Source organism: Bradyrhizobium sp. UFLA05-125, from assembly GCF_059803515.1.
On sequence record NZ_JBANBJ010000008.1, the window covers coordinates 1 to 115343 of the forward strand.

Genomic DNA, 115343 nt, shown 5'->3' on the forward strand with positions numbered 1-115343 from the left:
GACTTCACCAGCGAGGACCTGTTCGCCTCACGGATGATGTCCATGCAGAGCTCGACGCACTCGTCGCAGATGAAGACCGTTGGACCCGCGATCAGTTTGCTGACTTCGTGCTGGCTCTTGCCGCAGAACGAGCAATACAGCGTGCCATTTGAGAGTGACTGAACTGTCATGGCGACCTCAGTGAGGCTTGCCGAGCACGAAAGTGAAGGGGACGACAAAGAGCTCATCACCCTGGTCGTCGCTGACGTGCAAGATCCAGTCACGCCAGTCTTCGAGGCTGCCCTCATTGGTAAATGATTGCACGACGCGGGTCGCATGATCGCGCGCCTCGGCCAGATCGTCCACCATGGCGCCTCGGCGATCGACGAAAACCTTCTTCGTGTTGGAGCAGTGGAAATAGACCTGGGTCATGTTCAGTCTCCCTTGAATGGGCCGCAGCAGACGGGCGTCGCCCGAGTCGGCGAGGACACGGCGCGAGGATGAGAGGGGTGACGCTGCCAAGATCTGAAACCACATCCAGGTAGCCATCAGAGGAAACAGGATCATTTGAGTACCGCGCAGATCATATTTCTCCCGAGAACAGTGAGGCTCAACCGCCGCACTTCGTCGCCAGCAAGTCATTGAACGCGTCGATCACTGAATCGATTGCAGCCAACACCCGCGCGCCGTCGATGCGGTTGGCAGCGGCATGTCGCAACATCACCGACTCATAAAATGAGGTGGCGTAAGCGCGACACCGCTTTTCCTTGTCAGCGGAGTTGTCGACTTGGCTTTGTACCGTCGCCAAGCCAGCGCAAGAGGCGCCGATGTTGTTGTTTGAGGCGCAACCCGCCGCGACCGCAGGTATCGTAGATGCGTTCATCGCGGCAGAAACAATGAGAATAGCGATTCTCCTCATCAGCGACTCCATAATGCGAGTTGTTGCGAGGAGCGTTACATTCTTCAGGTCTATGTTCTATTGCACGCGAGTCGTTTCGAGTACGGCTGTGGTTGCCCCACATAAACTTTGGCTTAAAAGAGCGGATTTCGGACGCGGCAGAGGTGCCGCCTTTCTTAGCGAGCGAGGCAGAACCACACTCAGTGGAGAGCTGACACGGGCACATGCGCTGCAATAGCCGCTTTCTACGACTACTGAGACGAAGGGCCCGGAATGCAGCCCGGCCGCGCCAAAGCTTCGCCGATCAATCCGAAGAAGCTCGTCTCGAGTTCGGCGCGAATTCTTTGCAAGGGCGTCTCGTTTCCGCCGTCCAGGCCGTCCCGGATCGTGACGGTTGCAGTCAAACCCGACACCAAAGGTACACCGGCCGGCACGTGATCGATCGCGATCCGGACCGGCACTCGCTGCGCCAGCCGTACCCAGGTGTAAACCGGATCGACGTTGGGCAGCCCCTGTGTCGCAGCCGCTGCATTGGACACGCTGACGCCCCGGGTCACCGTTGCGATGTGACCCACGATGGGCTCGGAGTAGCCCATCAGCTTGGCCTCGACACGATCACCCACGCACAACCGGGCCAGCTTTGTTTCCTCGAAATAGCCGTCGATCCAATAGCTGTCCCTATCGATGATCGAAATATTGGTAGCGCCTTGATGCGCGTAATCTCCCTCTCGAAGCATGAGGTTCGTGACAATTCCGTTCACCGGGCTACGCACCTCGGTACGCTGCAGATTGATCTCCGCCTGTCGCACCTGCTCCTGAGCCGACTCGACGGCGGCATTTGCCTGCAGCGCATTTCCCTCATAGACCTGCTTCTCTTCGGTGCTGCTCGCCAGATCCGACAACCGTCGTCGACGTTCGGACTGCAAATCCTTCACGTTGCGGTCCGCCATCCTTTGCTGCAAGACCGCCTTGTTGGTGCGCAGCGCAACGTCGAAATCGAAGGGATCGATGACGTATAAAAGGTCGCCCTTGTGAACGAACTGATTGTCGACGATTCGCAGCTCCTTGATTCTTCCGGAGATCTCCGGCGCGACACTCGCGACCTGCACCCGCACGCGCCCGTCGCGCGTCCAGGGTCCGGCATTGTACTGGTCCCAGGTCACGAGAGCGGCGGTCGCTGCGACGGCAGCGATCCCGACCGTCGCCAGCTTGCGCAACAGATTCCGCATGGCTCGCGAGCCATGACTTCGCCGCGGTGGCTTTGATTTAGGTGGAGGCGCGGCCACCTGTTCGTTGTCCGGGCGACCTTCCGATACCCTTAGGGCGATCTTGTCGAATTCGCGCGCTTGTCTAACCGGTGCCTCGGCTTCAATCGACGACGAGCGCGCGAGGCCCGCCTGCATCGCGGTTTCCCGAACGGTTTCATCATGAACGACAGCATCCATGGCGCCCTCCTCTAGAACAACAGAATCAATAGGCCGAGAACCGTCACGTACAGGCTCAGCTCCGCAACTGCGGCGTGACTGAACATCTTCGCAAAGCCGACGAAATGCAGAAGCGGTCGGAGCGCGAGGACGATGACAAGGGTTACCGCCAGGTAGGTTACAAACGGCGCCATCAAGACGCCTCCGACCACCAGTTCTGCAAAGGTGTGCGCCATCAGGTTGTCTCCGGAAAATCGAGATTTTGGCTGCGATCGAAGATGTTGCTTGTCAGGGAAAGGCTCGCCGCAACTTCTGCCTGGATCGTGTCGTTGCGCGCTGTCTGTTCGCGGAGGCTGTGTGCAATAGCGCGCAGGCAGGCGGCATCGCGCTTGACGATCGCCGCGCGTACTTCATCTGCAAGTGGCCCATCGGCGGATTCCATCAGCTTCGCATCGCAAAGCCGGAGTATTGCCGATCGATCGAAGCAGGAGAGCATTTCTGCGAGGCCGCGACTGTCCTGCCCTCCCCCAGCGGCAAGAAATTGTCCTATCCGCGAAGCGTCCCGGAACGTCGCTTCTTCGAGCGCCTTTCCATTCCGACGGAACGGCTCCTGCAGCTCGCTGCGAGCCTCCGCCAGAAGCTGCTTCCTGCGTCTGTCATCGGATACAGGAGGAATCAGTGTTTGCGTTGCGAATAGGAACGCGGCTGCCGCGATAATGAACACCGAGGTGAAGAGGAAGGCCTGCGGACTATAGGTCTGTGGATTACTCGGCGCCAGGATGAGCATGGTGAAAGGTAGAATGGCGCGACCAAGTGACGACCACAGAAGAGCTTTGGAGGTGATGAGGAGTGCTGCGCCGACCACAAGGGGAGCAAGACTGATGGCCAGTAGAGGGAAGGCGTCGGCACCATTGAGGATGATGAACTCGAGTATGCCGGTCAGGACAATTGCGATCGGCGCAGCAACAAGCGCGACCGCGGTGAAGCCGCGCGGGTTCGGCGTTGTGGCCCCCAATCCGACCATCAGCGCCACGAAAGACAGAGAAACGCTCGCCGCAGGCCACCCGGCCCAAACGTAGAAGGCCGAAGCGATTGCAAGCCACAGGGAGGCGCGGAGAGCGCTTTCGGCGGCAATTCGATAGGAGCGATACAAGGGTGCCCGCCACGATCGCAACGGCCACTTGACTGATCTCAGAGCGAGCAGTTCTTGTCGAACCTCTTCGTCCCGTCGAACAAACTCGTTTCGTGCCGAGACTTCGGTTCGAGCATCACCGTCGGGGGCGCAACCGCTGCTCAAGGTCCGCGCAGCCTGTAGTTCGGTGATTAGCGAGACCGCGGTACTGCGCCCGGCAGCGCTCCTGACCGAGCCGCTGCTCGATTCCGGAGCTAGGCTTGCGATCTCCGGCCGGAGCGCCACAATTTCTCGCAATAGCGTCAGGAATGTCATCGAGCTGCCTGGCTCGCCGCGGAAGGCAGCGCTTGCATACGCGCGGACACGGCGATGCATCGCCGCCAGCTGCGAAACCAGCCGCGGTTGACCGTTTGGAGCAAGCATGAACGTGTTCACGACGGCGATCGAAAGAATGCCGACCGCGATCGCGGCGCCACGCGCCATGCCGGATTCAAACACGTGCTGCGGATTATCGATCTGCTGCGTCGCAATGAATGCGACCGTATAGCCGCACAGCACCGCCGCATAAGCTCGATAGCCGTCCAAGAGCTTTGCCGCAAATACGCAAATGCCAAGCCACACCGCAAACGCCACCAGGATCAGATCCCTCGCCTGCGAGAAGAGGCCGGTGATTGCGATTGATGCTGTTACGCCCACTACGGTGGCGAGCAATCGAAAACCTGCCTTGTCCAGCGCCTGACCGCGGGTTGGTTCGGCGAGAACTGCAACCGTAAGCGCGGCTGTCGTCGGCGATTCGAGCTGCAGCCAAAAGCTCACGAACAAGGCGAGGATGGTCGCCAGCCAAACGCGGATGGCGAAACTCCAGGAGCTGACCGGAATATTGGCTACAGTGTACCGCTGCTCTGACGTTATCGCGACCACGGTCGTGCCCCTGCGGATGCTTCGCCACTCGCGCTCAGTTATCACGCCCCGATACATCGACCGGGGCGACGAAAGAGTAGCCACGCCCAGGGACGTTGACGATGAACCGATGCCCGTCACGGCCGTCACGGAGCGCGCGACGCAGCGCGGAGATATGGACCGTGAGGTTCGCGGGCTCGACAAAGACATTGGGCCAGACCCGAGCCATCAGGTCCTGCTTACTGACCAGCTCACCGCGGCGTTCGAGAAGAGCAATCAGTATCTCAAGAGCACGACTTCCGAGACCCACGGGCTTTCCTTCTTCCAGCAGAAGAAATTGCGTCGGAAGCAGGCGAAAGGGTCCGAAGGAAACGTCGGCTAGGGTGGTGCCGGCCGATCCGCTTCGTTTCTGGGAGAGTGGTGTAGCCGCCTCGAAAGGCTGTGCGGTGCGTCCGGCATCCAGCTCCGGTTCAGGATGAAATTGCTCCAAGCGTCCGAAGGCTGCAGTCGAAGCTGATGCGCGCATTATGACCTCGCGTGCTTTGGCAGGCTAATCCCGCAAAGATGCCACTGACCGCAATCTGACGATTTTGTGCACCGCGAGCTATTCCACGCGGGTGGCGCGCGATGACAGATTTGGTTGCGTTGCCTAAACCTAGATTTACAAGCCGAGTGGAGGAGTTCGGGCCGCGCATTCATGCGGATCGCCATCTGCACGGCAATCCGGACTTGGTTGTGCTCAGGCATGCATAGAATCGCGTCGGAACCGGACCTGCGAGCCAGCAGTTGCAAGAGGCGGCCGCCGGCGTAGCGCCCGTCGGCCTTTTCTCTCTTCCGCAGCAAGATCGCGGGCAATGGAGGGATCCGCCGAAATGCGCGAGAGCCCTTCCCGAGCTGCGAGCTGCTTCGTCAACCCAATTTCCGAAAGCGCGGCGCGCTGACTCGTGGCGAACGGCCTTATCTATCTTGGGACGTGTGCCGATAGACGCGCTGGCCTGATGCGGCGAGGCCGCATCCGCTTTGCTTCGTTAGCGACCAAATTGGCGCGACGGCGCAATATCTCGAAGGATCACCAGCGGACATCGTCTCGTAGTTCGTCTTACGTCCCGACCTGCTTCAACCGGTGGATGATCGGCTTGCCGTCCATGAATTCGGCCATCGCTCCCATAAGCGTCTTGAAATATTCCGTGCTGCGATGGGCATCGACCGCTGCCTGATCGGCATAGCGCTCCATGAACACATAAGTATTCGGTACTTCCCCATGGTAAAGCTGATACAGCAGACAGCCCTTCTCGTTTTCGTTGACCTTCTTGACGAGCTCAGTCGCGACATTCTCGAATTCCGCGCTTTTTCCTTCCTTGATCCTGGTCGTTGCGACAGTTCCGAACATTCGCGTCTCCATCGGATTTGAGTGCGTCGCTCTATTGCACGGCGTATTGGGCTACTTTACCGGCACGCGAAGGCGCCGGGAGTAAAGCTCGGCAAATCGCGCCAAATTGCTGCTAGATCACGACCGAGCAGGGATCGAAGATTGGGGCGAGCAATACGTGGCTTTTAAGGTTGCAGTCGTCGGCGAATAGCAACTGTTGTCTGAGCGCGCGAATAGCGCGCCACGCAAGGGGACAGCTCAGGAACGTTGCGGCCTATCAGGCACGAGCTTGAGCTTGTCAGCCATTCGGCCGAGTTCGGGAAGCGAACCCGCCTGCATCTTCTGCATCGCTCTGCTGCGATGCACCTTCACAGTAGCTTCGGCGATGCCGATATCGTGGGCAATCTGTTTACTCAAACGGCCGCGGGCGACCTGAATCATGATCTCGCGCTCCCTGGGGCTCAGCGACCCGAAACGCTCCCTGAGAGCGATTAAGTCCTTCTCATCTTCCCGCCGTGCACGATCACGAGAGAGACCGAGCTCAATGGCGTCGAGGAGATCCTGGTCGCGGAACGGCTTAGTCAGGAACTCGATGGCGCCCCTTTTCATCGCCTGCACGGACATCGGTATGTCGCCGTGTCCTGTGACGAAGATAATCGGGATTTCCCTATTTGCCGTAACGAGCTCGCGCTGAAGATCGAGGCCGCTTTGACCGGGCATTCTGATGTCAAGCACCAGACAGGAGGGGCTATCCGGGAGATCAGACTTGAGGAACTCGGAAATGGACGCAAATAGCTGAACGTTGATGCCGAGCGATCGCAGCAGCCGCCCCACCGACGCGCGGAGGTCCGGATCGTCGTCGACGACCAACACGGTGGAGGTGGCCTCAGGCATCGCTGCTGCTCGACAGGACCGCGAAAATGAGCCGGTGTCCTGGCCTTCGGCCAGACAGCGCATTTCTAGTCCTATTCCCGGAACCTGAACAGCCCCATTGTTTCCAAAGCATGCGCGCGGGTACACCAAAGTCTACGACCTGACACAGCTCGCCCGTCCGACGCGCTGACCGACTTCAGGATCTATGGCTCGCCCGATCGTAGCCGAGCAACGCCCATCACCTCAAGCAAGCCACTCGCCTTCAGCACTGACAGCCGATCGAGCGAGTGCCTTGGCCGCATCATCGCGGGAAGCCTTCTCAGCTCGCCGTTCATAATCGCCGGCAAGAGCCCTTAGCTGACCCGCAATCGCCAGGTCAGTCATGGTTTTGGCGGTGCGGAGCAAAGTCTGCGCAGTCTTCAGATATTGCTTGCCCCGTGGTGAGATCTGAAGCGTCATGACGCCCTCGCGCGGTGTTCGGGCGACTGGTCGAATGGCATTTGGAGCCAGCCCAACCAATTACGGTCACTTTGGCGGCGAACTGTGAAGCGATCGACGCACTGCCTGGAGCAAAACGGAGTTCGCCACGAATAGTGCCGGACGAGACCGAACTTGCCATCACAGATTGCGCATCGAGTGACCCTGTCAGACCCGTGAGTTTCCAAGCGGTAAGCCATCGTTCTCTCCTTTTGTCTCCTGCGCATTTCGGACGCTTGCAGACTAGGAGCATCCTCACCAGAACCTCAATTGAGCGCAGGTCGAAAGCGGGCATCCAAAAGAGACGGATGGCGATACGAAGGCTTACAACGCCCCGGACGTGGGTCCTGAGGTCGCCGGGTATGATCCTGGCGATCACTTCGCCCGGCGGGGAGTTCTCCGTCCCAAGCGATTGCTGGCAGGCCTCCCAATCGTCGCCGGAATAAGCCAAAGTTTAGGGGCATCGGCATTGCATCGGTGGCATTCTTGACGCAAGTCAAGCCATCCCAAGCGGATCTACGGCACTGTTGGCTGCCTGCACGATGGGTCCACGAATGGTTATAGGCGGCATGATGCAAAAGGTACTGGTTTCGGTCGTCGATGACGATCGCTTCTTTCGCGAGTCCATGTGCAGGCTCATGAGATCCCTGGGCCATACGGTCGACGTTTTCTCGTCAGCAACCGAATTTCTCGCCTCCCCGCGTCTCGCCGAAACAGCGTGCCTGATCACCGACATTCATATGCCCGCCATGACCGGGCTCGAACTCTGCCGGCGCCTTATCGATGCGGGCCACGCAATTCCGACAATCCTCGTGACGGCATTTCCTAATGACGTCGACCGGGCTCGCGCCCTAAGCGACGGCGTCTTGTGTTACCTGCGTAAGCCGGTGGATGAGGACCAACTCATACGATGTGTCAGCGCGGCTTTTAAGTCCGGTGGATCGCGTTAAAAGCAGTCGTTAGCTTTTTTTCGGTATCGGGCAACGTGAACTGAAATGCAGCGCCGCGAGGCTCGTTCGCTTCCGCCCACAGCTTGCCTCCATGAGCTTGGATGATGGAGCGGCAAATCGACAGCCCCATGCCTGTTCCACTGGACTTCGTGGTGTAGAAGGCATCGAAGATCCTATCGAGATGCACAGGATCAATGCCCGGCCCTGAATCGCGCACGGCCACGAGAACGCCTGCCTGGTCCTGATCGGTACTGATCAGCAGCCCTCTTGCTCCCTCTTCAACGGAGCTCATTGCTTCTGCCGCGTTCAGGATGAGATTCAGCAGCACTTGCTGCAGCTGGACGCGGTCCCCAAGAACCGGAAATAATCCGTCCGCAAGCCGGGTTTGGACCGAGACGCCATTCCTGACAGTCACGCTTTGCGCCAAAACGATCACTTCGAGGATTGCCTCGTTGAGATCAAAGCGCTCTTTTCGTGGCGGCGCCTTCTTGATTTGCTCTCGGATACGATCGATGATGTCTCCGGATCGATCCGCATCCGCAACGACACAGGCGAGAGCCTCCCTGATCTCGGCCAGATCCGGCGGCTGCATCTTCAGGAAATTTTGGGCCGCCCGGGCGTTGTTGCGAGCGCTCGCGATCGGTTGCGCGATCTCGTGAGAGAGAGACGCGGCCAGTTCTCCCATGACGCTCACGCGGTTTATGTGAGCGAAATCCGACTGCATCTGTTGCAATCGCGCCAGCGCCTGCGTGCGATCCTCGATATCCGTCAGTAGCGCGTACCAGCGAGAAATGCGGTCGGAGGTGTCGCGGACCGGAATGCCGCGGATGTCAAACCATCGATATTCGCCGTCAAAGCGCCGTATGCGCGCTTCGGTCTGGTATGGCACACCGGCGGCAATCGACTTTGTGAAGACTTCAGCGAGAAGAGGAAGGTCTTCATGATGAATCGTTCCATTTGTGCCCCACCTCTTCATTTCTTCGAGTGACGCGCCACAATACTCCAGGATTTGGCGGTTGACGGCTTCCACGTCGCCATTCGGGGCGAGGATCGCAACGAGACCGGGTATCCCGTCAATTGCCGAGCGCAAATTTCGCTCGCTTTCGCGTAGCGCCTCCTCTACGCGCTTGCGCTCAGTCAAATCGAGCACGAACGCGAGGCCCTCATCACCACCTTCCTTGAACGCCGCCGCGCCGATAAGCACAGGCACACGACTACCGTCTTTTCGGAAATATTCCTTCTCGAACGGCGGAAGAAGTCCTGTTGACTGCAGTTGTTGTCGCGTGAGCAGATCGCGCTCGCGCCACTCCGGCGGGCTCAGTTCGGTCCAGCGAATGCGGCCCAACACCATGTCCACACGATCATATCCCAGCATACGGAGGAACGCGTCATTAGCCTCAAAAATCCGACCGTCGCGATCGGCAATGAATATCCCGATGATGTTGGCGTCGACCAGACGCCGAATCTTCGCTTCGCGATCCGCGAGGTCCTGATAGAGCCGCGAAACTTCGAGCGAGATTGCCGCCTGCGACGCCAGCACCTTCAACACCGTAACACGGCCGGGTGTGAACGCCTTCGGCGTCAAATTGTTCTCGAGGTAGAGATTCGCCGTGAGCTTTCCCTGATTGATCAACGGCAAACTGAGAACAGAGCGGACCCGGCTCTGGAGAATATAAGGATCGCCGGAAAATGCATGATGAGATGAGGCGTCATCGAGAATCACAGCCTCACGGGTGCGCATCGCGTACCGGATTAACGACTCCGGCAACAATGCTGCGCTGTCGGCGCTGTCGGCTCTGTCCCGCACATGCACGATTACATCTTCTCCACTGGCGATCGCTTCTGCACGTATTTGCAGATCTTCACCTCGCGAAACAATCAAGAGACCTCGTTCAGCGCCGGCGTGCTCGAGGGCTGCGCGCATGAGCTTGTCGATGAGCTTTTCAAGCATCATCTCGCCGGAGAGCGCTTGCGAGACGTCGATCATTGTCGCGAGATCGAGATTTTCGACCGGCGCTTCGATCGTACCCGCTGGACCTGGCGCACGCCCGTCCTGCTGGAGCCGCGGATGGAGACGGTCGAGTTGCCGCACCTTTCCATCCGCTCCCCATCGCACGTAGCTGTGTCGTGCGTTTCGCAAGTAAATGTGTGTAATGTCTTCGAAGCCGTGCGCCGCGTAAAAGCGAGCAGCCAATTCGTAGGCGAGCGCCTCGTCATGCACAAAGCCATTTGCGCGTGCCGCCCCGATGGCGCGCTCGTAGAGGTTCATGGCATCGAACGGACGTCCCTCGACACGGGCAATCTCCGCGCCGATCAGCACGGCGCGGTGCGCGAAATTGTCAGGGCAGCCCTCCGCAAGGATTTGGAATTGACGGTGGCCGGCGGCCATCGCCTCAAGGTGCCATTCGCGGTTAGCTTGGTCATCGTGATCGCAATAAGCGGCGTGAGAAAGCGCCGCGAAAAAGCCGTGCTCCGACCTCGCGAATTCCGTAGGCTGAGCCCAGAGCAACTTCTCCGCGTTGGCCGCGGCCTCGATCGCCACTGTATAGTCGCCCGCGAAGAAGCGCGCCTGCAACTTTCGAATCCACCACCAGCAAGCAGCAATACCTTGACCTGCGCTACTCGGGAGTTTGCCCTCGAACTCGCTTTCGTCGAAATCCCCGTAATCGAATCGGCCGAACGCGCGCGTAAGACCACGGAGCGTCCGGATGAGGCCGAGATGCGCCCTCGACGTGTCGACCATGAACCCGAAACGGGCATGCTGCGCAAATTCGCAGTTGAGCTCGGCTTCGCGCTCAACCTCCGCCAGCGGATCCCCCGCGCTGAGGAGATTGGAGACAAGGATGCTCGAGCTGTACACAGCGTAACCGAGATCGCCGATTTCATTGGCAACCGAGAACGTCCGGCGCAACATATCCCTGCAGGATCGAAAGTGTTCCGCCCAGGTCTGGACACATCCCCCAAACCAACAGTAGGTGGCGGGCTGCAAACGCTTGAGACCGCGCCGGTCCACCAGCTCACATCCTAACCGTCCCAAGCGGATTGCGGCTCTATAGTCGCCGAAGTCGCGTCCCGCGATGGTCGCGACCAAGACGTATGCGCCGCACGAGCTGTCGCTATTGCCCTTCTCGAGACTCAGATTGATTGCCTTGCACGAGGCGAGCGCATGGAGGTTCTTGTCCGTAAATTGCGCCGCCGGCCCGAGCCTGGTGAGGACCTCGACCATCGCAAGGGATTCGGGATCGGTCATCGGCGGCAGATCGACGAGCTCCTCGATCGTGCGGGGGCCAAGCAGTGACCAGATCCGATCGTATTCGCGCCGCACTTCGACGCCCGTCGGGTGTGGAGACCAGTCGATGCCGCGATGGCGGAGATAATCGAGAGCCACTTGAACCGCGCGATCGCTGCGGGCGAGTGCTGCATAAAGATCGATTCCCAGATAGGCGACGCGGGCTTGCTCGATCGCGCTGGAGCTGAGCGCAGACATGCGCTTCAGGCGCTCCTCCGCCGCGCGAAAATCGCCGGTTAGAAATTCGCATTCGGCGCGGTTCAGCTCGAGGTCGAATGCAAGCTCATGGCACTGTTGCCAGCGATCGTCCGCCAGCAGCTCCCAGCCTATAGTCAGATAAGTAAGCGCCACCGAGTACGCTGCGGACGCCTTGGCGCGCTTTCCGGCGACTAAATTCAGCCCGGCCAATTGTTCGCGCTCCTCCAGCGAAGTGATAAGAACCGCGCCACGGTTGAGCTGGTTGACGATGTCGAAGATGCCCTCCTCGCGCTTCTCGGCGACAGTGTGCAGCAGAAGCAGCTTCCCGATTCGAAGATGCTCTTCGGGACGCGGTTCTTTCGAGATCAGCGAATACGTGGCTTCTTGGATTCGGTCGTGAATGAATTTGTACGAGCCCTCGAGTCGCTCGATGAAGTCCTGCCGCACCGCCTCCCAGAGATCGCGGTGGACCTGCTCCTCCGACGTGCCCTGAACGAGCGAGAGCGTGGCTGTTGATGCCATGTTTCCAAGGCAAGCGAGCCGCGTCAGCGCTGTCTGGGTTTCAACCGGCAGACGGCCCAACTTGCGAACCATAAGGTCCACGACGTTGTCGGTATAACCCTTCGCGTGAATGCGCGCGAGGTCCCACGACCAGCTCCCCCTGCCGTGATCGAACGCGATCAGTTTCTCTTCTGCGAGGGTAGAGAGGAATTGGATAGCGAAGAACGGATTGCCGCCCGTCTTGTCGTGGACCAACTGGGCGAGCTCCGCAACCGAGCCCGGATGGCTGCGAATCGCATCTGCTATCAAACTTCTCAGCTCTTCGTGCGCAAGCGGCGACAGGACAAACTCGTGCACCGGCGCTCCTGCTTTGCGGATCGCGTGCAGCTTGCGCGTCAAGGGATGGGTTGGGTCGACTTCGTTGTCCCGATAGGCGCCAATCAGCAAGAGGTATTGCACGTCGAGCTGCGTCACCAGATCCTCGATCAAATCGAGGGTAGCCGCGTCGAGCCACTGCAAGTCGTCGAGAAAGAGCGCCAACGGGTGCTCGGGCCGAGCAAAGACGCCGATAAAGCGGCGGAACACCAGCTGGAAGCGTTTTTGCGCACGTTGCGGCGGAAGTTCTGGGAGCGGCGGTTGCTCGCCGATGATGACCTGCAGTTCCGGGACGAGATCGATGATGAGCTGTCCGTTGGGCCCCAGCGCCTCGAGTAATACCTCACGCCACTCGCGCAGTTCGGCTTCGCTCTTTCCGAGAAGTTGCCGGATCAGGCTCTGAAAGGCCTGCGCTACTGTCGCATAGGGAATAGCTCGTTTGTACTGATCGAACTTGCCGGAGGCGAAAAGCCCCCGCGGCAGTACCAACACCGGCTGCAGTTCGTTGACGACCGAGGACTTGCCGATGCCGGAATAGCCCGAGACCAGGACCAATTCCGGGGCCCCGCCGTCGACGACGCGGTCGAAGGCGGCGAGCAGGATCTCGACTTCGCGCTGCCGGCCGTAGAGCTTCTCGGGAATCAGTAGCCGGTCGGGCGTGTCGTGTTCGCCGAGTGGAAAGTCGTCGAGCCGCTGCTCCGCCTCCCATTCGGCCTGGCAGCGGCGAAGGTCGCTTTCGAGGCCGGCGGCGGTCTGATAGCGGTCTTCGGCTCTCTTCGCCAGCAGCTTCATCACGATCGCCGAGATGGCGCCGGGAATTTCCTTCAGCCGCTCGGCAGGCGGCACCGGCCTCCTGGCGAGATGGCAGTGCACCCATTCCATCGGCTCCGTGGCGGCAAACGGCAAAGCGCCGGCGACCATCTGATAGAAGGTGATGCCGAGTGCGTAGAGGTCGCTGCGGGAATCGACTGATCGGTTCATCCGTCCGGTCTGTTCCGGAGCCATGTAGGCGAGCGTGCCAGCGATCGTCTCCGGAGGGTGAGGTGACTGACGTTCGCGCTCGAAGCGCGAGGCGATGCCGAACCCGGTCAGCCGCACCTCGCCGGTCGTCTCGTTCAGCAGAATGTTGCCCGGCTTGATGTCCTTGTGAACGAGCCCGCGCTGGTGAAGCTTGCCCAGCGCCGTCGCGGCGGAAATGGCGAGACGCAAGAAGCGCCCCGCCTCGATGGGCGCGCCGAGCAAGCGGTCGAGCGGCTCGCCGCCCGCATCCTCGAGGATCAGCATGGTCCGCTCGCCATCGCGCACGAGCTCCAGCGGCCGTGCCGCCCACGTACCGTCGAGCTCATCCTTCAGTTCGTATTCGTGCGTGAGGCGCTCGAGACTCGAACGAGAGGGGTGGTCGGCGACGGGAGCAACGATCAACACCGCGCGCTGCTTGCCATCAGCGCCTAATCGCCAGCCACGCCGAAAGACGCGTTCGTCGTCCTGCCACACGATCTGAGAGCGACCACCCGAGAACGCGACATTCAGCGAATGCGGCACCATTTGTGAGCCTCCGGCATTCGGCCTTCCGATTGAGTTCGCCAAGCAACGCTTTGCGTCGTTCGCGCGGCCTCTCTCCGGCCTGGAGAAATCGTATCCGATCGGCAGAGAAATGCCAGCCGTCCATCTTCCGTGCTCGAAACGAGCGGAACTACGCCTTCTGGTTAGCAGCAATTTGTCGAGATTTGCCGCGCTTTATTAGCGACGGTAGCACGTGCGCGTTAAGCAGTGTCACCATCGCGCGAAAATGTCGTCAACATCTTGACTTGCAGCAAACGCAAGACGAGCCGTTTCTCCAACAGCGCGATGGTCGTGATCGGTCAGGGAGGAGTTGTTATGAAAATGCTTTGGCTTTGTATGACGATCGTGGCAAGCCTTGTCGCGTTTGCTTCCGCAGCACAAGCGCACTCGGCTTACGACGGATCATGGGATCTTATCTTTGTGACCCAACGAGGCACCTGCGATCCGACCTATAATTTTTCCGTCAATATCACCAACGGAGTTGTAACTCATCCAAATCTCGTAAGGTTCAGAGGCTACGTGGCGCAGTCTGGTGCGGTTCGCGCGTCGGTGACTGTTCAGGATAGGTATGCGTCGGGCTCGGGAAGGCTGTCGGGAGCTTCCGGCCGAGGCACCTGGAGTGGCCAATCGGCCGGCGCGCGCTGCTCCGGCTATTGGACTGCACAGCGAAACTAGCATCTGCACTTGGAAGCGACGCGACATAACCAGATCGCGTTTGCCGAGCTGCCGCCGCGCGGCTCCCGTCTTGCGGTACGCACGACGCATAGAACAAGGACATTGCGCCCATGGCGAGAGGGGAAAGAGACCCGGCGGGCCTTGCATGTCTGTTTTGTCGGCTCGATCGAGCCGCACTGCATGTTCAGGATTTCTCCTTTTAAGAACAATTCCAGCCCCCGCAGCGACGGTAGCGTCAATATCCCGCGCTCCTCGAAGAGCCTGCTTCGCAGGCCCGGACAATCAGCTCCGAACCTGCTATAATCACCCAAAATGCCCAAAGCCGCACGTGCATACGCGTCGGAGTAGAGGAACGTGGCGTATTGGGATAACGAATTTCAGCGAGTCCGGTCGCCGCCCCTGCGGTATGGGTTCGCGGTCGTTTCTGTGGGGATCGCGATTGCCGCTGCGCTCGCGATCCAACAATACCAGTTCCGTGATGTGGCGCTGCCGGTACTTGTACTCGTCATCGGCATTGTCACCTGGTACGCGGGGACCGGGCCTGCCGTCGTGGCCGTTCTGCTGGGCACGGCTGCCTTCAACTACTTGTTTGTAGAGCCAGTTCACACCTTCTACATTTCAGCGCAAGACCTCCCTTACTTTCTTGTTTTTGTTTTCTCGGCGATCATAGTTGCCTCCTTCAGCGCTGTTCGGCTTCGAATCGAGGAGAACCTTCGCCACGCCCGCGACCGGCTTCAGGCCGAGCTCGAACAAGGCCAGCGGCGCGAGGCTGCGATTAGCAAGCTCAATCAGGAGCTCAATCTGCGTGCGGCGGAGTTGGCAGCGGCTAACAAGGAACTCGAGGCGTTTGCCTATTCAGTATCGCACGACTTGCGGGCACCACTGCGTCATGTCGTCGGCTACTCCGAACTTCTGCAAAAACATACGCCGAATTCGCTGGACGACAAGAGTCAAAGATACATACAGACGATTCGCGAATCAGGAAAACGAATGGGCAACCTGATCGATGATTTGCTGGCGTTTTCTCGGATCGGCCGCACTGAAAGCAGGACAACGGCAGTGGACCTCCAGCAGCTGGTCAAGGAGGCAGTTTCCGAGATAGAGCCGCAAACGAAGGGACAGGACATCTCCTGGACGATTGATGCACTTCCGGTCTGTTATGGAGATCGTTCGCTACTAAAACTAGTTCTGATGAACCTGCTCTCCAATGCGGTCAAGTTCTCAGGCACACGGCGCCCTGCCAAAATCGAAATTGGCTCGGTGGTTGCCCATGGAGACAAGATCGAAATCTTCGTGAGAGACAACGGCGTCGGGTTCGACATGCAGTACGTCAATAAGCTGTTCGGGGTATTTCAACGGCTGCATCGGGCTGACGAGTTTGAAGGAACGGGGATCGGATTGGCAACCGTTCAGCGCATTGTTCATCGCCATGGCGGGATGGTGCGCGCCGAAGGCGCGGTCGATCAAGGCGCAACTTTTTATTTTTCACTGCCGAAAGCCGCACTTCCAGCGAAAAGGACAGCGAACGCGCCATGAGCGAACTGGGACGAATTCTGATTGTCGAGGACGATCCGAGGGATGTTGAGCTTACGCTCACAGCTCTTGATGAGCACAAACTCGCAAACGAGGTGATCATTACTCGCGACGGCAAAGAGGCTCTCGATTATCTGCATTGTCGAGAACAATTCGCATCGCGCGCCGATGAAAACCCCGCGGTTATTCTGTTGGACCTGAAGCTGCCGAGAGTGGATGGATTGGAGGTCTTGCAGCAGATCAGATCGGATCAAAAGCTGAAGATGATACCAGTGGTGGTACTGACATCGTCACACGAAGAAAAAGACATGCTGGCGACCTATCAGCTCGGGGTAAACGCTTACGTCGTGAAGCCCGTTGACTTTCACGAGTTTGTCAACGCCGTCAAAGAGCTGGGCATGTTCTGGGCGATCATAAATCAACCGCCCCCCGGAAGCGCAAAGAAGGTCTCATGAGTTCGCCAATCGGAATCCTCTTGCTGGAGGATGACCCCAATGACGCGGGCCTCATAGAAGTGCTCCTTGAAGCCGATCACTTAATCTGTCGTATCACCTGCGTGCAAAGTCGCACTGAGTTTCTTGAAGCTCTTGAACGTGCGGAATTTGACCTGATCCTCTCGGACTACAAACTTCCCTCGTTCGACGGACTCTCCGCGTTGAATTTGGCACTGAGTATCTGCCCCGATCTGCCTTTCATCTTCGTTTCTGGCACTCTTGGCGAAGAAGCAGCTATCGAGGCCCTCAAGATCGGGGCCACCGACTATGTTCTGAAGACCAGAATGTCGCGGCTCGTGCCCGCCGTGCGGCGCGCGTTGAGCGAGGCGGGCGATCGAGCTTCGCGCCGACGGGCCGAAGATACGCTGCGTCGGAGAGAAAAAGAGCTTCGGGATACCGTTGAGGCGATACCTGCGATAGCGTTTACGACGCAGGCCGACGGTAGCAGTGTTTGGACAAACCGACAGTGGGTGGATTTTTCCGGGTTGTCCGTAGAAGAGACGTCGGGATCGGGTTGGCAATCTGCGATTCATCCTGACGACCATAATCAACACGTCGCCAAGTGGCATCATTCGATGACAAGTGGTGAGCCATTCGAAAACGAGGCCCGGCATCGCAGTGCAAACGGGGAATACCGCTGGTTCCTGGTCCGGGCGGTGCCGCTACGTGATGAACAGGGCACGATTCTCAAATGGTACGGCATCCTGACGGACATCACCGAACGCAAGCGCGCCGAGGCGGAACTACGCGAATCGGAACAGAATTACCGCACGTTGTTCGAATCGATTGACGAAGGCTTTTGCACCATTGAAGTCTTGTTTGACCAGAACGAAAAGCCGGTCGATTATCGCTTTTTGCAAATCAGCCCATCTTTCGAACGGCAGACGGGAATCAAGAATGCCGCCGGCAGACGAATGCGCGAAATCGCGCCACAGCACGAAGAACACTGGTTCGAGATTTACGGCAGGATCGCCCTGACGGGCGAGCCGATGCGCTTTGAAAGCGAAGCCAAGCAACTCGGACGCTGGTATGACGTTTACGCATTCCGGGTCGAAGACCCCAGGCGCAAACGCGTCGGAATCCTTTTCAACGACATCACCGCACGCAAGCGAGCGGAAGCCGAAGCACGAGACAGCGAGCACCGCTATCGCGAAGTGCAGGCGGAGCTGACCCACGCAGGCCGGGTCGCGACGATGGGGCAGCTCATGGCCTCGATTGCCCATGAAATCAAACAACCCATCGCCGCGGTTGTTAACGGCGCACATGCCGGTTTGAACTGGCTCGATGCTCAACCGCCAGATCTGGAGGAGGTCCGGCAGACACTCAGTTTTATCGTGAGCGCCGGCAAGCATGCGGGCGACGTGATGGATCGTATCCGGGCCCTTATGAAGAAGGCGCCTCCGCGAAAGGAGGACCTGGATATCAACGAGGCGGCGCTTGAGGTCATAGCCCTGACCCGCGGCGAACTTTTGAAGCACGGCGTTTCGGTGCGGACGCAGCTCGCGGAGGGCCTACCAGTCATTCGAGCAGATCGGGTCCAACTGCAACAAGTGATTATCAACTTGATCATCAACGCTGTCGAAGCAATGCGCGATGTGGACGAAGACGATCGGGAGCTGCTCATCAGCACCCGTAGTGAACCCGATGGCGTTTGCGTCGAGGTGCGAGATTCAGGGCCGGGCTTCGCGCCTGCGGATCTTGAGCGCCTGTTCGACGCTTTCTATACTACGAAATCGGGCGGTTTGGGCCTTGGGCTGTCGATCTGCCGCTCGATCATTGAAGCGCATAACGGAAGACTGTGGGCGAGGCCTAACCTGCCATGTGGCGCTATCTTCGGGTTCATTGCACCTGCTGTTCCGGCTACCGCATCCTAGTCGTGCGCGGCCCCGGATCTACAAGCTGGCAGAGCCAAGACCGCAGGCTGCTGCCGAGGTGCAAGAAGCGCCTCATATTGGTGGCCACGCCGAGCAATCACGAGTGGCTCGATGCCCGCATATTGCAGAACACCTATCAGCCTCTGGCATTCGGCGCTCGCGTCATGTCCTTTTCGGCCCCGGGGAGAGTGAACTGAATTACGGCGCCGCGAGGCTCGCTCGCTCCCGCCCACAGATTGCCTCCATGCGCATGGATGATGGAGCGGCAGATCGAAAGCCCCATGCCCGTTCCACTTGACTTCGTCGTATAGAAAGCATCGAAGACCCGGTCGAGATGCACCGGATCAATCCCTGGCCCGGAATCGCGGACGGCCACGAGGACGCCCGTTTGATCCTGCGCGGTGCTGATCGACAGCTCTCTTGATCCCTCTTCAACCAAGCTCATTGCTTCAGCGGCATTTAGAATCAGGTTGAGCAAGACCTGTTGCAGCTGAATGCGATCTCCCAGAATCGGAAGCAATCCATCCGCAAGCCGCGTCTGGACGGAAACGCCATTCCTGTGGGTCACGCTTTGCACCAGTCCGATCACTTCGTGGATTGCCGCGTTGAGATCAAAACGCTCCTTTCGTGGCGGCGCTTTCTTGATTTGCTCTCGGATGCGATCGATAATTTCTCCTGATCGATCAGCATCCGCAATAACGCAGGCTAGTGCTTCCCTGACTTCGCCCAAGTCCGGCGGTGCAATGTTCAGAAAATTCTGGGCCGCCCGAGCGTTGTTGCGCGCGCTGGCGATCGGTTGCGCGATCTCGTGAGAGAGCGAGGCTGCCAGCTCTCCCATCACGCTAACGCGGTTCATGTGCGCGAAATCAGATTGCATCTGCTGCAATCGCGCCAGCGCTTGTGTGCGATCCTCGATGTCGGTCAGGAGAACGTACCAGCGCATAATACGCCCGGAATCGTCGCGAAGTGGAATGCCACGGTTGTCAAACCAGCGATATTCCCCGTCGAAGCGGCGCAGGCGCTGTTCGAGATGGTATGGGACGCCGGAGGCGATCGACTTTGTGAACGCCTCGGCAACGTGAGGAAGGTCGTCAGGATGTATAGTTCCGTTCGCCCCCCAATTCCTCAACTCCTCCAACGACTGGCCGCAATATTCAAGGATTTGGCGATTGACGGCTTCGACCTCACCATTCGGGGCCAGAACCCCAACAAAACCCGGTATCCCGTCGATCGCCGAGCGCAAACCGCGCTCGCTTTCGCGCAACGCCTCCTCTGCGCGCTTGCGCTCAGTCAAATCGAGGACGAACCCGACGCCTTTGTCTCGTTGTTCGTCGAATGCCGCCGAGCCGACCAGCACGGGCACGCGGCTGCCGTCCTTACGGAAGTACTCCTTCTCATAGGGGTGCGCCACGCCGGTCTTCGTCGATTCTTCTTGGCTTCGCACGGTGCGGTCGCGCCATTCCGGTGGAGTCAGTTCGGTCCAGCGCACGTTGCCCGAAACCAAGTCATCACGGTCATATCCCACGATAGATAGAAACGCGTCATTGGCCTCAAGAATCCGGCCTTCGCGGTCGGCGATGAAGATCCCAATGATGTTGGCGTCGACCAAGCGCCGAATCTTCCCCTCCCGATCCGCGAGGTCGTCATAAAGCCGCGAGTTTTCGATCGATATCGCCGCCTGCGAAGCAAGCACCTTCAATAAGGCGACGCGGTCAGGTGTGAAAACGGTCGGCGCCAGATTGTTCTCAAGATAGAGAATCGCGGTGAGCTTTCCCTGGTTGATCAATGGCAAGCAGAGAATGGAACGCACACGACCTTGAACAATATAGTGATCGGCAGAAAATGCATTCTGAGATGTAGCGTCGTCAAGTATCACCGTCTCATGGGTGCGCATTCCATAGCGAACCAACGACTCCGGCAACGCCGCTGTGCTGTATGACTCGGCCCGCAGATGCACGATTATATCCTCTCCACCAGCGATCGCTTCCGCCTCTATCTGTAGCTCATCGCCTCGCGGGACAATCAGCAGACCTCGTTCTGCACCGGCATGCTCGAGGGCTGCGCGCATGAGTTTGTCGATGAGTTTTTCCAGCATCATCTCGCCAGAAAGCGCTTGTGAGACCTCGATCATCGTCGCGAGATCGAGATCGCCGATCGGCGTTTCGATCGTGCCCGCTGGAGCCGGCGCACGCTCGTCCTGCCTCAGCCAGGGATAAAGCTGGTCGAGTTGCCGCACCTTTCCGTCGGCTCCCCATCGGAGATAACACCGCCGTGCGCTGTCCAGGTAAAGATGTGCAATTTTCTCGAAGTCGCGCGCCGCGTAAAAGCGAGCAGCCAACTCATGGGCGAGCGCTTCGTTGTGGACAAAGCTGTTTGCCTGGGCCGAGCGGATCGCCCGCTCGTAAAGTCGCTCGGCATCCAGCTCGCGACCTTCCAAGCGGGCGATCTCGGCACCGACAAGGGCGGCGCGGTTCTCGAAATTTTCGGGGCAATTCTCCGCCCAGATCCCGATCTGTTCGTGATGCGCGGCCAGAGCCTCCAAATGCTGTCGGCGCTGATCGGCCGAAGCGGAGTCATAGGATGAGGCGCGCGCGAGCGCGCTGTAAAAGTGATACTCCGCGACTTCGATGGCCGGAAGCGACGTCCAGAGCAGGGGTTGCGCTCTAAGCGACGCGTCGATGGCCGCAGAAAAGTCGCCGGCCAGGAAGCTCCCCTGCAGCTTGCGAATCCAATACCAGCACTCGGCAAATGCCAGGTTCCGGTTACCAGACAGACGACTTACGATACGGCCTTCATCGAATTCCTCATCATCGAAAGAGCCGAATCTGCGGGTCGACCCGCGCAACATTCGGACCAGCGCAAGCTGCGTCGCGATGACGTCGATGACGAGCCCGAATTGCATCTGCTGTGCCAACGCCAGTCCCTGCTCTACCTCGCGCTGAACTTCGTTGAGCGGATCGCCAACCATGAGCATGTTGGAATTCAGGTGGGCGCGGCTGTACACCGCATAAGTGAGATCGCCCGTCTTGTTCGCAACGTCGAATGCCCGATGCAGCAGATCGCGACCACTGGCGGCATGCCTCGTCCATGGCGTAACCTGGTTGCCGAAATTCATGAAAATCCGGGCCAGGAAGTGCTTCAAATCGCGCCGCTCGACCAGTTCGTAGCCGACTCGGCCAAACCGATATCCGGCCCTGTAGTCCCCGAAAAACGGGCCTGCAACCATTCCTACCCGAACATACGCATTGGACGAGCCATCGCTGTTGCCACGTTCGAGGCTGAGCCTGACCGCCCCACAGCTGACCAGAGCCAGCAGGTTCGCATCCGTGAACACCGCGGGTGGCCCGAGCTTGGTCAGAACATCGAGAAGGGCGAGTGATGCGGGATCGGTCATCAATGGCAGGTCAACCAGCTCCTCGATCGCGCGACCGCCGAGCTTGGACCAGATCAGCTGATATTCGCGGCGCACCTCCTCGTCCGCAGGATGCGCCGTCCATGCCACGCCGACATGCTGGAGACACTCGAGGCCGACGGCGACGGCTTCGCTCATCCGGCCGCGGGTTGTGCATACGTCGATTCTCAGGCATGCAACGGCCGCCCGTTCGACGATATTGGCGGCGCGGGCTGACAGCAGCGTCAGCCGATTCTCTGCGGCGGCGAGCTCGCCTGTGAAGAATTCGCATTCGGCCCGGTGCAGCTCCAGTTCGAACACCAGTTCGCGTCGGCGCTCCCACGAATCTTCCGGCAGCTCTGCCGCACCAGCAACCAGATACTTCAGCGCCGCGCCATGGGCCGTCGACGTCTTTGCGCGCTTGGCCGCAATCAGATTCAGTCGGGCCAGCTGCTCGCGCTCATCGGATGAGGAGATCAATGGCGCTCCGCGATTGAGCTGATTGACGATTTCGAAAATCGCCTGCTCGCGTTGCTCCGGCGCCGTGCTCATCAACAGCAGGCGACCGATCCGAAAGTGAGCTTCGGCGCGAGACGCTTCGGGAATCAGGGAATATGCGGCTTCCTGCACCCGATCATGGATGAACCGGTAGAAGTCTCCCCGGCGCTCGACCACTTCCTCGCAGAGCGCATCCCAGAAAGCCACGTGAACTTGATCTTGCGGGATCTTCAGAACGATCGCCAGCGTGGTTGTGTCGGCGACCGCGCCGAGACAGGCGAGCTGCTTCAGAGCCAGCTGTGTACTTTCCGGACGGCGAACCAACTTCCGAACTATGAGGTCCACCACATTGTCGGTGTACGCCTTCGCATGAAGGCGCTCGAGGTCCCAGGACCATCGCGCCCGCTCGTGATCGAAGGCTAGGAGACTCTCGTCGGCGAGCACATGTAGGAATTGGATCACGAAGAACGGGTTGCCGTCCGTCTTTGCGTGGACCAACGCCGCGAGCCGGTGAGCCTGCTCGGCATCGCAGCGAAGCGAGTCCGCAACAAGGTTTCCGAGGTCATTGATCGTCAGGGGCGCCAGCTTGATATCGTGCACCTTGCCGGTTGCACGCATCGCGTCCAGCTTGCGCGTGAGTGGATGCGCCGCGGTGACCTCGTTATCGCGGAAGGCGCCGATGAGCAGGAGATTGCGGAGATCGGACCTACTCAACAGGTCTTCCAAAAGGTCCAGCGTCGCCACATCGAGCCATTGCAAGTCATCGAAGAATAGAGCCAAGGGATGTTCCGCCCGAGCAAAGACGCCAATCATTTGCCGAAGCACCATCTGGAAGCGCCGTTTCGCGTCCCGCGGCGGAAGCTCTGGGACCGGCAGTGGCACTCCGACGAGGATCCTCAGCTCAGGAACGAGATCCACCATTAGTCCAGCGTTGGATCCCAGCGCTTCCTGCAAGGCGTCGCGCCATGGCGCAAGGTCGGCATCGCTCTTGCCGAGCAGCGGTCGGATCAGGCTCTGAAGCGCCTGTGCCAGCGTCGCGTACGGAATATCACGTTTGAGCCGATCGAATTTCCCGGAAGCGAACAGGCCGCGCGGTGCTACCAGCACCGGCTGTAGTTCGTTGACGACCGAGGACTTGCCGATGCCGGAATAGCCGGAGACCAGAACCAGTTCCGGGGCGCCACCGCTGACGACACGATTGAACGAGGCGAGCAGGATCCCGACTTCGCGCTGCCGGCCGTAGAGCTTCTCGGGAATCAGTAGCCGATCGGGTGTGTCGTGTTCGCCGAGCGGAAAGTCATCGATCCGCTGCCCTGCCTCCCATTCGGCCTGACAGCGGCGAAGGTCACCTTCGAGGCCGGCGGCGGTCTGATAGCGGTCTTCGGCTCTCTTCGCGAGCAGCTTCATGACGATCGCCGAGACCGCGCAGGGAATGTCTTTCAGCCGCTCGGCAGGCGCCACCGGCCGCCTGGCAAGATGGCAGTGCACCCACTCCATCGGCTCCATGGCGGTAAACGGCAAGACACCGGTGAGCATCTGATAGAAGGTTACGCCCAGTGCGTAGAGGTCGCTGCGGGAATCGATTGATCGGTTCATCCGTCCGGTCTGTTCCGGCGCCATGTAGGCGAGCGTTCCGGCGATCGTCTCTGGAGGACGAGGTGACTGACGTTCGCGCACGAAGCGCGAGGCGATGCCGAACCCGGTCAGCCGCACCTCGCCAGTCGCCTCATTCAGCAGAATGTTGCCCGGCTTGATGTCCTTGTGGACGAGCCCGCGCTGGTGAAGCTTGCCCAGAGCCGTCGCAACGGGAATGGCGAGACGCAAGAAGCGCCCCGCTTCGATGGGCGCGCCGAGCAAGCGGTCGAGTGGCTCGCTGTCCGCATCATCGAGGACCAGCATGGTTCGCTCGGCATCGCGGATGAGGTCCAACGGCTGCACCGCCCACGTCGCGTCGAGCTCATCCTTCAGTTCGTATTCGTGCGTAAGGCGCTCGAGGCTCGAACGTGATGGGTGGTCGGCTGCAGGAAGAGCGACCAGCACGGCGCGACGCTTACCGTCATCCTCTAATTGCCAGCCACGGTGAAAGACGCGTTCGCTGTCTCTCCACAAGACCTGAGAGCCACCGTCCAAGTAAGCAACGTTCAGCGAATGCGGCACCATCATCAGCCTCCGGCATCCGTAGCTCGAATTGAGATCGGCCAACCAGGCTCTTACGTGCGCAATGCGCCCGGCCCCTTTCCAGGGCCCGCACAAATCGTACCGCACCGTCTGAGAAATGCCAGCCGTCGGTTTGTCTTGTTCGATCCAAAGTGCCTGGTTCCGCCTCTGAACAAGTTGTTCAAGCTGAACGCGGCGACCGGCGAGAAGCTTTGGATGTACGATCCGGAGGTTCCGACGTCTTGGGTGCCAAACAGCTTGTCGCGGTGTGGCGTACTATGAGAATCCCAAGGCCACAGCCGGCCAGGCCTGCGCGGCACGCATCATCGAGGGAACGCTCGACATGCGCCTGATCGCCGTGGACGCCAGGACGGGTCAGCCATGCCAGGAGTTCGGTCCGTTCGGAATGCCCAGCTTCATTCCGCTCGAGATCGGCACGCCGAACAATGGCGGATCGGTCGTGACCGCAGGCGGGCCGATCTTCATCTCGGCGGTAACCGACGATCTGATCAAGGCGATCGACATCAAGACCGGCGAGATCGTCTGGAGTGACGTCCTGCCCGCGGGCGGCCAGGCCACGCCGATCGTCTATGAGCAGGATGGCAAGGAGTATGTGGTCATCATGGCGGAGGGCCATCACTTCATGATGACGCCCCCGGGCGACTCGCTGATCGCCTACGCCCTGCCGGACAAGAAGTAAGAATGCGATCTCGGCAACGCGCGGCATCACCCGATGCCGCGCGTTGTGCTGTCTGCAGAACACGACGCGCCACGCCGAGCAACTCACGAGCGCCTCACTTGCAGCAATTTGGCGCGATTTGCCGGCCTTTACTCGCGCAGATGGCACGCGTCGATCAAATAGAGGTCAGCCAAGTCAAGCGAGACAAGGCAACTGTAACACCGAAGGACATCTCATGACGGTACTTGAAGCATCCAAATCGAAGAACTCATCGGGCGTGACCCGCTCCGGCCGACTGTTCGTTCTCGAGTTGAGTGGGGACCGCATTCACGCGATGAATCCGGACGGTTCCGACCGCAAGATCATCGTCACGAATGGCCGTTTCCCCGACGGCATCGCCGTGGATGTGGAGGCGGGCCACATCTACTGGACCAACATGGGTGTTCCCCCTCTCAACGATGGCTCGATCGAACGCGTCGACCTCGATGGCGGAAACCGCAAGGTCATCATTCCGCGAGGCGTTACGTACACGCCGAAGCAGATGCACCTCGATAAGGCGGGAAAAAAGCTTTACTGGTGCGACCGTGAAGGCATGCGCGTGATGCGTGCCAACCTCGATGGCTCGCAGGTCGAAACGCTGGTCAAAACCGGCGACGGCGACAACGACCGGAAAGATCAAAACCGCTGGTGCGTCGGAATCACCGTCGATCCCAAACGGCGGCACATCTACTGGACGCAAAAGGGTCCCGACAATGGCGAGCAGGGTCGCATCTTCCGCGCCGGCATCGATATTCCGAAGGGCGAGACTCCGACGAACCGCTCCGACATCGAGGTGCTGTTCGATCGTCTGCCGGAGCCGATCGACCTCGAGCTCGATCTGACCAACCGCATCCTCTACTGGACCGACCGCGGCGATCCTCCGCGCGGCAACACCGTCAATCGCGCGCCGATCGACACAAAGGCCGACCCTGAAATCGTGGTCACGCATCTGATGGAGGGCATCGGCATCGCGCTCGATGTGCCCGGCAACCGCATGTTCGTCACCGACTTTGCCGGCTCAGTCTATTCCGCAGATCTCGATGGCAAGAACCAGCGCAACTTCCTCTACGCCCAGGGCAATCTCACCGGCATCGCCTACGCCGAAATCTGATCGGAGAACACGACATGACCAACACCAAACCCATTCACCGCATCGCCATCATCGGCACCGGCGTGATTGGCGCGAGCTGGGCCTCGCTGTTTCTCGCCAAGGGGTTGCAGGTTGTCGCGACCGACCCCGCGCCGAACGCGGAAGCCTCGCTCCGGAAGTTCGTGGAGACGGCCTGGCCGGCGCTCAAGCGACTCGGCCTGTCGGCGGGCGCGTCGCAGTCGAACCTCAAGTTCACGAAAGATCTCGCGCAGGCGGTCGCCGACGTCGACCTCGTCCAGGAAAACGGGCCCGAGCGGATCGATTTCAAGCAGAAGCTCTACGGGCAGCTCGACGAACTGCTGCCACCCGAGGTGATCATCGCCTCGAGCTCGTCGGGACTCACCATGAGCGAAATCCAGAAGGGCGCCAAGACCCATCCCGAGCGCTGTGTCATCGGCCATCCCTTCAATCCGCCACACCTGATCCCGCTGACCGAGATTGTCGGCGGAGCAAAGACCTCGGAAGCGACAATCCAGCGCGCGGCGGAATTCTACACGTCGATCGGGCAAAAGACGGTGCGCATCAACAAGGAGATGCCCGGTCACGTCGCCAACCGGCTGCAGGCCGCATTGGGGCGTGAGGTTTACTACCTCGTCGCCGAAGGGATCGTGAGCGCCGCCGACGTTGACACCGCCCTCTCCTGGGGGCCGGGCCTGCGCTGGGGAATCATGGGCAACATGATGCTCAACCACCTCGGCGGCGGTTCGGGCGGCATCGAGCACTTCTTCCAGCAGTTCGTTGGTCCAATGACGGCCTGGTGGAAGACCCTCGGCTCACCCGTGCTGACGCCTGAAGTGCAAAAGAAGCTCATCGACAGCGTCCACGCGGAGGTCGGATCGCGCTCCATCGCGGCGCTGGAGGCCGAACGCGACGAAGCCCTGCTTGGCCTGCTGGAGCTGCGCAACAAGGTCGCCAAGTCGAACCAGGCCAAATCGATCGAGCCGGTCGCATAAGCCAAGGCGCAACCACGGAGATCGGGCACGCAACTGACGCGCCCTCATTTCTTCCGACCTTCAGGCCACAGCAACAGGAGACCCAGAATGCTTACCAAAACCCCGAAGCAGCTTCCGACTCCGAACAGCGATTTCTATCACCTCGCGGATACCTTGAACGCAGACGAACGAGCGATTCTGCAGAAGGTACGCACGTTCATGGAGTCCAAAGTCCAGCCCATCATCAACAAGTACTGGGTCGACGACGCTTTTCCTTTCGAGCTGCTGCCTGCATTCAAGGAGCTCAACCTCGCCGGAGTCGGCATCCAGGGATACGGTTGCGCCGGCGGGAATCAATTGCTGGTAGGCCTTGTTGCGATGGAAATGGCGCGGGTCGATTCCTCGTTCGCAACCTTCTTCGGCGTCCACAGCGGCCTAGCGATGGGTTCAATCGCGATCGCTGGAACGGAGGAGCAAAAGCAAAAGTGGCTGCCGCCGATGGCGCGTATGGAGAAGATCGGCTGCTTCGGCCTGACCGAGCCGCTGGTCGGCTCCGGCGCGGGTGGCGGCCTGACCACGACGGCAAAACGCGAGGGCGACACCTGGGTCCTTAACGGCCAGAAGCGGTGGATCGGCAACGCGCCATGGTGCGACATCTCGATCATCTGGGCACGCGACGTCGACGACAACCAGGTCAAGGGCTTCATCGTCGAAAACAAGACCACGCCCGGCTTCAGCGTCGCGAAGATGCAGAACAAGATCGCACTCAAGGTGGTCCAGAACGGACAGATCACGATGAAAGACTGCCGAGTGCCGGAAGCAAATCATCTCGGAGCGGGCACCCAGTCCTTCCGCGACACCGCGCGCGTGCTGCGTGGGACGCGGTTCCTTGTGGGATGGGAAACGACCGGATGCCAGATGGGTGCATACGAGAACGCGCTCAAATACGCACAGGAACGATTGCAGTTCGGAAAGCCAATCGGCTCGTTCCAGATCATTCAGGACCTCCTTGCGAAGATGCTCGGCAACATCACTGCTTGCCAATGCATGGTTGCTCGCACGGCCCAGCTCGCGGACGAAGGCAAGCTTACAGACCAGCAATCGGCGCTTGCGAAGGCGTTCACGACGTCCAAGACGCGCGAGACGGTCACCTGGGCGCGGGAGTTGCTCGGCGGCAACGGCATCCTCGTCGACTACAACGTCGCGCGCTTCTTTGCCGATGCCGAGGCGCTCTATTCCTACGAGGGCACGTACCAGATGCAGCACCTGATCGTCGGCAAGGAAATCACCGGCTTCAGCGCCTTCATCTGAGATCGCAACCGAGCCGGCGCTTCGCGGCGGCTCGTGAACTGGAAAGAGAGACAACATGTCATCGACAACACCGACACTCGCAAACGTCCTCTACGAAAAGCGCGGCGCGACCGCCTATCTGACCATCAACCGGCCCAAGGTGCTCAACGCCCTGAACACAGCGACATGGAAGGACCTGCGAACTGCATTCGAGGATGCACGGAACAACGCGGCCGTGCGCGGCGTCATTCTCACCGGCGCGGGCGACAAGGCATTCGTCGCCGGCGCCGACATCAGCGAGCTCGCGCATGCGAGTCCGATCGACGCCGAACGGTCCAGCCGCTACGGGCAGGAGGTGCTGGATCTCGTCGAAAATCTCGGCAAGCCGGTGATCGCGGCCATCAACGGCTTTGCACTCGGCGGCGGTTGCGAGACGGCCATGGCATGCACCATACGCATCGCCGTCGAGCATGCGAAATTCGGCCAGCCCGAGGTCAAGCTTGGATTGCTTCCCGGCGGCGGCGGCACGCAGCGACTGCCGCGCCTGGTCGGAAAGGGCCGCGCGCTCCAGCTCATTCTGTCCGGAGAGACCATCAGCGCGCAGGAAGCCTATCGCATCGGGCTCGTCAACGAGGTCGTTCCAGCGGCCGATCTCATCCCGCGTGCGGAAGCCATCCTGAAGATGATCGCCTCGAACGCGCCAATAGCAGTCAGGCAGTCGCTCGAAGCGGTCAACAAGGGATTGGACACGAGCCAAAGCGAGGGCTTCGCGCTGGAAGCCTCCTACTTCGGACTGTGCGCCGGGACGGAGGACAAGAAAGAAGGCACGTCCGCCTTCCTCGAAAAGCGCGCCCCGCAGTTCCTGGGCCGGTGAAGCAAGCACGACGATTTAGGAGAGACCCAATGGCAAGCGACAACATTTTTTCTGGACTCAAGGTGGTTGACTTCTCGAGCTTCGTCGCGGCACCCAGCGCCGCCGTCATCCTGTCGGATTTCGGCGCCGACGTCATCAAAGTCGAACCGCCGAGCGGTGATCCCTGGAGACATGGGCACAAGATCGCGCCGCAGCCGGAGGCGGACGAACCCTATCAGTTCCATCTCGCCAACCGCAACAAGCGCAGCATCACGCTCGACCTGAAGTCGCCCAGCGCCCATCAGGTCCTCCAGCAGCTTGTCACGTGGGCCGACGTATTCATCGTCAATACGCCACATCCCGCGCGCAAAAAATTGAATCTCGAATACGACGATGTGGTGCGCTGGAATCCGCGCCTGATCTACGCAGACCTCACCGGCTTCGGCGAAAAGGGACCGGATGCCAATCTGCCGGGCTTCGACATCACATCATACTGGGCGCGCAGCGGCCTGCTGTCGATGACGCGCGACGCGGGCGCGCCGCCGACCTGGCCGGTGGGAGGAAGCGGCGATAACGCGACGGCCGTCGGAATCTATTCGGCGGTCGTCACGGCGCTCTACCGCCGCGAGCGCACCGGCAGGGGGGCGTATGTCACGACCTCGCTGCTTGCCGAGGGTGTCTGGTCGGCAAGCGTTTCGATCCAGGCCGCGCTGGTCGGTGCAAAGTTCTTTGGGCTGCATGATCGCAAGCATCCGGCCAGCGCGGCGCTCAACGTGTACCGCGCCTCCGACGGCACTTGGTTCGTCCTCATCGTCACGCCCGACAAGTTGGCCGCCGTGGCGAAAGCGATCGGCCGGCCGGGACTCCTGAGCGATCCGCGATTTTCTGATCCGGCGAAGCTGACGGCGAATATGCCGCAGCTCGCGGCCATCCTTGACGAAGTCTTCGCCGCGCAGCCGATGGCGCACTGGCACGAGGTTTTCAGTGGCGTACACGTCACGTTCGGCGCCGTGCGCGGACCGCAAGAGGTCATCGAGGATCCGCAGTTGCGGGCAAACGATATCATCGTTCCGCTCGAAGGCGCGGGCGGCAAGCTGACTTCGACGATCAGTAGTCCGATCCAGCTGCACGGGGTCGTTAAGGTGCCGGCGCGGCGCGCGCCGGATCTCGGTGAGCACACTGAAGAGATCCTCCGTGATCTGGGATTTGACGCAAAGGGCATCGAGGACCTGCGCGCGAGCGGCGCGGTGCCGAAAGTCAGGGAACACGCCTAAAACGCGGCGGCGAAGAGTACCGAACAAAGGAGCAAACAATGAGCGACATCATCACCGAGCGTACCGGCGCGATCCTGCGGGTCCAGCTTAATCGCCCGGCCCAGAAGAACGCGATGACGTCGGGCATGTACACGAGCCTGGCCGATATCCTCAACGAAGCCGACAAGGACGACGCGGTCCGTGTCGTGCTGTGGCACAGCGCCGGAAACGCGTTCTGCGCCGGCAACGACGTCGTGGATTTCCTCAAGAATCCGCCCAAACCGGGCCACTTTCCGCAGGGCGACTTGATGGACGCATTCGTCAGAATCGAAAAGCCGATCGTCGTGGCCGTGCAAGGCGCGGCGATCGGTGGCGGAACCACGATGCTGACCCACTGCGATTTCGTCTACGCGGGCGAGAGCGCCAAATTCCAGCTGCCGTTCATCAACCTGGCGCTGGTGCCGGAATTCGGATCGAGCTTTTCGATACCGGCGCGCGTAGGCCATCTCCGGGCGGCGGAATTGTACTTGCTGGGAGAGCCCTTCACTGCCCCGCGAGCGGTGGAGCTGGGCCTGGCAACTCGCGTGGTGCCCGACAGCGATCTGCTCGCGACTGCCACCGCAACGGCGGAGAAGCTTGCGGCAAAACCGAGCGGCGCGTTGCTGGCGAGCAAGCGACTCCTCAAGCAGGCTTCGATTGGCCAGCTCAAAGAGGCTATCAAGAGTGAAAGCCGGGAGTTTATGGAGCGGGTAAGCGGGCCAGACGCCAAGGAAGCGCTCTCGGCCTTCCTCGAGAAGCGTCCACCCAATTTTACAAAGAGCCCGACGCACGTGGCCGCCGAGTAGCCCGCGCTCGTGGAATTGATGGGCGTCGCGCCGAGCTTGGTGCGGCGCAAGCTGGAAATTGAGGGGCGCCAGCGCGGCCCCAAGCGGAAATGCGTGGAGCCGATATGAAACACGTCTTGAGCACGGTCACGTTCGCCCTGGGAGCCCTGGGCTTCGTGGTGTTCCTGAGCATGTTGAAGCCAGAACCGCTCAGTGCAGTCACGGCGCTCAGCAAGTCCGCGCATTGCAAAATGGCGGCCTCTCGCTCGCCGGGATGCCTCAGCGACCCCGGATGGCTGGGGCGTTGAGAGCATTCCGACAGACGCTCTCTGACACCGAACACAAACCGAGGTGAACCAATGTGTGCGATGCTTGCTGAGACCCGGCCCGACGAAGCAACCGCTGTTGTCGAGGCTCCCCATCAAGAGCGCAAGCGGGTCATCGTCATCGGGGGCGGCTTTGCCGGGATCGCCGCGACACGGGCGCTGCGGCGCGCTGATGTCGATATGGTACTGATCGACCGCCGCAACCACCACATCTTTCAGCCGCTGCTCTACCAGGTGGCGACGGCGGTGCTCTCACCCGCGGAGATCGCAGCGCCGATCCGTCAGCTCGAGGTCAAACAGCAAAACCTCAGCGTGCTTCTGGCGGAGGTCACCGGCGTCGATGTTGCGTCCCGCACCATCGAGGCGTCCTCCCCTGGCGTGGGCGTCCGCAAGATCGCCTACGACTATCTGGTGGTCGCGACCGGCATGCGCCCGAGCTACTTCGGGCACGATGAGTTCGCGCGATTTGCCCCGGCGCTCAAGAGCCTCAACGACGCAGAGACGATCCGAGCCAAGATCCTGAGCGCGTTCGAAGTTGCCGCAACGACCGAGGACGCAAGCGAACGCGCGCGCCAGATGACATTCGTGCTGGTCGGCGCAGGCCCCACCGGGGTGGAACTCGCGGCATCCCTCGCGCAAATGGTGAAAGTCACGCTGCGCGGAAACTTTCGCCACATCGATCCGGCGCAGGCCAGCATCATTCTTCTCGACGCAGGGCAGCGGGTTCTGCCGACCTTTGCTGAACCACTGTCACGCAGGGTGACCCGACGACTCGCGAAGCTCGGCGTGAAGGTCTTGACCGGAGTGAAGGTCGAGACCGTCGACGCGGAGGGCGTGGTTGCCGGCGGAAGCCGAATCCCCAGCGCTACTGTGCTGTGGACCGCTGGGGTTGCTGCCTCACCCATTCCAAAGATGCTCGGCACCAAGACCGACCGCGCGGGGCGCGCACTCGTTGATCCCTTCCTCAAGGTCGTAGACGCGCCCGGAGTGTTCGTCGTGGGCGATGCGGCGTCGATCATGCAACATGAACACCCTGTGCCCGGCGTGGCGCAAGCCGCGATCCAGGAAGGACGCTACGTCGGGCGGCTCATCGCGAAGGAGCTGAAGGGCCAAAAAGAGAAACGACCGTTCCACTATTTCGACAAAGGCAATATGGCGGTCGTTGGCAAGAATTACGCCGTGCTGGAGCGAGGCTGGTTGCGGACAAGCGGGTCCCTGACCTGGCTGATCTGGGCGTGCGTTCACATCCTCGCTCTGCCGCAGCTACAGAATCGCCTGCGCGTGCAGCGGCAGTGGCTCTGGTCGTATTTCACCGGCCAGCGCAGCTCGCGCCTGATCCCCGAGCCCGCGCGGGTCGCTACTCCCGGGTCCGATCATTGAGGGGCCGCTTGCGCCATGAACACGGTCTACCTCCCTGCATTGGCAGCGTTGGCGGGGTCGACGATCGGCGGCCTTACGTCGCTCGCGTCAGCCTGGCTCACGCTGCACCATCAGGATCGCGCAAAGCGGCTGTCGGGGGAAAAGACCAGACGGCAAAAGCTGTACAAGCAATTCATCGATGAGGCCTCGAAGCTCTACGCCGACGCGCTCGTTCACGATCGGGCGGAAGTCTCGGCACTGGTCAGCGTCTACGCGCTGATCAACCGGATGCGTGTCGTATCAAGCACCGCCGTGATCGAGAAGGCAGACGCGGTCATTCATTTGATCATCGACACATATTTCATGCCCAACAAGACCCTTTCTGAGGTTCGCGAGCTGATGAACGGCCACGTCGTCAACCCGCTGCAGGCCTTCAGCGAGGAATGCCGGGCCGAATTGCATGCGCTCAATCATCGCTGACGCCTCGCAAAGCACCTGGCGCCAGAGCGGCTCAAATTTGATCTCGACGAAAGAGCACCGCGTGATGGCTGGCCGCCATCAGCGCAGTCGGCCTGCTGATCGCCGGGCTCCGGCGCTGTTTCCTCCTCCCAAGCCGCAGCAGTGCTCGCAATCGTTAGGAACAATTTGCCGGAATTTTGCAGTCTTCACTCACGCTCTTGGAGCCCATCAGTTTAGCTTTTGGGAAAGCCGCGAGACCCGGCGATTTGGCGATCGCGGATTCACAAAACAACTTTCTGCTTGAGGAACCCACCATGAGCATCGCGATTTCGGTATCGCGCCTTCGGCTGGCTTCACGATCCGGCTGGGTGGAGCGACTGCCCCATTTCATCAGTTTGGCCAAGCCGCGCGTTATGGGACTCGCGGTGTTCACCGCGCTTGTCGGATTGATGATCGCACCTACTCACATCGATCCGCTGTCTGGTTTCGCGGTAGTTCTCGCAATCGCAGCCGGCGCCGGCGCCGCCGGCGCACTGAATATGTGGTACGACGCCGATATCGACGCCGTCATGACCCGCACGGCCATGCGGCCGATTCCCCGCGGCAAGGTTTCCAGGACCGAGGCGCTGATCTTTGGACTCGTGCTTGGCGCCATCGCGGTCGCGCTTCTCGCGATCACGGCAAACCTTACGGCAGCGATGTTGTTGGCCGGCACGATCCTCTTTTATGCCGTCGTATACACAGCCTGGCTGAAGCGGGCCACGCGACAGAATATCGTCATTGGGGGCGCAGCCGGCGCCCTGCCGCCCGTGATCGGATGGGCGGCAGCTACAGGCGAGATCGGGGTCGAGCCGCTTACGCTGTTTCTCATTATCTTTCTTTGGACACCGCCGCACTTCTGGGCGCTCGCGCTCAATCGTGCGGACGATTACGCGCGTGCCGGAGTACCAATGCTGCCTGTGGTCGCGGGAAAGGCTGCAACGACACGGCAGATCCTGATCTATAGCAGCATGCTGGCTCTGACGTCGGAGCTGCCCTGGGCGCTCGGGTTTGCAGGCATGCTGTACGGCGTAACCGTCGCGATTAGCGGAGCGATTTTCACCCTGCTCGCATTCAAGCTGAACATGAGTGTCGAGACGGATCGCCGCGCGGCTCACCGGCTGTTCGTCTTCTCCATCTCCTATCTTTTCCTGCTGTTTGCAGCCCTTCTGGTTGATCACAGCGGCGGCTCGCTTACGCCGGCGCAACTGTCGCGCGATGACCGGGCAAGCGCGTTTCCGACCGCCGCCCGACAGCCAGGCGCGGCCCGCAACGCGTGCAGCTTCAAGATCCGGGAGGCCTGATATGCGATACGGTTCACTTACCGCGGTCCTGCTGCTCGCCGCGATGCTCGGTGGCTGCGACGGCGTGCTCGATCCGAAGGGACCGATTGCCCTCGCCGAGCGGCAAATTCTCTTCAACTCGACCGGCATCATGCTGGCGATCGTGATCCCGGTGGTTATCGCCACGCTTGGCGTTGCGTTCTGGTTCCGGGCATCGAATGAGCGTGCGCGCTACCGGCCGGACTTCGTCTATTCCGGCCGCATCGAGATGCTGGTCTGGTCGATCCCGCTGATGACCGTGCTCCTCACCGGGACTGTGGCCTGGATCGGTGCTTACGACCTCGATCCGCCCAGGCCGATTGCCTCCTCCACCAGGCCCATCAAGGTTCAGGCCGTCTCGCTCGACTGGAAATGGCTGTTCATCTATCCGGAGCAAGGCATCGCGAGCGTCAATCATCTCACGATTCCGGTCGGCACGCCGGTGAGCTTCGAGCTGACCTCCTCTGGGGTCATGAACAGCTTCTTCGTGCCGCAGCTTGCTGGCCAGATCTACACCATGGCCGGAATGGTGACGCGCCTGAACTTCCGGGCCGACCATGCCGGAACATATCGCGGGATGTCGGCGAATTTCAGCGGCGACGGCTTCGCCGACATGTACTTCCACGTGGACGCGGTGACGCCCGACAGCTTCGAGCAGTGGGTGGCTTCAGCGCGCAGCGCCGGCCCCGTGCTCGATGCGCAAACCTACGCCGGACTGGTCAAGCCGAGCAAGGCGGTCGCGCCCTTTACCTACCGGTCGATCGCGAGCGGCCTATTTGCCGGCATCCTGAGTGCCGCAATGCAACCGAATGAAGGTCTCTGTGTCGCTTATCCCAAATTCATGAGGGCAGAACGATGAATCTATTGGGCAAACTTACCTTGGACGCCGTTCCGCTTCATGAGCCGATCATTATGGGAACGGTGGGTTGCGTCGGCGTCGTCATCCTGGCGGTCCTGGTATGGGTCACCGTCAAGGGATACGTGCCATATCTCTGGCGCGAATGGATCACCTCGGTCGATCACAAGCGCATCGGCGTCATGTATCTCGTGCTTGCGCTGATCATGCTCATCCGTGGCTTCTCGGACGGAATCATGATGCGCTCTCAGCAGGCGATCGCGGCCGGCGGCGCGCAGGGTTATCTGCCGCCCGAGCATTTCGATCAGATTTTCTCGGCGCATGGCGTGATCATGATCTTCTTCGTTGCCATGCCGCTTGTGATCGGACTGATGAACTTTGCCGTGCCGCTGCAACTCGGCGTGCGCGACGTGGCATTTCCCACGATGAACTCCATCAGCTTCTGGCTCACCGCATCCGGCGTTCTCCTGACGAACGTATCGCTCGCCGTCGGCGAGTTCGCAAAGACCGGCTGGTTCGCCTATCCGCCGCTCAGCGAACTGCAATTCTCGCCCGGCGTAGGCGTCGACTACTATCTCTGGTCGCTGCAGATCTCCGGCATAGGGACCTTGTTGAGCGGCATAAATTTTGTCACCACGATTCTGAAGATGCGGGCTCCCGGCATGAGTTACATGCGAATGCCGGTCTTCTGCTGGACGGCGCTCGCTTCGAATCTGCTGATCGTGGCGGCATTTCCGGTGCTCACCGCGCTGTTCGCAATGCTGCTGCTCGACCGCTACCTCGGCTTTCACTTCTTTACCGTGGATGCTGGCGGTAACGCGATGATGTATGTGAACCTGTTCTGGGTGTGGGGCCATCCCGAAGTCTACATCCTGGTCCTGCCGGCATTCGGCATCTTCTCCGAGGTAGCCGCCACGTTTTCCGGCAAGTCGCTGTTCGGTTATCGCTCGATGGTGTACGCGACCATGGCGATCTGCGTGCTCTCCTACACGGTCTGGCTCCACCATTTCTTCACGATGGGCGCCAGCGCAAGCGTCAACGCTTTCTTCGGCATCACAAGCATGATCATCGGAGTACCGACGGGCGTCAAAGTCTTCAACTGGCTGTTCACAATGTACGGCGGTCGGGTCCGGTTTACGGTGCCGGTGTTGTGGCTGATCGGCTTCATGGTGTCGTTCGTCTTCGGCGGCCTGACCGGGGTACTCCTGGCGTTGCCTCCGGTCGATTGGCAGGTACACAACACCGTTTTCCTGGTTGCCCATTTCCATCACGTCATCATCCCGGGCGTCCTGTTTGGGTGCATGGCCGGCTACAATTACTGGTTTCCCAAGGCATTCGGTTTCAAGCTGGATGAGCGCTGGGGCAAGGCGGCGTTCTGGTGCTGGTTCATCGGCTTCCATCTCGCTTTCATGCCGCTCTACGTGACGGGACTGATGGGCATGCCCCGCCGTCTGCAGCACTACGATGTCCTCTCTTGGCAGCCCTGGCTGCTGGTCGCCGAGGCAGGCGCGGTGATCATTCTGGCCGGCATTATCTGTCAGGTCGTCCAGATCGTGGTGTCCATCCGCCACCGTGAGCAACTCCGCGACACGACGGGCGATCCGTGGAACGGGCGTACGCTGGAATGGGCGACCGCATCGCCGCCGCCGCCCTGGAATTTTGCGATGCAGCCTCGTGCAGATGAGATCGATGCCTTCTGGGCGAAGAAGCAGCGCGTGCTCGCAAAGCGAGACCTGCCCAGGCGGCAGCACAAGTACGAGGCAATTGAAGTGCCCAAGAACAGCCCGACCGGTTTCGTGACCGCGTTCTTCGCGGTGATCACCGGCTTCGCCCTGATTTGGCACATCTGGTGGATGGCCGCCATCGGACTGCTCGGCGCGGCCGTAACGCTGCTTGCCTTCATGTTCCGCGCCGAGGACGAAGTCGAGATCTCCGCGGCACAAGTCGGTCAGTTCGATCGCACGCACCCAGTGGAGGTATCGCTATGAACATCGCAGTTGAGACAGATGCCGTCCGCCACAGCGAGCTTCTGAAGGTCAGTGAAGCGGGTCCCGCATCCAAGCGAATTATCGCCGGCTATGGGTTCTGGATCTTCCTCCTGAGCGACATCGTGATGTTCTCGGCGCTGTTTGCGAGCTATGCCGTACTCGCAAAGGCGACTGCAGGCGGTCCGACCGGTGCGCAGTTGTTTAATCTGCGCAACGCCGCGATGGAAACGGCTTTTCTCCTGCTCTCCAGCTACAGCTGTGGACTGATGTCCCTGGCTGTCAATTCTCGACACCAGTTCGGCACTTTCTTTGGTGCCGTGGTGACGTTCCTCCTGGGTGCGGCCTTTCTCAATCTCGAGCTCCGCGAATTTCAGGACATGATTTCGGTGGGGGCGTCCCCGCAACGTAGCGCATTTCTTTCCGCCTTCTTCACGCTGGTCGGTTGTCATGGACTGCACGTGGCGACCGGACTGGTGTGGCTAGTCCTCATGATGGTTCAGCTGTCGATAAGGGGTTTCCAGGAGGTGGTCGTCCGCCGCCTGCACTGCTTCTCCCTGTTCTGGCATGCACTCGACGTCATTTGGGTCCTGATTTTCACCGTTGTCTATCTGATGGGAGTTCTTCCATGACTGAAACGCATTGGGACGTTGCACCGGGTGACAGGCCCACGATCCCGGCCTCGGAGCAACAAGCTTCTTCCGGCTTCCTTGTGTACACGATCGGTTTGCTGCTGGCGGTGATCTTGACGGCCACATCCTTCTGGGTGGCCAACACCTCGGTGATCTGGGCGCCTGGCGTGACGGCCGGACTCGTCGTTCTCGCCATCGCCCAGATGGGCGTGCACCTGGTATTCTTCCTTCACATCACGACCGGACCGGACAGCACCAACAATGTCCTGGCGCTGGCATTCGGCGTGCTAATCGTCTTCCTGGTCCTCGGAGGGTCGCTCGTGATCATGGCCAATCTGAATGAGAATTTGATGGCGCATGGCCAGCTGATTAATATGCAAATGCAGCGTTGATCGACCGGACATCACCCCGCGATCGGGTCCAACAGTCAGACAAGAAGCGCGCAGTGTCATTCACCGCCGACGCAGGGCAGCCAAGGCGATCAATACGATCTGCATTGCGCACGGTGCTGAGGCGATGCGCAATCACAATCCGCGTGATGCTCAATCGTTCCAGCGAGGTGCCGATGATGCTTTGAGCCTGGTTGTCGAGCGCGCTCGTTGCCTCATCAAACGGAAGAATCCGTGGTGAACGAGCGAGAGCCCGAGCGATCAGCAATCGCTGCCGCTGACCACCTGATAGCGTGCTCACGCCCTCTGCGACCAGCGTATGCATGCCCATCGGCATCTGCGCGATGTCGGCATCCAGCGCCGCCAATCGGGCGGCCTCCCACGCCTTCTCCAGCGGCAAATCAATGCCGCCGCAAATGTTATCGTAAAGGCTTCCTGTTGCGAGCTTGGTATCTTGCAGCACCACTCCAAGCTGTCGGCGCACAGCGCTGATGTCGAGCGTATTGAGGGCCTTGCCATCGTAAAACACCGTGCCGGCTTCCGCCCGTTCAAAACCGAGCAGTAGACGAAAGAGCGACGATTTCCCGCTACCTGGACGATTTCCCGCTACCTGAAGGACCGACGATCGCGACATAGTCACCCGGCGCTATGATCAGGCTGATGTCATCCAGGACCTTCGGCCCGCCTTGCGCATAGCGGAAGACGACGCCAGAAAGTTCGATCTCTCCGGATAGTTCTCCGGGCGATCGCCGTTCCTCGGAAATCTCGACAGGGGTCGAAATCACGGGCTTCATGCGGCGGAGGTGGGGAATCGCCACTAGTGTTTCGCTGACACTCGAGGCCCAACTGCCGATCGCAGCCATGGTCTGTCCGAACGCTGCCAGAAAGGCGAGGAAAGCGCCGAGATCGAGCAGGAGGGGACTCTTTGTGTAGGCGGCAAGCGCAAAGATTGTCAATGTCGCCAGCATCGAAAAGGCGACGTCAAAGGTGCCCAGGGCGTTGGCCGCTTGCTGCGAGGCGATGAAAAATTGTCTCTGAATGGCAAATTGTTGCGACCATCGCGCTAACGCACGCTCCGTTGCGCCTGCGACGCGCAGCTTGCCGACGCCCCCGATCAATTGCAGCACAAAGCCGCTGACCTTGCCTTGCAGGTCGAAATGTTTGGTTTCGTAGTAGAGCCGCACGGCACTCGTGGCAAGAATCGCAGCCGCTCTTATCACCGTGAGCACCAGCGCTTCTTCAGATCTCCGACGAACTAGCAAGCTATGAGTATCTGATCACGATAGAGAAAGATCTGACCGACTTTGGCGACAAGAATCCGATGCGGGCCAAGTTTGCCGTCGACAAGAGCAGCACGATCCTGATGAGCGAAAGAAGACGGCTAGTTCAGTTATCCGATCAGTGTACCAAATATCCATTGGGGCAAGGCAAGACTCAGCAGGCCCTGACGATCATCGACACGACGACAAGCATATTGGCTTCCATTCGAGCTCGCCTTTGACCCAGCGGACGCGGATGCACTTTAGGGCCGAGGCAGGGACCCATCAGGGGCGTTCACAGAGCGCAGCGGCCCACCCTTAGCTGGTTGTCGTACGAACCTAACGCTGCCGAGACCTCACATCTTGCGTCGCCTGGTCGACAAGAAAGGCGGCAAAGATATCGGCGAGAGGGAGGTCGCACAGGGCCTCCACGAAGAGAAACTGTCCTTGCGGGTTGACCTCGAGGAACACGGGCTCATCATCGTCGGTCAACTTCACGTCGAAGATCCCCATGACCAAACCAAGCTCGTGGAGGGTGTCGCGCAACCTTTGTTCGAGTTGCCTGTCGAGCGGGTAAGGACTGAAGGGCACATTGAGATCGAACCGCCAGTCGAGTGCCTCGGCCTCGATGAGCGCACCATCGCAGCGATCGCCAACGACGGAGATGCGCAGGTGGCGTGTGCCTGGGACGCATTCCTGGTAGATCGACGCCGTCAGGGCCAGGACTTCCTCGTTGTCGAGCAGCTCCTGGCTGACTACCGCTGTCGACGCCAGTTCGACGCCACGCGGCGTCGCGACGGGCTTGATGATCGCGCCCGGATGCGCCGCGCAAAAGCGGCGAATGTGCACTGGATCTTGACTGACGAGCGTGGCCGGGATCCGGAGGCCGGCGCGCTTCGCGGCATCTAGCTGCACCAGCTTGTTCTCCGCCAAGCGGGTGGCAACGGGATGGCTGACCCACTGCCCTTGAAAGGCGTTCAGGAGTATGCCCTCAAGGACCCTCTCGGTGCCACGAAAGATAGGCATCTCATAGGCAGCGTCAGTGCCCTCGGGCAAAATCTGTTTCACGGTCGTGCGCCGGTACCACAGGGTGTTGAGCGCCCTCACGTCGACGGTCTGCCCGTCGATGGTCGGGAGAAGGGCTGGCGCCTCACTGTGCGACGACCACTCGAGGCCGCCGCGGAGTACAAGCTCGTCGCTTGGGATCAGACAGCACCAGACTCCATGCTGCTCTTCGATCTTCTTCTTGATCAGATGGCCGTGGGGATCGTCGCCGTACGTTACGATCCCAATCCGTGGTTCCATGGTGCTCTTCTCCTATGGAAATCGCCCCCCGGCTTCTGGACTGGTCCAGAAAGCCGGGAGGAACTCGGATCGTTAGGCGGCGCAGTCGTCAGCCTGCATGACATCCGCCCATCCAGCCGAACCCGAAAAGGTCGTGTGACCACCGGAACCATCGGGCCCGTCGATTGTGAGCCGTCCCCCTCCGGCTGCCGCGCCGAACCGGCTCTGGCCTCCGGCCACTTCGCGGAGCTGGCTCTCGAAGAGCTCGAGCCGTTCGGGCTTCTGGGCGTCTTTCTTAACGCCGTTTAGTCGCTTCTGAAAGAATACTGCTGGAATGACCTGTTTCAGTGACATTGTTGGCTCCTTGGGTGAAATTGGATTTCTTCAAGCCTTCGATTGTTCGTCTGTATCTGCGCATCGTTGCCTCAACGATGACGGTGATATTCTCTCCAATCTGGCAGGAAGTTATGTGACGAGCATCACTCCAACTGCATCATCCGCTGGCAATGGAGGAAAAAATAGAAACTCGCGACGTAGTTCGTCGTGCTCGTTTTCGCCCACTTCACGCAGAGGGGGCGCCACCTCTTTTTCAGCAGTAGGTGGCCCCAAGGGAGACACAGGAAAAATAGCGGTGGCCTGCCCCCTGCGCGCCGAAATCACAGCCGCTCAAGTACGCGCGCGACTTGGGTCGCGACCACTCGCCTGATCCGCGCGCGGTGGGAATAGGCGCGCTGCTTCGTGACGTCGAAATTGCGGGTCTCTGGGAGCATGGCCATCGCCACGATGCTGATCGCGGCGGTGTAGTATGCCGGCACAAGCTTTAACCTCAACACAGACCGCGCCCACTCGCGAGCGCAAGCGCTTGCGTCGCGTGGGGCGCGGAGGTTGATGCTCGCTTTCTCTGGCCGCGAGGACCCTTGGCACTGTCGGCGCTGGCCCCGTCGGGCACTGGCACTATCGGCTCTGCTCCCGCGGCGCTCGTGGTGCGAGAGACCATCACGATCAACCCAATCTTGATGTAGACCCGCGCAGGCAATGGACCCTATTCACGACTAGGTGAAAACGCGATCGATCCGGCAAATCCTGAAGGCGCCTTCGTCAACCTGTTCGAAGGCGGCCTGCTTGGGACTGATCTGTTTCCACGGCCAACTAGAAGAGTAGAGCAAATACAACCAAGGGAATTTCACTAATATCGATCAACCTTGCCGACTAAGATAGACATAGGGTGAGGCATCAGGCCAGTCGCGCTGTGTGCCTGTATCCCAATTCCCACACTACGATCAAAAAGACATCAGTTTGTCGCCTTTCGAACAGACGGGCCAATGCCGATTGCTCAATCCTATTGTCGTTATTTGTACTGTACTTGGGAATCACCGGCGAAAATGGAACGTTCCCTGATTACCGACATGCCGCGCGGCAGATATGTCGAGCGCTGCAAACAACGAGCCTTTGACTATCTCGACCAAGGCGATTTTAAAAAAGCAGCTGCGTTGTTTGTTGCCGATATGAACGCCCGTCGCGATTGCGAATTGCCACACCACTTGGCGATGCTCAGCGTTTCGCTGCTAATGAGTGACGATGCAGTCGGCTGGAGGGCACTCATCGAGGGCTTGAGGTGACTACGGATCATGCAAATTTAGGGTGAAGAACCACGTCCATCGTGATCGACACCTCTGTGTCCGAAGTGCAACGAAGACTTGTAGTCTGCACGGCAATGTCCGCAACCGAACAGTGCCGGTCATTGAGGAGCGGATACCATGCCTGCCAAGCAGGGGATGCTGAGCGGATGAACTTTTCAAGCTCGAAAGACGAAAGTTTGCTGTCGCTTTGGGAAAGTGTCCGGCGGCAAGTGTCGGCAGACCGGGCGGGCGGTGGACGATCCCGCTCCGTGGGTGGCAACCTGCGCGCATATGCCGAAGCAATCCGTTCCGAAATGGATCGGCGGGAGCTGAAGTACACGCCGATCAGTTGGTCTGGATAGAAGCCCCGAAGCTGGGCCTATTCTTTGCAGTCCACTCTGCCTGCAATTGAGAAACGAAATTCTGTAACAGTGAGGCTTTCAGCAAATTCTGCTGCGCTTTTAAAAATTTCCTCGCGCACCGGGGATCTAGTTTTGATGCTTCCTCCGTGCAGTCACATAGCCGTTTTCGTAGTGTTCGATCTCACGCACCTTGCGGGCATATGTCAGGTATTTGTTGATTAGATCATTGTCGTTGGGATTAAATCGGATTTGCTTTTCCATTGCGGCGAGATCTTCGCGCAGAGCGGCAGCATCCAGCATAGTAGTCCCTCCTTCGCAGCGTACCAACGACGCCAATGGGAGCGGAGTTCCGCGCAGTCCCTCTGTTGAGCCAGCAACAATGCATGGAACCCTCCTGGCTGGTAGCCCGATAGGAGGTACTTCATTGCGATTGACAAGCTCAGTCCTATGTCACCGCACATTTAAGGAAGCCCGCCATTCGCGACGGGCTTAAGGCTAGGGAGGAAACGCGCCCATGAAGACGCGGAAAAAGCCTACGATGAATCGGGCCACTATTGTGTATCGCGATTGACACTGTGGACAACAAAGCGCTGCTGTCATTTACCGACATACGGCGCAGAGACACGCGGCCGTGCACGCGGCCCGCTCAGAGCAGTACGACGAACAGCACGAAGAACAATGGCAATCCGAGCCTTGAGCTGTTTGCATTTGAGAAGGGGTGTCCGCTAGTCCGGGCGGACGCACGCCGATCCCCAGAGGGGAAGGCCGGTCGCAAAATGTCGCTTCGGAAGGACGCGGGTCAAAGGCTCGAAGGCCCCACTCCGTTTGCTGCGATGCGGGCGCTGATCTGTGCTAAGAAATGCATACCCGATCGGGGTATTGTCCGCCCGTCGGCTAAGGGCGCATAATTCACACAGTTTGGGGTAGTCCGCTCGCGTTTCAGGCAGGCTACGCGCTCCTCTCAGAGGGAGACCGCAATGCCCCCGTTGGAATTGCCGCACTGGCTTATGATCGCCGGCACCGTACTGGTGATGGCCGGGCTGATAGGTCTTGGCTTTAGCCGAAACAAGCAAGTCGAAAGCGAACCTGCCAGTCTCCCGGGAGACCCCACCTCGTGGAGGGACGAGGTATCCGAGCCACCTGACCTCGATGCACCGGAGTCAAAAAGGCGGCCTCGACGCTAAACGATTCCTCCCCATCGCGGGGCGCTACGGCTCGTGCATCGCTTCGTTGATCGAGCCCGTCCTTCAACGTCCTCAGCCGGTTTGATTAGGCCAAAATAGTCCATTCTCTGAGACTGGAGTAGTGCGTTAGAAATTGATTGCCGAGACACCGGGCCCCGGCTCGATATCCTGGCAGGACAAATGGATAAGCAGCGCCGACACGAAATTCAGAGCCTGGCTGACCGGCTAGATGCGATCGTTCAGGAAATGAATGATCTAGCCGATGAGGAGGAGTCTGCGTTTAGGTCGCGCCCCGCCGGCTCTCAGTTGAGCGTCTCTGGTCAGGACTCACAGGAGGCTTATGAGGCCCTTCGGCTGATAGCCGCTGCCATCGGCGGCGAGACACCAAGCCTTCGCGAAATCGGCGAGCCACGCCACAAATACCAACGTCGCTAGCGCACGATGCGCTCGCTTTGCGGTTGCGAGATCATCTGCGGCATTATTGAGATCAGAGTGCGGGGACGAACGACATGACGCAGAATATTTGTACAGACATGATCCGAAAGCTGATTGCCGTCTCAGTGATTCTAGGCAGTACCAGCGCCCAAGCGCAAAACTGCATGCAATATCCCCCCGGTCCTTTCCGCCGTCAGTGCGCCGAAGCAAACCATCCGCAGGTCGGTGCGAAGGTAGAACGGTGCAAAGAGGAGGGCCGAGGAATGGGTCTCAGTGGGGGTAAGGGTGATCCCGCCCTTAAGGAGTACGTGCAGGCGTGCATGCATCGTCGATAACTGCGAGCACGTGCCTACGACATTGCGTGATGCCGGCGAGTACATTGCCGTGCTGCCGCACGGCGGCGCCCTCGACTGGGACGGAGGCGAGCTCGCCGCAAGCGGGCGATGACCAAGGAACCGATATGGGCAATTTGTCGCACGCGCTGTCAAGTGACCTAATTAACATTCAGGCCGTTCTGTCATCCCGTAATCTGTTGCTGCGGGTCCTTGATGCGACACCTCCAGCCCTCCAGCCAGAGCCTCGCGCCATCCACCTGCACAGCCCCCGTCGAGCGCATCGGCGGGGGCTTCTCTACAAGGATTTAGGGATCACCTCGCTTGCCGAACTGGAGGCCGCTGCCAAGGAGCAAGACGGTCGAGGCGACGCATCTGCGTGTCGTTGACTGCGTTACAGCTCCGAGGGATCGTTACTTTTCACCTAGTCGTGTGTTGGATCCGCTCCCAGCGTGGGTCTAACCCGAGACCGGGTTGGCTCCCGCGGCGCTCGTGGTGCGAGAGGCCGTCTCGATCAGGTTTGATAGTCTGCTTAGGACCGATAAGCGGCGCCAAAGCGGACCTCCGCCAAGTACCGGGATGGGCAAGGAACGGAAGTCTTGGCTTTCCCTGCTCCATGTGCGGTCTGCCCCTGAGGCAAACGTCTGGGATCGAGGTGTCGTCTGGGATCAAGGTGTTATGTCGGCTGCGGGCCGAATGCTGAAGTCTCATTCGGTTTTTTGGTCAGCTGGGCGAGCGGCGGGGCGGGATATCGGTTCCAAGCGCCTTTAGATCGGAGATTGAGCAGACTTGCGCGTATTTTATCTGCTACGGGATGCCGCGCGTTCTTGAGTGCCGAAGACCAGCGCAATTCCGCCGAGTATCGCAAGCGAAGATATGGAGAGGCGAAGGGAGATTGCTTCTCCTAGCACCAAGGCGCCTGCCAATGCCGCAATGACTGGAACGCTCAGCTGCACCGAGGCGCCTTGCGCGGGCGTAAGCGCCGGGAGCACCGCGTACCAGACCGTATAGCCAAGCCCGGACGCAACTGCGCCGGATAGGATTGCACAGCCGAGCCCGATGACGGTGATGTGCGTGCCAAACGAAAGGGCGCACAGGAAAAGACAGATGGCGATTGGAAGGGAACGCAGGAAATTGGCACCCGTCGCGCTAATGGGATCTGCAACGCCACGGCCGAGCAAGGAGTAAGCGCCCCACGCAACGCCGGCAGTCAGCATGAGGCAGGCGCCCGTTACAGACGGTGCCGATGCACCGGGAGCTACGAGTGCCGCCAGTCCGGCGACCGCAATTGTCAGTCCGAACGACTGCAAGGGGGATAGACGTTCACCGCGAACGAGCCCATAGCCGACCATTGTAGTCTGAACCGCGCCAAACAAAAGGAGCGATCCCGTACCGGCTGGTAGGGAGACATATGCAAAGGAGAACGCGGCCGCATAAGCGAATAGCGCAACAGATGCTGGCCACGATCCTGCGGGCCGTTCAGGCTTCCTGCGAAGCGACAAGATGAGGCACAGTACGCACGCGCCTGACGCAAGCCGGACAAGGGTGAAGGTGGCAGGATCGATCGCGGCCTGAGATAGGGCTAACCTGCAAAGCACGGAATTTGCCGCAAACGCGGCCATCGCCAAACCGGTCAAGGCAATTGTCCCGATTGTGATGCGAGGCCGCTGCATTCGTCATTCACCTAAGCGAGACCGCAGGACTGATCGGCGCCCGTGTCATTGCAATCGTTGCATTGAGTCCCGCACGACCGACCCGTCACCCGGCTACGGCACGCTTCGCCGGGCGAGCCACGCTCCGGGACAACGGCATCGTGTAGGTTATCGCGGTTCCGACCACGCAATCTTCTCCGCGTGCGTTGCGGACGACGGTCTCCAATTTGCAGATCGGCTTGTCGTCCCGGACGTGCTCGACTTTGATGCTTGCGGTAATCGTCTCTCCGACCCGTACGGCCTTGACGAAACGCCAGTTTGTTTCGAGAAATACCGTGCCCGGCCCCGGGAGATCTTCGGCAACGACGGCGTTCATGAGACCGGTCGTGACCCCGCCCTGTACGATAAGCCCGCCAAAGGGTGACGCAGTCGCCAGTTCCACGTCGTAATGGATAGGGTTCTTGTCACCCGTCATCTCGGTGAACATTTCGACATCGCGCATCGTGGTCGTGCGGCTCCTTTCAGCACGGCGACCTGGCACGGGTCGGCCGGCCAGCGTTCGGGTCCAGGGTGACTCGGTCGACATTTCTCGTGCTCCTATGCTGCGAGGGACGGTTGTTGAGACAAGTTCGCGATGTGATTAGCTTCCGCTTTCATTGCCGCGCTCAGATCGGCATGAAGCTGCTTGACTTCGTCGAAGTCCCACGAGAACGAGGCAATCGCATCGGTGGCGCGAATAAGCGGCAAGGACAGTTCGTCGCGCTCACGCTGGTAGCTCTCAAGGCCACGGATGCCGCCGTCCATGATCCCTCGCGACAGCAATTGCGCATCGCGCAGGGCGTCCGTGATTCCGTGCGCGGTCAGGGGGTCCTTAAAATAGCCGGCATCGCCGACCAGGGCCCACCCTGCACCATGACATTGTCGAAGGTAGCTCGTTGCGCCCGCAAAGCTCCGCAGGCGGCCAACCAGCGTGGCTCTGCCGACGTCGGCGCGCAGCTCGGGAAAGCTCGCTGCCAGCACCTGGAGGAAACCGCGCATCACATCGCCGCGAAACGTCGCGACAAATTGAGAAGCCGGAACCGCCGCGAAGACGCAGTGAGCAGCGTTCGTTGGAATCACTCCTGCCGCGGCATTCCTTGCGAAATGCCAATGCACGCCGTCGCTGTTCAGGTCTGCAAAGTAGCCAAAAACGATGCCACAGGCATTGAAGCCTTCGACCAGTGTTTCTGAATTGACGAGCTGCGCAACGGTCGACTGGCGGCCGTCCGCACCGATGACGATATCCGAGCGGACGGTCATGCACGCACCGCTGCCATCTCTCAGTGAGGCGCCAATAACCCGGCCGTTCGATGCAAATTGCAACTCGGAAAGAGCGGTGCCATGGCGAACCGCCGCGCCGGCTTCGCGGGCCGCATCGGCGAGCAACGGATCGAGCACGGTGCGTCGCGGCGCCAACAGAAAATCGACGCCGTGATCCGGCTTGATATCCACTCGAACGATCTCGTCGCCATAGTGAAACGTGGTCGATCGAATCGCAGGCGTTCCCGCCGCTGCAAACTTCGGAATCAATCCCCATCGCTCGAGCTGCATAACCGCGGACCGCATCAGGGCGTGCGTCGACATCGTATCGGCGCCATAGGGCTGCCGATCGACCATCAGGACCTTGGCACCCGACCGGGCCAGCAGGAGGCCGGTGGCCGCGCCCGCGCAGCGTGCGCCGATAACTACTGCGTCATAATGTGAGTCGAGACCGTGGAGACCGTTCATGACAATTGCTCTCAGGCAGCAGCGCGATTGAGGTTCCGGCTCAGATGGGCGGCGAGATCCGCAGCATCGGCGCCCGCTCCGTCGATGAAAGACGATTTGCGCCGGCGCATGAATGGCAGGCCCATGACGTACATTCCCGGTGCAGAAACAATCCCGCCGTCGTGACGGATGCGTCCCTTGCGGTCGAGCACGGGGACGTCCAGCCAGGAGTAGTCGGGGCGATAGCCCGTCGCCCAGATCACCGTACCGATACCGGAACGGATTAAGTCCAGGCAGAGACTGGTTTCCGACCCGACATCCGTCGGCTCAAAACGATGAGGCGGGGCAAACAGCTGCGCCGGTCCGCTCGTGTTCACCCAATCATCGATGCTGGTGAGAAGACGGTTCATTTTCAGATCGGCCAGCGCGCAATGATTGGCGAGCGATCCCGAAAACTGCGCCTTGCCGTCACAAAGTCCGACAAGGCGACCCACGAGCTCGACGCCCGCCTTGCGCAGGCTATTGAGATCGACCGTGACGCGTTCAGGCGTTCCGATGAGCTGAAGCGACGGCAGTCGCCGCGCCCTTTCGATATCTTCCACCATGGTGTCGTACCGAACATCCATGGCGCCGATGGCGTCCATCCACCACTGGATATCCCGTCCGCGATAGGTCCGCGGCAGCCGGACGTGCTCTCCGACGCAAAGTACGACTCTGCGGCCGGCCGCTCGGATCTCCCGGGCGAGCTGAATGCCGCTTGCTGAGGCACCGACGATCATCACGCCGCCATTGGGCAGGAGAGCGGGATTGGTGTATTGCAGCGGGGTGAGGCTGGTCACGGCGGCAGGCAAACCCGCAGCGAGCGACGGGATCGAGGCAAGGTTGCAGGCGCCGGTTGCGATCACGAGCTTGCGGCAGCGCCATGGACCGAGGTTGGTTTCGATCTCGTAACCTACCTCCTGCTGCCTTACCCGGGTGACGCGCGCTCCCGGCACAATTGGAGCACACGAAAGCCTGGCGTATCCCTGCAGGAAACTGACGACCTCCGACATCGTCATGAATCCGTCGGGATCATCACCGCGGTAGGCGTATCCTGGCAGTCGAGTTTGCCAGTTGGGCGTCAGAAGGCGAAGCGAGTTCCACCGCTCCGTCAGCCATGAGTTGGCTACTTCGCCGCGCTCAAGGACCACATGGTCGATCGAACGCGCGCTCAGATGCCAGCTCATGGCCAATCCGGATTGGCCGGCGCCGATAATGATGGCGGTCGCGAATTCCAAAGCACTCGCTCCTTTTTCTCCAACCGTCGTCCTCAGTTAACGGTCACGAAGACGTTCGTCGGATTGGTTACGATGTCGAATACGGCCGACCGCTTCTGCGATTGAGCTACCAACGCCTTGATGTCGTCTTCGCTCGCATCGGCGCGAATATCAAAGTGGACGCGGATGGCGCCGAAGCCATTGCGCACCTCGTCGTCGATGCCCAGGATTCCCTGAATATCCATGTCGGCCTCGAGCGACGCCCTGACCGAATGGAGCTGTATGCCGCGGCGCTGGGCAATCGCAGCAACACCCGCCGTGAGACAGCTCGCGAGCCCGGAAAGGACAAGCTCGACAGGAGTCGGAGCACTGTCTTCGGCGGCAAAGACCTGCGGGTGATCTGCCTCGACGGTGAACGTCTTGTCGCGGGACTGCTCGGCTCCGAGCCCAAAGAAACCGCCAATAGCAGAGCGGCTGTGCGTGCCATTCACCCATTCGCAGCTCGCTCGCCACTTGAACTGAGCCGCCTCAGGCGCTTGCTCAAGTGCCACACGGGCACCCAACAACGCCTCGACGTTGACGCCGTTATTGATTTTCGCGCTTGCACTCGTCGTCGTCATCTTGTTCTCCTCTGGTGACAAACCCGAAGTAAGATTCGTAAATCTTCCTCTCACTCGGCTCTTGCGGGCTTCGCGCTCGCCAAATATCAGATCGATTTACGCGCCTTTGCCGACGCATGCTTGAAGCCGGCATCCGGAATTTCTTTAGATGCCGTGGATTTTTTGCTGAGGCAGGCAAGGAGCAGCGGGGCGATCACGCAGCGCTCTCAATCGCGTGAAGATACGGGGTGAGAACAACTCGCTTCCAAGCAGCTGCGCTGCTTGCGATTTCGATCGATAGTTCGACTTCGAAACCCCGCGGCTCCTTCAAAAGGGGCCGCCTTCCTGGGACCCCGCCGTCTGCAACGCCCCTGACAATTGGTGTCACCTTCGGGTCAGTGCCGACCTCCGCGATTCCTCGTCTGCTACGGGTCAAAGCCCAGATCGGCTGGAGTCTGCGCTAGGTCCGCTGAGGGACGTCATCGGACTTAAGCCAAGGCTCGTGATGCAGGCGGGACAGAGCAACACTCGACGTGGCTACGCGAGAGTGCGTCCTAAGCTCGGGGCTGCGAAATACCCGCATTACCTAGACCGCGAATGAAGCGATCGATAAGGTCCGGATCGTTGCAATAAAACAGTTGCTGACGAGCAGTTTCAGTAGTGTAGCCGGGCTTACGCCGAAGCAGCTCAGCAGCAACAGCTTCCGCTTGTGTCTTATCACCGAGAATGCCTAGTGAAGCGGCCAGTGGGGCGAACGCTTGATATGTGGCATTGCTTAGCCGAGTTGCCCGCCGTGCGAACTCGACTGCTATATCGTACTCGCCTAGGGAAAAGTGAGTCCAAGCGCGAACGTGATGGAAACTCCAAAGATGGCTGTCCCGTGGACTGAGCACAGTCGCGCGGTCGAGCAAGGTCTCAGCATCGGTCTCTCGGCCATGCCACAGCAAATTAAAGCCTTGTGCAAAATAGGCCTGGGCAAAACTCGGGTTTAGCTCCAAGGAAAGATCGAGAGCCGCCAGTGCTTCGTCATTGTGACGAGTTAGGCACAGGACCCGACCAAGGACGCATTGGCAAAAGCAATCAAGGTCGTCGAGGGCTACTGCCGTTTGCGCCTGCCGCAAAGCGGTTTCAAGTCGCGCTAAGCGGTCTTTTGGTTCGTCTAGAAAGGCACGTTGTATATTTACGTAGCTGAGAGCGCCATGCCCGCGAGCAAAGTATGGATCTTCCGCGATGGCACGCTTGAAATACGTTTCAGCAGAATCAAATCCCGGAGTGGTAAAGCGCCACAAATTCCATAGACCACGCTGGTAGCAGTCCCATGCGTCGAGGCTTTCGGGAGGCTTGCGAGCAGCGAGCTGCTGCTCGACCTTGGATAACTCGGGTTCGATCGTTGCAGCAATCTGCCTCGCCATCTCGTCTTGAATATCAAAAATGTACTCAAGCTGCAGATCATACTTGTCCGACCACACTTGCTGCCCGTCCGCTGCCCGGACTAACTCCGCCGTTATCCTCACCGTGTCGCGATTTTTTCGTACGCTGCCGAGGAGCACATACCTTACGCTCAGCTGTTCGCCTATCTCCCGCGCGTCGACCATCCGCCCTTGGAAGCCGATGGTTGAGTGTCGCGAAATGACCGACAGCCACCTGTTCCGAGCGAGGAGACGAATGATATCTTCCGTTAGACCGTAGCTAAAGTAATCGTTGTCGGGGTCATCAGACATGTTCCCGAACGGCATTACGGCGATCGATAAGCGCGCAATAGCCTCGGCCCTGACTGTTTCCGAGACGATATTGTCGAGGTTGGACACCTCGGTCGCGACGGAAACAGTGGTGGATTTGCTTTCCGAACCGACGCTTCGCTCGCTAGGACGCTGAGCGTCTTCACCATCCGCTTCCGACGCTGAGACTATTTGAACGTGTCCGACGAAACGGAAGCCACGCTTGTGTTGTGTACGAATGAGCGACTGGTCGTTGCCGTTATCACCAAGCGCCCGCCTGGCTGCGTTAACTCGGCTGCTGAGCGCTGCTTCGGAAATGATTCGACCGTGCCAAATGGTTTCAATCAACTCATCCTTACTTACAATCCGATCATGATTACGCACCAGATGAACAATAAGGTCGAAGACCTGAGGTTCGATATGAATGAACTCGCCACGCCTGCGCAACTCCTGCTGGCTGAGGTCGATCTCGAACTCGGCGAACTGGTACTTCAATACTGCCTCCGGCTCTGGCGATGACGCGATCCCAATGGATCGCTCTTTGGCGCAACAGATTGCTGGAAAGCCCATTGGAGGAAACCAAGCAATTCGAGCGTCGCAGAAGAAGACTTTGCCGGCAACAACGTTGTTGCCGCCCTCGAGCCAAGCGGGAAACCCTGCCTTACCAAGGTGGCGTCCGCTAAGAGCCAAAACCAGACCTAGGTGATTGGCGTCAAATAACGTAGTGCATTTACAGCTTGGTTCAAAGCTGCGCATCATCGGGTTTGAGAAAGCGCGCGCTCCAAGACGCCTGATTCGTGGACGGGGGTAACGTCATGCCGGAGCAATCCGATCCCTATGTGTTGGGTGGGACGCAAACCGAGCAGGAGCGGCTGGTCGCACAGGCCGCAGAATTTGAGCCTCAATCGCGCTGGCTTCTCGACCAGATGGACATCCGACCGGGTTGGCGCGCCTTGGATGTTGGCTGCGGCCCAATCGGCATTGTGAATCTCTTATCCGAACGGGTGGGCGCGGAAGGATCAGTCGTTGGGCTGGAGCGCGAGCAGCGGTTCGTCGCGATGGCGCGCTCCGAAATCGCCCGACGCGGCTTGCAGAATGTGGAGGTCGTGCAAGCCGACGCTATGAACACCGGTTTGCAGAGGTCCTCTTTCGATTTCGTGCACGAGCGCCTTGTGACGATTAACGTTCCTGCACGCGAGGCGGTTGGCGCAGGGCTTCCAAAAATCCCCGTGCCAGATTTTAAATTGGCTGCGCGGTCGTGGTCGCGTTCTCTCGCGATGCGGCTGCCGCATTACGCATAACGCCGGACACAGTGCTGTAGGCCACCAGCCAGGCGGACTTCGCCGCGGGTGTCCAAGCCTCTTTCAACCCTTGTTCCAGTGTCCATAGCAAGGCTGAACCAACCGTCTCGTAATGCCGATCCTCTACGCCATACCGAACATGGTTCCGCCCGAGGATCTCTAGCGTTGGTATCAAGGACGGCAAGTCATCGACACTATTGATCACGGCGTTCAATGCTTGGACCAGCTTTCGGCGCTGCTCTTTCATATCTGCATTCTTGAACAATCGCTGCAGCGATGGATCGAGCGTAAACAGTCTCTCATAGAACAGGCCAGCTGCGACATCGCTGATCGGAATGATCTTTGTCCAGGTCGTCTTGAGAAGTTCTTTGGTTTCAGGAGACATGAAGACACCTTCCTATCTGATCAAACAATCTGGTCGGAACGCTGCAAGTATGTGCTGGGCTAACACGCCAAGGTTCGACAACGACACAATGATTTGTTGAGATCAGTGCGTTCGCTTATTGAGAACGACCCCCAGAGGAGCAGCGGGTCGCAGTTCAGCCGGCGTCATTTGCGTCGATTTGGCACGCGGCGCCAGCCAAGGCATGCAGGCCGTCCTTCCTAGCTGCGGCTCGCTATTCGCACGACATTGAAGATAGCCGAGTCCAAACGTATGCCGTCTCGATTGCTGCGGACGTGGACGCCAATTGCATGTTTCCGCTTTTCACGGGGCGTTTCGGGTGTCACCATGCTCCTGAACGACGGGAGGGCCGCCATGCGCTGCTGTGTCTCGGTCGGAGCGTTGTTTCTTGCGGGGGCGATAATCGGCGGTGACGTGGCTGGCATTGTCGGGCCGAGCCCGAAACCTCGATTCGCCGATACCAAGCAAAATGTGCCATCGGTCAATGTCGAGCTCGTTATCGCCGTCGACATCTCCTATTCGATGGATATGGACGAACTTGCCATTCAGCGTGAGGGCTATGCGCGAGCCATCGTTTCGAATGAGTTTCTTCAGGCGCTGGGGGCCATTCCGGGCAGCAAGGTGGCCGTAACCTATTTCGAGTGGTCGATGTCGGGCGACGAGAAGATCATCATCCCTTGGCGCGTGATCGATGGCCCAGAATCGGCGGCTGCGGTGGCCGCCGAGATCATGGAAACGCCGGTTCGCCGAGGTTCGAGTACCTCGATTTCCGGAGCGATTAATTTCGCACTGCAGTTGTTCGAAGAAAATCCGTTTCGCGGGTCGCGGCGCGTCATCGATATTTCCGGCGATGGGCCGAACAACGATGGAGCCCCTGTAACCGACGCGCGTGACGCTGCCCTGGAGAAAGGCATTATCATCAACGGCCTGCCGATCATGGTGAAGCAGCCATCCCTTTCGACGATCGATATCGAGAATCTCGATCTCTACTACGAGGACTGCGTGATCGGAGGGCCGGGCGCCTTCATCATGACGATCAAAGATCGCGAAAACTTCCAGGAGGCAATCCGGATCAAGCTTGTTCTCGAAGTCGCGGGCCTCACGCCGGAGAGCGGGATCGTGCCAGCCACCGCGAAAGAGCCCCGGGTGCCCTGTTTGATCGGCGAAAGAAAATCGCAGGAGCGCGGGCGGCGGTGAGTGTCCAGGCGATCGCAGAGGCGCCGGACGAACAAACTGCAGGCAACAATTATAATGGTCGCAGCCAGCGCTCACGAGTCCTGAACGACGTCTTAGCAATGCCTCTTGTTGAAGCGTGAAGGTACTGGTTGAAGGACAAATCCCATGACGACGATCGCGTGGTTTGATGATCTTGCCGTCGGAATGCAGTTCAAGTCGGGTGAAGCCCAGATCACCGCTCCGGAAATCAAACGGTTCGCGGCCGAATTTGACCCGCAGCCGATGCATCTGGATGAAGAAGCCGCCGGCAGGACCTTCTTCAAAGGCCTTGCGGCATCCGGATGGCATACGGCCTCGATTGCGATGAGGTTGCTGGTCGAAACTCGCCCTTTCGGTGATCATCCGATCATCGGGATTGGAGGCGGGGTGCGCTGGCTGGCCCCGGTGCGTCCTGGCGATGTCCTACGTCTGGAAGGCGAGGTCGAAAGCCTCACGCCATCGAAGAGCAAGCCGCATGGCACGGTGAACATGAAATGGACGATGTACAACCAGGATGGCCAGGCCGTTTATTCGTTCACTCCGATGACAATCGTTCCGCGCCGTCCAGATGTTTGAGTCGTTACTGGCCTGCCCGGCGCCGCTTCCTTGGGCTCCTTGCCGGCCTTGTAGAATTCTTCCGCAATCCACGGACGTCGACCATAGGCGTGACGAGCCATCTTCAAGACCGTGTCCGATGTAGGGGACACAGGTCACGCCACCGCGACGAAATACGGCCGGATTTATTGAAATCACTGGAGAATTTTGAGTATTGGGAGCTGCCCAATCGATGGTAGCGGGGGAGGGACTCGAACCCCCGACCCCAGGATTATGATTCCCGTGCTCTAACCAGCTGAGCTACCCCGCCACAGGGCTCGCGGGGCCGAAACGGCCGGTCTCGCGAACGCGCGGCATATAAGGAAGGGGGCGGCGGGCTGTCAAGCAAAGTGGGCACCTCGCGGCACCCTTTCCCGCATCAGACTCGCGGAGAGCCCCTCACCCGAAATCCGCGCTGCCGCGGATTTCGACCCCGCGCGCGGGAGAGGTGAAAAAGCTATTTCGGCCTCACATTGGGGTCGCCGCCAGGGCTGCCGGGGGGCGGGATGATCGGCGTCTTGCCGACATCCGGTGCAGGCGCACGCATTTCGGGGTCGACGCCTGTGGGCGGGCAGAGGACGCCGTCGGATTGCGCCAGCTTGTCACCGAGCGGTTCCCGCGCCTGGCCGGTGGTCTGGCCGTCGGGCTTCACGGTGCCGCGGGGCTGATCGCTCTGGGTCGGCGTGCAATCGCTGGCGCGTTGCGGAGGCGGCGGGGCGGTCGCCTGCGGCGGCGTCGCCGGGCTGGGCGGAGCCTGCGCGATTGCGCTCCCTGAGGCGGCGATCAGGAGGCTTGCAAGAATGAATTTTGATGTCGTGCGCATGTGATGCAAACGCACGGCGACATGCGCGTGTTCCAGTTAGCTGCGTTCACGATTTGCGGTAGCGGATCAGCGAAAAATGGCCCATCGGCGGCATCGGGCGCCGTTCGGCAAGCGTGATGCCGCCATGGCGCTTCTGCCAGGTGACGAGGCGGTCCCAAGGAAACTCGGGGCGCCAGCCAAGCCTTCGGGCAAGTGGCGCAAAGGCGAGCTCGAACAGTTTTCGCGGTCCGCTCTCGGCGCCGATGTGGTTGACGAGAATCAGTTCGCCGCCGGGTTTCAGCACACGCACGAACTCATCGAGCGTGCCTTCGGGATCTGGCACCGCGGTGATGACATATTGCGCGACCACCGCGTCAAAGAAGGAATTGGGGAATGCGAGATTCTTCGCATCCATCACGCTGAGCACCTCGACATTGCCGAGCTTTTCCGCGCGCACTCGTGCTTGCGCCTTGCGCAGCATCGGCTCGGAAATATCGACGCCGCAGATTTTCGTCGAGCGCGAATAATCCGACAGCGACAGGCCGGTGCCGACGCCGACGTCGAGGATCCGGCCGCCGATCTTGTCGGCCTCCGCGATGGTCGACTGGCGCCCTGCGTCGAACACCTTGCCGAAGACGAGATCGTAGACCGGCGCCCAGCGGCCATAGGCCTTCTCGACCCCGGCGCGCGAGATATCTGCTGCCATGCCCCCTGCCCCGTAAAGATTTTTAGCCGCGGACCGCTTCCGCGAGCGGCCGCGCCGCATCGCTTGCAACCTTCGCGGCTGCGCTCTGGATAAAACCGCCGCCGAGCACGCGCGCCTGTCCTGATGGCGCATCGTAAAATACGCAGGCCTGTCCCGGCGAGACGCCCTCTTCGCCTGCGACCAGCTCGACCTCGTAGTGGCCGTTGCCACCGCGCAGCCAAGCCGGCTGCGGCGCGCGGGTCGAGCGCACGCGCACGAACATTTCGAGGCCGCCTCCGATGGCACGATCAATATCACCGTCGCCGATCCAGTTGACGTCGCGCAGCACGATGCGGTGCATCTTCAAGGCCTCGCGCGGGCCGACCACGACGCGGCGCGTCACAGCTTCGAGCCGCACCACGTAGAGCGGCGAACCGGAGGCAATGCCTAAGCCCCGGCGCTGGCCGACAGTGAAATTGGCGATGCCGTGATGCTGGCCGATGACGCGGCCATCGAGATCGACGATGTCGCCGGGCTCCATCGCATTGGGGCGCAACCGCGTGATGATGTCAGTGTAGCGCCCGGTCGGTACGAAGCAGATGTCCTGGCTGTCATGCTTGTCGGCAACGCTGAGACCGAAGCGGCGGGCGAGCTCGCGCGTCTCGGTCTTGGTCATGTCGCCGAGCGGGAAGCGTAAGTAGTCGAGCTGCTCGCGCGTGGTCGCGAACAGGAAATAACTCTGGTCGCGCTCGCCATCTGCCGCGCAGACAAGCGCGCGCGAACCGTCGGCGAGGCCGCGGGAGGCGACATAGTGACCGGTGGCAAGCGCCACGGCACCGAGCTCGCGCGCGGTCTTCAGGAGATCGCGGAACTTGACGGAGCGGTTGCATTCGATGCACGGCACCGGCGTTTCGCCGAGCGCGTAGCTATCGGCGAAATTGTCGATGACGGACTCGCGAAAGCGATCCTCGTAATCGAGCACGTAATGGGGAATGCCTAGCTTGGCGGCGACGTCGCGCGCGTCGTGGATGTCCTGGCCTGCACAGCAGGCGCCCTTGCGATGGGTCGCCGCGCCGTGATCGTAGAGCTGGAGCGTGATGCCAACAACGTCGTAGCCTTCGGCCTTTAGCAGCGCAGCCGTCGTCGAGGAGTCCACGCCGCCCGACATGGCGACGACGACCCTGGTGTCCTGCGGACGGCCTTCGAGATCCAGACTGTTGCGCATGGTTCCGGCTGTTGAATGCGACCTGCTGCGGACGTGTTCCGCTGGCCCCGCGTTGTTCGGCCGGGAAAGGGGCGGTCTCAGGGAACGGAAAGAGTTCCACGAGTCGGCTTGCCCGGTCGAAAGCGGCTGAGAGCTACCCTTTAATATAGGCCGTATTCCCTTGAAGCAATCGCAGGGGAGGCTTTCGCCTGGCGCTTAGGGCAATTCTTGCCGGGAGGCAGAAATGGGATGGGTTTCCGAGGCCTTCCCGGCGCCACGCATCACGAAACAAGTATTTGATTGTATTGTAAAAATGGCTACGAGCCGGACTGGCCCGCTCTTTGCAGACCACTTGTCCCGAGTTCATTTCAAGGGGCGTGTCCGTGGTCAACGTGACGTCAGATGTTGCCGCAAGCGTGTCGGTCCAGACGGCACCGCCAAAGCCTGCCCGCTCGCAGGGATCGACGGCGAACGACCAGTTCGGCGCGCTCGTCGACAGCAACGCCACGGCTGCCAGCAGCACGCCGACCTCGGACCCCGCATCGCGCCGCACCGACAGTGCATCCTCGTCATCCTCCGACAGGAGCACGCGCGACACTTCCTCGACCGATCCGTCGTCGGACAGCAAATCGACTAATACGACCGACAGTTCGACATCTGCAACGACCGACACGCCGGCCGATCCCACGAAGGCAACCGACAAGACCAAAGGCAAGTCGGACGCCTCAGGTACGAAATCGACCGAAAAATCCGACGACAGCAAGGGCGACAAGACCGAGGACGCTGACGGTCTCTCCGCCGCCGTTCAGGCCGATCCCACGCAGGCAGCCACCGCGCCGACTGCAACGGCCGATCCGAACGCAGTCGTCGTGGCCCCCGTCGTGCCGGTCGATCCCAACCCGGCCGCCACCCAGGCGGCCAGCACTTCAAACTCGCCGCTGACGATCGCAGCCGCCGGCATCGCCGCGAGCGCCTCGACCGCGGCGCAGATCGCTGCGCCGGCCATCAAGACCGACGCAACCGGCAGCAAGACAGCCGCGACCACCGGTGCCGGCACCGCCGCAAAAGCCGCGCTGACCGACGCGACCGCCACCGCGACGGCCGATGCTTCGCCAACCGATCCGCAAACCCAGGGCGCTCTGACTGCCGTCGCCCAGGCGACGCCCAAGACCTCATTCAAGGCGGCCGCCACGACGCAGCAGAACACCGACGTTTCCGATCTCGGGCAGGACGCGAGCAAGACGAGCACGACCGGCACGACGCCCAACCAGGCGGTGACGGCCACGAACGCGGCCGCGCATCCGCAGGCCGGTAAGCCGCAGGTCGAGGGCAACACGACCGAGGCCAAGGCCGACGTATCAGACAAGAGCGCTGCGGCCGCAGCCGCCACGACATCGACGCACGACCACACGGCCAGCACTCAGTCGCTGACCAGCACGACGGACACCAGCGCCCAGGCCGCGGCCGCAGTGCAGGCTCCGCAGACCACGACGACCTCGGTCGCCGGCGCATCGACGGCGACCCTGACCGCGACTGCGGCCACCGCGACCGCGGTGCCAATCAGCGGCCTGCCGGTCACCATCGCCGCGGCCGCGCGCAGCGGCAAGACCCAGTTCGATGTCAGCCTCGATCCCGTCGAACTCGGCCGCATCGACGTGCGCATCAACGTCGACCGCAACGGCCAGGTCACCTCGCATCTCACCGTAGAGAAGCCGGAGACGCTGTCGATGCTGCGGCAGGACGCACCGCAATTGCAGCGCGCGCTCGACGATGCCGGCCTCAAGACCGGCAGCAATGGCCTGTCATTCAGCCTGCGCGACCAGAACTCTTCCGGGCAGAACTCGAGCAACAACAACGACAATGGCAGCAATGCCCGCCGGCTGATCATCAGTGACGAGGACACGGTTACAGCCGCGCCCGTGGGACGCGGCTATGGCCGTATGCTCGGATCGAGCAGCGGCGTCGACATCAGAGTGTGAGGAGTATTCGACATGACCACCACGAATGCCGCCACCGCCCCTTCCGTCGTCTCTGGCACGACGCAGACATCGTCATCGTCCTCCTCGTCGAGCTCGAGCCTGAGCTCGACCACGGGAACGACGCTCGCCGGCAACTTCCAGACCTTTTTGACGCTGCTGACGACGCAGCTGCAGAACCAGAACCCGCTCGATCCGCTCGACACCAACCAGTTCACCCAGCAACTGGTGCAGTTCGCCGGCGTCGAACAGCAGCTCAAGACCAACGATTCGCTGTCCCAGCTCGTCACCCTGCAACAGACCACGCAGGCAACGCAGGCGCTGGACTTCGTCGGCAAGACCGCCGTGGTCGACGGCACCACAGCGACCATGACGAACTCGTCGGCGACCTGGCACCTCAACGTGCCGTCCAGCGCCACGGTCGATATTTCGATCGCCAATTCCAGCGGCCAAACCGTGTTCACCGGCAAATATACGGCCGGCGCCGGCGCCGACATTCCCTTCACCTGGAACGGCCAAGGCAATGACGGCACGCAGTGGCCGGACGGCAAGTACACGATCTCGGCGACCGGCCAGGACGCTTCGGGCAACACTGTCGGCGTCGCCGCGCAGGTGCAGGGCACGGTGAATTCCGTCGACCTGACCCAGTCGCCGCCGCTGCTCTCGATCGACGGCAACAGCTACACGCTGAGCCAGGTGAAGAGCATCGTCGCGACCAGCACGAGCAACTAAGGCGGCGCTTCGCCTGACGCGCCGTGTTTGCGCGCTTCGTTCGTTAGTAAAGTATTTACGAAGACCCTCGCCCGGCCGGCTGAAACCGTGTTTTCAGCCCGCCGGGCCGATCGTGTTCCAGCCATTTTCAACGAGAATTGTATTGAAGCCTTAGGCTTAGCCAATTTTTAAGCCGACCGGCGTAGGGTTACGGCGTGAGTTCAGTGGTTGAGAGTTTGTGAGTACGCCATGACAGAACCCCATCGCCCGAGGGTGAAATACGTCATCGGGCCGGACGGCAGCCCTTTGACGATCGCGGACCTGCCTGCACCGGGGACCAAACGCTGGGTCATCCGACGCAAGGCCGAAGTCGTTGCCGCGGTCCGAGGAGGCCTCCTTTCCCTCGAGGAAGCCTGCAGCCGTTACACCCTGACGGTAGACGAATTCCTCTCCTGGCAGTTTTCCATTGACCAGCATGGTCTGGCCGGACTGCGCACCACGCGCATCCAGCAGTATCGCCAGTAAGCGATCTGGAAATTCGCCAAGTTTGACGCAAATCGGCCTCGCTCTGCGAGGCCGATTTTTTTCATGTCGCCACTTTTGTCCCATCTCTTAATCTTCGTTAACCATATCGAAACCATCACCTAGGCAATAATTGCCCAGTCGGCTTGCCGGTTGCAGGCCGAATCTGGCGGGGCGATTGCTTGCAAGGTCTGTTGGACTTCCTGAAAGGTATCGGCGCCGCCCGGTTCGGGGCCATGATCGCGGTCACCTTCGCGCTCATCGGCTTCTTTGCCTTCGTCATCATGCGCGTGACCACGCCGCAGATGACGACGCTGTTCACCGATCTCAGCGTCGAGGATTCCTCCAGCATTATCAAGGATCTGGAACGCCAGGGCATCCAGTTCGAGCTGCGTAATGAAGGCAGCATCATCGTGGTGCCCAAGGACAAGGTCACGCGGCTGCGCATGAAGCTTGCAGAAGGCGGCCTGCCCAAGGGTGGCGGCGTCGGCTACGAGGTGTTCGACAAGTCGGACGCGCTCGGCACCACCAGCTTCGTCCAGAACATCAATCATCTGCGCGCGCTGGAGGGTGAGCTCGCCCGCACCATCCGCGCCATCGACCGCATCCAGGCCGCCCGCGTCCACCTCGTCCTGCCGGAGCGCCCGCTGTTCTCGCGCGAGGCGCCGGAGCCGTCAGCCTCGATCGTGGTGCGGGTCCGTGGCTCGCTGGAAGCGCAGCAGATCCGCGCCATCCGCCATCTCGTCGCCTCCGCCGTCAACGGGCTGAAGCCGCAGCGCGTCTCGATCGTCGACGAATCCGGTCAGCTGCTCGCCGATGGTGCGGCGACCGACCCCGACCAGGCGCTCGGCGACGAGCGCCGCACCACGTTCGAGAAGCGGATGCGCAAGCAGGTCGAGGACATCGTCTCCTCGGTGGTCGGCTCGGGCCGTGCCCGGGTGCAGCTCTCCGCCGATTTCGACTTCAACAAGATCACCCAGACCTCCGACAAGTTCGATCCCGAAGGCCGCGTGTTGCGCTCAAGCCAGACCCGGGAAGAGAGCAGTCTCACGGCCGACAATAACGGCCAGGTCACCGTCAACAACGAGCTGCCTGGCAATTCATCGGGCGGCACGGCGGTCGCGGCCCGTGATCAGAGCAAGAAGACCGAAGAAACCAATAACTACGAGATCTCCCGCACCACCAAGACCGAGGTGACTGAGGCCGGCCGCGTCAACCGCATCTCGGTCGCGGTGCTGGTCGACGGCATCTACTCCAAGAACGAGAAGGGCGATCTGGTCTATCAGGACCGCACCAAAGAGCAGCTCGACCGCATCGCCACGCTGGTGCGCTCGGCGATCGGCTTCGACCAGAAGCGCGGCGACCAGGTCGAGGTCGTCAACCTGCGCTTTGCGGATGCGCCGTCGACCGCCCCGATCGCCGAGCCATCGGGCTTCCTCGGCATGCTGCAGTTCACCAAGGACGACGTGATGTACTTCGTCGAGCTCGGCGTGATGATGCTGCTCGGCCTCGTCGTGATGTTCATGGTGATCCGGCCGCTGGTGAAGCGGATCCTCGCCTCCGACGAGGTCGCAGCCTTGACCAGCGCGCTGAGCGCCCCTGCGCTGACCGACGAATCCACTTCCGCCTCGGGCGGCGGCCACGCGCTGGTCCCGAGCGGCAATGCCACGGCGAGCGCGATCGACGTCGCCACCATCCAGGGCCAGGTCCACGCCCAGTCCGTTCATCGCGTCGGCGAGCTCGCCGAGCGCAACCCCAATGAAACCGTCGCCATCATCCGCCAATGGCTGAGCGAACCCGCGAAATGATGAAGTGAACTGACATGGCCCCTTCCCTGCAAAACGCCAACTCGCAAGACATCACCAGCGTCATCTCGACGCTCGGCCAGCGTGCCGGCAACAGGTCCAAGGACGGCAAGTCCGAGCCGTTGGCGGGACCGAAGCGCGCCGCAATCCTGATGCTGGCACTGGGCGAGCAGTATGGCGGCAAGATCTGGTCGCTGCTCGACGACGAAGAGGTGCGCCAGCTCTCGCTGGAGATGTCCACCCTCGGCACGGTCGAGGTCGACACGGTCGAGGACATGCTGCTCGAATTCGTCTCGCGCATGTCGGCATCCGGCGCGCTGATGGGCAATTTCGACGCCACCGAGCGACTGCTGCAGCAATACCTGGCGCCCGAGCGCGTCAACGGCATCATGGACGAGATCCGCGGCCCGGCGGGGCGCAACATGTGGGAGAAGCTCTCCAACGTGCAGGAAGAGGTGCTCGCCAATTACCTGAAGAACGAATACCCGCAGACCATCGCGGTGGTGTTGTCCAAGCTCAAGCCGGAGCACGCCGCACGCGTCCTCGGCATCCTGCCCGAAGAGCTGGCGCTCGATGTCGTCAACCGCATGCTGAAGATGGAGGCGGTGCAGAAGGAGGTCATCGAGAGCGTGGAGAAGACGCTTCGCGTCGAATTCATGTCGAACCTGTCACAGACGCGCCGCCGCGATGCCCACGAGGTGATGGCGGAAATCTTCAACAATTTCGACCGCCAGACCGAAACCCGCTTCATCACCTCGCTGGAAGAGGAGAACCGGGAGTCGGCCGAGCGCATCAAGGCCCTGATGTTCACCTTCGACGACCTCGTCAAGCTGGACTCCGGCTCCGCCCAGACGTTGATGCGCAACGTCGACAAGGACAAGCTCGCCGTCGCGCTGAAGAGCGCCAACGAGGACGTCCGCAACTTCTTCTTCGGTAACATGTCCTCACGCGCCGCCAAGATGCTCCAGGACGACATGGCAGCGATGGGACCGGTCCGCCTGCGCGATGTCGACGAGGCGCAGGCGCTGCTGGTCAACCTCGCCAAGGACCTCGCCGCCAAGGGGGAGATCATGCTGACCAAGAACCGCGCTGACGACGAGTTGGTGTACTGATGGCGGCACCCGCGAAATTCCTGTTCGACAACGACTTCTCCGCGCCCGACCGGACGCGCGAGAAGGCTGCGAGCGCAGCCGAGATCGCGCAGAAGATCGCCGCCGCCGAGGCGCGCGCCTACCAGGCAGGATTCGACGCCGGACAGCGCGAGGCCAAGGCCGAGAGCGACCGCCGCGTCGCGCTCGCCATGGAGGAGATCAACATCTCGGTCAGGGGCATCGCCTCGGGCATCGGCACTATCGAGGCCAGGATGGAGACCGAGGCGGTCGACGTCGCGGTCGCGGTGGCGCGCAAGCTGTGCGCCGACCTGATCGCCGCCGAGCCGCTCGGCGAGATCGTCGCGCTGGTCAAGGACTGCTTCTCACACCTGGTCGCAACGCCGCACCTGGTCGTTCGCATCAACGACGCGCTCTACGAGAGCGCGCGCGAGCGGATCGAGCGGCTCGCCAAGCAGAGCGGCTTCGAGGGCCGGCTGGTGATCCTGGCCGAGCCGGAGATTGCGACCGGCGACTGCCGGATCGAATGGGCCGATGGCGGCGTCGTGCTCGAGCGCGGCGCCATTCTTGGCAAGATCGACGAACTCGTCGGACGCTATATCGCGTCCCGCAAGGGGAACTAGGCCATGAGCAACACCGACGGGCAGGTCCCGCTTCCTGATCTCAACGGCCCGATGGCGCAGACCGGCACCGATGTCGGCTACAACGAGGACGAATACGCCGCCCGCGTTGCCGCCGACCTCGAGGCCGTGTTCGACGTGCCGGTGCAGGTTTCGGCGGTGCTCGGCCGTTCGAAGATGGATGTCGCCGACCTGTTGAAGCTCGGCCCCGGCACCGTGCTCGAACTCGACCGGCGCGTCGGCGAGGCCATCGACATCTACGTCAACAACCGCCTCGTCGCCCGCGGCGAGGTGGTGCTGGTCGAGGACAAGCTCGGCGTGACCATGACGGAAATCATCAAGACCGAACGCAGCTAATGGTTTGAACATGATCTTTCCCGGAAAACCGCTGCGCACTTTTTCCGGATCATGCTGTAGCGCAACGCAGGGAATAGGGCGCGCCAGCGCGAACAGACGGACAGGAGACTGACATGCGGCTTCTCATCGTTGGCACACTGAAGGGCCAGCTCACCACTGCCACCAAGATCGCGATGGAGAACGGCGCCACCGTGACCCACGCCGAGGACCACGAGCAGGCGATGCGTGTGCTGCGCGGCGGCAAGGGCGCCGACCTGCTGCTGGTCGACGTCGCCCTCGACATCCGCGATCTCGTGATGCGACTGGAAGCCGAGCACATCCATGCTCCCATCGTCGCCTGCGGTATCACCAACGACGCCCGCGCCGCGGTCGCTGCGATCCACGCCGGCGCCAAGGAATACATCCCGCTGCCGCCGGAGCCGGAGCTGATCGCCGCCGTGCTCGCCGCGGTCGCCAATGATTCCCGCGAGCTCATCTATCGCGACGACGCCATGGCGCGCGTGGTCAAGCTCGCCCAGCAGATCGCGGGCTCGGACGCCTCGGTGATGGTCACCGGCGAATCCGGCACCGGCAAGGAAGTTCTGGCGCGCTACGTCCATTCACGCTCGGCCCGTGCCAAACGCCCCTTCATCTCCATCAACTGCGCCGCGATCCCCGAGCATCTGCTGGAATCCGAGCTGTTCGGTCATGAGAAGGGCGCCTTCACCGGTGCGGTCGCCCGCCGTATCGGCAAGTTCGAGGAGGCGACCGGCGGCACGCTCCTGCTGGACGAAATCTCCGAGATGGACGTCCGCCTGCAGTCGAAACTGCTCCGCGCGATCCAGGAGCGCGTGATCGACCGCGTCGGCGGCACCAAGCCCGTCCCCGTCGACATCCGCATCATTGCGACCTCGAACCGCAACCTGGCCGAGGCCGTACGCGAAGGTACGTTCCGCGAGGATCTGTTGTTCCGCCTCAACGTCGTGAACCTGAAGATCCCGCCGCTGCGCGAGCGTCCTGCCGACATCCTCGAGCTCGCCCAGCATTTCGTGAAGAAGTATGCCGAGGCCAACGGCGTGCCGCTGCGCCCGATTTCGGCGGAAGCGCGCCGCGTGCTCTCGACCAACCGCTGGCAGGGCAACGTCCGCGAGCTCGAGAACACCATGCATCGCGCGGTGCTGATGGCGCAGGGCGACGAGATCGGCGCTGACGCCATCATCACGCCGGACGGAGACCGCCTCGACGTCGCCAGGACCGCGCCGGCAGTGGCACACGCCACGATGGCCGCCGAGCAGGTGACGCGGGCACTGGTCGGACGCACGGTCGCCGACGTCGAGCGCGACCTGATCCTGGAGACCCTGAAGCACTGCCTTGGCAATCGGACGCATGCCGCCAACATCCTGGGCATCTCGATCCGCACGCTGCGCAACAAGCTCAACGAATATGCCGACGGCGGCATCCCGATCCCGCCCGCCGGCACGCCGGGTGAATATCCCCGCATGCCGGCGATGGGGGCGTAGCCGCCTGCCCAAGTGCTGAGGTCACGAATGCCCGGGCCTAGTCCCGGGCATTTTCTTTGCGGGCGAACACGTTCGCCAAGGCCCCGCGCAAAATAGTCGAAAACAACCCCATGCAAAGTAGCCGGTGGCTCCACGGTCGCCATGCCGAACCTAGGATGCCGAAGCGGCGACTATACAAGCGCGACAAGCGACAGCCGCTACACCGACTATCAAATGCGAGGTTGTATGAAACACGAAAATCCCATTCTCTCCTTCGCCCGGGATTTCTCGGGGGACGATGCGGCGATCATGGCTCAAGTGGAGGCCTGGATCGCCGATCCGCCGGTAGGCCCGGAGACGGTCGGCTTTTATGGAGCGGAGGACTACGAGCCAACCACACGAAGCTTTCTGGCAACGGTCACCCTGCTCGACGGCCAGGGCAAGCTATGTTCGGCCGAGGACAAATACCTCAACGAGATATTCGGCCGCTGGCGTAACCAAGGAGTCATCGATCCCACTGCTCTTCCGCCCGCGGTCAAAGCCGTTTTCGGGCCGTGCATCACGCCGGAAGGAATTGAGAACCTTTCTGACGAGAACTCGGTTTCCGCATATCGCAAGACCGTGTGGTCTCTTTATGCTCAGGCGACCGAGGAGCTCGAACAACACATCGGCTCCCGCGGGCAGGTCCTGCTTTCCATCGATGCGACAGACGGCGATACGATGTTTTTCGCTCTGGTGACGCCGGAGGTCGCGCAGCGCTGGCGCGACAAGGCCCTCAGCGAGCAGGATGGCTATCGCGCTGGCGTGCGCTCGCCGATGTGGGACCGGTTCTGGGACCATATGGGCTATGCCTTGGGGCCCTATTGGGCAACGGAGGACCATGAGGGCTACCCGCCGGGAATACGCTTGCGCAACGAGACGATCCCCTTCGCCGAATGAACGTGATGGTGGAGACATCAACGGCGAAACGACCGGATTCGTTACGCGCACGTCGCTTCGATGAAGCCCGAGTCATCCTGCAATCTTGACGTATCGCTTGAAGGAAATCGTTCATGACCGGGCGAAATTGGTTGTGGGCTCTGCTCGTACTTGCCGCATTGAGGGCGTTGGCTTCGGTTTGGCAAGTCATTTGGGGCAGGTCTGCGCCAGCGACGAAGATAGCGGTTCTTGATGGGCAATCTCGGATCGTGCGCGAGATCACATCGGATCGCGAACTGGCAATGTTCGATGATCTCTGGTCGCGGCGTGCGGATGCTGGAGCCGGGGCTATCATGCGCCATTCCTACAAGCTTCAAATCGTCCGCAACGGACGCAGCACGAGCTGGCTCTATGATCCCGCCGGCCTGACGCAGGTTCTTGCAGTGCATAAGCGCTCCGTTTACCTGCTGCCGTCAGCAGACGAACTCAACACGTTGCTCGATATTGCCGCCCGATGAGCAACAAACGAGATGCTCGCCTCTCGGCCACGCTGACGCTCCTTCAGGGCGTCCGTACCGGGGCACGAGAAGGCGCCCGACGGGACACAAGGTGATCATGGCAAGGAAATGGCTGATCGCGACGACGGGGGGAGCCGTCGTCGCGGCGATCGGCTCTGCCGCCTATATCAGCGCTGACGTCACTTGCACGCACGCCCAGCCATGTCCGACGAAATCAAGCGCCGATGCGGTGAGCGCTGACGGCTCGGTCGTGTTGGGGACCGTTCGCTATCGCCCGTTTCGCTGGACCCGCGCTACCGGCGTGACCGGCTTCGACGAGCTGACGTCAGCCAATGCCGTGAATGGCGACGGCTCGGTGATCGTTGGCAGTGGGAACGTCGCGGGAGATCGTGAAGGCTATCAAGCCCTTCGCTGGGCCAGCAGGGGCGGCACGACCGATCTCGGCACGCTGGGGGGACCTTCGTCCAGCGCCTTTGGTGTCAGCACGGACGGTTCGGTCGTGGTCGGGTCCGCCCAGATCCCCGATACCTCCGACGACGGGTTCTACATCTTCCACGCATTCCGCTGGACCAGCAGCACCGGCATGGTCGATCTCGGCACGCTCGGAGGACACAAATCCAGCGCGCGCGGTGTGAGCGCCGACGGCGCGGTGGTGGTGGGGTCGAGCCACACTCCCGAGCAGGATGAACACGCCTTTCGCTGGACCAGCGATACCGGCATGATCGATCTGGGAACGCTCGGAGGCCCCACTTCCGGCGCCCACGACACAAGCGCAGACGGATCGGTGGTCGTTGGAAGTAGCATGACCTCGCGCTGGGACGGCAATCACGCCTTTCGCTGGACACCCTGCACAGGAATGGTCGATCTTGGCACGCTCGGCGGGAGGGAATCCAATGCGCTTGCGGTGAGCGCGGATGGCTCGGTGGTCGTGGGATATGCCGAGACCGCCGATGGGACAGCGCATGCCTTTCGCTGGACCGCCGAAGCCGGCATGCTCGACCTCGGCTCCCCCGAAGCGGAATCGTACGCCACCGGAATAACCGCTGGCGGTGCGACCATTGTGGGAAGAAGCGTGACTGACGATTCAGCGTTTCACGCATTTCGCTGGACCGCGCCCGATCACAGCCGACCTTCGGCACGCGTGGAGCGCCTTGTTCCTCCGTCGATGGAATAACTTCGCGCTATGGTTTGCGGGGCATGGCCGACTTGCAAGGCCGGGCCCCGTTCGGGGACTAGGTCGCGGATGCGATACGCCGTATAAGCGCCGCAGGACAAACTTGCGGGGCCGACATGGGCGAGACTCAAATCACGGATTGGCTGGCGTCGCAGAAGCAGGCGATGATCGACCTGTTGCGCGAGGTCGTGAACATCGATTCCGGATCCTACGACAAGGCCGGCGTGGACGCGGTCGGCGCGCGCTTCGAGCGGCATTTTACCGAGCATGGCATTTCGAGCTGGCGAGAGCCGAACGGCACCTATGGCGATGCGCTCCATGCGACCGTTGCCAAACCCGGCAGCAACGAAAAGCCGATCCTCCTGATGGGGCATCGCGACACGGTGTTCGGCAAAGGCGAGGCCGGACGACGCCCGTTTACCATCAAAGACGGCCGCGCCTATGGCCCGGGGGTCGCGGACATGAAGGCTGGCCTTGTCATGAACGTGTTCGTTGCGGCTGCCTTCCAGACGTTCGGCGGCGGCCCGCACCCGATCAAGGTGCTGATCACCTCGGACGAAGAGATCGCCTCGCCCTCGTCGCGGCCGGTGATCGAGCGCGAGGGACGATCCGCGCGCGCCGTCTACAATTCCGAGCCGGGACGACCGAACGGCAACGTGGTCACGAGCCGCAAGGGCGGCATCTTCATGCACCTTGCCGTCACCGGCAAGGCCGCACATTCCGGCGCGAATTTCGCGGCCGGCGTCAGCGCGATCGGCGAGCTTGCAAACAAGATCGTCCATATCCACGCGCTGACCGATCTGTCCAAGGGAATCACCCTGAACGTCGGGTTGATCTCGGGCGGACAGTCCGTGAATACGACGGCGCCTTATGCCGAGGGCCAGATCGATCTGCGCTATGTCGAGCCGAGAGATCGCGACGCCGTAATGGCCGCGATCGAGCAGATCGTCGCCACCTCTTACGTGCCGGGCACGAGCGCCACGCTGACGATCAAGGGCGAGTTCGTGCCGGCGGTTCCGAGCGAGGCGTCGAAGACGCTGTTCGAGAGTTACCAGGGCGCCGCACGCGACGTCGGGCTGACCACGCTCACCGGCGAGTTCTCCGGCGGCTGCGCCGATTCAGGCTTCACCGCCGCCGTCGGTACTCCGACGATTTGCGGCCTCGGCCCGGTCGGCGGACTTGCGCACACGGCCGAGGAATATCTCGAGCTCGACAGCATCGTCCCGCGCGCACAGGCGCTGGCGCTGGCGATCTTGCGGAGCTAGTAGCTCTCGTAGGGTGGGTTAGCCGAAGGCGTAACCCACCACTTCTCTCTTCGCGCGGAAAGCAAGGTGGTGGGTTACGCTTCGCTAACCCACCCTACGCATGTTCACGAATAGCTCGGCGCGTCGGGATTGCGGAAGATGTGGATGGGGTCGCCGGGCACGATGTGCCGGCCGGTGAGCATCGCATAGGCGTAGAGCGCGAGATAGGCGATCGCGAGCGCGCCGACGGCGTAGAAGGCCCAGGTCGCAACGCGTTTCATGCCGGCTCCATCGCCTCCTCCGGGAGGCTCTGGTGGCGCTTCTAGATCGAGGGAAACGAAAAGACCAGCCCGGAAGGCCGCCGGACGGTCAAATGACGCCCCAGCCCCGTGCGCGAACATTAAAGCGCGATGAGATTGGGATGAATCATCATCGCGCTTTAGGTTGTTGTTTGAGCATGATCTTTTCGGAAAACCGCTTCACACTTTTCCGGATCATGCTCTAACCTCGACGAGGCTCGCTGCGTCCTCATCCTGATCGACCGCGACATATTGTCCGTGCCAATAGGCGAGCGCTGCGTTGCGGCTCGAGCTCCGGACGTCGCGCACGCGGCCGATGACGATGCCATGCGAGTGACGCTCGACGATCTCCTCAACCTCGCAGTCAAGCGCGGCCAGCGCGCCGGCGAGCAGCGGGACGCCGGAGACGGCTGTTACCCAGTCACTGCCGGCGAAGCGATCGGCGCCCTTCAGCCCGCCCTTACCGGCAAAGCGCTCGGCGAGGTCGAGCTGGTCGGCGTTGAGGATATTCACGCCAAAGGCACCGTGACGCTTGATCAGCGGGAACGAGGAGGCGTCACGGTTGATGCTGACGAGCAGTGTCGGCGGATCGACCGACAGCGACGTCACCGAAGTGACCGTCATGCCGGTGATGTCCCTGCCGCGGCCAGCCGTGATGACGCTGACGCCACCGGTGAGGTGGCGCATGGCGCCGCGGAAATCGGCGGAGGAGATGGTGGTGTCGGTCATGATATGGCGGGCTATCACGTTCATGGCAAGCTCCCCGAAATCAGGGCTCCTGTTATCTAGGTACGCTCATCCGCCGAAAGAAGATGTCGCAGGATCGAGCCTTCGAGGCCCGCGAGCTCCACCGAGCCGCGCTCGCGCGGCCGCGGCGCATTGACCGTGACGTCATGCGCGATGCGGCCCTCCTCGATCACGAGCACGCGATCGGCCAGCGCAACGGCCTCGGCGACGTCGTGCGTCACGAGGATCGCCGTAAAGCCCTGGTCGCGCCAGACGCGCTCCAGGAGCCGCTGCATCGAGATGCGGGTCAAGGCGTCCAGCGCGCCGAGCGGCTCGTCGAAGGCGAGCACGCGGGGCTGGCTGACAAGCGCGCGCGCCAGCGCCACGCGCTGCTTCTGGCCACCCGACAACACCGAGGGCCACTGGTCGCGCTTATCAGCGAGCCCGACCTCGGTCAGCGCGTGCTCGGCGCGCGGATGCGCATCGGAAGAGGCGCGGTCGCGCCCCAACCCGACCTCGACGTTCGACAACACACGTGCCCAGGGCAACAGCCGAGGCTCCTGGAACATCACCCTGATATCCTCGGGCCGCGCCGCCTCGCCGAAGCTGATGGCTCCGGCATCGATCTTGTCGAGTCCGGCTATCAGCCGCAGCAGCGTGCTCTTGCCGCAACCGCTCTTGCCGACGATCGCGACGAACTGGCCGGCGGGGATATGCAGGTCGATGCCACGCAGCACCTCGTTGTCGCCGAAGGATTTGCGCAAGCCGCGAATGGTGAGCGACAGGCCGGGCGTCGGCTGGTCCTGACGTGCAACACGGGCCTGCCGGGCAAAGCTGGTGCGCTCGGCGCGTTCGGTCTCGGGAAGGAGAAGGGCTGTCTGCATGTTTGTCTCAGCGTTTCTGGAAGGCAGGATGCCAGGCGAGCGTCAGGCGCTCGAGCAGGCGCGAGGCGCTGTCGGCGAGCTTGCCGAGCAGGGCGTAGATCAGGATCGACAGCACCACAACGTCGATCAGCATGAATTCGCGCGCCTGCATCGCCATGTAGCCGAGGCCGGAGGACGCCGCGATCGTCTCGGCGACGATCAGCGTCAGCCACATGATGCCGAGCGCGAAGCGGATGCCGACGAAGATCGATGGCAGCGCACCGGGAAAGATCACGCGGCGAAACAACTCGCCGTCGCTCATGCCGTAGATGCGGCCCATCTCGATGAGCTGCGGGTCGACGGTGCGAATACCATGCAGCGTGTTGAGATAGATCGGGAAGAAGACGCCAAGCGCCACCAGGAACAGCTTTGCACTCTCATCGATGCCGAACCACAGGATGACGAGCGGGATCAGCGCCAGATGCGGCACGTTGCGCACCATCTGAAGCGTCGTGTCGGTCAGCTTTGACGAGAGCTGCGAAAGGCCATTTGCTAGTCCGAAAGCAAAGCCGATGCTGCCGCCGATCAGAAAACCGATCGAGGCGCGCCAGAAGCTGACCCAGATGTTGCGGACGAGCTCGCCGGAGAGCAGCAGCTTCCAGCCCGCGAGCGCGACGTCGCTCGGTGCCGGCAGCACTCGCGTCGGGACGAGGCCGGCGACGCAGGCGATCTGCCAGACGACGATGATGGCGAGCGGCACGATCCACTGGATCAGACCGTCGGCGCGCGGCAGGCGGACGCTGCGCGGAAGGGGAATGCTGTCGATAAGGCTCATGACTGCGACACCTGCTTCTGCGGACGGAAATCGCTGCCGACGGTCTCGCCGAACGGACCGCCATTGAAGTGAAGCTTCGTCACGTTGCTCGGCAGCTCGAGCGAGAGCAGCGGGAACACCAGCTCCGCGAAGCGATAGGCTTCCTCGAGATGCGGATAGCCCGACAGGATGAAGGTATCGATGCCGAGATCCTGATATTCCCTGATGCGAGCCGCGACGGTCTGGGCGTCGCCGACCAGCGCCGTTCCGGCGCCGCCGCGCACGAGGCCGACACCAGCCCAGAGGTTCGGGCTGATCTCGAGCTTGTCGCGCCTGCCGCCATGCAGCTGTGCCATGCGCTGCTGGCCGACCGAATCCATGCGCGCAAAGTTCTTCTGCGCCAGCGCGATGGTCTCGTCGCTGACATGCTTGATCAGCTCGTTGGCAGCCTGCCAGGCCTCTTCGTTGGTCTCGCGCACGATGACATGCAGACGGATGCCGAAGGACAGCTTTCGCCCGCGTAGCGCCGCAACCTCCCTCACCTTGGCGATCTTCTCGGCGACCTGCGCCGGAGGCTCGCCCCAGGTGAGATATTTATCGACGGCGTCGACGGCGACGTCGATGCCGGCATCCGACGAGCCGCCGAAATAGAGCGGCGGACGCGGCGACTGCACCGGGTGGAACAGCAGCTTGCCATCCTCGATGCGGATGTGCTTGCCCTCGACATTCACGGTCTTGCCGGCAAGCAGGTCGCTATAGACGTTGAGGAACTCGCGGGTGACCTCGTAGCGTTCATCATGGGCGAGGAAGATGCCATCGCCCTTGTTCTCGACCGGGTCGCCGCCGGTGACGACGTTGACCAGGAGCCGGCCGTTGGTGACGCGGTCGAGCGTGGCGGTCATGCGCGCGGCAACGCTTGGCGATTGCAGGCCGGGCCTGACAGCAACGAGATAGCGCAGCCGCTCGGTGAACGGCGCGACCGCGGAGGCAACGATCCAGGAATCCTCGCAGCTCCGTCCCGTCGGTAGTAGCACGCCGTAATAGCCGAGTTGGTCAGCCGCCTGCGCGATCTGGCGCAGGTAGTTGAAATTCACTTCGCGGCCGCCGATGCCGGTGCCGAGATAGCGGCCGTCGCCATGGGTCGGCAGGAACCAGAGTATGTTGGCGTTACCTTGCTTGCTCATGACCTTGCTCATGTTCCCGGCCTCCGCGCCACGTCGGAGATCTTGATTGCTTTGGGGATCAGGTTGAGTGCGAAGAACGCATCAGCAACCTGCTGCTGATCGGCGATCACGGAGTCGGTGATCGGCTTGATGCCGTAGGACTGGCGCTTGAGCGCCACCTCGACCACGGGCACGGACAGTCCGGTCGACGGCGCGAGTTGCTCGGCAACCGCATGGATGTCGCCCTTGGCCCAGTCGTCGACCGCACGGAGCTCGTCGAGCACGGTGTCGACAATCTTTGGATTGGCCTCGATGAACTTCTTCGAGGAGAAATAGAACTGATAGTTCGCCACGATGTTGGTGCCGTCGGCGAGCGTCCGCGCGCCGGTTGCGGCTTCGGCGGCCGACTGGAACGGATCCCAGATCACCCAGGCATCGATCGATCCGCGCTCGAAGGCGGCGCGGGCATCGGCGGGTGCCAGGAACACCGGCTCGATCTCGGAATATTTGACACCGGCCTTCTCCAGCGCCTTGACGAGGAGATAATGAACGTTGGAGCCCTTGTTCAGCGCGACCTTCTTGCCCTTGAGGTCGGCGACCGACTTCAGCGGGCTGTCCTTCGGCACCAGGATCGCCTCGCCCTTCGGCGCCGGCGGCTCATAGGCGATATACTGGATTGGCGCACCGGCAGCCTGCGCGAAGATCGGCGGGGCTTCGCCGGCGTTGCCGAAATCGATCGCGCCGACGTTGAGCGCTTCGAGCAGCGGCGGGCCGGAGGGAAATTCCGTCCACACCACCTTGTAGCCCTCCGCCGCGAGCTTCGGCTCCAGCGTGCCCTTGCTCTTCAGGAGCACCAGCTTGCCGTATTTCTGGTAGCCGATGCGGACGACCTTGTCCTGGCCGTAGGATGTGCCGACAGCCGCCGCCACGATGCCCAGCGACAGCACGATGGCCGCGATCACGCGTTGAACGATACGCCTCATGTTCAAACCTTTGGAAACGGGAAGGCCGGTCGGCACGGTCAGGCTGCCGTGTTGCGCCAGACGATGTCGCGGATGGCGATGGGCTTCGGGATCAGGCCGAGCTTGTAGAAGCGATCGGCGACACCCTGCTGGGTCGCGGTGATGTCCTCGGTGACGGGCCCGACGACGAAGGACGAGCGGTTGGCTGCAATGGTCTGGATGTCGAGGGGAATGCCGGTCACTGCGGCGAGCGACTTCGCGACTTCATCGCGATGCTGCTCGGCCCAGCGGCCGGTCCCTGCCGTCACCTCAACGATCTGTTGCAGGACAGAACCGTGGTTCCTCGCGAAATCGCGGTTGGCGATATAGAACGAGTTGGTCTTGGTGACCTCGCGTGCGTTGATCAGGATGCGGCCGTTCTGCTTGGTCTCGCCGATCGCAAAATACGGATCCCAGATCGCCCACGCATCGATGCTGCCATTCGCAAACGCCGGACCGGCATCCGGCGGCGTCAGATAGACCGGCGTGATGTCAGCATAGGTGAGGCCGGCCTTCTCCAGCGCCTGTACCACGACGTTGTGAGCGCTCGACCCCTTGGTGAATCCTATGCGCCTGCCTTTCAGCTCGGCAATCGAGCGGATCGGCGAGTCCTTGGGGACAAGAATGCCTTGGCCGTTGGTGATCGGCTGGCCTGCCGCATAAACGATCGCCGCGCCCGCCGCCTGGGCAAACACCGGCGGGGAATCGCCGACCGCACCATAGTCGATGCTGCCGACATTCATCGCCTCCATCATCGGCGGGCCGGAGGAGAACTCGACCCATTTCACCTCGATGCCTTGCGAAGAGAAATGTTTTTCCAACGCGGCCTGCTGTCGCGTAATGACCAGCACGCCGTTTTTCTGATAGCCGATACGAATCTCCTTTACGCCGGTTTGCGCGTCTGCGCGCGACGACAGCGCCGCAAACGCTGCCGTTCCAGCCGTGAGTTTCAGAAAATTCCGACGTTGCATTCCCCGCTCCCGACCGCGAGCGGTCGACATTCATTGCGATGCAGGAATGATGGTGCGCCTTACGGAAGCTGTCGAGACGCCCGGAAAAAAAGCGACACGCGCACTGCGGCTGCGGCAATGCGCATGATTAATCTTTCAATTGCCGAAGCGAATGCAGAGAGAAATTTTCCGCACGCGAACGTGAAATCGCACCCGGCCGCGCGACCTTTCACGCGCTAATGACTCCACCACACCGGCAGGTTCAACAGACCTCGGAACGCCCAACCACCGATCCGCACCGGCTCGTCGTCGACGATCTGCAAGTTCTTCGCCTTCGCGAATACGGTCGGCAGGGCAACGTCGGCGATCATGGCGCGCGACGCCCAGGCGCCGGCGCAGAAATGCGGGCCGGCGCCGAAGGCGACGCTCTTTGAGGCATCACGTCTCACGTCGAATTCATCGGCACGCTCAAAATGCTTCTCGTCGCGATTGGCTGAGCCGAACATCAGGAACACGCGCTCGTTGGCCTCGAACGAGACCTCGCGGATGGTCCACGGCTTTGCAATCCGGCGCGGCGACATGCCGATCGGCGAAATCCAGCGGGCATATTCCTCGAACGCCTTGAGCCACGATACTTCGCCGCGCCGGACGAGTTCGAACTGGTCAGGATGGGTGAGGAGCGCCCAGAGGGTGCCGGCGATGGCCTTGCGCGGCTCATTCTGGCCGCCTGAGATCGCCAGCTTGACGTTGGCGCGCACACTCTGCATCGGCATGCCCGATGCCAGCATCACGCCCAACAAGCTCTGGTCCGGATTTTTCTGCATGACCGGCAGCATGTCGTCGATCGCCGCGTCGATGCCGGCGGTCGCCCCATGGCAGCGCGCTTCCACGGCGGGATCGCCAGTATAGTTCGCGATGCCGTCGATCATCGCCTGCGACCAGGCGTCCATCTCGGCAAAGCCGATATTGGTGAGGCCGGTGATCGACTTCAGGCATTCGCCCGAGAACGGCAGCGCGAAGTCGCGCATGAAATCGATCCGCGTGTCCGGCTCGATGCCATCGATGATGCGATCGGCATGGGCCTGGAACTGCGCGGTCCAGTGCGCCTTCACCGTCTTGGGCGAGATGGTCGGAAATATCGCACGACGCTCGACCTGGTGCGCCTCGCCATCCTTGCGCATCATGTTGTGGCCCATCAGCTTGTTCATGAGCCCCTCGGGCTGGTGCGAGGAGAACACGTCGATCTTCTTTTCGGAGATCGAGATGTCGTCGCGGCTCACGAGCAGCGTCGAGCCGAGCTGCGGCACGAAGGCGATCGGCGCCTCCTTGCGCATTTTCGCAAGCATCGGATAGGGATCGTTCCAGAACGAGACCGGGTCAATATCGATGCGCGGCGCGGTGCTCAAGCTCGTTTCCTCGGAATTCTTGTTTGCTTCTCTCAAAGGATATCAACATCGGCATCGCGCCGGAAGCCAGCCGTTCCAATGCCTCATGGGTCGCGGCTCTGCGCAGCAGCGCTGCGCGTCCGGGACACGAGGATGAACGGATTTGCGGACAGTCTCGTGCTCCGGACGCAGGGCAGCGCCACTTCCGCGGTGCGCTGCTGAGCCGGGGCCTATGCCGGACGATGCGGAGCACCCTACCCCGCCGCCGCTTTCGCCGGCGGCACGTTGATCGCGAGCTTGCCGTAGCGATCGGTGAAGGCTTGCGTGTCGATCTCCTCGAGCTCGATCTCGCCGCTCATCACGGCCTTCTTCCAGGCCTCCTGCTCCGGATCGTTCTGGAACTCCGGCATCACCTCGCGCGCGAACAACTCGAGCGACTCGCAGATGTGCTCATGGCTGTTCTTGCCGGCCTGGTTGAGCAGGATCACCTGGTCGATATGGGAGGTGCGGAAGCGCCGGAGCTTTTTGCGGATCGTTTCCGGCGAGCCGATCAGGCCGCCGCGCAGCGCGGCCTCCTGCGCTTCAGGATTGTCGCGCTTCCACTTGTTGTACTCGTCCCACATGTTGACGGTGCCGGGCGCCGGCCGCTGGCGGTTCTGCGAGGCGCCGTAGAAGCGCAGCGCGAACTGGAAGAAGGTTGCGCCATCGGCCCGCGCTCGCGCCTCCTCATCCGTCTTCGCGCACATGAAGAACGACACCAGCGCCATGTTCGGGTTGATCTCGTAGTCTGCCAATTTGTGCAGCCGCTTGGTCATCGCGTTGTAATAGGCGTGCACCCACGCATGCGCGGCGTCCGCGCTGACGAACTGGAAGCCGAGCGCGCCAAAGCCGTGGCGGCCGGCACGCTCGATGGTCGGAAGCTGCGAGCAGGCCATCCATAGGGGCGGGTGCGGCTTCTGCAGCGGTTTCGGCACGACGTTGCGCAGGGGCATGTCGAACCATTTCCCGTGATGCTCGCAGCCGCCATCCCGAAACATCGGGAAGATCGCGCGCACCGCCTCCTCGAAGATCTCCTTCTTGGTCTCCATGTCGCGGCCGAACGGCTCGAGTTCGGTTATCGAAGCGCTCTCGCCCATGCCGAACTCACAGCGGCCATTACTGAGGAGATCGAGCACCGCGACGCGCTCGGCGACGCGCGCGGGATGGTTGGTGGTGAGCTGGAGGATGCCGTGGCCGAGGCGGATCTGTCGCGTGCGCTGGCTCGCGGCGGCCAGGAAGGATTCCGGCGACGGCGAGTGCGAATATTCTTCGAGGAAGTGATGCTCGACCACCCAGGCGTGGTCGTAGCCGAGGCTATCGGCAAGTTCCATCTGAGTCAGGGCATTCTGGTAGAGCCGGAGCTCGTCGCCCGCCACCCACGGACGCGGCAATTGCAGCTCATAGAAGATGCCGAACTTCATGACGCCTCTCCCAAGATTGTTTTTATTGCGGGCATCTTATTGAGCGGGGCCGCACTGTCCATGGCGCCCCAATTCCGCCCGGCGGGACGCCAGCGCAAAACATCGAAAACAACCCCATGCAAAGTAGCCGATAGCTTCCCGCCCCGCTCGTCGCAGCCGTGTGGTGAAGTGCCTGCAGACCGTTGATTCAGATCAAGGAGATCTGCCGTCCGATACCTATGGTGTGGCCAGGTAACGGCCCGGAAGCCGTCCAATTCCTAAATTTCAGAGAGACCGAATATGTCGGCCCCTGACGACACGACTGGGCGCGTGCGCCGCAAGCGCATGGAGATCTTCGCGTTCCTGTTCCTGACCGCGGTTGTGATGCCCGCCCTCGCGGTCGGAACGGTCGGCAGCTACGGGCTCGCCGTGTGGATCTACCAGATGTTCGCAGGCCCTCCCGGCCCGCCTCCCCCACATTGAATTCCCGCAGCGAAAGACCGAGATCATGGCCCAAGCCACACTCAACCGCCGCGCATTGATCACCGGCAGGGTGCTCAGCGCCGACCGCATCATCCCGCCGCCCGGAGGCGAGATCGCCAGCATTCTGGTGCAGGCGCGCCCCGAGCGCCTGGCGGAGGTCGAGGCCGATATCACGGCTCTGCCCGGCTGCGAAATCCACGGCCGCGATGCGCGCGGCAAGCTGGTCGTCGTTGTCGAAGCGCCGGATGCCGGCAGCCTCGGCACCATGCTCAACGACATCCAGTCCATGCCGCACGTCTATTCCGCGGCGCTCGTCTTTCACGCCATCGAAACTGCCTGAGACCGCGTCGCTGACGCCGGGAGAACCGTTATGACCTCACCGAAGATCGACCGCCGCCAGATGCTGAAGCTGGAGGCCGCGGCGATCGCAGCCGCCGCAGCAGGCATGCCGACGCCGGCGCTCGCCGCCAACCTCGTCACCGAGCGTGACGGCAGCGAATTGAAATGGGACAAGGCCGCCTGCCGCTTCTGTGGCACCGGGTGCTCCGTCATGGTCGCAACCAAGGACAACCGCGTGGTCGCCACCCACGGCGACATCAAGGCCGAGGTCAATCGCGGCCTCAACTGCGTCAAGGGCTACTTCCTCTCCAAGATCATGTACGGCCATGATCGCCTGACCCAGCCGATGCTGCGCAAGACGAACGGCAAATACGACAAGGACGGCGAGTTCACACCGGTGTCGTGGGACGAAGCCTTCGACATCATGGCCGAGAAGTGGAAGGACGCGCTGAAGAAGCGTGGGCCCAGCGGCGTCGGCATGTTCGGCTCCGGACAGTGGACGATCTGGGAAGGCTACGCGGCCTCAAAACTCTACAAGGCCGGCTTCCGGAGCAACAACATCGACCCCAACGCGCGCCACTGCATGGCCTCGGCAGTCGCCGGCATGATGCGCACCTTCGGCATCGACGAGCCGGCCGGCTGCTATGACGACATCGAGGCCACCGATGCCTTCGTGCTGTGGGGCTCCAACATGGCCGAGATGCACCCGATCCTGTGGACGCGCGTCACCGACCGCCGCCTCTCCGCGCCACATGTCCGCGTCGCCGTGCTTTCGACCTTCGAGCATCGCTCGTTCGACCTCGCCGACATCGGCATGGTGTTCGTGCCGCAGACCGATCTCTACATCCTCAACGCGATCGCCAACCACATCATCAAGACCGGTCGCGTCAACAAGGATTTCGTCACTGCGCATGCCATCTTCAGGCGCGGGCAAACCGACATTGGCTATGGCCTGCGGCCCGATCATCCCCTTCAGAAGAAGGCGACCGGCGCGGCGAAGGCCAACGACTCCACCGATATGAGCTACGACGAGTTCGCAAAATTCGTGTCGGACTACACGCTGGAGAAAGCGGCAAAGATGTCCGGCGTGCCACTCAATCGGCTCGAGGCGCTGGCCGAACTCTACGCCGATCCCAAGACCAAGGTGGTCTCGTTCTGGACCATGGGCTTCAACCAGCACACCCGCGGCGTCTGGGCCAACAATCTCGTCTACAACATCCATCTCTTGACCGGAAAGATCGCCTCGCCCGGCAACAGCCCGTTCTCGCTGACCGGCCAGCCATCGGCCTGCGGCACCGCGCGCGAGGTCGGCACCTTCTCGCACCGCCTGCCGGCAGACATGGTCGTCACCAACAAGGAGCATCGCGACAAGACCGAGCACATCTGGCAACTGCCGGAGGGCACGATTCCCGACAAGCCTGGCTATCATGCCGTGCTGCAGAGCCGGATGCTGAAAGATGGCCTGCTCAACGCCTACTGGGTGCAGGTCAACAACAACCTGCAAGCGGGACCCAACATCAACGAGGAAACCTATCCGGGCTTCCGCAACCCCGACAATTTCATCGTGGTCTCGGATGCCTACCCGACCGTGACGGCGCTCGCGGCCGACCTCATCCTGCCGACGGCGATGTGGGTGGAGAAGGAAGGCGCCTACGGCAATGCCGAACGGCGCACGCAATTCTGGCATCAGCTCGTTACATCTCCGGGCGAATCCAAATCCGACCTCTGGCAACTCATGGAGTTTTCAAAACGCTTCAAGATCGAGGAGGTCTGGCCCGAGGAGCTGATCGCCAAGAAGGCGGAATATCGCGGCAAGACCCTGTTCGACGTGCTGTACAAGAACGGCCAAGTCGACAAATTCCCGACCTCGGAGATCGAGGAGGGCTACGCCAACGACGAATCCAAGGCGTTCGGCTTCTACGTGCAGAAGGGGTTGTTCGAGGAATATGCCGCCTTCGGCCGCGGCCATGGTCACGACCTTGCGCCGTTCGAAAGCTATCACCGCGAGCGCGGCCTGCGCTGGCCCGTCGTCAACGGCCAGGAGACCAAGTGGCGTTTCCGCGAGGGGAGCGATCCCTATGTGAAGCAGGGCACGGACGTGCAGTTCTACGGCTACCCCGACGGCAAGGCGCGCATCTTTGCACTGCCTTTCGAGCCGGCGGCGGAATCGCCGGACAATGACTATCCGTACTGGCTCTCGACCGGCCGCGTGCTGGAGCATTGGCATTCCGGCACCATGACGCGCCGCGTGCCTGAGCTCTACAAGGCCTTCCCGGAGGCTGTCTGCTTCATGCATCCCGACGACGCGCAGGACGCAAAGCTGCGCCGCGGCGACGAGGTGAAGGTCGTGTCCCGCCGCGGCTACATCCGCGCTCGCGTCGAGACGCGGGGCCGCGACCGGCCGCCGCGCGGGCTGGTGTTTGTGCCCTGGTTCGACGAGTCCAAGCTGATCAACAAGGTGACGCTGGACGCCACCGATCCGATCTCGCTGCAAACCGACTTCAAGAAATGCGCCGTGCGCATCGAGCGGGTGTGACTATGATGAAACGATCCGGAATCCTCCTTCTGGCGCTCGCCATTGCCGTGGGCGCGAGCTCGCTGACCGCGCAGACGGTGACTTCGGGCCTGCGCGGGCCGACCCCGCTCAACGATGAAGGGCCGGCGCCACCGATGCTGCCGAACCGCAACACCTCCGAGAAGGAGTCGCGCAACTATCCGGAGCAGCCGCCGGTGATCCCGCATTCGATCGACGGCTATCAGATCGACCTCAACAGCAACAAGTGCCTGTCCTGCCATGCACGCTCGCGCACGTCGGAATCACAGGCACCAATGGTCTCGATCACGCACTTCATGGACCGTGACGGCCAGTTCCTGGCCTCGATCTCGCCGCGGCGCTTCTTCTGCACGGAATGCCACGTGCCGCAGAACACCGCAACTCCGCCGGTCAGCAACGACTTCACCGACATCGACACGCTGCTCTCGCGTTCAAGCCCCGGTGGCCGCCGATGACGACGACCGCCGACGACCCCAATGTAGACCCCAAAGCCAAGCGCGGCTTTCTCGCCCGAAGCTGGGATTTCGCGCTCGAGCTGTGGGGCGTGCTGACGCGGCCGAGCACGGTGTTCGCATTGGGCACGCTGGTGCTCGCGGGCTTCGTGGCCGGCGTCATCTTCTGGGGCGGCTTCAACACCGCGCTGGAGCTGACCAACACCGAGAAATTCTGCACCAGTTGCCATGAGATGCGGGACAACGTGTTCGCCGAGCTGAAGTCCACGATCCACTTTACCAACCGCTCCGGCGTGCGCGCGACCTGCCCGGACTGCCACGTCCCGCACAACTGGACCGACAAGATCGCGCGCAAGATGCAGGCCTCAAAGGAAGTCTGGGGCAAGATTTTCGGCACCATCGACACCCGCGAGAAATTCACCGATCGCAGGCTCGAGCTGGCAGCGCACGAATGGGCCCGCTTCAAGGCCAATGATTCGTTGGAGTGCCGCAACTGCCATAGCGCCGATTCCATGGACATCACCAAGCAGTCGCCGCGGGCTTCGGTGGCGCACCAGCGCTTCCTGTTCACCGGCGAGAAAACCTGCATCGACTGCCACAAGGGCATCGCCCACCACCTGCCCGACATGCGCGGCGTTCCCGGCTGGCAATAGGGCTGGCGCCGCCGCTTGAACCGACGGGCGGAATGGTTAGTTTTGGGGACGGGCGAATCGATCATTTTCGCCCTCCCTCAAGACGAAAATGCCGACATTTACCCCGCATCAGGATGCCGCCCTCAAGGACGTCGCCGACTGGCTCAAGGCAAAGCCAGGCCGTAACGGCACGCCGCCGATCTTCCGCCTGTTCGGCTTTGCCGGAACCGGCAAGACCACGCTGGCGCGGCACATCGCGGACGGGGTCGACGGCGAGGTCAAGTTTGCGGCCTTCACCGGCAAGGCGGCACTCGTCATGCGCAACAAGGGCTGCGACAACGCCTCCACCATCCATTCGCTGATCTATCGCGCCCGCGAGTCCGGCGAGGAGCAGCCGAGCTTCGAGCTCTGGGACGACGCGCCGGCCTCCAAGGCCAAGCTGATCGTGATCGACGAATGCTCGATGGTCGATGCGGAGCTCGGCCGCGACCTGATGTCGTTCGACTGTCCGCTGCTCGTGCTCGGCGACCCCGCGCAATTGCCGCCGATCCAGGGCGGCGGCTTCTTCACCAACACCGAGCCCGACGCGATGCTGACCGAGGTGCATCGCCAGGCGCAGGATGATCCGATCGTGCGGATGTCGATGGACATCCGCGAGGGCCGTGAGCTCGAAATCGGCCGCTATGGCGAGAGCGAGGTCGTCTCGCGCAAGGAGCTCGATCCGGACCGCGTCATGAGCGCCGACCAGATCCTGGTCGGCCGCAACAACACCCGCCGCGCCTACAACATGCGCGTGCGCCAGCGCCAGAACATCGAGGACCAGTTTCCGGTCGCCGGCGACAAGCTGGTGTGCCTGCGCAACAATCGCAAGAAGGGCCTGTTCAACGGCGGCCTGTGGCGCGTGAAATCGCGCAACACCTCGCGCTCGAAGTCACGCATCCTCAGCATGCGGCTGTCGCCCGACGAGGACTTCGGTCACAAGGTGACCAAGGTCTCGGTGCGCGCCGATTGCTTCGAGGGCGGGATCGAGCAGATCGCCTGGGAGCAGCGCAAGCCCTATGACGAGTTCGATTACGGCTATGTACTGACCGTGCACAAGTCGCAGGGCTCGCAATGGGACGACGTCGTGCTGTTCGACGAGAGCTTTGCGTTCCAGGACAGCCGCGCCAGGTGGCTGTACACCGGGGTTACCCGCGCGGCGAAGAGGCTGAGCGTGGTGGTGTGATCTACGGGGCCCGGGCACGTCGCAGCGACAACCTCCGCTCGTCATCCCGGACAAGCGAAGCGCAGATCCGGGATCCATAACCACAGGGAGTGGTTTGGCGAAGACTCGGGGTTATCAGCTTCGCGTCACAACCACTCCCTGTGGTTATGGGTCCCGGCCCCCGTGCGCAATTGCGCACTAGGCCGGGACGACACCGAATGTGTGGTGCGGGTGTCCCGCAAATCACGCCATCACTTCCCCGCCACGAAGTAAAAATCCTCGCTACCCGGCGGCGAGCCGTAGGTAAAGGGCTGCTGCACGTGCTGGGTCTGGAGCCAGACGTCGTCGCGGACGATGTCGAACAGCTTGCGGATCTCGACGTGCGGCTGCCGCACATCGCGGGCGAGTGCGAGCGCGAACGGGCTGTCGTTGCCGTCGCCGTCCATCGCGGTCTCGCCGTGCTTGGCGGCGTAGACCACCATGAAGCCGACGCCGGGCTCGATGTTGGAAAAACCCTTGTCGACCAGCTTGAGCGCCAGCGTGTGTTGCATGGTCGGCGCGAAGGGATTGTCGCGACAGGCATCGAGGATCACGAGCCGCAGCTTGTGCGCGCCACCGACCGCCGCGATCACCTGCTCCAGCGCCACGGCTTCGGTCTCCGCGTCCTTGTCGACCGCGAGCCTTGCATCGACCGGCACGAGATAGTTGACGCCGCCGATCTCGAAGCCATGGCCGGCATAGTAGACCACGGCCCAATCGGCTTTCTCCGCATCCGCCGCGAAGGTGCGCAGCGTCTCGAAGAACTGGTTCCGGGAAAGATCAGTCGAGATCGTGACGGTCTGGAAACCGACGTCGCGCAGCGCGCTGGCGATCAGCTTGGCGTCACGCGGCGGATTGGAGAGCGCATGAACGTTGCGGTAGGCGCCGTTGCCGATCACCAGCGCCACACGGCGCAGCGTCGAACGCGTCGTCGAAGGCGTCTTCGGTTCGAGCACGGCCAGTCGGCCCCGCGCGCCGGTGCGCGCCATCGCGACGTCGATCTCGTCGAACGGGGTGAGCGCGAAGGCGGCGGCGCGGTAGTCGGCGCGCGCCTGCGCGAGATCCTGCTTGCGCTCGAACACCTGGCCGCGGCCGGCATGAGCGCGGACGTTGTTCGGATTCATCTCGAGGATTGCGTTGTAGTCCTTGAGTGCGGAGTCGAGGTCGCCCTTGGCGAGGTAGGTGTCGGCGCGGTTGGCGAGCGCGTACTGGTTCTTCGGCTGCTTCTCCAGCATGCTGTTGCAATCGGCGAGCGCCTCGTCGAAGTGCCGCATAGCGGCAAAGGTCACGCAGCGATGGTTGGGAATTTGCAGCGCATTCGGATCGATCTTCTGCGCGTCGGCAAAGTCGGCGAGCGCGCCGTCATAATTCTTCATGAAAGTCCGCGTCCGCGCGCGGTTGGTGTGACCGACCAGCAGATTGGGCGTGTATTTGATCGCGAGATTGAAATCGTCGAGCGCGCTCTGGAGTGCGCCCTTGCGCAAGTACAGCGTGCCGCGGTCGTTATAGGCGGCGCCATAGTTGGGGCGCTTCTGGAGAGCGAGGTTGTAGTCAGCCATCGCGAGATCGTCCTGGCCCTTGCGCTGGTGGGTTTGGGCCTGGCCGTCGAGCGCGACCATGTTGTCGGGATCGGCGTCGCGCGCCGCGGCAAAGGCTTCGAGGGCGTGGTCGAAGTCGCGCCTGTTCAGAAGCGTGAAGCCCCGCACGGTCAGCGCGACGGCCTTGTCCTTCCCGGTCACGCGATCCGAGCCGAGCAGGTTTTCGCACGCCGCGAACCGCGTCGGCAGGTCAAGCCTGCGCTCGCGGCAGGTCTCGAGATCATCGCCAAGCCGAGGGTCGGCCAGGACGGCCGGCGCAGATGACAGCAGGATGAGAAGGATCAGGGAAACGACGCGCAACATTTTCGTCGAACAAGCTCCACCGCCACTCATTCTACTTCTATGTCGGTCATCCAAGGGAGGGGTTCATCCCGGGCCTGCTTTCCCGTTCCGGCGACCCTAAAGCGCGATGAAATTAGGATGAAACGTCATCGCGCTTTAGGTTGTTGTTTGAGCATGATCTTTTCGGAAAACCGCTCCACACTTTTCCGGATCATGCTCTAGCAATGCCTTCTTCACGGGCTCGTGTCTGGTCGCGCGTAACATCCGCGCCCGTCCGCCCGTATCAAGGGCAAGCCCGAATGCCGGGCCGGGCAGGCTGTTCGCCCGGCCTCAACCACCCTAGACTGTCGCACCGACCGAACGAGGATCCGCCATGAGCCGACCCGCCTTCCATTCCCTCCCCCTCCTTGCCGCCACCGCCGCGCTGGCGCTGGCCTTCGCCGCGCCCTCGCGGGCCGCGGAAGATGCGGTGGTGATCCCCGCTCCCGCCGTCGACGCTGCACCTGCAAGCGGTATCCAGACCGCGGTCGTCGCCGGCGGCTGCTTCTGGGGCGTGCAGGGCGTGTTCCAGCACACCGCCGGTGTCGTCAACGCGGTCTCCGGCTATGCCGGCGGCACCAAGGCGACGGCCGATTATCACACGGTCTCGTCGGGCACGACGGGCCACGCGGAATCGGTCGAGATCAAATACGATCCGAAGAAGATCTCCTACGGCAAGATCCTGCAGATCTTCTTCTCGGTCGTCCACGATCCGACCCAGCTCAACCGCCAGGGGCCCGACACCGGCACGCAATATCGCTCGGCGATCTTCACCACGTCCGACGAGCAGAAGAAGATCGCGGACGGTTATATCGCGCAGCTCAACGCCGCCAAGGTCTTCAGCAAGCCGATCGTGACCAAGGTCGGCGCGCTGGAGGCGTTCTATCCGGCGGAAGGCTATCACCAGGATTATCTGACCCTGCACCCGAACCAGCCTTACATCGCCTGGAACGACATCCCGAAGGTCGAGAACCTGAAAAAGCTGTTCGCGGATGACTATATCGAGAAGCCGACGCTGGTCAGCGCCAGCAAGGCCACCAACTGATTGCGAAACCACTAGCTGAACGGGAGATCCATGCCCGACACCAAAACACCCGCGAACGAAACCAAGGTCACCAAGAGCGAGGAGCAGTGGCGGCGCGACCTCACGCCGATGCAGTATGCGGTACTTCGCGAAAAGGCGACCGAACGTCCCTTCTCGGGCGAGTACGAGCACGACCATCGCGCCGGCACTTACGTCTGCGCCGGCTGCGGCAACGTGCTGTTCGAGTCGGATGCCAAGTTCGATTCCGGCTGCGGCTGGCCGAGCTTCACCCAGCCGGCGGTCGAGAGCCATATCGACGAGGAGACGGACCAGAGCCACGGCATGATCCGCACCGAGGTGCTGTGCTCCAAATGCAGCGGCCATCTCGGCCACGTCTTCCCAGACGGCCCGGGACCGACGGGGCTGCGCTATTGCATCAATTCGGCGGCGCTGAAGCTCAAGCCGAGATAATGGCAAGAGCCGGGTTCCGGCGTGGAACCCGGCGGCCGGATGTGCTTTTCTCTTCTGACGGTGCGGCCGGAGGGCGCATTCCGGCGCACCGTCAGGGAGGACGCCATGACCCTCGGAACCATCCTGATCATCCTCGTGATCATCTATCTCCTTGGCGGCATGTCCGGCCGGTTCGGCGGCTATGGCTACGGCATGGGCCATTCCGGCATGGGGATTGGCGGCGTGGTCCTGGTGGTGCTGATCGTGTTATTGCTTCTGGGCAAGCTGTAAACCAATCAAGCCATTGAATTAATTAATCTTATTTGCTTTGCGGAGCTGCCATGCGCGGATTCATCATCTGCGTTCGCAGGGGTCGCATTTCTGTCAAATCGGCCTATATTAGGGGGCGAAGAATGACATGGCCGCCCGGTTGCGGCCCTCGCTCAAAAACCCCACACGCGCCTGAAACCGAAGAAGATCACGAGGTCTTTGACCATGCGTCCACTGCGTCCGTTCAACTTCAATACCTCCGCCGAGCTTTTCCCCGCCGCGATCCGCAAGAAGAAGCGTGCGGGCTTCACCTATCGGCGGTTTGGCACCGCGGCCGAAGCCGTGCGCTTCGCGATCGAGGAATTGCCGACGGACTCGCTGAACGGCGCGTACCTACAGGTCGAGGAAGCCCGCTTCGACCAGAACGGCATCCGCTCGCTCTATGAGAGCGAGGCGTTTCCGCTGCCGCGCCGCCGCAAGCCGGCCGCGAACACCGACGCCGACGCGGCGTAAGCTTTACTCATCCTCCGATGCGCAATGAGCGCGGTAGCCGAAAGGTTACCGCGCTTTTCGCATCTAAAGCGCGATGAGATCAGGATGAATCGTCATCGCGCTTTAGGTTGTTGTTTGAGCATGATCTTTTCGGAAAACCGCTTCACACTTTTCCGGATCATGCTCTAGCGCGGCTGCTTGTCCAGCCAGCGGCGCAACAGGCGGACGTTGCGCATATTGGCGCGGAACATGACGTCGAAGGCATCGCCTGCGAACGGCACCATGCCGACCACGCCGTCGACCGCGACATTGCCCAGCATCCGCGCCGTGACGTACCAGGGCGCGCCGAGCGCGCGGGCCTCGCGCACCAGCCACAATGAGATTGCAGTGGTGATGATGTCGCCGACGACGGGGATCAGACCGATCAGGCCGTCGATGCCGTAGCGGATATTGGTGCCGGGCATGACGAAGGCGACGTCGAGCAGCTTTGCGATCGCCTCGAACCGCGCCAGCCGCTGCTCGCGCGTCAGCTTGCCAAAAGGATTGGCGCTGCCGAACTCGAAACCGAGTTCGCGAAAGCCCTCTTCGAGCGTCTCGGGACGGATCTCGCGGCCGTCCTGATCGATGATCGGCCCGCGTGCCTCATCGCCCGAGAAGGCCGCGCGCGAGGTCCTCCCCGAGCGGGGAGGGCGCGTTGCAAGAATATCGTCGTCAGACATCGTCATTCGTTGAGCGTCATCGCTTGAGGCAAACGCGCATGCACCGCTTCGGTTGCTGCGCCGCGCCCAAACGCCGCCCCTGCCCTCAGGTCGGCGCCGGAGCCGGTTGCGGCTCCTCGACATATTTATGTACGAGCCAGGACGAAATCACGCTCGGCACGAAACCGACGAGGCCGTAGAGAACCCATTGCACCGCGCCGGTGTCGGCTCCGCGCGAGCCATAGGTGAGGGCGGCGAGGATGAACGCGAACAGGCCGACCAGCAGCATCCGCAGCACCGGCCCGATCCGCTTGACGTGAAACAGGATGTCGTCGACCGCGCCGATCATCAACGAGGGCAGGAAGCCAAACAGATAGCTGTATTGCAGGGTCTTGAAGAACACCACGAACAGCTTGCCGACCTCGCCCAGATTGGTCTGGGTCCAATAGCCGGACTGGTAGGTCGTCGTCAGCAACAGCAGGAATCCGCCGACAAACGGCCCCACCAGCGCAAAAACCAGATAGCGTTTCATCAAGCACCCCTTACCTCAAGACCCGCCCCCGTTATAGCAGCGCCTTGAGAAGGTTGAATAGCCGAGTCGGGGCGGACGCCCCCGGGGAACAAGTGGCAGGCGGATGGGTTCTGTGAACGGCTCTCGTGTCTGTCCTCTCCGGAGATTGGATTTGGCCATGCGTTGGATGACCCTTTTCCTGGCAACGATCACGCTCACTGCATCCGGCTTCTCAAGCCTGCCGGCCCTCGCACAGGGCCATGCCGGAACCCCTGGCGAGCAGCAGGCCTGCTCGCGCGACGCCTCTCGCCTGTGCCGCAAGGATCTCGGCAATGACGGCGCGGTCCAGTCCTGCCTGCAAGCCAACCGGGCCAGGCTGTCGCATTCCTGCCGCAAGGTGTTCGAGAGCCACGGCATGTGAGGCGCTGGCGGCGCCGCAAGACGGAGATGCCACCATGCTGCGCGATGACCAGCTCGCGATCCTGAAAGACATCGGCCAGTCCATCGCCTTCGCCGACGACCGCCATGGCGAGGTCGAGGGACTCATCATCGAAGGTTACGTCATGAAGGACGGAGACTTGTTCGAGCTGACGTCCAAAGGCGTCACGGCGCTCGAGGAGCATGCCGCAGCTCTCGCTGATGCGCCCTCGACTAACGCGTGAGGCAACTGTTGCCGTGACGAACGCGCAACAATCGTGAAATCGTTCACACGAACCATTGAAGCTTCGCGGCATTCGCGCATAATCGAATCGGGGCGGCGCAGCACTTTCGATTCGAAATCTCAAGCGTAATCGAGCAACCACACCGGGGGCATCTCCCTGCGTGTTGGACCTGACGTGCGGCAGCGCAAGCCGCGTGCGGCGCCTCCAATAGACAAGCGGCCAACACCGCCAAAATCTTTGGGGATGCATCTCACATGTTCAGTTACCGGATCGGGAAGATCGCCACTCTCGCCGCCATTACCGCAACTGCCACCGTGCTTCACGCAGCACCCGGCCTCGCCTTCTCATCCGAGGCGCAACAGATGTGCACCGGCGACGCCATGCGGCTGTGCGCCAGCGAAATCCCCTCGATCTCCCGGGTCACTGCCTGCATGGTCCGCAACAAGCACCATGTCAGCCCGGGCTGCCGCGCCGTGATGGACCGCGAGGCCGCTGCCGCGCGCAAGCGGGAAGCTGCCGCGAACTGATCACTCGCGCGCACCGCAAGTTGAGCGGCGTCCTGCTGCGATCGACGCTATGCTGAGGCCCGGCCAAGAGAGCTGGAGCAACAGACATGGCGAGGATTTTGGCGAGGATTTTGGCGAGGATCCTGATCGCGGGCGGCTGGCTGCAATCCGCTATCCCGGTGAGCACGGCCGCCCTGCTGGCACTGGCGCCTTGCGCGGCGCCCGCCCAGCAGGCCGGCGTCAATTTTCCGGATGGCCCCGGCAAGAGCACCGTCGTCGGCATCTGCGGCTCGTGCCATGACATCGGCCGGCTGACTGCGGGCTACACGCCCGACGGCTGGCACACGGTGATCCGCATGATGCAGAATTTCGGCGCGCCGATCCCGCCCGAGGACGTCGCCGGAATCACCGACTATCTCATCAAGAACTTTCCCGAACGGCCCCGCCCCGCAGCAGTGCTGATCGCCGGCGACACGCAGATCGACATCAAGGAATGGCCGGTCGCCACCGAAGGCTCGCGGCCGCACGATCCGCTCGCCGCCCGCGACGGATCGGTGTGGTACTCGGGCCAGCTCGCCAACGTGCTCGGCCGCCTCGATCCCGCCACCGGCGCGATCCGCGAGTACAAGCTCAATCCGCAGACCGGCCCGCACGGACTGAAGGAGGACAAGGACGGCAACATCTGGTTCACCGGCAATTTTGCCGGGCTGATCGGCAGGCTCGATCCGAAGACCGACGACGTCAGAGAGTACCGGCTGCCGGATGCATCGGCCAGGGATCCGCATACGCTCGTCTTCGACCAGAACGGCATCATCTGGTTCACCGTGCAGGCCGGCAACAAGGTCGGGCGCCTCGATCCCACGAGCGGCGAGATCAAGCTCGTCACGCCGCCGACGGCAAATGCGCGGCCCTACGGCATCGTGGTGAATGCGAAGAACGCTGTCTGGTTCGTCGAGTTCGGCGCGCCGAAGATCGCGACCATCGATTCGAAGACGATGGAGATCCGCGAGTACCTGTTGCCGGATGCGGCCGCCCGGCCACGCCGGCTCGCCGTCGGCCCCGACGATGCGATCTGGTATGTCGATTTCGCCCGCGGCTTCCTCGGCCGGCTCGATCCAGCAACAGGCACGGTGAAGGAATGGGCTTCACCGAGCGGGCCGAAGTCGCAGCCCTACGGCATCGTCTTCACCAAGGGCGCGGTCTGGTACAGCGAGTCGGCCGCAAAACCCAACACCATCGTCCGCTTCGATCCCGCCAGCGAGAAATTCCAGAGCTGGGCGATCCCCGGAGGCGGCGACATCGTCCGCAACATGGATGTCGACCGCAGCGGCAATCCGGTGATGGCCAACAGCCTCGTCAACAAGGTCGGCGTGATCGAGGTCGGCGGGACGACACATTGATATCGTCATTCCGGGGCGCGACGAAAGTCGCGAGCCCGGAATCCATCTCACCATTCAACGCTCTGCCAAATGGATTCCGGGCCTGCGGGCTTCGCGCGCATCCCGGAATGACGGCGCCAGGGATGGAAGCCCTAGTCCCCCCACGCCGCGAACGCGTCGTTGAAGGCGCGTTCGCCGGGGGCACCCTTCTCGATCGCGATGATGGCGCGGCGCTGGTTGGCGTAGACCAGCGGCACGTCGAACCAGGAACGCTCCTTCAGCAGCTGGACGTTGCGCGCGCGGTCGGCATCGACGTTGGAGAGCCCAACCAGGAAGAAGCCGTCGGTGACCTTGACGGCGAGGCCCGCGAGCGGCGTGCCGCGTGCCTGCTCGTTCGACTTCATCAGGATACCTGGCACGTTGGCGACGCCGCCACCGGGGAAGTCCGGCGGCAGGATGAAGGTCAGTTCCGCAGTGTGGCTCGCCGGCAGCGATGAATCGGTGTTGCGGCGGAACGACATCGTCATCTTGAACTTGCGGTCGGGGATGTCGATGTCGGCGCGCACGGCGATGTCGGCCTTCTGGTTGCCCGAGGCCTTGATCGGCTCGGTCCGCCAAACCACGGAACCGACATATTGCTTGCCCTTGGGATCGGACGGATCCTCGTCATAGAGCACGACCTTCTGCGCCACTGGCGCTGCCGGCTGCTCGGTCGACGACGGCTGGCCGACGCGATCGGGGATCTTCGGCTTGGTCTGCGGCTGCGACGCATCCTTCGGCGCCTCCACGACCTGCGTCTGGGACGGCTTGAACAGGCCGCTCACGGTCTGCACCGCCTGCTTGCCCCAGAGGATGCCGGCGCCGACCAGGATCAGCACGATGCCGACGGCGATCGCACTCTTGAACGGGAAGGCGGAACGGCGCTTCTTGGTGTCGCGGTCGAGGACCGGGATGTGCGGGCGCGGTGCCGCCGGCCGCGGCGCATAACGCTCGGCCTCCTCGACCGACTCGTCATAGGAATACGGAACGTCCGGCGGCTCGCCGCCGCGGTTCTCCAGATTCGGCTCCAGCCGGTCGAACTCCGGCGAGGGCGATGGCACGTTGGCGTAGGTCCGGCGTGCCGCACGGTTGGCCTGCGCGGCGGCCCGCCCGAGATCGTCAGCATCCGCGGTGATATCGCGAAAACCGCGAACGCCCGGCGCCTGCGGCGGCAGTGGTGGGGCGCCTTCCGGCGGACGGCGCGCAGCGGAACGATCGCGCGCTGCCGGAGGCTCGGGCATGGGAGGCGGCGGAGGTGCCTGCGGACGGGGAGGACGGGCCTGACGCTGGACGTCGCGATCTCCGTTATCGTCACCAGCAAGCGGAGGACGATCGTTGCGCGACGGCGGCGGCGCCACAGGACGCGCCGGGCGCGGTGCGGACGATGAGACCGAAGGCGGGGTGGCCGGCGGAGCGCTCTCAGCCGCGCGGGCGCTGGCCCGGCGGAAGGCATCGCCACTGCCACTGCCACTGCCACTGCCACCGCCGCTGCCAGTGCGAGGGCCGCCGCCGGGACGCGAGGCCTCGCGAGCGCGCTGCGCGGCTTCCGATTCGACCTTGCGGACGGCCTCTTCGAGCGACAACCGCTCGCGGGTGATCTCGGACTCCGAGAGCGGCGGCTGCACGCTGCGGAGCTGCGCGATCAGCGCCGTACGCGCCCGTTCATAGAGCGCGCGCCGGCTTTCGCCAGGAGCATTGGGGTCCAAGGCGGCAATAGCGCGGGCGATCAGCGGATAGTAATCAGCCATTTCAACTCAACTATGCGCCTGTCCCGGTAAGATATCGTTAAGCCTCAAACGGGTTTTGCACCAGAATAGTATCTTCACGTTCGGGGCTCGTGGAAAGAAGCGCGACCGGACAGCCCACCAGTTCCTCGATCCGACGCACATATTTGATGGCCTGAGCCGGCAAATCCGCCCAGGAGCGGGCGTTCGCGGTCGGCTCCTTCCAGCCTTCGATGGTCTCGTAGATCGGCTCGACGCGGGCCTGCGCGCCCTCGCCGGCCGGGAAATGATCGATCTCCTTGCCGTCCAGCCGATAGCCGGTGCAGACCTCGATCGAATCGAAGCCGTCGAGGATGTCGAGCTTGGTCAGTGCCAGCCCGTTGATGCCGCAGGTCCTGACCGCCTGACGGACCAGCACGGCGTCGAACCAGCCGCAGCGGCGTGGACGCCCCGTGTTGGTTCCGAACTCGCGGCCACGCTCGCCGATCTTGCGGCCGATCTCGTTGTCCTGCTCGGTCGGGAACGGCCCCTGGCCGACGCGGGTCGTGTACGCCTTGCACAGACCCAGCACATAGCCGACCGCGCCGGGCCCGAGGCCTGCGCCGGTTGCAGCCTGCGCCGCCACGGTGTTGGACGATGTGACGTAAGGATAAGTGCCGTGATCGACGTCGAGCAGCGCGCCCTGCGCCCCCTCAAACAGCATGCGCTTGCCTTCGCGACGCTTGATGTCGAGCAGCCGCCACACCGTCTCGGCATAGGGCAGAAGCTGCGGCGCCAGCGCGCTCAGTTCCTTCAGGATCTCCCTGCCATCGAACTCCGGCAGATTGAGGCCGCGGCGCAATGCGTTGTGGTGAGCAAGGAGCCGGTCGATCTTGTGCGGCAGCGTGTCGAGGTCCGCGAGGTCCATCAGGCGGATGGCGCGGCGGCCGACCTTGTCTTCATAGGCGGGGCCGATGCCGCGGCGCGTTGTACCGATCGCGGTCGCCGCATTGGAGGATTCGCGAAGCGCGTCGAGCTCGCGATGCAGCGGCAGGATCAGGGTGACGTTCTCGGCGACGCGAAGATTGTCCGGACTGACGGCAACGCCTTGCGCCCGCAGCTTGGCGACCTCGTCGAGGAAGGCCTGCGGATCGAACACCACGCCATTACCGATCACCGACAGCTTGTGCTCGCGCAGGACGCCGGAGGGCAACAGCGCGAGCTTGTAGGTCTCGCCATTGATGACCAGCGTATGGCCGGCGTTATGACCGCCCTGGAAACGGACGACGATGTCGGCCTGCTCCGACAACCAGTCGACGATCTTGCCCTTTCCCTCGTCGCCCCACTGGGCGCCGACGACGACAACATTGGCCATTCGCGGGTATTCCCTATGCAAGATTTAGATGCGCCCAGCCCAATCCACGGCCGGGGGCCGTTCGCATGCGAGGCAGCCAACCGGATAACGGAAGCAGCCTCTCTAGGCAAGCAAGAAGGCGGCTTTTTGGGGATCCTAAACACTATTTAAGCCTTTGATATCCCCGGAAAATCCAGAAACCTTCCAGGGCATCCCACGGACCCTCGACCAAAGCGCTAGACGCGATCTCTGCCGCTGCATGGTCGCGATGCATCCGCCCCCCATTGCTGCAACCGCGATTTCCGTGTCTTTGAATGGGGCCGGGCTGTGAGCCGGCCCGGGCAGCGCCGGGCGGGGGTGCGGCGCATGACGCGGGGCCATAACAATCACAATGACCGCCACCGACCAGACCACACGCATTGCCGCACCGGGGCAACACTGGATCGCGAACCAGCCCTATCTGCTGCTCAGCATCACAGCGATGTGCTGGGCTGGCAATGCCGTCGTCGGACGGCTCGCCGCCGGCCACATCCCGCCGGTGACACTGTCCTTCCTGCGCTGGTTCTTCGCCTTCCTGCTGGTGCTGCCGTTCGCCTGGGCGCATCTGGTCAAGGACTGGCCCGCGATCCGCGGCAAGCTCGGCCTGATGATCGTGCTGTCGATCACCGGCATCGGCGCCTTCAACACGCTGCAATATTGGGCGCTGGAGCATACCCAGGCGCTGAACACGCTGCTGCTGCAATCGGCCGCGCCGCTGATCGTCGCGCTGTGGTCGCTGATCATCCTGGGCGTCCGGCTGACCACGGCGCAGGCGTTCGGCGTGCTGCTCTCGCTCTGCGGCGTGCTGACCATCCTGCTGCATGGCGATTTCACCACACTCTCCAACATCGAGTTCAACAAGGGCGACCTGATCTTCATGGTCGCGCTGGTAATCTTCGCGCTTTACTCGGTGCTGACCTTGAAGCGTCCTGCGATCCACGGCCTGTCGTTTCTCGCCTTCACCTTCGGCTGCGGCGCGGCGTGCCTCGTGCCGCTCGAGATCTGGGAATTGTCGGCGCGTCCCCTGATGAAGCTCGATCTGCCGAACGTGCTCACGCTGGTCTATGTCGCGGTGTTTCCCTCGACACTCGCCTATCTCTGCTTCAACCGTGGCGTTGCGCTGATCGGCGCCAACCGCGCCGCGCCGTTCTTCCACGTAGTGCCGGTGTTCGGCTCGATCATGGCAATGATCTTTCTCGGTGAACTGCCGCAGGCCTTCCATTTCATCGGCTTTGCGCTGGTCCTGTCGGGCGTGTTCGTGGCCTCACGCAAGCAGGCGAGCTAGCTCACCCTGAACTTGCTGTACGCTTCGCTGGTCGCAATGATCACGTGCTCGGCGCAGGCGTTACGGCGATGGGAATCGGCTTCGCTTTCGTAACGCTCCGACATCATCATGTCGAGGAAGGCTGCGACCGACGGATAATAGACCAGCGCGACGAAATCCCAGTCGTTGCCCGCTTGCGACCCGAGCGCGATTGTCCTGGCGTCGCCGGTCCACAGCAGCGTGCCGCCGCGCGCCTTGATCATCGGTACGGTCACGGCGCTGTAGCGCAAATAAGCGTCCCAGCCGGAACCGTCGGCATCCAGCGAGCGCTCGTGGAAGCGCATCAGGTTCAACATCACGACGGGCGCCTGCGGATCGAGCCGCTCCAGGCCCTCGATGTTCAACATATTAACCGCCAAAGCCACCTCCCTGATCTCCACTGCATTGTAGCATTGCGGCGGCAGGACTTGTGGCGCGGCTGCGATCCGGCGCAAGCTTCCTCACGAAAACCAATGACGATCGCTTCGCCCGCGCCACAGGCCTCGAATCCCGCCGGCTGGCTCAACAACCAGCCCTATCTGCTTCTGAGCCTGAGCTCGCTGTTCTGGGCCGGCAACATCGTGCTCGCGCGCCATGTCGGCGCGCATGTGCCGCCGCTCACGCTGACCACGATCCGCTGGTTCGGCGTCTTCCTCATCCTGCTGCCATTTTCGTGGCCGCATCTGAGGCGCGACTGGAAGGCCTTGCGCGCGCATCTGCCGCTGATGCTGTTCCTGTCGCTGGTCGGCTTTGCCTTCAACAATGCGATCTCGTTCTGGGCCCTTCAGTATACGGAGGCGCTGAATGCGCTACTGATCCAGTCGGCCGGACCCTTGTTCGTGGCGCTGTGGTCGCTGGTGCTGTTCGGCGTCCGCCTGACAGCCGCGCAATTCGCCGGCATCGCGATCTCGCTGCTCGGCGTCCTCATCATCATCCTGCGCGGCGATCTCGCAGCGCTTGCCGGCATCAGCTTCAACCGCGGTGACGTCATGTTCGCCTCCTCGCTGGTGGCGTTCGGGCTCTATTCCGCCTTCATCCCGCGGCGGCCAAAAATCCATCAGCTCTCCTTCCTGTCCTTCACCACCTGCGGCGGGGCGATGATGCTGCTGCCGGCCGCGATGTGGGAATTTTCGGCGGGCAACATCCTAAAGCCCGATGCAACGACATTGGCCACACTCGCCTACATCCTGATTTTCCCCTCGACGCTTGCCTATCTCTTCTTCAATCGCGGCGTGGCGTTGATCGGACCGAACCGCGCTGCGCCGTTCTTTCATCTGGTGCCTGTGTTCGGCTCGGCGATGGCGATCCTATTGCTCGGCGAACGGCTGCAACCCTTCCACCTCGTCGGCTATGCGCTGGTGCTCGCCGGTGTCGTGATCGCGTCTCGGCAAGGCTCGGCGTCGAAATAGTTCGGCGCTGAGGGCGCGAGCGCGCCAGCCAGATCGAGAAGCAGTGAAGGGACGCCGGCCAGTTGTGACGCTGTGACGCTCTCGTAGGGTGGGCAAAGCCACCGGGTCGCGCGAACGCGCGCCCGATGACAGGCTCCGCGTGCCCACCATGAAGCCTCCAAAGCCTCGAAAGAAGCGGTGGGCACGGCGCTCACGCGCCTTTGCCCACCCTACGAATTCTGTGCCCGGGGCACGAGTGTATTCCTACGCCGCCCGCACCTTGGCGAGGAAGCCGTCGACTGCGCTGCGCAGCGCGCCGGACTGGTTGTCGAGCTCGCGGGCGTTCGACAGCACGTCGGAGGCGGCCGTACCCGTCGCCGCGGCCGCCGAGGTCACGCTGCCGATATGGGCGTTGATCTCGCTGGAGCCGGCTGCGACCGACTGGATGTTGCGGGCGATCTCGCGCGTCGCCTCGCCCTGCTGCTCGATCGAGGCGGAAATGCCTGCGGTGATCTCGCTCATCTCGGCGATCGTCCGGGTGATGCCGGCGATCGCGGCGACCGCGTCGCTGGTCGAGGTCTGCATCGCCGCGACCTGGGCCGAGATTTCCTCGGTGGCCTTCGCGGTCTGGTTGGCGAGCGCCTTGACCTCGGAGGCGACGACCGCGAATCCGCGGCCGGATTCGCCGGCGCGCGCCGCTTCGATGGTGGCATTGAGCGCCAGCAGGTTGGTCTGCGCCGCGATCGAGTGGATGAGCTTGACGACCTCGCCGATCTTCTCGGCGCCGGAGGACAGCACCTGCACGGTGGTGTTGGTGCGCTCGGCGTCACTGACTGCCTTGCTCGCGACCTCGGTGGAGCGCGTCACCTGACGCGAGATCTCGGTGACCGAACTCGACAGCTCTTCGGCGGCAGCCGCAACCGTGCCGACATTGCCGGACGCCTTTTGCGAGGCGGCGCCGACGGTGGCCGCACGCGCGCTGGCATCGCTCGCGGTCGCAGTCATCGATCGCGCCGTGGTCTGCATGCCGGCGGCAGCCGAAGAAACCGAACGCACGATGCCGTTGACACTGCGCTCGAAATCGCTGGCGATGCCTTCCATCGCGCTGCGACGTTCCGTAGCGGCGCGTTCCTTGGCGATCCCCTCGGTCTTCTCGAGGTCGCGGATGCGGATCGCATTGTCCTTGAAGATCTGCACGGTCGAAGCCATCGCACCGACCTCATCGCCACGGCCGACGCCGGGGATGTCGCCCTCGAGCTTGCCGTCGGCGAGCTCGTTCATGCGCGTGCCGAGCCTGTTCAGCGGCAGGCTGATGCTGCGGCCGAGCAGCCAGGCAACGCTGCCGGCAACGATGACGATGCCGAGCATCGACAGGCCGAGCAGCCAGTAGACCGGCCCCATCTTCTCGTCGATATCCTCGAGATAAGCGCCGGTGCCGAGATACATGTCGAAGCCGGGAACCGCGACGGCATAGCCGAGCTTGCGGATCGGTTTTTCCTGACCGGGCTTCACGTATTCGTAGAAGAGCAGCATTTCGCCGTTGGCCTTGACGCCGTCCATGAACTCCCTGGAGAGCTTGCGGCCATTCGTCTCGACGTCCATGCGGTTGGTGCCGACCTGCTTGGGATCGGGCGCGAGCTGCGTGATGCCATCGCTGGTGGTGGCGAACAGATAGCCCGAGTTCTTGTCGTAGGTCATTGCGTTGCCGTAGCGGCGGAATTCGGCCAGCGCAGCGTCCTTCGTCATCTCGCCGGCATTCACCCGCTTCACCAGGGTGTTCGCATAGTTGCGGGCCAGGTCGACGATGGCCTTGGTCTGGTCGATGCGCGCGTTCACCATCTCGCGCTTCATCAAGTAGCCGGCCAGAACCCCGGAGATGCACAGGCCGAACAAGGTGACACCGACAAGGATGCCAAGCTTGGGGGCGATCTTCAGATTGCTCAACATCACGTAGTGGCTCCGGCAATAGAGGGGATTACGGGCACGCGGGTGGGTCGATCGAATTTGAATCAATTTTTAGTGTGGGACCCATTAGCAACTTGTTACGATGGCTCCGTAGAAGCCCGTAGGAGACGCGAAAACCCGCAGACGCCGCAGTCTGCGGCAACCGACGATTGTACGCGTCGCGCTCAATTTCGCGTAAAAGACGCAAAGGCCCGGCCGTCAAGGCCGGGTCAGACAACAAGAACCGACAAACCAAATCGGAGCAGGAAATGCCGAAATTCAGGGTGGTGACGCCGAAGGGCGCGAGCTTCACGGTCGCGGGAAGCGATTATTCCTTCGAGCGGGAGGCGCTCGATCCGATCGACGCGGAGATCATCGAGGCGCCGGCCAACGAAACCGAGTTCATCGCCGCAGCCAGAACGGCTGACGCGATCTACGCCAAGGGCATCCCGATCACCAAAGCCATCATCGACGCGCTGGAAAACTGCAAGGCGATCACGCTCGGCTCCGTCGGCGTCGACAGCGTCGATGTAAAGGCGGCAACTGCCCGCGGCATTCCCGTGACCAACATCCCCGATACTTTCATCGAGGAGGTCGCCGACCACGCGATGATGCTGCTGCTTGCGGGCTTCCGCCGCCTGGTCGAGCAGGACCGGATGGTGCGCACCGGGCGCTGGGCCGAGGGCCGGCCGGCACTGCTGAAGATACCGCGGCTGATGGGACAGACGCTCGGCTTCATCTCCTTCGGCCGCGTCGCACGCGCGGTCGCCAAGCGCGCCGCCCCCTTCGGCCTGCGGATGATGGCCTATGATCCCTTCATCCAGGAAACGCTGATGTACGATCACGGCGTGATGCCGGCGACGCTGAACGAGGTGCTGTCGCAATCGGACTTCGTCTCGATGCACGCGCCGGCGCGGCCGGAGGTCCACCACATGCTGACCGAGAAGCATTTCCGCCAGATGAAGAAAGGCTCGATCTTCATCAACACCGGGCGCGGCACCACCGTGGACGAGGAGAGCCTGATCAAGGCCCTGCAGGAAGGCTGGATCGCGCATGCCGCGCTCGACGTGCTGGAGAAGGAGCCGCCCTCGCACAACAATCCGCTGCTCGGCATGGAGAACGTCACGCTGACCGCCCATGTCGCCTCGGCCTCGGCACGGTTCGACGAAGCGCGCAAGCGGCGCGTGGGCTACGAATTGTCACTGGTGCTTCAGGGGATGTGGCCGGTAAGCTGCGTCAATCCGTCGGTGCTGCAAAACACGGCGCTGCGACGCTGGCAGCCCGTCGGCATGGATCGCGGCCCGAACAGCTAAGCCTGTGATGCGCCTTCAGGTGAATTGGAGACCGGTTCGCGTGAAAGAATAGGCCAGATCGATGACCCTTCACCGGCGATCAACGCCGGGAAGGGATAATAAAAGGGAGGAACTGATGAGAAACGACATCAGTCGTCGTGATGCAATTGGCCTTGGGCTGTCAGTTGCGGCGTTTGCGGCCACCGGTGCTGCAGCGCAAACCCCATCCAGCATCAAGACTGTCGACGTCGCGGCACCGTCGCTGCCAATCGAGAAGGGCGCAAGCTTGCGCATGCTGCGGCCGGTGCGCTTCGTCCAGCCGGACGAGGACGTGTTCCGTGCCAACGCAAAGCGTTTCAGCGATAACACCGGCGTCGAGGTGAAGGTCGATTTCGTCGGCTGGGAAGACATCAACCAGCAGACTGCCGTGACAGCCAATTCCGGCGCAGGCCCCGACATCATCATCGGCTTTTCCGACGCCCCGCACATCTATGTCGACAAGCTGATCGAACTGTCCGACGTCGCCGAATATCTCGGCAAGCGCTATGGCGGCTGGCTGTTCCTGGCGGAGAAATACGGCAAGCGCGCCAAGAGCAACAACTGGATCGGCCTGCCGTTCGGCGCGACCGGCGGCCCACTGGTCTATCGCAAGTCGATCATCCAGGCCGCCGGCTTCGACAAGGTGCCGGACGATCACGCCGGCTTCCTCGATCTTTGCCAGAAGCTCCAGAAGGCGGGCAAGCCGGCCGGGTTCGCGCTCGGCAATGCCGTCGGCGACGGCAACGGTTTCGCGAGCTGGATGCTGTGGTCATTCGGCGGAGCACTGCTCGACGCCGACGGCAATCTCACGATCAACAGCAAGGAGACCGTGGAAGCGCTGAAATATGTGAAGCAGCTCTTTCCGACGTTCATCGCCGGCACGACGTCCTGGAACGACGTCAGCAACAACCGCGCCTATTCGTCCGAGGAAATCTCGCTGACGGCGAACGGCATTTCACTGTACTTCTCGCTGAAGAACGACACGGCCACCGCGAAGATCGCCGAGGACACGGAACATCAGTTCCTGCCGAAGGGGGTCGCCAAGTCATCGCCCATGGGCGGCCTGACGATGAATGCGATGGTGTTCAAGCACAGCCCCTATCCGAACGCGGCGAAGGCGTTCCTGCAGTTCATGATGGAGAAGGAGCAGTACGACCCCTGGCTGATCGCCAACAGCGGTTACTGGGCGCAGCCGCTCGCCAACTACGCAGAGTCCGCGGTGTGGTCGGGCGATCCGAAGCTGAAGATCTTCAAGGACACGATGTCGAACCGGTATTGGGACGGTTACCAGGGCCCGATCTCGACCGCGACCGGCGCCATCCGTGCCGACTACGTGCTGGTGCAGATGTTCGCCTCGGTCGCAACAGACGCCGCAACACCGGAGCAAGCTGCCGCGGAGGCCGAGCGCCGGGCGAAGCGGTACTTCCGCAGGTAGCGCCCCAAGACACAGTCATTGCGAGCGCAGCGAAGCAATCCAGAAATGTATCCTTGGAAATAGTCTGGATTGCTTCGTCGCTTCGCTCCTCGCAATGACGAGGGGTGACATTCGGACGAGGACGACATCGAAAATGTCCGTGACCACACTCCCCTCCTCCGCGCTCGCCCAACGGCAGCCCTCCTGGCTGGTGCGTCTGTTCGACTACAGGCCATTCCTGATCGTGATGTGCCTTACGCCCGCGATCGGGCTGCTCGCCGTCTTCCTCACCTATCCGCTCGGGCTCGGAATCTGGCTCGCCTTCACCGACACCACGATCGGCCGGCGCGGCGTCTTCGTAGGCCTTGAGAATTTCCAATATCTGCTCACCGATCCCCTGTGGTGGGGAGCCGTGTTCTACAGCATCTTCTACACGGCCGTCGCGACGTTCGGAAAATTCGCGCTCGGCTTCTGGCTGGCGCTGCTGCTCAACAACCACATCCCGTTCAAGAGCGTGCTGCGCGCGATCGTGCTGTTGCCCTGGATCGTGCCGACGGTGCTATCGGCGCTGGCGTTCTGGTGGATCTACGATCCGCAATTCTCGATCATCTCTTATCTTCTGGTCGACGTGCTGCATTGGCGCACCACCAACATCGACTTCCTCGGCACGCCCTGGCCGGCGCGGTTCTCGCTGATCGCGGCGAATATCTGGCGCGGCATCCCGTTCGTCGCGATCTCGCTGCTCGCAGGGCTCCAAACCATCTCGCCCGCGCTTTATGAGGCCGCGATGCTCGACGGCGCCAGCGCCTGGCAGCGCTTCCGCTACATCACCTTCCCGATGATGATGCCGATCCTCGCCATCGTCATGACCTTCTCGATCATCTTCACCTTCACCGATTTCCAGCTCGTCTACGCCATCACCCGCGGTGGCCCCGTGAACTCGACGCATCTGCTGGCGACGCTGGCCTTCCAGCGCGGCATTGCCGGCGGTGAGCTCGGCGAGGGCGCGGCGATCGCGGTCTCGATGATCCCGTTCCTGGTGTTCGCGACGCTGTTTTCCTATTTTGGGCTGGCGCGTCGCAAATGGCAGCAGGGAGAAGCCAATGACTGACGCTGTCGCCCAGCCGTCCGCCGCTGCGAACGCCGCACCCGACACCATGGCCTGGGATTCCCGCGCGCGACGGGTGATGATGATCTATCTGCCGCTCAGCTGCTTCGTGCTGATCCTGCTGTTTCCGTTCTACTGGATGGCGGTCACCGCATTCAAGCCGAACGCCGAGCTGCTGAATTACAAGGCGCACAATCCGTTCTGGATCACCTCGCCGACGCTGGCGCATATCAAGCACCTCCTGTTCGAAACGGCCTATCCGCGCTGGCTGAAGACGACGATGTTCGTCGCGATCGGTGCGACCACGCTCTCGCTGTTCGCGAGCACGCTGGCGGCCTATGCAATCGAACGCCTGCGCTTCCGCGGCAGCCCCTATGTCGGCCTCGGCATCTATCTCGCCTATCTGGTGCCGCCCTCGATCCTGTTCATTCCACTCGCGACCGTGGTGGTGCAGTTCGGCCTGTTCGACAGCCCGCTCGCGCTGATCCTGGTCTATCCGACCTTCCTGGTGCCGTTCTGCACCTGGCTCCTGATCGGCTATTTCAAGTCGATCCCCTACGAGCTCGAGGAATGCGCGCTGGTCGACGGCGCAACAAGGCTTCAGATCCTGCGGCGGATCACATTGCCGCTCGCCGTGCCCGGCCTGATCTCGGCCGGCATCTTCTCCTTCACGCTGTCCTGGAACGAATTCATCTACGCACTCGCCTTCATCCAGAGCGGCTCCAACAAGACCGTGCCGGTCGCGATTCTGACCGAGCTCGTCACCGGCGACGTCTATCAATGGGGGGCGCTGATGGCGGGATCGCTGCTCGGCTCGCTGCCCGTCGCGATCTTCTATTCGCTGTTCGTGGATTACTACGTGTCCTCGCTGACCGGCGCGGTGAAGGAGTAAGCCGCGCCTGCGGCGTTTGGCCCGGCTTCACAAAACTGCAATATGTGGTCCGCATAAGGCGAGCGTCCGTCAACAGGAGACGCAAATGCGCCCGATCTTTCTTGCTTCCGTCGCAACGATCATTCTCACCGCGGGCGCCGCGCTTGCCCAAGGCGAAGGCGAATTCCCCGCGACGCTCACTGCCCACGCGGTGATGCCAGCCGAGTCGTTCATCGACGCGCCGGCCGATGCACCCGCCGACCTCAAGACCTCGGGCAAGTACACCACCGGCAAGCGCGTCGACGCGCTCGGTACCGTCATGGGCAAATCCGCCGAGCGTTCGACCGGCGTGTCGCTGCCGTTCAAGGGCCAGCCGCTTCAGGGCCATTCCGGCATCAAGTCGATGGGCGATGGCACCTTCTGGGTCATCACCGACAACGGCATGGGCTCGCGCTACAACTCGACGGACTCGATGCTGTACTTGAACCACTACAAGATCGACTGGACCAGCGGCAAGATCGAGCGGCAGGAGACGGTTTTCCTGCACGATCCCGACAAGAAGGTCCCGTTCCGCATCGTGCATGAGGACACCGAGAAGCGCTATCTCACCGGCTCCGACTTCGACACCGAAGGTTTCCAGATCATTGGCGACACATTCTGGATCGGCGATGAGTTCGGCCCCTACGTCCTGAAGGCCGACAAGACTGGCAAGATCCTCGCCGTGTTCGAAACGATCGCCGACGGCAAGCCGGTTCGCTCGCCGGACCACTGGGCGGTGCAGTCGCCGGGCGCTCCGGGCGCGAGCTATACCAACGTCAACCTGCGCCGCTCCAAGGGCTTTGAAGGCTTTGCCTCGTCGAAGGACGGCAAGTTCCTGTACGGCCTGCTCGAAGGCCCCTTGTGGGACGCTGAGAAGAAGGATTGGGAGAGGGTCGACGGCAAGGAAGCCTCCCGCATCCTCGAATTCGACGTCGCCGCGGAAAAGTTCACCGGCCGCTACTGGCAGTACGTGTTCGAGCGGAATGGCAATGCCATTGGCGACTTCAACATGATCGACCCGACCAGCGGCCTCGTCATCGAACGCGACAATGGCGAAGGCACCGCCGACAAGGCCTGCCCCCAAGGCGTGCGCGGCGATAACTGCTTCCCTGATGTCGCCAAGTTCAAGCGCGTCTACAAGATCGAGCTCTCGGACGCCAATGTCGGCAAGCCCGTGCGCAAGATCGGCTATATCGACCTGATGAAGATCAAGGATCCCGACAAGAAGGCGCGGAAGCCGCTCAACGACGGCGTCCTCACCTTCCCCTTCTTCACCATCGAGAATGTCGACCGCGTGGACGAGACGCACATCATCGTCGGCAACGACAACAATTTGCCGTTCTCATCCAGCCGCGAACCGAACAAGGCCGATGACGACGAGTTCGTGCTGCTCGAGGTCGGCGAGTTCCTGAAGGCGAAGTGAGCACGCTCTCGCCGCAATCACGCCGCCTCCTCACTCGCGCTGTCATCGCCCGGTTTGATGTTCAGCCCGGGGACATGACCGACGGGTGTTCGGGGACATAGCCGACACATCATAGTGCATGGATTTGGCAATGTGGGAGGCCAAGTCCATGCCGTGGCGAGAGGTGTCGGTGATGGATCAGCGGCGGGAGTTCGTTCGGCTTGCGATGCAGGAAGGAGCGAACCGGCGGGAGCTTTGCCGGCGCTTCAATATCCATCCTGACACAGGCTACAAATGGCTTGCACGATGGCAGGCCGACCGGGATGTTGACGACCGCTCGCGCCGACCGCATTCGAGCCCGGGACAGACCGATTGCGAGCTCGAGGAACGCATCCTCGCGGTACGCGATGCTCATCCGGCTTGGGGAGCTCGCAAGATAGCTCACTGCCTGGAGCGCGAGGGCTTGCGTTCGCCCGCAGTTTCAACAGTCCATCAGATCTTGCGTCGGTCTGGCCGTATCAAGCCTGCGATCGGCGGCGTGGTGGCAAGCCGGCGTTTCGAGATGCCGGCACCCAATCTGTTGTGGCAGATGGACTTCAAAGGGTGGGTTCGGCTCGGCAATGATACCCAATGCCATCCTCTGACGGTTGTCGACGACCACTCCCGCTATGATCTGTGCCTGCAGGCCTGTGCCGATCAGCGCACAGATACTGTACGCAACCGCCTGGAAGAGACCTTTCGCCGTTACGGCCTTCCGGAGGCCTTCTTCGTCGACAACGGTTCACCTTGGGGTGATCCCTCCGGCGAGCGATGGACGCGGTTCTCGGTGTGGCTGCTCAAGCTCGGCATCGCGGTCATCCATAGCCGCCCATATCACCCGCAGAGCCGCGGCAAGAACGAGCGGTTCCACCGCACGCTCGCGGCTGAGGTGTTCGCGCTGCGGCACTTCCGCGATCTTGCAGAGACGCAGCGCGCCTTCGACGTCTGGCGGGAAGTCTACAACTTCGAACGACCGCATGAGGCACTCGGACAACAGGTCCCGGCCAGCCGATATCGGCCGAGCCAGCGAGCCATGCCTGATCGATTGCCCAAGGTCGACTACGATAGCCACGAGATCGTGCGCCGCGTCTCCACGACCAAGGCCTATGTCAGCTTCAAAGGGCGTCTCTGGAAAGTCCCTCAGGCCTTCCGTGGTGAGCGCCTCGCCATCCGCCCTTCGGCAAATGCTGCGCAATACGGGGTCTTCTTTGCCTCTCACCAAGTCGCTATCATCGACTTGGCGAGCGGCAAAAGTGTCGGCTATGTCCCCGAACACCCGTCGGTCATGTCCCCGGGCTGAACATTTGACCGGGCGATCCAGTACTCCGAGACGGTCGTGATTGAGCCAATGAGCCGCGGCGTACTGGATGGCCCGGTCTATACATCAAGCCGGGGCATGACAAAGAGATAATGCTGGGCAAGATGAGAGCGGCGACTCCCTTACCCCGCAGGCGCCATCACGATGCCCTTGTCCTTGGGCCAGCGCACACGCCAGCCGAACTTGATCTCCTTGACTTCGCCGGGCTTGGCGTCGAACGCCCATTCCAGCACGCCGCGCTTGTCGCGCAGATTGGTCGACGTGGGCGGCGTGGTCGCGGGCAGCATCTCGACCGCGATGTCCTCGTTCTCGCTGACCGGGAGCTGATCCTCGATCGCGATCCGGATCGGGAAATCATGACCATTGCGCACGCCGGTCCGGAACGAACGCGTATCGGTCTTTGACGAGGAGATCACGCCTGCCGTGCCCTCGTTCTGCCGGATCACCGAACGCTCGATCTTGATCTTGTCGTCGGCGCCGAAGCCGAGGCAGATCGCCTCGGTCCGTGCGGCGCTCGAGAACTTGCCGCGGCCGACGAAGACGCCGTCGCGATAGATCGCGACCTTGCCGGGCAAGAGGTTGGTGTCCTCGGCGAGCTTGAACGACGCCTCGAGATAGGCGGTCGGATCCACCACCGGCGCAGCGCGGATCGCGAGGTCCGGCGTGACCGTCATGGTGGAGATGAGCAGGCTCTTGGCGCCTTCATTGGCACCGAGGCTGACGCGGCCTGCGATCTGGTAGACGGCCTGGAAATCGCCGATCTCGGCATTGGCCTGCTGCTCGTCGGCACGCTGGCGCGATTCGAGCGGTTCCGCGACTTTAGACATTGGCGCAGGCTGTTCCGTTTGATCGCGGAAGGCGGGCGTGGACGAGGATCGCGCAAAATCCGAGGGAGCCCCCAATGCCAGCGGCTTCGGAAGTTGCGGATAACGGACGACCAACGAATTCAGCTCAGGCGCGCTGCCGCCGCGACTGACGCGAACGGTGGAGACGCCGAGGCTGACATTCGACCAATCCTCGCCGGTCGACTGGGTGATTTCCGCGCGGCGCACCAGTTCGAGCTGCGGCTTGTGGTCCCTCACGCCAGTGTCGAGACGCGCGTCGTAGAGCGGCGCCCAGCGCGCGTTGCGCACATTATAGGTCACTCGCAGCGTCGCTTTCGTCGCGGCCGCGGAGGCGATTTCGACCCGCACCTCCAGCTTGCTCGGCGGCTTGGCCGCGCGATCGGCCTCGAGCTGGGCGATCTGGCGATCGATCTCGCGCTGCTTTCGCATGGCATCGCGGATCGTGGTATCGGCGCTGGCGATCTCATCGGCAACTGCGGAGAAGGCTGCGCGCCACTCGGCGATCGGCCGGGCCTCGCCCTTCTCGCCGATCCCGGCGGGAGAGGCCTCGGCAAAGTGTTCGGCAAACTTGCGCCGGGCACTGGCCGCATCGGCCGCGCCCTGCAAATCCGCGCGCTGGTCCTTCAACGCCTCGATGCGCTTGTCGAGTTCCGGCAGATTGACCGGAGCGGCTTGGCGCGGTGGCCGCGCATCGATGGTGCCGATGGTGAGCTTTGCACCCGCCTCGCCCTCAACCCGCAGGGAGGAAGTGTCGAGGCCGAGCGGGAAATCTTTTGCGGCCAGCGTCGAGTCACCCGATGGGAGATCCAGCGTGATGACGCGGGTGACGCTCGCACCATCCGGATAGACCGTGACGGCGTCGATGGCCGACGTCGCATCCAAATCGGCCGCCCACGCCGGCGGCCCAATCGCCGCCGTGACCAGGACCAGGCTCGTCGTCGCCAGACTCTTCGCGATCGTTCGCATGAATTCCCTCCTGCCAATGTCGCCGCATCGCCAGCCGGATGCGGCGAGAAACGCCTCACCATCGTGGTGAGACGCTGCAGGTAAGGAACCGGTTCGATTGGGGTTTCCGTGCGGCGGCACCGCGGCCGCGCCGTGGCCGCGGAACGCGTCATCTGGCCGCGTCAGCGCGCAGCTCCGGTTCGGCCAAGGTTCACGCTTGGTTCACCCTTGGCCGTAGATGCGGCGAAGCATATCCGTGACGTTCTTCGCGCCGGCCTTTCTCAGGATACTGGCGCGGTAACCCTCGACCGTTCGCGCACTCAGGCGCATCAGCCGGGCGATCTCTTTATTGGTGCGGCCAGCCGCCAGATGCTCCAGCACCTCGCTTTCGCGCCCCGTGAGCGGCTCGCAGCCGGTGAGCCAGCGTTGCAGGTTCGAATCCGGCTGAGCAAATTCGTCGATCGCAGCGTCGATCCGGCCGGCAATCTCATGGCTCTCGAACGGCTTCTCGATGAAATCGAACGCACCGCTCTTGATGGCATCGACCGCCATGGCAATGCTGCCATTGGCGGACGTCACCAGGACCGGCGCCATGCAATTTTCCTCGCGCAGCCGCTTCAGCACGTCGAGGCCGGATCGATCCGGCGCCTGCATCTCGAGCAGGACGCAGGCCGGCATGCGCACCTTCGCCTCCGACAAGAGAGACGCACCATCGGCAAAACAGACGACCTCATAGGCCTTCTGCTCGAGCGCCATAGAAAGTTGTTCGCGGGAGGACGCGTCAGTATCGATGACGAATACCTCACCCTTGGAAAGCGTGTTTCCCGGCATCATCCTGCTCAACAATGTCTTGGTCAAATGGCCCGAGACGGCGTCGGGCTGCATCGCCCAGGCGCGCCGTCATGAACCGGCATCTGCGCCGGTGCTTCGGTTTTCGATATGTATGTTCAACACGGTTCCGGGATTTGACTGCTCGGGACAGAAATTTTACATTTCGGGACATCTGCGGGAATGGCTGGCAGGAACGGTTCGCATGACCGACCTCATTCGCAGCGCAGGCCTTGCCTACTATCCGGAGGTCGCCCGGTCGGTGGGGCTCGACCCGAAGCAGATGATGCGCAAGGTCAGGCTTCCGCTGGCCTGCCTTGAAAAACCCGATGTTCGTATCGCCGTCGCGGGTCTTCGCCGCCTGCTTGAGATATCGGCAGAAGCTTCCGGCGCCGAAGATTTCGGCCTGCGTCTCGCCGAGCTCGGCGGCCTGACCAATCTTGGGCCGGTCGGACTGATTGTGCGCGAACAGGCGACGATCGGCGACGCGATCGAGGCGCTGTCGCGTTTCATCCATATCCACCATGATGGCATGCGGCTCGACGTCACGCGCGACAAGAAGATCGTGACCATCACGATGCATCTGCGTGGGCGACGTCCGCGTGCGCCGCGCCAGTCCATCGACATGGCGCTCGGCAGCGTCCACCGCATCATCCAGTCGCTGTTCGGCGGCGACTGGCGGCCGCTGGCGGTTCACCTTCACTACCCGCCGCCCCACGACCGCAAGCGCTATCGCGAGTTCTTCGGCTGCCCGGTGAAATTCAGCGCCGAGAGCAACGCGTTGCTGCTATCGGCCCACGACATGGAGCGCCGGATCCCGAGCGCGCATCCGCTGGTCGCGAGCTATCTGCGCAAGCGTATCGAGGCTCTCGATACGCGGCCTGCGAGCTGGGACGAGAAGGTCGACGAAGTCGTGCGCTCGCTGCTCCCAGGCGGCGAATGCACGGTCGACCGCGTGGCCGAGCATCTGGCCTGCACTCGCCGCACCATCCATCGGCGCCTTGCCGAATGCGGCACCACGTTTTCCGAGATCCTCGACGCACAGCGCGCCGAACTCGTCACCCAGCTGATCGAAGAACCCGGCCGGCCGCTTTCGGCGATTGCCGCGCAGCTCGGCTTTTCCGCGCAAAGCGCGATGGCGCGCTGGTTCCGCCACCACTTCGGCTGCACCATCACCGACTGGCGCAAGGGCGTGCGGCCGGCGACGCATGAAAAAGGCACGGCGCTTGGGAGCGCCATACCTTCGTCGTCGCGTGCCGCCGTGTCGGCTTAGCTAGAGCATGATCCGGAAAAGTGTGAAGCGGTTTTCCCTCGCGACAAACGCAGAACGCGTTTGCGCGGAGATCATGCTCCAACAATATCCGAAAGCGCGATGACCATTCATCCCAATCTCATCGCGCTTTAGTAAATTTCGAACAGGCCGGCGCCGCCCTGGCCGCCGCCGATGCACATGGTTACCACGCCCCACTTCGCCTTGCGGCGGTGACCTTCCTGCAAGAGATGGCCGGTGAGACGCGCGCCGGTCATGCCGAAGGGATGGCCGATCGCGATCGAGCCGCCGTTGACGTTGTACTTGGCAGGATCGATGCCGAGCTTGTCGCGGCAATACAGGCACTGGCTGGCGAAGGCCTCGTTGAGCTCCCAGAGATCGATGTCGTCGATCTTCAGGCCGGTGCGCTTCAAGAGCTTCGGAATGGCGAAGACCGGTCCAATGCCCATCTCGTCGGGCTCGCAGCCGGCGGTTGCCCAGGCAACGAAGCGGCCCAGCGGCTGAAGCCCACGCTTCTCCGCATCCTTGGCTTCCATCAGCACGACGGCCGCAGCTCCGTCGGAGAGCTGGCTGGCATTGCCCGCGGTGACGAACTTGCCGGGGCCCTTGACCGGCTCGAGCTTGGCGAGACCTTCCATCGTGGTCTCCGGGCGATTGCACTCGTCGCGATCGACGACGTAGTCGACGATCGACTCGGCCTTGGTCTGCTTGTCGACCACCTTCATCCTGGTCTTCATTGGGACGATCTCGTCCTTGAACTTGTTCGCCTGCTGAGCGGCCGCCATGCGGCGCTGCGATTCCAGCGAGAACTCGTCCTGATATTCGCGACTGAGCTTGTAGCGCTCGGCGACGATATCGGCGGTGTCGATCATCGCCATGAAGATGTCGGGCGCGACCTTCAGCAGTTCGGGATCGATCGATTCCTTTGGCGAGCCGCCGCCGGGAATCGAGATGCTCTCGACACCGCCGGCGACGATGCAGTCGGCGCCATCGGAGCGAATCGAGTTGGCGGCCATCGCGATGGTCTGGAGCCCCGAGGAGCAGAAGCGGTTCACCGAGACGCCGGCCGTCGTCTTCGGCAGGCCTGCGAGAAGCGCGGACTGGCGGCCGATATTCGGCGCACCATGCGCGCAATTGCCGAGATAGCAATCCTCGACGTAATCCTTCTCGACGCCGGCGCGATCGACCGCGTGATGAATGGCATGGGCGGCGAGAGACATCGGCGGCGTGATGTTGAACCCGCCGCGAGCGGACTTCGCCAGCCCCGTGCGCGCGTAGGAAACGATGACGGCTTCACGCATTGTTTTCTCCCTGTTCGACCAATTGGTTGGGCAATTGGTACACAAAGTTTGGAGGTCGCGGGGAAAATACTGAGGCGAACCGGCCAAACAAAAACGCCGCCCTCGCAAGAGAGCGGCGTTGTTCCGCGGGTCGGAATATCTACGCGCTTGAGATCGTCATTCCGGGGCGATGCGCAGCATCGAACCCGGAATCTCGAGATTCTCAGGTGCGCAATTGCGCACCGGGGTTCGCGCTTTCGCGCGCCCCGGAATGACTTCCAATCAGAACGTCAGCGCCTTCGCCTGCTTCACCTGCGGCAGCGCCTGCACCTTGGCGAGCAGATCGGCCGGCACCGCGCCGTCGACCTCGACGAGCGCGATGGCATCGCCGCCCTGCTCGACACGGCCGAGATGGAAGGTCGCGATGTTGATCTTGGCGTCACCCAGGAGGCTTGCGAACTTGCCGATGAAGCCCGGCTTGTCCTCGTTGGTGACGTAGATCATCGACTTGCCGAACTCGGCGTCGACGCGGATGCCCTTGATATCGACCAGCCGCGGCTTGCCGTCGTGGTAGACGGTGCCCGAGACCGAGCGCTCCTGACGCTCCGTCGCGACCGTCACGGTGATGAGGCTTTCATAGTCGCTCTGCGCGGCGCGGGTCACTTCATCCACCACCATGCCGCGCTCCTTGGCGACGACGGGCGCGGACACCACGTTGACCTCGCCCAGCATCGGACGCAGCAGGCCGGACAGCGCGGCGGAGGTCAGTGCCTTGATCTTCATCTCGGCGACATGGCCCTCATAGGTGATCGTGACCTTCGAGATGCCGGTCTCGGTGAGCTGGCCGGCAAAGGAGCCAAGCTTCTCGGCGAGCGCGATGAAGGGCTTCAGCTTCGGCGCTTCTTCGGCGGTAATCGAGGGGAAGTTGATGGCGTTGGAGATCGCGCCGGACAACAGATAGTCCGACATCTGCTCGGCGACCTGAAGCGCGACGTTCTCCTGCGCCTCGGTTGTGGAGGCGCCGAGATGCGGCGTGCAGATCACGTTGGGATGCCCGAACAGCACGTTCGAGGTCGCGGGCTCCTCGATGAAGACGTCGAAGGCAGCGCCGGCAATGTGCTTGGCGTTCAGCGCATCCACCACCGCCTGCTCGTCGACCAGGCCGCCGCGGGCGCAGTTGATCAGACGAACGCCTTTCTTCATCTTGGCGATCGCGGCCGCGTCGATGATGTTCTTGGTCTTCTCGGTGAGCGGGGTGTGCAAGGTGATGAAGTCGGCGCGCTTGAGCAGGTCATCGAGATCGACCTTCTCGACGCCAATGTCCTTGGCGCGCTCCGGCGACAGGAAGGGATCGAAGGCGACGACCTTCATGCGCAGGCCTAGCGCGCGGTCGCAGACGATCGAACCGATATTGCCGCAGCCGATCACCCCCAGCGCCTTGCCGGTGATCTCGACGCCCATGAAGCGGTTCTTCTCCCACTTGCCGGATTGCGTGGAGGCATCGGCCTGCGGAATTTCGCGTGCCAGCGCCAGCATCAGGGTGATGGCGTGCTCGGCGGTCGTGATGGAATTGCCGAACGGCGTGTTCATCACGATGATGCCCTTGGCCG

The 115343-nt window shown here is 62.0% G+C and carries 104 protein-coding genes, 1 tRNA gene and 1 pseudogene (1 of these 106 running past the window's edge); 57 read left to right on the plus strand and 49 right to left on the minus strand.

The window, feature by feature from the left end; translation table 11 throughout:
- The 10 genes from SO156_RS10710 to SO156_RS10755 all read right to left on the minus strand — a co-directional run.
- Positions 1 to 170: ClpX C4-type zinc finger protein (locus SO156_RS10710; protein WP_498534872.1), on the minus strand; the 170-nt coding region annotated here is incomplete at its 3' end.
- Between the two features lie 7 nt (positions 171 to 177).
- Entirely contained in the window at positions 178 to 411 is a 234-nt protein-coding gene (locus SO156_RS10715; protein WP_458150736.1) for a DUF6894 family protein, read from the minus strand.
- Between the two features lie 178 nt (positions 412 to 589).
- Complete coding sequence (locus SO156_RS10720; protein WP_498534774.1) at positions 590 to 898, minus strand: hypothetical protein; 309 nt, start codon at positions 896 to 898, stop codon at positions 590 to 592.
- A 230-nt stretch (positions 899 to 1128) separates the two neighbouring features.
- Complete coding sequence (locus tag SO156_RS10725) at positions 1129 to 1992, minus strand: HlyD family secretion protein (protein ID WP_498534775.1); 864 nt, start codon at positions 1990 to 1992, stop codon at positions 1129 to 1131.
- Between the two features lie 341 nt (positions 1993 to 2333).
- Positions 2334 to 2537 carry a DUF1656 domain-containing protein gene (locus SO156_RS10730; RefSeq protein ID WP_458150725.1) on the minus strand — a complete coding sequence of 68 codons (204 nt, stop codon included), beginning with the start codon at positions 2535 to 2537 and terminating at the stop codon, positions 2334 to 2336.
- The gene (locus SO156_RS10735; RefSeq protein ID WP_498534776.1) at positions 2537 to 4354 is read right to left on the minus strand and encodes an FUSC family protein; all 1818 of its coding nucleotides are present in this window, start codon (positions 4352 to 4354) and stop codon (positions 2537 to 2539) included. Before SO156_RS10735 ends, SO156_RS10730 begins: the two co-directional genes overlap by 1 nt.
- A 34-nt stretch (positions 4355 to 4388) precedes the next feature.
- Positions 4389 to 4859 carry a winged helix-turn-helix domain-containing protein gene (locus SO156_RS10740; RefSeq protein WP_498534777.1) on the minus strand — a complete coding sequence of 157 codons (471 nt, stop codon included), beginning with the start codon at positions 4857 to 4859 and terminating at the stop codon, positions 4389 to 4391.
- 573 nt (positions 4860 to 5432) lie between these two features.
- Complete coding sequence (locus SO156_RS10745; RefSeq protein WP_498534778.1) at positions 5433 to 5723, minus strand: putative quinol monooxygenase; 291 nt, start codon at positions 5721 to 5723, stop codon at positions 5433 to 5435.
- 237 nt (positions 5724 to 5960) lie between these two features.
- Positions 5961 to 6596, minus strand: a complete 636-nt coding sequence (locus SO156_RS10750; RefSeq protein ID WP_458150727.1) for a response regulator transcription factor — start codon at positions 6594 to 6596, stop codon at positions 5961 to 5963.
- Positions 6597 to 6818: 222 nt separating this feature from the next.
- A complete protein-coding gene (locus SO156_RS10755) occupies positions 6819 to 7034 on the minus strand; it encodes a hypothetical protein (protein ID WP_458150729.1) in 216 nt (71 codons plus the stop codon).
- A gap of 587 nt (positions 7035 to 7621) precedes the next feature.
- On the opposite strand from SO156_RS10755, the gene SO156_RS10760 reads away from it, so the two are divergent.
- Positions 7622 to 8002, plus strand: coding sequence for a response regulator transcription factor (locus SO156_RS10760; protein ID WP_458150730.1), 381 nt, complete (start codon positions 7622 to 7624; stop codon positions 8000 to 8002).
- Here SO156_RS10760 and SO156_RS10765 read toward each other — a convergent pair.
- Complete coding sequence (locus tag SO156_RS10765) at positions 7980 to 13910, minus strand: ATP-binding sensor histidine kinase (RefSeq protein ID WP_498534779.1); 5931 nt, start codon at positions 13908 to 13910, stop codon at positions 7980 to 7982. The genes SO156_RS10760 and SO156_RS10765 overlap by 23 nt on opposite strands.
- 1047 nt (positions 13911 to 14957) lie before the next feature.
- On the opposite strand from SO156_RS10765, the gene SO156_RS10770 reads away from it, so the two are divergent.
- Genes SO156_RS10770 through SO156_RS10780 form a run of 3 tightly spaced genes read left to right on the plus strand, consistent with a single transcriptional unit; the run spans position 14958 to position 18504 of the window.
- Positions 14958 to 16139, plus strand: a complete 1182-nt coding sequence (locus SO156_RS10770) for a sensor histidine kinase (protein WP_458150733.1) — start codon at positions 14958 to 14960, stop codon at positions 16137 to 16139.
- A complete protein-coding gene (locus SO156_RS10775) occupies positions 16136 to 16591 on the plus strand; it encodes a response regulator (protein ID WP_458150734.1) in 456 nt (151 codons plus the stop codon). The genes SO156_RS10770 and SO156_RS10775 overlap by 4 nt, the downstream gene beginning before the upstream one ends.
- Positions 16588 to 18504, plus strand: coding sequence for a PAS domain-containing sensor histidine kinase (locus tag SO156_RS10780; RefSeq protein WP_498534780.1), 1917 nt, complete (start codon positions 16588 to 16590; stop codon positions 18502 to 18504). Before SO156_RS10775 ends, SO156_RS10780 begins: the two co-directional genes overlap by 4 nt.
- Before the next feature lie 136 nt (positions 18505 to 18640).
- Here SO156_RS10780 and SO156_RS10785 read toward each other — a convergent pair whose 3' ends face one another.
- Positions 18641 to 24553 (minus strand): AAA family ATPase, encoded by a 5913-nt coding sequence (locus tag SO156_RS10785; protein ID WP_498534873.1) that lies wholly within the window; start codon positions 24551 to 24553, stop codon positions 18641 to 18643.
- A 220-nt stretch (positions 24554 to 24773) separates the two neighbouring features.
- On the opposite strand from SO156_RS10785, the gene SO156_RS10790 reads away from it, so the two are divergent.
- The 14 genes and pseudogenes from SO156_RS10790 (at position 24774) to cyoD (ending at position 38940) form a co-directional block, all read left to right on the plus strand.
- The gene (locus SO156_RS10790; RefSeq protein WP_498534874.1) at positions 24774 to 25250 is read left to right on the plus strand and encodes a hypothetical protein; all 477 of its coding nucleotides are present in this window, start codon (positions 24774 to 24776) and stop codon (positions 25248 to 25250) included.
- A gap of 214 nt (positions 25251 to 25464) precedes the next feature.
- Complete coding sequence (locus SO156_RS10795; protein WP_498534781.1) at positions 25465 to 26379, plus strand: 3-hydroxyacyl-CoA dehydrogenase; 915 nt, start codon at positions 25465 to 25467, stop codon at positions 26377 to 26379.
- Positions 26380 to 26393: 14 nt separating this feature from the next.
- Positions 26394 to 27371: a 3-hydroxyacyl-CoA dehydrogenase NAD-binding domain-containing protein gene (locus tag SO156_RS10800; RefSeq protein ID WP_498534782.1), complete on the plus strand. Its 978-nt coding sequence runs from the start codon at positions 26394 to 26396 to the stop codon at positions 27369 to 27371.
- Positions 27372 to 27458: 87 nt separating this feature from the next.
- The gene (locus tag SO156_RS10805) at positions 27459 to 28661 is read left to right on the plus strand and encodes an acyl-CoA dehydrogenase family protein (protein WP_458151453.1); all 1203 of its coding nucleotides are present in this window, start codon (positions 27459 to 27461) and stop codon (positions 28659 to 28661) included.
- A 55-nt stretch (positions 28662 to 28716) separates the two neighbouring features.
- The gene (locus tag SO156_RS10810; RefSeq protein ID WP_498534783.1) at positions 28717 to 29514 is read left to right on the plus strand and encodes an enoyl-CoA hydratase-related protein; all 798 of its coding nucleotides are present in this window, start codon (positions 28717 to 28719) and stop codon (positions 29512 to 29514) included.
- Between the two features lie 29 nt (positions 29515 to 29543).
- Positions 29544 to 30767: a CaiB/BaiF CoA transferase family protein gene (locus SO156_RS10815; protein WP_498534784.1), complete on the plus strand. Its 1224-nt coding sequence runs from the start codon at positions 29544 to 29546 to the stop codon at positions 30765 to 30767.
- Between the two features lie 38 nt (positions 30768 to 30805).
- A complete protein-coding gene (locus SO156_RS10820; RefSeq protein WP_498534785.1) occupies positions 30806 to 31591 on the plus strand; it encodes an enoyl-CoA hydratase in 786 nt (261 codons plus the stop codon).
- 338 nt (positions 31592 to 31929) lie between these two features.
- On the plus strand, positions 31930 to 33276 hold the full coding sequence (locus SO156_RS10825) for an NAD(P)/FAD-dependent oxidoreductase (RefSeq protein WP_498534786.1): 1347 nt from the start codon (positions 31930 to 31932) through the stop codon (positions 33274 to 33276).
- Between the two features lie 15 nt (positions 33277 to 33291).
- Complete coding sequence (locus SO156_RS10830; RefSeq protein WP_498534787.1) at positions 33292 to 33735, plus strand: hypothetical protein; 444 nt, start codon at positions 33292 to 33294, stop codon at positions 33733 to 33735.
- A 245-nt stretch (positions 33736 to 33980) separates the two neighbouring features.
- Positions 33981 to 34922 (plus strand): annotated as a pseudogene (locus tag SO156_RS10835) (heme o synthase); the annotation flags it as partial.
- A gap of 136 nt (positions 34923 to 35058) precedes the next feature.
- Entirely contained in the window at positions 35059 to 35934 is an 876-nt protein-coding gene (gene cyoA / locus SO156_RS10840) for a ubiquinol oxidase subunit II (protein ID WP_498534788.1), read from the plus strand.
- A gap of 53 nt (positions 35935 to 35987) precedes the next feature.
- Positions 35988 to 37919: a cytochrome o ubiquinol oxidase subunit I gene (gene cyoB / locus SO156_RS10845; protein ID WP_498534789.1), complete on the plus strand. Its 1932-nt coding sequence runs from the start codon at positions 35988 to 35990 to the stop codon at positions 37917 to 37919.
- Positions 37916 to 38548 (plus strand): cytochrome (ubi)quinol oxidase subunit III, encoded by a 633-nt coding sequence (locus SO156_RS10850; protein ID WP_498534790.1) that lies wholly within the window; start codon positions 37916 to 37918, stop codon positions 38546 to 38548. Before cyoB ends, SO156_RS10850 begins: the two co-directional genes overlap by 4 nt.
- Positions 38545 to 38940, plus strand: coding sequence for a cytochrome o ubiquinol oxidase subunit IV (gene cyoD / locus SO156_RS10855; RefSeq protein WP_498534791.1), 396 nt, complete (start codon positions 38545 to 38547; stop codon positions 38938 to 38940). The genes SO156_RS10850 and cyoD overlap by 4 nt, the downstream gene beginning before the upstream one ends.
- On the opposite strand, the gene SO156_RS10860 is transcribed toward cyoD, so the two are convergent.
- From SO156_RS10860 to SO156_RS10880, 5 genes are all read right to left on the minus strand, one after another.
- Positions 38918 to 39571, minus strand: coding sequence for an ATP-binding cassette domain-containing protein (locus SO156_RS10860; protein WP_498534792.1), 654 nt, complete (start codon positions 39569 to 39571; stop codon positions 38918 to 38920). The genes cyoD and SO156_RS10860 overlap by 23 nt on opposite strands.
- Entirely contained in the window at positions 39525 to 40166 is a 642-nt protein-coding gene (locus tag SO156_RS10865) for a hypothetical protein (RefSeq protein WP_498534793.1), read from the minus strand. Before SO156_RS10865 ends, SO156_RS10860 begins: the two co-directional genes overlap by 47 nt.
- A 369-nt stretch (positions 40167 to 40535) precedes the next feature.
- Complete coding sequence (locus SO156_RS10870; protein ID WP_498534794.1) at positions 40536 to 41501, minus strand: ATP-grasp domain-containing protein; 966 nt, start codon at positions 41499 to 41501, stop codon at positions 40536 to 40538.
- 72 nt (positions 41502 to 41573) lie between these two features.
- Entirely contained in the window at positions 41574 to 41834 is a 261-nt protein-coding gene (locus SO156_RS10875) for a hypothetical protein (protein WP_498534795.1), read from the minus strand.
- A gap of 302 nt (positions 41835 to 42136) precedes the next feature.
- Positions 42137 to 42310 (minus strand): hypothetical protein, encoded by a 174-nt coding sequence (locus tag SO156_RS10880; protein WP_458151639.1) that lies wholly within the window; start codon positions 42308 to 42310, stop codon positions 42137 to 42139.
- Positions 42311 to 42862: 552 nt separating this feature from the next.
- Here SO156_RS10880 and SO156_RS10885 point away from each other — a divergent pair.
- Positions 42863 to 43099: a hypothetical protein gene (locus tag SO156_RS10885; protein WP_498534796.1), complete on the plus strand. Its 237-nt coding sequence runs from the start codon at positions 42863 to 42865 to the stop codon at positions 43097 to 43099.
- A 488-nt stretch (positions 43100 to 43587) separates the two neighbouring features.
- On the opposite strand, the gene SO156_RS10890 is transcribed toward SO156_RS10885, so the two are convergent.
- The 7 genes from SO156_RS10890 to SO156_RS10920 all read right to left on the minus strand — a co-directional run bounded on the left by SO156_RS10890 (position 43588) and on the right by SO156_RS10920 (position 52878).
- The gene (locus SO156_RS10890; protein WP_458150450.1) at positions 43588 to 43761 is read right to left on the minus strand and encodes a hypothetical protein; all 174 of its coding nucleotides are present in this window, start codon (positions 43759 to 43761) and stop codon (positions 43588 to 43590) included.
- 2451 nt (positions 43762 to 46212) lie between these two features.
- Complete coding sequence (locus tag SO156_RS10895) at positions 46213 to 47085, minus strand: DMT family transporter (protein ID WP_498534797.1); 873 nt, start codon at positions 47083 to 47085, stop codon at positions 46213 to 46215.
- An 85-nt stretch (positions 47086 to 47170) separates the two neighbouring features.
- Positions 47171 to 47650 (minus strand): MaoC family dehydratase, encoded by a 480-nt coding sequence (locus SO156_RS10900; protein WP_498534798.1) that lies wholly within the window; start codon positions 47648 to 47650, stop codon positions 47171 to 47173.
- An 11-nt stretch (positions 47651 to 47661) separates the two neighbouring features.
- Entirely contained in the window at positions 47662 to 48831 is a 1170-nt protein-coding gene (locus SO156_RS10905) for an FAD-dependent oxidoreductase (RefSeq protein WP_498534799.1), read from the minus strand.
- A gap of 11 nt (positions 48832 to 48842) precedes the next feature.
- The gene (locus tag SO156_RS10910) at positions 48843 to 50087 is read right to left on the minus strand and encodes a flavin-containing monooxygenase (RefSeq protein ID WP_498534800.1); all 1245 of its coding nucleotides are present in this window, start codon (positions 50085 to 50087) and stop codon (positions 48843 to 48845) included.
- Positions 50088 to 50119: 32 nt separating this feature from the next.
- Positions 50120 to 50686, minus strand: a complete 567-nt coding sequence (locus SO156_RS10915) for an OsmC family protein (RefSeq protein WP_458150456.1) — start codon at positions 50684 to 50686, stop codon at positions 50120 to 50122.
- 533 nt (positions 50687 to 51219) lie between these two features.
- Positions 51220 to 52878 carry a winged helix-turn-helix domain-containing tetratricopeptide repeat protein gene (locus SO156_RS10920; protein WP_498534801.1) on the minus strand — a complete coding sequence of 553 codons (1659 nt, stop codon included), beginning with the start codon at positions 52876 to 52878 and terminating at the stop codon, positions 51220 to 51222.
- A 320-nt stretch (positions 52879 to 53198) separates the two neighbouring features.
- Between SO156_RS10920 and SO156_RS10925 the strand changes: the two genes are divergently transcribed.
- Positions 53199 to 53684, plus strand: coding sequence for a class I SAM-dependent methyltransferase (locus SO156_RS10925; protein WP_498534802.1), 486 nt, complete (start codon positions 53199 to 53201; stop codon positions 53682 to 53684).
- On the opposite strand, the gene SO156_RS10930 is transcribed toward SO156_RS10925, so the two are convergent.
- Positions 53623 to 54069, minus strand: coding sequence for a globin family protein (locus SO156_RS10930; protein ID WP_498534803.1), 447 nt, complete (start codon positions 54067 to 54069; stop codon positions 53623 to 53625). The two genes, SO156_RS10925 and SO156_RS10930, sit on opposite strands and share 62 nt — an antisense overlap.
- A gap of 372 nt (positions 54070 to 54441) precedes the next feature.
- Here SO156_RS10930 and SO156_RS10935 point away from each other — a divergent pair, with 372 nt between their 5' ends.
- On the plus strand, positions 54442 to 55284 hold the full coding sequence (locus tag SO156_RS10935; RefSeq protein WP_498534875.1) for a DUF1194 domain-containing protein: 843 nt from the start codon (positions 54442 to 54444) through the stop codon (positions 55282 to 55284).
- Positions 55285 to 55428: 144 nt separating this feature from the next.
- Positions 55429 to 55878, plus strand: coding sequence for a MaoC family dehydratase (locus tag SO156_RS10940; RefSeq protein ID WP_458150460.1), 450 nt, complete (start codon positions 55429 to 55431; stop codon positions 55876 to 55878).
- A gap of 212 nt (positions 55879 to 56090) precedes the next feature.
- Here SO156_RS10940 and SO156_RS10945 read toward each other — a convergent pair.
- The 4 genes from SO156_RS10945 to mnmA form a co-directional block, all read right to left on the minus strand.
- Positions 56091 to 56167: transfer RNA gene (locus SO156_RS10945), tRNA-Met, on the minus strand.
- 186 nt (positions 56168 to 56353) lie between these two features.
- Positions 56354 to 56719 (minus strand): hypothetical protein, encoded by a 366-nt coding sequence (locus SO156_RS10950; protein ID WP_458150461.1) that lies wholly within the window; start codon positions 56717 to 56719, stop codon positions 56354 to 56356.
- A 46-nt stretch (positions 56720 to 56765) separates the two neighbouring features.
- Complete coding sequence (locus tag SO156_RS10955) at positions 56766 to 57404, minus strand: class I SAM-dependent methyltransferase (protein ID WP_458150462.1); 639 nt, start codon at positions 57402 to 57404, stop codon at positions 56766 to 56768.
- Between the two features lie 22 nt (positions 57405 to 57426).
- Positions 57427 to 58608, minus strand: a complete 1182-nt coding sequence (gene mnmA / locus SO156_RS10960; RefSeq protein WP_458150463.1) for a tRNA 2-thiouridine(34) synthase MnmA — start codon at positions 58606 to 58608, stop codon at positions 57427 to 57429.
- A 362-nt stretch (positions 58609 to 58970) separates the two neighbouring features.
- Between mnmA and SO156_RS10965 the strand changes: the two genes are divergently transcribed.
- The 12 genes from SO156_RS10965 to SO156_RS11020 all read left to right on the plus strand — a co-directional run bounded on the left by SO156_RS10965 (position 58971) and on the right by SO156_RS11020 (position 71040).
- Positions 58971 to 60566: a flagellar hook-length control protein FliK gene (locus tag SO156_RS10965; RefSeq protein ID WP_498534804.1), complete on the plus strand. Its 1596-nt coding sequence runs from the start codon at positions 58971 to 58973 to the stop codon at positions 60564 to 60566.
- Positions 60567 to 60578: 12 nt separating this feature from the next.
- The gene (locus tag SO156_RS10970) at positions 60579 to 61295 is read left to right on the plus strand and encodes a flagellar hook assembly protein FlgD (RefSeq protein ID WP_458150465.1); all 717 of its coding nucleotides are present in this window, start codon (positions 60579 to 60581) and stop codon (positions 61293 to 61295) included.
- 228 nt (positions 61296 to 61523) lie between these two features.
- The gene (gene sciP / locus SO156_RS10975) at positions 61524 to 61799 is read left to right on the plus strand and encodes a CtrA inhibitor SciP (protein WP_002714638.1); all 276 of its coding nucleotides are present in this window, start codon (positions 61524 to 61526) and stop codon (positions 61797 to 61799) included.
- A gap of 179 nt (positions 61800 to 61978) precedes the next feature.
- Positions 61979 to 63604 (plus strand): flagellar basal-body MS-ring/collar protein FliF, encoded by a 1626-nt coding sequence (gene fliF, locus SO156_RS10980; RefSeq protein WP_498534805.1) that lies wholly within the window; start codon positions 61979 to 61981, stop codon positions 63602 to 63604.
- A gap of 14 nt (positions 63605 to 63618) precedes the next feature.
- Entirely contained in the window at positions 63619 to 64713 is a 1095-nt protein-coding gene (gene fliG, locus SO156_RS10985; protein WP_458150468.1) for a flagellar motor switch protein FliG, read from the plus strand.
- Complete coding sequence (locus SO156_RS10990) at positions 64713 to 65333, plus strand: FliH/SctL family protein (RefSeq protein WP_458150469.1); 621 nt, start codon at positions 64713 to 64715, stop codon at positions 65331 to 65333. The genes fliG and SO156_RS10990 overlap by 1 nt, the downstream gene beginning before the upstream one ends.
- A gap of 3 nt (positions 65334 to 65336) precedes the next feature.
- Entirely contained in the window at positions 65337 to 65687 is a 351-nt protein-coding gene (gene fliN, locus SO156_RS10995) for a flagellar motor switch protein FliN (protein ID WP_458150470.1), read from the plus strand.
- Between the two features lie 113 nt (positions 65688 to 65800).
- Positions 65801 to 67186 (plus strand): sigma-54-dependent transcriptional regulator FlbD, encoded by a 1386-nt coding sequence (gene flbD / locus SO156_RS11000; RefSeq protein ID WP_458150471.1) that lies wholly within the window; start codon positions 65801 to 65803, stop codon positions 67184 to 67186.
- A gap of 225 nt (positions 67187 to 67411) precedes the next feature.
- Positions 67412 to 68104, plus strand: a complete 693-nt coding sequence (locus SO156_RS11005; protein WP_498534806.1) for a hypothetical protein — start codon at positions 67412 to 67414, stop codon at positions 68102 to 68104.
- 113 nt (positions 68105 to 68217) lie between these two features.
- Positions 68218 to 68601 carry a hypothetical protein gene (locus SO156_RS11010; protein ID WP_498534807.1) on the plus strand — a complete coding sequence of 128 codons (384 nt, stop codon included), beginning with the start codon at positions 68218 to 68220 and terminating at the stop codon, positions 68599 to 68601.
- A gap of 97 nt (positions 68602 to 68698) precedes the next feature.
- Positions 68699 to 69775 (plus strand): hypothetical protein, encoded by a 1077-nt coding sequence (locus tag SO156_RS11015; RefSeq protein ID WP_498534808.1) that lies wholly within the window; start codon positions 68699 to 68701, stop codon positions 69773 to 69775.
- Between the two features lie 116 nt (positions 69776 to 69891).
- Positions 69892 to 71040 carry a M20 family metallopeptidase gene (locus SO156_RS11020; protein ID WP_498534809.1) on the plus strand — a complete coding sequence of 383 codons (1149 nt, stop codon included), beginning with the start codon at positions 69892 to 69894 and terminating at the stop codon, positions 71038 to 71040.
- Positions 71041 to 71144: 104 nt separating this feature from the next.
- On the opposite strand, the gene SO156_RS11025 is transcribed toward SO156_RS11020, so the two are convergent.
- The 9 genes from SO156_RS11025 to SO156_RS11065 all read right to left on the minus strand — a co-directional run bounded on the left by SO156_RS11025 (position 71145) and on the right by SO156_RS11065 (position 79680).
- On the minus strand, positions 71145 to 71300 hold the full coding sequence (locus SO156_RS11025; protein ID WP_458150477.1) for a hypothetical protein: 156 nt from the start codon (positions 71298 to 71300) through the stop codon (positions 71145 to 71147).
- Between the two features lie 213 nt (positions 71301 to 71513).
- Positions 71514 to 72071: a flavin reductase family protein gene (locus tag SO156_RS11030; RefSeq protein WP_498534810.1), complete on the minus strand. Its 558-nt coding sequence runs from the start codon at positions 72069 to 72071 to the stop codon at positions 71514 to 71516.
- A gap of 32 nt (positions 72072 to 72103) precedes the next feature.
- Positions 72104 to 72928 carry an ATP-binding cassette domain-containing protein gene (locus SO156_RS11035; protein ID WP_498534811.1) on the minus strand — a complete coding sequence of 275 codons (825 nt, stop codon included), beginning with the start codon at positions 72926 to 72928 and terminating at the stop codon, positions 72104 to 72106.
- 7 nt (positions 72929 to 72935) lie between these two features.
- Positions 72936 to 73742 (minus strand): aliphatic sulfonate ABC transporter permease SsuC, encoded by an 807-nt coding sequence (gene ssuC, locus SO156_RS11040; RefSeq protein ID WP_498534812.1) that lies wholly within the window; start codon positions 73740 to 73742, stop codon positions 72936 to 72938.
- Positions 73739 to 74917: an FMNH2-dependent alkanesulfonate monooxygenase gene (gene ssuD, locus SO156_RS11045; RefSeq protein ID WP_498534813.1), complete on the minus strand. Its 1179-nt coding sequence runs from the start codon at positions 74915 to 74917 to the stop codon at positions 73739 to 73741. Before ssuD ends, ssuC begins: the two co-directional genes overlap by 4 nt.
- Positions 74914 to 75867, minus strand: a complete 954-nt coding sequence (locus SO156_RS11050; RefSeq protein WP_498534814.1) for a sulfonate ABC transporter substrate-binding protein — start codon at positions 75865 to 75867, stop codon at positions 74914 to 74916. The genes ssuD and SO156_RS11050 overlap by 4 nt, the downstream gene beginning before the upstream one ends.
- A 38-nt stretch (positions 75868 to 75905) precedes the next feature.
- Positions 75906 to 76856, minus strand: a complete 951-nt coding sequence (locus tag SO156_RS11055; protein ID WP_498534815.1) for a sulfonate ABC transporter substrate-binding protein — start codon at positions 76854 to 76856, stop codon at positions 75906 to 75908.
- A gap of 215 nt (positions 76857 to 77071) precedes the next feature.
- Positions 77072 to 78241 carry a cytochrome P450 gene (locus SO156_RS11060; RefSeq protein ID WP_498534816.1) on the minus strand — a complete coding sequence of 390 codons (1170 nt, stop codon included), beginning with the start codon at positions 78239 to 78241 and terminating at the stop codon, positions 77072 to 77074.
- Positions 78242 to 78474: 233 nt separating this feature from the next.
- Complete coding sequence (locus SO156_RS11065) at positions 78475 to 79680, minus strand: LLM class flavin-dependent oxidoreductase (protein ID WP_498534817.1); 1206 nt, start codon at positions 79678 to 79680, stop codon at positions 78475 to 78477.
- A gap of 279 nt (positions 79681 to 79959) precedes the next feature.
- Between SO156_RS11065 and napE the strand changes: the two genes are divergently transcribed.
- The 6 genes from napE to SO156_RS11095 all read left to right on the plus strand — a co-directional run bounded on the left by napE (position 79960) and on the right by SO156_RS11095 (position 85344).
- Positions 79960 to 80142 carry a periplasmic nitrate reductase, NapE protein gene (napE, locus tag SO156_RS11070; RefSeq protein ID WP_027523184.1) on the plus strand — a complete coding sequence of 61 codons (183 nt, stop codon included), beginning with the start codon at positions 79960 to 79962 and terminating at the stop codon, positions 80140 to 80142.
- Positions 80143 to 80167: 25 nt separating this feature from the next.
- Positions 80168 to 80482, plus strand: coding sequence for a chaperone NapD (locus SO156_RS11075; protein WP_458150486.1), 315 nt, complete (start codon positions 80168 to 80170; stop codon positions 80480 to 80482).
- 30 nt (positions 80483 to 80512) lie between these two features.
- Positions 80513 to 83017: a nitrate reductase catalytic subunit NapA gene (gene napA, locus SO156_RS11080; protein ID WP_458150487.1), complete on the plus strand. Its 2505-nt coding sequence runs from the start codon at positions 80513 to 80515 to the stop codon at positions 83015 to 83017.
- Between the two features lie 2 nt (positions 83018 to 83019).
- Complete coding sequence (locus SO156_RS11085; RefSeq protein ID WP_498534818.1) at positions 83020 to 83490, plus strand: nitrate reductase cytochrome c-type subunit; 471 nt, start codon at positions 83020 to 83022, stop codon at positions 83488 to 83490.
- The gene (locus tag SO156_RS11090; RefSeq protein WP_458150489.1) at positions 83487 to 84140 is read left to right on the plus strand and encodes a NapC/NirT family cytochrome c; all 654 of its coding nucleotides are present in this window, start codon (positions 83487 to 83489) and stop codon (positions 84138 to 84140) included. The genes SO156_RS11085 and SO156_RS11090 overlap by 4 nt, the downstream gene beginning before the upstream one ends.
- A gap of 88 nt (positions 84141 to 84228) precedes the next feature.
- A complete protein-coding gene (locus SO156_RS11095; protein WP_498534819.1) occupies positions 84229 to 85344 on the plus strand; it encodes an ATP-dependent DNA helicase in 1116 nt (371 codons plus the stop codon).
- 230 nt (positions 85345 to 85574) lie between these two features.
- Here the strand turns inward: SO156_RS11095 and SO156_RS11100 are convergent, their stop codons facing one another.
- On the minus strand, positions 85575 to 87263 hold the full coding sequence (locus tag SO156_RS11100; RefSeq protein WP_498534820.1) for a caspase family protein: 1689 nt from the start codon (positions 87261 to 87263) through the stop codon (positions 85575 to 85577).
- Between the two features lie 352 nt (positions 87264 to 87615).
- Between SO156_RS11100 and msrA the strand changes: the two genes are divergently transcribed.
- The 4 genes from msrA to SO156_RS11120 all read left to right on the plus strand — a co-directional run bounded on the left by msrA (position 87616) and on the right by SO156_RS11120 (position 89538).
- On the plus strand, positions 87616 to 88326 hold the full coding sequence (gene msrA, locus SO156_RS11105; protein WP_458149605.1) for a peptide-methionine (S)-S-oxide reductase MsrA: 711 nt from the start codon (positions 87616 to 87618) through the stop codon (positions 88324 to 88326).
- Positions 88327 to 88356: 30 nt separating this feature from the next.
- Positions 88357 to 88776: a peptide-methionine (R)-S-oxide reductase MsrB gene (gene msrB, locus SO156_RS11110; protein ID WP_498534821.1), complete on the plus strand. Its 420-nt coding sequence runs from the start codon at positions 88357 to 88359 to the stop codon at positions 88774 to 88776.
- 105 nt (positions 88777 to 88881) lie between these two features.
- Positions 88882 to 89046 carry a DUF3309 family protein gene (locus SO156_RS11115; protein ID WP_080586674.1) on the plus strand — a complete coding sequence of 55 codons (165 nt, stop codon included), beginning with the start codon at positions 88882 to 88884 and terminating at the stop codon, positions 89044 to 89046.
- 204 nt (positions 89047 to 89250) lie between these two features.
- A complete protein-coding gene (locus tag SO156_RS11120; RefSeq protein ID WP_027523175.1) occupies positions 89251 to 89538 on the plus strand; it encodes a hypothetical protein in 288 nt (95 codons plus the stop codon).
- Positions 89539 to 89702: 164 nt separating this feature from the next.
- Here the strand turns inward: SO156_RS11120 and SO156_RS11125 are convergent, their stop codons facing one another.
- Both SO156_RS11125 and SO156_RS11130 read right to left on the minus strand, forming a co-directional pair.
- A complete protein-coding gene (locus SO156_RS11125) occupies positions 89703 to 90242 on the minus strand; it encodes a DUF4112 domain-containing protein (RefSeq protein ID WP_498534822.1) in 540 nt (179 codons plus the stop codon).
- A gap of 79 nt (positions 90243 to 90321) precedes the next feature.
- On the minus strand, positions 90322 to 90747 hold the full coding sequence (locus tag SO156_RS11130) for a DUF5413 family protein (protein WP_458149608.1): 426 nt from the start codon (positions 90745 to 90747) through the stop codon (positions 90322 to 90324).
- 157 nt (positions 90748 to 90904) lie between these two features.
- On the opposite strand from SO156_RS11130, the gene SO156_RS11135 reads away from it, so the two are divergent.
- The 4 genes from SO156_RS11135 (at position 90905) to SO156_RS11150 (ending at position 93294) form a co-directional block, all read left to right on the plus strand.
- Positions 90905 to 91147, plus strand: coding sequence for a hypothetical protein (locus tag SO156_RS11135; RefSeq protein ID WP_458149609.1), 243 nt, complete (start codon positions 90905 to 90907; stop codon positions 91145 to 91147).
- Positions 91148 to 91181: 34 nt separating this feature from the next.
- Positions 91182 to 91388 carry a hypothetical protein gene (locus SO156_RS11140; RefSeq protein WP_498534823.1) on the plus strand — a complete coding sequence of 69 codons (207 nt, stop codon included), beginning with the start codon at positions 91182 to 91184 and terminating at the stop codon, positions 91386 to 91388.
- A 254-nt stretch (positions 91389 to 91642) separates the two neighbouring features.
- Positions 91643 to 91915: a hypothetical protein gene (locus SO156_RS11145; protein WP_458149611.1), complete on the plus strand. Its 273-nt coding sequence runs from the start codon at positions 91643 to 91645 to the stop codon at positions 91913 to 91915.
- An 86-nt stretch (positions 91916 to 92001) separates the two neighbouring features.
- Entirely contained in the window at positions 92002 to 93294 is a 1293-nt protein-coding gene (locus SO156_RS11150; RefSeq protein ID WP_498534824.1) for a virginiamycin B lyase family protein, read from the plus strand.
- A gap of 131 nt (positions 93295 to 93425) precedes the next feature.
- On the opposite strand, the gene SO156_RS11155 is transcribed toward SO156_RS11150, so the two are convergent.
- Both SO156_RS11155 and SO156_RS11160 read right to left on the minus strand, forming a co-directional pair.
- A complete protein-coding gene (locus tag SO156_RS11155; RefSeq protein ID WP_498534825.1) occupies positions 93426 to 95060 on the minus strand; it encodes a hypothetical protein in 1635 nt (544 codons plus the stop codon).
- Between the two features lie 37 nt (positions 95061 to 95097).
- A complete protein-coding gene (locus tag SO156_RS11160; RefSeq protein WP_458149614.1) occupies positions 95098 to 96390 on the minus strand; it encodes an adenylosuccinate synthase in 1293 nt (430 codons plus the stop codon).
- Between the two features lie 370 nt (positions 96391 to 96760).
- Between SO156_RS11160 and SO156_RS11165 the strand changes: the two genes are divergently transcribed.
- Complete coding sequence (locus SO156_RS11165; protein WP_498534826.1) at positions 96761 to 97693, plus strand: DMT family transporter; 933 nt, start codon at positions 96761 to 96763, stop codon at positions 97691 to 97693.
- On the opposite strand, the gene SO156_RS11170 is transcribed toward SO156_RS11165, so the two are convergent.
- Positions 97690 to 98079, minus strand: coding sequence for a DUF1330 domain-containing protein (locus SO156_RS11170; protein ID WP_498534876.1), 390 nt, complete (start codon positions 98077 to 98079; stop codon positions 97690 to 97692). The two genes, SO156_RS11165 and SO156_RS11170, sit on opposite strands and share 4 nt — an antisense overlap.
- Positions 98080 to 98184: 105 nt before the next feature.
- Here SO156_RS11170 and SO156_RS11175 point away from each other — a divergent pair, with 105 nt between their 5' ends.
- Complete coding sequence (locus tag SO156_RS11175) at positions 98185 to 99120, plus strand: DMT family transporter (protein ID WP_498534827.1); 936 nt, start codon at positions 98185 to 98187, stop codon at positions 99118 to 99120.
- 243 nt (positions 99121 to 99363) lie between these two features.
- Here the strand turns inward: SO156_RS11175 and SO156_RS11180 are convergent, their stop codons facing one another.
- Positions 99364 to 101049 (minus strand): methyl-accepting chemotaxis protein, encoded by a 1686-nt coding sequence (locus SO156_RS11180; protein ID WP_498534828.1) that lies wholly within the window; start codon positions 101047 to 101049, stop codon positions 99364 to 99366.
- 263 nt (positions 101050 to 101312) lie between these two features.
- Between SO156_RS11180 and SO156_RS11185 the strand changes: the two genes are divergently transcribed.
- The 6 genes from SO156_RS11185 (at position 101313) to SO156_RS11210 (ending at position 108547) form a co-directional block, all read left to right on the plus strand.
- Entirely contained in the window at positions 101313 to 102356 is a 1044-nt protein-coding gene (locus SO156_RS11185) for a C-terminal binding protein (protein ID WP_458149618.1), read from the plus strand.
- A gap of 115 nt (positions 102357 to 102471) precedes the next feature.
- The gene (locus tag SO156_RS11190; RefSeq protein WP_458149619.1) at positions 102472 to 103809 is read left to right on the plus strand and encodes an ABC transporter substrate-binding protein; all 1338 of its coding nucleotides are present in this window, start codon (positions 102472 to 102474) and stop codon (positions 103807 to 103809) included.
- 133 nt (positions 103810 to 103942) lie between these two features.
- Complete coding sequence (locus SO156_RS11195; RefSeq protein WP_498534829.1) at positions 103943 to 104899, plus strand: carbohydrate ABC transporter permease; 957 nt, start codon at positions 103943 to 103945, stop codon at positions 104897 to 104899.
- Positions 104892 to 105788 carry a carbohydrate ABC transporter permease gene (locus SO156_RS11200; RefSeq protein ID WP_498534830.1) on the plus strand — a complete coding sequence of 299 codons (897 nt, stop codon included), beginning with the start codon at positions 104892 to 104894 and terminating at the stop codon, positions 105786 to 105788. The genes SO156_RS11195 and SO156_RS11200 overlap by 8 nt, the downstream gene beginning before the upstream one ends.
- A gap of 85 nt (positions 105789 to 105873) precedes the next feature.
- Positions 105874 to 107229, plus strand: coding sequence for an esterase-like activity of phytase family protein (locus SO156_RS11205; RefSeq protein WP_498534831.1), 1356 nt, complete (start codon positions 105874 to 105876; stop codon positions 107227 to 107229).
- 148 nt (positions 107230 to 107377) lie between these two features.
- Positions 107378 to 108547, plus strand: coding sequence for an IS481 family transposase (locus SO156_RS11210; protein WP_498534832.1), 1170 nt, complete (start codon positions 107378 to 107380; stop codon positions 108545 to 108547).
- A 140-nt stretch (positions 108548 to 108687) separates the two neighbouring features.
- Here the strand turns inward: SO156_RS11210 and SO156_RS11215 are convergent, their stop codons facing one another.
- Both SO156_RS11215 and SO156_RS11220 read right to left on the minus strand, forming a co-directional pair.
- On the minus strand, positions 108688 to 110376 hold the full coding sequence (locus SO156_RS11215) for a mucoidy inhibitor MuiA family protein (RefSeq protein WP_498534833.1): 1689 nt from the start codon (positions 110374 to 110376) through the stop codon (positions 108688 to 108690).
- A 201-nt stretch (positions 110377 to 110577) separates the two neighbouring features.
- Positions 110578 to 111186 carry a response regulator transcription factor gene (locus tag SO156_RS11220; protein WP_458149656.1) on the minus strand — a complete coding sequence of 203 codons (609 nt, stop codon included), beginning with the start codon at positions 111184 to 111186 and terminating at the stop codon, positions 110578 to 110580.
- 202 nt (positions 111187 to 111388) lie between these two features.
- Between SO156_RS11220 and SO156_RS11225 the strand changes: the two genes are divergently transcribed.
- Positions 111389 to 112456, plus strand: a complete 1068-nt coding sequence (locus SO156_RS11225) for an AraC family transcriptional regulator (RefSeq protein ID WP_498534834.1) — start codon at positions 111389 to 111391, stop codon at positions 112454 to 112456.
- A 128-nt stretch (positions 112457 to 112584) separates the two neighbouring features.
- On the opposite strand, the gene SO156_RS11230 is transcribed toward SO156_RS11225, so the two are convergent.
- Both SO156_RS11230 and serA read right to left on the minus strand, forming a co-directional pair.
- Positions 112585 to 113754: a thiolase family protein gene (locus SO156_RS11230; protein WP_449377905.1), complete on the minus strand. Its 1170-nt coding sequence runs from the start codon at positions 113752 to 113754 to the stop codon at positions 112585 to 112587.
- Positions 113755 to 114015: 261 nt separating this feature from the next.
- Positions 114016 to 115343: the 3' portion of a phosphoglycerate dehydrogenase gene (gene serA, locus SO156_RS11235; RefSeq protein WP_458149626.1), read on the minus strand. The gene runs 262 nt beyond the window's last position; the window shows 1328 of its 1590 coding nt (coding positions 263–1590); its start codon lies beyond the right edge, outside the window; it ends in the stop codon at positions 114016 to 114018.

What these genes read in the sequence shown, in the direction of transcription:
- SO156_RS11145 (WP_458149611.1), top strand. Translation starts at nt 91,643, where the DNA reads ATGTTCAGTTACCGGATCGGGAAGATCGCCACTCTCGCCGCCATTACC.
- SO156_RS10905 (WP_498534799.1), bottom strand. Translation starts at nt 48,831, where the DNA reads ATGAACGGTCTCCACGGTCTCGACTCACATTATGACGCAGTAGTTATC.
- SO156_RS11010 (WP_498534807.1), top strand. Translation starts at nt 68,218, where the DNA reads ATGACCGGGCGAAATTGGTTGTGGGCTCTGCTCGTACTTGCCGCATTG.
- SO156_RS10860 (WP_498534792.1), bottom strand. Translation starts at nt 39,571, where the DNA reads ATGTCGCGATCGTCGGTCCTTCAGGTAGCGGGAAATCGTCCAGGTAGC.
- cyoD (WP_498534791.1), top strand. Translation starts at nt 38,545, where the DNA reads ATGACTGAAACGCATTGGGACGTTGCACCGGGTGACAGGCCCACGATC.
- SO156_RS10955 (WP_458150462.1), bottom strand. Translation starts at nt 57,404, where the DNA reads ATGGCAGCAGATATCTCGCGCGCCGGGGTCGAGAAGGCCTATGGCCGC.
- sciP (WP_002714638.1), top strand. Translation starts at nt 61,524, where the DNA reads ATGACAGAACCCCATCGCCCGAGGGTGAAATACGTCATCGGGCCGGAC.
- SO156_RS11155 (WP_498534825.1), bottom strand. Translation starts at nt 95,060, where the DNA reads ATGGCTGATTACTATCCGCTGATCGCCCGCGCTATTGCCGCCTTGGAC.
- SO156_RS10970 (WP_458150465.1), top strand. Translation starts at nt 60,579, where the DNA reads ATGACCACCACGAATGCCGCCACCGCCCCTTCCGTCGTCTCTGGCACG.
- SO156_RS10750 (WP_458150727.1), bottom strand. Translation starts at nt 6,596, where the DNA reads ATGCCTGAGGCCACCTCCACCGTGTTGGTCGTCGACGACGATCCGGAC.
- flbD (WP_458150471.1), top strand. Translation starts at nt 65,801, where the DNA reads ATGCGGCTTCTCATCGTTGGCACACTGAAGGGCCAGCTCACCACTGCC.
- SO156_RS10825 (WP_498534786.1), top strand. Translation starts at nt 31,930, where the DNA reads ATGTGTGCGATGCTTGCTGAGACCCGGCCCGACGAAGCAACCGCTGTT.
- SO156_RS10785 (WP_498534873.1), bottom strand. Translation starts at nt 24,553, where the DNA reads ATGGTGCCGCATTCGCTGAACGTTGCTTACTTGGACGGTGGCTCTCAG.
- SO156_RS11020 (WP_498534809.1), top strand. Translation starts at nt 69,892, where the DNA reads ATGGGCGAGACTCAAATCACGGATTGGCTGGCGTCGCAGAAGCAGGCG.
- SO156_RS11030 (WP_498534810.1), bottom strand. Translation starts at nt 72,071, where the DNA reads ATGAACGTGATAGCCCGCCATATCATGACCGACACCACCATCTCCTCC.
- SO156_RS11035 (WP_498534811.1), bottom strand. Translation starts at nt 72,928, where the DNA reads ATGCAGACAGCCCTTCTCCTTCCCGAGACCGAACGCGCCGAGCGCACC.
- SO156_RS11125 (WP_498534822.1), bottom strand. Translation starts at nt 90,242, where the DNA reads ATGACGATGTCTGACGACGATATTCTTGCAACGCGCCCTCCCCGCTCG.
- SO156_RS11095 (WP_498534819.1), top strand. Translation starts at nt 84,229, where the DNA reads ATGCCGACATTTACCCCGCATCAGGATGCCGCCCTCAAGGACGTCGCC.
- SO156_RS11185 (WP_458149618.1), top strand. Translation starts at nt 101,313, where the DNA reads ATGCCGAAATTCAGGGTGGTGACGCCGAAGGGCGCGAGCTTCACGGTC.
- SO156_RS11120 (WP_027523175.1), top strand. Translation starts at nt 89,251, where the DNA reads ATGCGTCCACTGCGTCCGTTCAACTTCAATACCTCCGCCGAGCTTTTC.
- SO156_RS11165 (WP_498534826.1), top strand. Translation starts at nt 96,761, where the DNA reads ATGACCGCCACCGACCAGACCACACGCATTGCCGCACCGGGGCAACAC.
- SO156_RS10875 (WP_498534795.1), bottom strand. Translation starts at nt 41,834, where the DNA reads ATGTCACTGAAACAGGTCATTCCAGCAGTATTCTTTCAGAAGCGACTA.
- SO156_RS10890 (WP_458150450.1), bottom strand. Translation starts at nt 43,761, where the DNA reads ATGCTGGATGCTGCCGCTCTGCGCGAAGATCTCGCCGCAATGGAAAAG.
- SO156_RS10760 (WP_458150730.1), top strand. Translation starts at nt 7,622, where the DNA reads ATGATGCAAAAGGTACTGGTTTCGGTCGTCGATGACGATCGCTTCTTT.
- SO156_RS10805 (WP_458151453.1), top strand. Translation starts at nt 27,459, where the DNA reads ATGCTTACCAAAACCCCGAAGCAGCTTCCGACTCCGAACAGCGATTTC.
- SO156_RS10950 (WP_458150461.1), bottom strand. Translation starts at nt 56,719, where the DNA reads ATGCGCACGACATCAAAATTCATTCTTGCAAGCCTCCTGATCGCCGCC.
- SO156_RS10940 (WP_458150460.1), top strand. Translation starts at nt 55,429, where the DNA reads ATGACGACGATCGCGTGGTTTGATGATCTTGCCGTCGGAATGCAGTTC.
- SO156_RS10810 (WP_498534783.1), top strand. Translation starts at nt 28,717, where the DNA reads ATGTCATCGACAACACCGACACTCGCAAACGTCCTCTACGAAAAGCGC.
- SO156_RS11200 (WP_498534830.1), top strand. Translation starts at nt 104,892, where the DNA reads ATGACTGACGCTGTCGCCCAGCCGTCCGCCGCTGCGAACGCCGCACCC.
- napA (WP_458150487.1), top strand. Translation starts at nt 80,513, where the DNA reads ATGACCTCACCGAAGATCGACCGCCGCCAGATGCTGAAGCTGGAGGCC.
- SO156_RS11160 (WP_458149614.1), bottom strand. Translation starts at nt 96,390, where the DNA reads ATGGCCAATGTTGTCGTCGTCGGCGCCCAGTGGGGCGACGAGGGAAAG.
- SO156_RS10885 (WP_498534796.1), top strand. Translation starts at nt 42,863, where the DNA reads ATGGAACGTTCCCTGATTACCGACATGCCGCGCGGCAGATATGTCGAG.
- SO156_RS10915 (WP_458150456.1), bottom strand. Translation starts at nt 50,686, where the DNA reads ATGACGACGACGAGTGCAAGCGCGAAAATCAATAACGGCGTCAACGTC.
- SO156_RS11055 (WP_498534815.1), bottom strand. Translation starts at nt 76,856, where the DNA reads ATGCAACGTCGGAATTTTCTGAAACTCACGGCTGGAACGGCAGCGTTT.
- cyoA (WP_498534788.1), top strand. Translation starts at nt 35,059, where the DNA reads ATGCGATACGGTTCACTTACCGCGGTCCTGCTGCTCGCCGCGATGCTC.
- SO156_RS10755 (WP_458150729.1), bottom strand. Translation starts at nt 7,034, where the DNA reads ATGACGCTTCAGATCTCACCACGGGGCAAGCAATATCTGAAGACTGCG.
- SO156_RS11115 (WP_080586674.1), top strand. Translation starts at nt 88,882, where the DNA reads ATGACCCTCGGAACCATCCTGATCATCCTCGTGATCATCTATCTCCTT.
- SO156_RS10775 (WP_458150734.1), top strand. Translation starts at nt 16,136, where the DNA reads ATGAGCGAACTGGGACGAATTCTGATTGTCGAGGACGATCCGAGGGAT.
- SO156_RS10800 (WP_498534782.1), top strand. Translation starts at nt 26,394, where the DNA reads ATGACCAACACCAAACCCATTCACCGCATCGCCATCATCGGCACCGGC.
- ssuD (WP_498534813.1), bottom strand. Translation starts at nt 74,917, where the DNA reads ATGAGCAAGGTCATGAGCAAGCAAGGTAACGCCAACATACTCTGGTTC.
- SO156_RS11175 (WP_498534827.1), top strand. Translation starts at nt 98,185, where the DNA reads ATGACGATCGCTTCGCCCGCGCCACAGGCCTCGAATCCCGCCGGCTGG.
- SO156_RS11230 (WP_449377905.1), bottom strand. Translation starts at nt 113,754, where the DNA reads ATGCGTGAAGCCGTCATCGTTTCCTACGCGCGCACGGGGCTGGCGAAG.
- msrB (WP_498534821.1), top strand. Translation starts at nt 88,357, where the DNA reads ATGCCCGACACCAAAACACCCGCGAACGAAACCAAGGTCACCAAGAGC.
- SO156_RS10850 (WP_498534790.1), top strand. Translation starts at nt 37,916, where the DNA reads ATGAACATCGCAGTTGAGACAGATGCCGTCCGCCACAGCGAGCTTCTG.
- SO156_RS11170 (WP_498534876.1), bottom strand. Translation starts at nt 98,079, where the DNA reads ATGTTGAACATCGAGGGCCTGGAGCGGCTCGATCCGCAGGCGCCCGTC.
- SO156_RS10745 (WP_498534778.1), bottom strand. Translation starts at nt 5,723, where the DNA reads ATGTTCGGAACTGTCGCAACGACCAGGATCAAGGAAGGAAAAAGCGCG.
- SO156_RS11090 (WP_458150489.1), top strand. Translation starts at nt 83,487, where the DNA reads ATGACGACGACCGCCGACGACCCCAATGTAGACCCCAAAGCCAAGCGC.
- SO156_RS10715 (WP_458150736.1), bottom strand. Translation starts at nt 411, where the DNA reads ATGACCCAGGTCTATTTCCACTGCTCCAACACGAAGAAGGTTTTCGTC.
- fliN (WP_458150470.1), top strand. Translation starts at nt 65,337, where the DNA reads ATGAGCAACACCGACGGGCAGGTCCCGCTTCCTGATCTCAACGGCCCG.
- SO156_RS11195 (WP_498534829.1), top strand. Translation starts at nt 103,943, where the DNA reads ATGTCCGTGACCACACTCCCCTCCTCCGCGCTCGCCCAACGGCAGCCC.
- SO156_RS10730 (WP_458150725.1), bottom strand. Translation starts at nt 2,537, where the DNA reads ATGGCGCACACCTTTGCAGAACTGGTGGTCGGAGGCGTCTTGATGGCG.
- SO156_RS11205 (WP_498534831.1), top strand. Translation starts at nt 105,874, where the DNA reads ATGCGCCCGATCTTTCTTGCTTCCGTCGCAACGATCATTCTCACCGCG.
- SO156_RS10900 (WP_498534798.1), bottom strand. Translation starts at nt 47,650, where the DNA reads ATGTCGACCGAGTCACCCTGGACCCGAACGCTGGCCGGCCGACCCGTG.
- SO156_RS11140 (WP_498534823.1), top strand. Translation starts at nt 91,182, where the DNA reads ATGCTGCGCGATGACCAGCTCGCGATCCTGAAAGACATCGGCCAGTCC.
- SO156_RS11050 (WP_498534814.1), bottom strand. Translation starts at nt 75,867, where the DNA reads ATGAGGCGTATCGTTCAACGCGTGATCGCGGCCATCGTGCTGTCGCTG.
- ssuC (WP_498534812.1), bottom strand. Translation starts at nt 73,742, where the DNA reads ATGAGCCTTATCGACAGCATTCCCCTTCCGCGCAGCGTCCGCCTGCCG.
- SO156_RS10720 (WP_498534774.1), bottom strand. Translation starts at nt 898, where the DNA reads ATGAGGAGAATCGCTATTCTCATTGTTTCTGCCGCGATGAACGCATCT.
- SO156_RS10765 (WP_498534779.1), bottom strand. Translation starts at nt 13,910, where the DNA reads ATGGTGCCGCATTCGCTGAATGTCGCGTTCTCGGGTGGTCGCTCTCAG.
- napE (WP_027523184.1), top strand. Translation starts at nt 79,960, where the DNA reads ATGTCGGCCCCTGACGACACGACTGGGCGCGTGCGCCGCAAGCGCATG.
- SO156_RS10795 (WP_498534781.1), top strand. Translation starts at nt 25,465, where the DNA reads ATGACGGTACTTGAAGCATCCAAATCGAAGAACTCATCGGGCGTGACC.
- SO156_RS10990 (WP_458150469.1), top strand. Translation starts at nt 64,713, where the DNA reads ATGGCGGCACCCGCGAAATTCCTGTTCGACAACGACTTCTCCGCGCCC.
- SO156_RS10740 (WP_498534777.1), bottom strand. Translation starts at nt 4,859, where the DNA reads ATGCGCGCATCAGCTTCGACTGCAGCCTTCGGACGCTTGGAGCAATTT.
- SO156_RS11130 (WP_458149608.1), bottom strand. Translation starts at nt 90,747, where the DNA reads ATGAAACGCTATCTGGTTTTTGCGCTGGTGGGGCCGTTTGTCGGCGGA.
- SO156_RS11190 (WP_458149619.1), top strand. Translation starts at nt 102,472, where the DNA reads ATGAGAAACGACATCAGTCGTCGTGATGCAATTGGCCTTGGGCTGTCA.
- mnmA (WP_458150463.1), bottom strand. Translation starts at nt 58,608, where the DNA reads ATGCGCAACAGTCTGGATCTCGAAGGCCGTCCGCAGGACACCAGGGTC.
- SO156_RS10830 (WP_498534787.1), top strand. Translation starts at nt 33,292, where the DNA reads ATGAACACGGTCTACCTCCCTGCATTGGCAGCGTTGGCGGGGTCGACG.
- msrA (WP_458149605.1), top strand. Translation starts at nt 87,616, where the DNA reads ATGAGCCGACCCGCCTTCCATTCCCTCCCCCTCCTTGCCGCCACCGCC.
- SO156_RS11215 (WP_498534833.1), bottom strand. Translation starts at nt 110,376, where the DNA reads ATGCGAACGATCGCGAAGAGTCTGGCGACGACGAGCCTGGTCCTGGTC.
- SO156_RS11005 (WP_498534806.1), top strand. Translation starts at nt 67,412, where the DNA reads ATGAAACACGAAAATCCCATTCTCTCCTTCGCCCGGGATTTCTCGGGG.
- SO156_RS10815 (WP_498534784.1), top strand. Translation starts at nt 29,544, where the DNA reads ATGGCAAGCGACAACATTTTTTCTGGACTCAAGGTGGTTGACTTCTCG.
- SO156_RS11065 (WP_498534817.1), bottom strand. Translation starts at nt 79,680, where the DNA reads ATGAAGTTCGGCATCTTCTATGAGCTGCAATTGCCGCGTCCGTGGGTG.
- SO156_RS11220 (WP_458149656.1), bottom strand. Translation starts at nt 111,186, where the DNA reads ATGCCGGGAAACACGCTTTCCAAGGGTGAGGTATTCGTCATCGATACT.
- SO156_RS10895 (WP_498534797.1), bottom strand. Translation starts at nt 47,085, where the DNA reads ATGCAGCGGCCTCGCATCACAATCGGGACAATTGCCTTGACCGGTTTG.
- SO156_RS11100 (WP_498534820.1), bottom strand. Translation starts at nt 87,263, where the DNA reads ATGTTGCGCGTCGTTTCCCTGATCCTTCTCATCCTGCTGTCATCTGCG.
- SO156_RS11150 (WP_498534824.1), top strand. Translation starts at nt 92,002, where the DNA reads ATGGCGAGGATTTTGGCGAGGATTTTGGCGAGGATCCTGATCGCGGGC.
- SO156_RS11015 (WP_498534808.1), top strand. Translation starts at nt 68,699, where the DNA reads ATGGCAAGGAAATGGCTGATCGCGACGACGGGGGGAGCCGTCGTCGCG.
- SO156_RS10780 (WP_498534780.1), top strand. Translation starts at nt 16,588, where the DNA reads ATGAGTTCGCCAATCGGAATCCTCTTGCTGGAGGATGACCCCAATGAC.
- SO156_RS11025 (WP_458150477.1), bottom strand. Translation starts at nt 71,300, where the DNA reads ATGAAACGCGTTGCGACCTGGGCCTTCTACGCCGTCGGCGCGCTCGCG.
- SO156_RS10925 (WP_498534802.1), top strand. Translation starts at nt 53,199, where the DNA reads ATGCCGGAGCAATCCGATCCCTATGTGTTGGGTGGGACGCAAACCGAG.
- SO156_RS11075 (WP_458150486.1), top strand. Translation starts at nt 80,168, where the DNA reads ATGGCCCAAGCCACACTCAACCGCCGCGCATTGATCACCGGCAGGGTG.
- cyoB (WP_498534789.1), top strand. Translation starts at nt 35,988, where the DNA reads ATGGGAACGGTGGGTTGCGTCGGCGTCGTCATCCTGGCGGTCCTGGTA.
- SO156_RS10870 (WP_498534794.1), bottom strand. Translation starts at nt 41,501, where the DNA reads ATGGAACCACGGATTGGGATCGTAACGTACGGCGACGATCCCCACGGC.
- SO156_RS10935 (WP_498534875.1), top strand. Translation starts at nt 54,442, where the DNA reads ATGCGCTGCTGTGTCTCGGTCGGAGCGTTGTTTCTTGCGGGGGCGATA.
- SO156_RS11210 (WP_498534832.1), top strand. Translation starts at nt 107,378, where the DNA reads ATGCCGTGGCGAGAGGTGTCGGTGATGGATCAGCGGCGGGAGTTCGTT.
- SO156_RS11135 (WP_458149609.1), top strand. Translation starts at nt 90,905, where the DNA reads ATGCGTTGGATGACCCTTTTCCTGGCAACGATCACGCTCACTGCATCC.
- SO156_RS10930 (WP_498534803.1), bottom strand. Translation starts at nt 54,069, where the DNA reads ATGTCTCCTGAAACCAAAGAACTTCTCAAGACGACCTGGACAAAGATC.
- fliG (WP_458150468.1), top strand. Translation starts at nt 63,619, where the DNA reads ATGGCCCCTTCCCTGCAAAACGCCAACTCGCAAGACATCACCAGCGTC.
- SO156_RS11085 (WP_498534818.1), top strand. Translation starts at nt 83,020, where the DNA reads ATGATGAAACGATCCGGAATCCTCCTTCTGGCGCTCGCCATTGCCGTG.
- SO156_RS11225 (WP_498534834.1), top strand. Translation starts at nt 111,389, where the DNA reads ATGACCGACCTCATTCGCAGCGCAGGCCTTGCCTACTATCCGGAGGTC.
- SO156_RS10820 (WP_498534785.1), top strand. Translation starts at nt 30,806, where the DNA reads ATGAGCGACATCATCACCGAGCGTACCGGCGCGATCCTGCGGGTCCAG.